This window comes from Flagellimonas marina (assembly GCF_042651185.1).
GTDB classification, from domain to species: domain Bacteria; phylum Bacteroidota; class Bacteroidia; order Flavobacteriales; family Flavobacteriaceae; genus Flagellimonas; species Flagellimonas marina.
This window is the reverse complement of the sequence record NZ_JBHSCL010000009.1, coordinates 403,700-517,603: the sequence shown is the minus strand read 5'-3', so window position 1 is coordinate 517,603 and position 113,904 is coordinate 403,700. Positions and strand designations below refer to the sequence as shown.

Annotated in this window: 120 protein-coding genes (2 of these 120 only partly in view); 71 read left to right on the top strand and 49 right to left on the bottom strand. The window is 42.1% G+C overall.

Annotated elements, in window-relative coordinates; all coding sequences use genetic code 11:
* From ACFOWS_RS16195 to purD, 5 genes are all read left to right on the top strand, one after another.
* On the top strand, positions 1–260 hold the end of the coding sequence (locus tag ACFOWS_RS16195) for a hypothetical protein (protein ID WP_379766801.1). It extends 646 nt beyond the left edge of the window; 260 of the gene's 906 nt are visible here — the last part of the coding sequence; the start codon falls outside the window, past its left edge; its stop codon occupies positions 258–260.
* Positions 257–943, top strand: coding sequence for a WecB/TagA/CpsF family glycosyltransferase (locus ACFOWS_RS16190; protein ID WP_379766798.1), 687 nt, complete (start codon positions 257–259; stop codon positions 941–943). The genes ACFOWS_RS16195 and ACFOWS_RS16190 overlap by 4 nt, the downstream gene beginning before the upstream one ends.
* A gap of 204 nt (positions 944–1,147) precedes the next feature.
* On the top strand, positions 1,148–2,497 hold the full coding sequence (locus ACFOWS_RS16185) for an exopolysaccharide biosynthesis polyprenyl glycosylphosphotransferase (protein WP_379766795.1): 1,350 nt from the start codon (positions 1,148–1,150) through the stop codon (positions 2,495–2,497).
* 93 nt (positions 2,498–2,590) lie between these two features.
* Positions 2,591–3,577: a UDP-glucuronic acid decarboxylase family protein gene (locus ACFOWS_RS16180; protein WP_379766792.1), complete on the top strand. Its 987-nt coding sequence runs from the start codon at positions 2,591–2,593 to the stop codon at positions 3,575–3,577.
* A 195-nt stretch (positions 3,578–3,772) separates the two neighbouring features.
* Positions 3,773–5,044 carry a phosphoribosylamine--glycine ligase gene (gene purD / locus ACFOWS_RS16175; RefSeq protein ID WP_379766789.1) on the top strand — a complete coding sequence of 424 codons (1,272 nt, stop codon included), beginning with the start codon at positions 3,773–3,775 and terminating at the stop codon, positions 5,042–5,044.
* Here purD and ACFOWS_RS16170 read toward each other — a convergent pair.
* Entirely contained in the window at positions 5,039–5,260 is a 222-nt protein-coding gene (locus ACFOWS_RS16170) for a DUF6341 family protein (protein WP_366585981.1), read from the bottom strand. The genes purD and ACFOWS_RS16170 overlap by 6 nt on opposite strands.
* 39 nt (positions 5,261–5,299) lie before the next feature.
* Between ACFOWS_RS16170 and ACFOWS_RS16165 the strand changes: the two genes are divergently transcribed.
* Genes ACFOWS_RS16165 through ACFOWS_RS16155 form a run of 3 tightly spaced genes read left to right on the top strand, consistent with a single transcriptional unit; the run spans position 5,300 to position 7,907 of the window.
* Positions 5,300–6,232: a DUF6427 family protein gene (locus tag ACFOWS_RS16165; RefSeq protein ID WP_379766785.1), complete on the top strand. Its 933-nt coding sequence runs from the start codon at positions 5,300–5,302 to the stop codon at positions 6,230–6,232.
* 36 nt (positions 6,233–6,268) lie between these two features.
* Complete coding sequence (locus tag ACFOWS_RS16160; RefSeq protein ID WP_379766782.1) at positions 6,269–6,874, top strand: DUF4254 domain-containing protein; 606 nt, start codon at positions 6,269–6,271, stop codon at positions 6,872–6,874.
* Complete coding sequence (locus tag ACFOWS_RS16155) at positions 6,837–7,907, top strand: glycosyltransferase family 9 protein (protein ID WP_379766779.1); 1,071 nt, start codon at positions 6,837–6,839, stop codon at positions 7,905–7,907. Before ACFOWS_RS16160 ends, ACFOWS_RS16155 begins: the two co-directional genes overlap by 38 nt.
* On the opposite strand, the gene ACFOWS_RS16150 is transcribed toward ACFOWS_RS16155, so the two are convergent.
* A complete protein-coding gene (locus ACFOWS_RS16150; RefSeq protein WP_379766776.1) occupies positions 7,904–8,521 on the bottom strand; it encodes a TetR/AcrR family transcriptional regulator in 618 nt (205 codons plus the stop codon). The two genes, ACFOWS_RS16155 and ACFOWS_RS16150, sit on opposite strands and share 4 nt — an antisense overlap.
* Before the next feature lie 317 nt (positions 8,522–8,838).
* On the opposite strand from ACFOWS_RS16150, the gene ACFOWS_RS16145 reads away from it, so the two are divergent.
* A complete protein-coding gene (locus ACFOWS_RS16145) occupies positions 8,839–9,525 on the top strand; it encodes a hypothetical protein (RefSeq protein WP_366585991.1) in 687 nt (228 codons plus the stop codon).
* A 149-nt stretch (positions 9,526–9,674) separates the two neighbouring features.
* On the opposite strand, the gene arsS is transcribed toward ACFOWS_RS16145, so the two are convergent.
* The 4 genes from arsS to ACFOWS_RS16125 all read right to left on the bottom strand — a co-directional run bounded on the left by arsS (position 9,675) and on the right by ACFOWS_RS16125 (position 12,870).
* Entirely contained in the window at positions 9,675–10,763 is a 1,089-nt protein-coding gene (gene arsS, locus ACFOWS_RS16140) for an arsenosugar biosynthesis radical SAM (seleno)protein ArsS (protein WP_379766772.1), read from the bottom strand.
* Between the two features lie 123 nt (positions 10,764–10,886).
* Positions 10,887–11,222, bottom strand: coding sequence for an arsenosugar biosynthesis-associated peroxidase-like protein (locus ACFOWS_RS16135; protein WP_067029694.1), 336 nt, complete (start codon positions 11,220–11,222; stop codon positions 10,887–10,889).
* A 102-nt stretch (positions 11,223–11,324) separates the two neighbouring features.
* Positions 11,325–12,017, bottom strand: coding sequence for a TIGR04282 family arsenosugar biosynthesis glycosyltransferase (locus ACFOWS_RS16130; RefSeq protein ID WP_379766768.1), 693 nt, complete (start codon positions 12,015–12,017; stop codon positions 11,325–11,327).
* 295 nt (positions 12,018–12,312) lie between these two features.
* Entirely contained in the window at positions 12,313–12,870 is a 558-nt protein-coding gene (locus tag ACFOWS_RS16125) for a fasciclin domain-containing protein (RefSeq protein ID WP_379766765.1), read from the bottom strand.
* A gap of 160 nt (positions 12,871–13,030) precedes the next feature.
* Here ACFOWS_RS16125 and ACFOWS_RS16120 point away from each other — a divergent pair, with 160 nt between their 5' ends.
* On the top strand, positions 13,031–13,807 hold the full coding sequence (locus tag ACFOWS_RS16120; protein WP_379766763.1) for a patatin-like phospholipase family protein: 777 nt from the start codon (positions 13,031–13,033) through the stop codon (positions 13,805–13,807).
* Here ACFOWS_RS16120 and ACFOWS_RS16115 read toward each other — a convergent pair.
* Positions 13,804–14,853, bottom strand: a complete 1,050-nt coding sequence (locus ACFOWS_RS16115) for a 2Fe-2S iron-sulfur cluster-binding protein (RefSeq protein WP_379766760.1) — start codon at positions 14,851–14,853, stop codon at positions 13,804–13,806. The two genes, ACFOWS_RS16120 and ACFOWS_RS16115, sit on opposite strands and share 4 nt — an antisense overlap.
* A gap of 118 nt (positions 14,854–14,971) precedes the next feature.
* Here ACFOWS_RS16115 and ACFOWS_RS16110 point away from each other — a divergent pair, with 118 nt between their 5' ends.
* Together ACFOWS_RS16110 and ACFOWS_RS16105 are read left to right on the top strand one after the other, a co-directional pair.
* Positions 14,972–16,441: a DUF5687 family protein gene (locus ACFOWS_RS16110; RefSeq protein WP_379766757.1), complete on the top strand. Its 1,470-nt coding sequence runs from the start codon at positions 14,972–14,974 to the stop codon at positions 16,439–16,441.
* Positions 16,442–16,443: 2 nt separating this feature from the next.
* Entirely contained in the window at positions 16,444–17,136 is a 693-nt protein-coding gene (locus ACFOWS_RS16105) for an ABC transporter ATP-binding protein (RefSeq protein ID WP_379766754.1), read from the top strand.
* A gap of 183 nt (positions 17,137–17,319) precedes the next feature.
* Here the strand turns inward: ACFOWS_RS16105 and ACFOWS_RS16100 are convergent, their stop codons facing one another.
* The 3 genes from ACFOWS_RS16100 to ACFOWS_RS16090 are packed head-to-tail and all read right to left on the bottom strand — an operon-like array spanning position 17,320 to position 18,701.
* Positions 17,320–17,688 (bottom strand): SnoaL-like domain-containing protein, encoded by a 369-nt coding sequence (locus ACFOWS_RS16100; protein WP_379766751.1) that lies wholly within the window; start codon positions 17,686–17,688, stop codon positions 17,320–17,322.
* Positions 17,689–17,724: 36 nt separating this feature from the next.
* Positions 17,725–18,384, bottom strand: a complete 660-nt coding sequence (locus ACFOWS_RS16095) for a DUF2461 domain-containing protein (protein ID WP_379766748.1) — start codon at positions 18,382–18,384, stop codon at positions 17,725–17,727.
* Positions 18,381–18,701 (bottom strand): hypothetical protein, encoded by a 321-nt coding sequence (locus ACFOWS_RS16090; protein ID WP_379766745.1) that lies wholly within the window; start codon positions 18,699–18,701, stop codon positions 18,381–18,383. Before ACFOWS_RS16090 ends, ACFOWS_RS16095 begins: the two co-directional genes overlap by 4 nt.
* 111 nt (positions 18,702–18,812) lie before the next feature.
* Here ACFOWS_RS16090 and ACFOWS_RS16085 point away from each other — a divergent pair, with 111 nt between their 5' ends.
* The 18 genes from ACFOWS_RS16085 (at position 18,813) to ACFOWS_RS16000 (ending at position 35,867) form a co-directional block, all read left to right on the top strand.
* Positions 18,813–19,826 carry a GlxA family transcriptional regulator gene (locus tag ACFOWS_RS16085; RefSeq protein WP_379766742.1) on the top strand — a complete coding sequence of 338 codons (1,014 nt, stop codon included), beginning with the start codon at positions 18,813–18,815 and terminating at the stop codon, positions 19,824–19,826.
* Positions 19,827–19,940: 114 nt separating this feature from the next.
* Positions 19,941–22,496, top strand: coding sequence for a type IX secretion system periplasmic lipoprotein PorW/SprE (gene porW, locus ACFOWS_RS16080; RefSeq protein WP_379766739.1), 2,556 nt, complete (start codon positions 19,941–19,943; stop codon positions 22,494–22,496).
* A 6-nt stretch (positions 22,497–22,502) separates the two neighbouring features.
* Complete coding sequence (locus ACFOWS_RS16075; RefSeq protein WP_379766736.1) at positions 22,503–22,943, top strand: bactofilin family protein; 441 nt, start codon at positions 22,503–22,505, stop codon at positions 22,941–22,943.
* On the top strand, positions 22,921–23,151 hold the full coding sequence (locus ACFOWS_RS16070) for an AtpZ/AtpI family protein (RefSeq protein ID WP_379766733.1): 231 nt from the start codon (positions 22,921–22,923) through the stop codon (positions 23,149–23,151). The genes ACFOWS_RS16075 and ACFOWS_RS16070 overlap by 23 nt, the downstream gene beginning before the upstream one ends.
* Positions 23,151–23,558: a DUF6168 family protein gene (locus ACFOWS_RS16065; protein WP_379766730.1), complete on the top strand. Its 408-nt coding sequence runs from the start codon at positions 23,151–23,153 to the stop codon at positions 23,556–23,558. The genes ACFOWS_RS16070 and ACFOWS_RS16065 overlap by 1 nt, the downstream gene beginning before the upstream one ends.
* A 102-nt stretch (positions 23,559–23,660) precedes the next feature.
* Positions 23,661–24,797, top strand: coding sequence for a F0F1 ATP synthase subunit A (atpB, locus tag ACFOWS_RS16060; protein ID WP_379766728.1), 1,137 nt, complete (start codon positions 23,661–23,663; stop codon positions 24,795–24,797).
* 102 nt (positions 24,798–24,899) lie between these two features.
* Positions 24,900–25,091, top strand: a complete 192-nt coding sequence (gene atpE, locus ACFOWS_RS16055) for an ATP synthase F0 subunit C (RefSeq protein ID WP_045801726.1) — start codon at positions 24,900–24,902, stop codon at positions 25,089–25,091.
* 86 nt (positions 25,092–25,177) lie between these two features.
* The gene (locus tag ACFOWS_RS16050) at positions 25,178–25,678 is read left to right on the top strand and encodes a F0F1 ATP synthase subunit B (RefSeq protein WP_379766725.1); all 501 of its coding nucleotides are present in this window, start codon (positions 25,178–25,180) and stop codon (positions 25,676–25,678) included.
* Between the two features lie 85 nt (positions 25,679–25,763).
* On the top strand, positions 25,764–26,303 hold the full coding sequence (gene atpH, locus ACFOWS_RS16045) for an ATP synthase F1 subunit delta (protein WP_379766722.1): 540 nt from the start codon (positions 25,764–25,766) through the stop codon (positions 26,301–26,303).
* 2 nt (positions 26,304–26,305) lie between these two features.
* Positions 26,306–27,886: a F0F1 ATP synthase subunit alpha gene (atpA, locus tag ACFOWS_RS16040; protein ID WP_379766720.1), complete on the top strand. Its 1,581-nt coding sequence runs from the start codon at positions 26,306–26,308 to the stop codon at positions 27,884–27,886.
* A 102-nt stretch (positions 27,887–27,988) separates the two neighbouring features.
* The gene (gene atpG / locus ACFOWS_RS16035) at positions 27,989–28,849 is read left to right on the top strand and encodes an ATP synthase F1 subunit gamma (RefSeq protein WP_379766717.1); all 861 of its coding nucleotides are present in this window, start codon (positions 27,989–27,991) and stop codon (positions 28,847–28,849) included.
* 190 nt (positions 28,850–29,039) lie between these two features.
* On the top strand, positions 29,040–30,509 hold the full coding sequence (locus ACFOWS_RS16030) for a lipopolysaccharide biosynthesis protein (protein WP_379766714.1): 1,470 nt from the start codon (positions 29,040–29,042) through the stop codon (positions 30,507–30,509).
* A complete protein-coding gene (dut, locus tag ACFOWS_RS16025) occupies positions 30,499–30,933 on the top strand; it encodes a dUTP diphosphatase (RefSeq protein WP_379766711.1) in 435 nt (144 codons plus the stop codon). Before ACFOWS_RS16030 ends, dut begins: the two co-directional genes overlap by 11 nt.
* Before the next feature lie 108 nt (positions 30,934–31,041).
* Entirely contained in the window at positions 31,042–32,058 is a 1,017-nt protein-coding gene (locus ACFOWS_RS16020; protein WP_379766708.1) for a sugar phosphate nucleotidyltransferase, read from the top strand.
* A 29-nt stretch (positions 32,059–32,087) separates the two neighbouring features.
* Positions 32,088–33,008 (top strand): tetratricopeptide repeat protein, encoded by a 921-nt coding sequence (locus tag ACFOWS_RS16015; protein WP_379766705.1) that lies wholly within the window; start codon positions 32,088–32,090, stop codon positions 33,006–33,008.
* Positions 33,009–33,010: 2 nt separating this feature from the next.
* Positions 33,011–33,796 carry a DUF4292 domain-containing protein gene (locus ACFOWS_RS16010; RefSeq protein WP_379766702.1) on the top strand — a complete coding sequence of 262 codons (786 nt, stop codon included), beginning with the start codon at positions 33,011–33,013 and terminating at the stop codon, positions 33,794–33,796.
* A 1-nt stretch (position 33,797) separates the two neighbouring features.
* Positions 33,798–35,027 (top strand): murein hydrolase activator EnvC family protein, encoded by a 1,230-nt coding sequence (locus ACFOWS_RS16005; protein WP_379766699.1) that lies wholly within the window; start codon positions 33,798–33,800, stop codon positions 35,025–35,027.
* Positions 35,028–35,030: 3 nt separating this feature from the next.
* Entirely contained in the window at positions 35,031–35,867 is an 837-nt protein-coding gene (locus tag ACFOWS_RS16000) for an aldo/keto reductase (protein WP_379766696.1), read from the top strand.
* Between the two features lie 166 nt (positions 35,868–36,033).
* On the opposite strand, the gene ACFOWS_RS15995 is transcribed toward ACFOWS_RS16000, so the two are convergent.
* Together ACFOWS_RS15995 and ACFOWS_RS15990 are read right to left on the bottom strand one after the other, a co-directional pair.
* Positions 36,034–36,546: an acyl-CoA thioesterase gene (locus ACFOWS_RS15995; protein ID WP_366586045.1), complete on the bottom strand. Its 513-nt coding sequence runs from the start codon at positions 36,544–36,546 to the stop codon at positions 36,034–36,036.
* Positions 36,547–36,605: 59 nt separating this feature from the next.
* Complete coding sequence (locus ACFOWS_RS15990) at positions 36,606–37,550, bottom strand: HU domain-containing protein (RefSeq protein ID WP_379766693.1); 945 nt, start codon at positions 37,548–37,550, stop codon at positions 36,606–36,608.
* A gap of 105 nt (positions 37,551–37,655) precedes the next feature.
* Between ACFOWS_RS15990 and dprA the strand changes: the two genes are divergently transcribed.
* On the top strand, positions 37,656–38,762 hold the full coding sequence (gene dprA, locus ACFOWS_RS15985) for a DNA-processing protein DprA (protein WP_379766690.1): 1,107 nt from the start codon (positions 37,656–37,658) through the stop codon (positions 38,760–38,762).
* 25 nt (positions 38,763–38,787) lie between these two features.
* Here the strand turns inward: dprA and trpS are convergent, their stop codons facing one another.
* Complete coding sequence (gene trpS / locus ACFOWS_RS15980) at positions 38,788–39,756, bottom strand: tryptophan--tRNA ligase (RefSeq protein WP_379766687.1); 969 nt, start codon at positions 39,754–39,756, stop codon at positions 38,788–38,790.
* A gap of 134 nt (positions 39,757–39,890) precedes the next feature.
* Here trpS and ACFOWS_RS15975 point away from each other — a divergent pair, with 134 nt between their 5' ends.
* Positions 39,891–40,628, top strand: a complete 738-nt coding sequence (locus ACFOWS_RS15975) for a lysophospholipid acyltransferase family protein (RefSeq protein ID WP_379766684.1) — start codon at positions 39,891–39,893, stop codon at positions 40,626–40,628.
* Positions 40,629–40,670: 42 nt separating this feature from the next.
* Here the strand turns inward: ACFOWS_RS15975 and ACFOWS_RS15970 are convergent, their stop codons facing one another.
* From ACFOWS_RS15970 to recA, 5 genes are all read right to left on the bottom strand, one after another.
* Positions 40,671–41,822, bottom strand: coding sequence for a histidine kinase (locus ACFOWS_RS15970; RefSeq protein WP_379766681.1), 1,152 nt, complete (start codon positions 41,820–41,822; stop codon positions 40,671–40,673).
* A gap of 180 nt (positions 41,823–42,002) precedes the next feature.
* Complete coding sequence (locus tag ACFOWS_RS15965; RefSeq protein ID WP_379766678.1) at positions 42,003–43,529, bottom strand: hypothetical protein; 1,527 nt, start codon at positions 43,527–43,529, stop codon at positions 42,003–42,005.
* An 11-nt stretch (positions 43,530–43,540) separates the two neighbouring features.
* On the bottom strand, positions 43,541–44,071 hold the full coding sequence (locus ACFOWS_RS15960; protein WP_366586063.1) for an RNA polymerase sigma factor: 531 nt from the start codon (positions 44,069–44,071) through the stop codon (positions 43,541–43,543).
* Between the two features lie 28 nt (positions 44,072–44,099).
* Entirely contained in the window at positions 44,100–44,543 is a 444-nt protein-coding gene (locus ACFOWS_RS15955; RefSeq protein WP_379766675.1) for a hypothetical protein, read from the bottom strand.
* Between the two features lie 95 nt (positions 44,544–44,638).
* A complete protein-coding gene (gene recA, locus ACFOWS_RS15950) occupies positions 44,639–45,646 on the bottom strand; it encodes a recombinase RecA (protein WP_366586067.1) in 1,008 nt (335 codons plus the stop codon).
* Between the two features lie 282 nt (positions 45,647–45,928).
* On the opposite strand from recA, the gene trhO reads away from it, so the two are divergent.
* The 8 genes from trhO (at position 45,929) to ACFOWS_RS15910 (ending at position 53,926) form a co-directional block, all read left to right on the top strand.
* Positions 45,929–46,960 (top strand): oxygen-dependent tRNA uridine(34) hydroxylase TrhO, encoded by a 1,032-nt coding sequence (trhO, locus tag ACFOWS_RS15945; protein ID WP_379766672.1) that lies wholly within the window; start codon positions 45,929–45,931, stop codon positions 46,958–46,960.
* Between the two features lie 230 nt (positions 46,961–47,190).
* Positions 47,191–48,351 (top strand): PSP1 domain-containing protein, encoded by a 1,161-nt coding sequence (locus ACFOWS_RS15940; RefSeq protein WP_379766670.1) that lies wholly within the window; start codon positions 47,191–47,193, stop codon positions 48,349–48,351.
* A complete protein-coding gene (locus ACFOWS_RS15935; RefSeq protein ID WP_366586073.1) occupies positions 48,341–48,826 on the top strand; it encodes a gliding motility lipoprotein GldH in 486 nt (161 codons plus the stop codon). Before ACFOWS_RS15940 ends, ACFOWS_RS15935 begins: the two co-directional genes overlap by 11 nt.
* Before the next feature lie 4 nt (positions 48,827–48,830).
* Positions 48,831–51,161 carry a penicillin-binding protein 1A gene (locus ACFOWS_RS15930; protein WP_379766667.1) on the top strand — a complete coding sequence of 777 codons (2,331 nt, stop codon included), beginning with the start codon at positions 48,831–48,833 and terminating at the stop codon, positions 51,159–51,161.
* A 95-nt stretch (positions 51,162–51,256) separates the two neighbouring features.
* Positions 51,257–51,958, top strand: coding sequence for a CoA transferase subunit A (locus ACFOWS_RS15925; RefSeq protein WP_379766664.1), 702 nt, complete (start codon positions 51,257–51,259; stop codon positions 51,956–51,958).
* 58 nt (positions 51,959–52,016) lie between these two features.
* Positions 52,017–52,394 (top strand): four helix bundle protein, encoded by a 378-nt coding sequence (locus ACFOWS_RS15920; protein ID WP_379766661.1) that lies wholly within the window; start codon positions 52,017–52,019, stop codon positions 52,392–52,394.
* A 40-nt stretch (positions 52,395–52,434) separates the two neighbouring features.
* A complete protein-coding gene (locus tag ACFOWS_RS15915) occupies positions 52,435–53,088 on the top strand; it encodes a 3-oxoacid CoA-transferase subunit B (protein WP_366586080.1) in 654 nt (217 codons plus the stop codon).
* Between the two features lie 322 nt (positions 53,089–53,410).
* On the top strand, positions 53,411–53,926 hold the full coding sequence (locus ACFOWS_RS15910; protein WP_379766658.1) for a GNAT family N-acetyltransferase: 516 nt from the start codon (positions 53,411–53,413) through the stop codon (positions 53,924–53,926).
* Here the strand turns inward: ACFOWS_RS15910 and ACFOWS_RS15905 are convergent.
* Positions 53,915–54,235: a hypothetical protein gene (locus ACFOWS_RS15905; RefSeq protein ID WP_379766655.1), complete on the bottom strand. Its 321-nt coding sequence runs from the start codon at positions 54,233–54,235 to the stop codon at positions 53,915–53,917. The genes ACFOWS_RS15910 and ACFOWS_RS15905 overlap by 12 nt on opposite strands.
* A 146-nt stretch (positions 54,236–54,381) precedes the next feature.
* Between ACFOWS_RS15905 and ACFOWS_RS15900 the strand changes: the two genes are divergently transcribed.
* Positions 54,382–55,086: a helix-turn-helix domain-containing protein gene (locus tag ACFOWS_RS15900; RefSeq protein ID WP_366586086.1), complete on the top strand. Its 705-nt coding sequence runs from the start codon at positions 54,382–54,384 to the stop codon at positions 55,084–55,086.
* Positions 55,087–55,096: 10 nt separating this feature from the next.
* On the opposite strand, the gene ACFOWS_RS15895 is transcribed toward ACFOWS_RS15900, so the two are convergent.
* Both ACFOWS_RS15895 and ACFOWS_RS15890 read right to left on the bottom strand, forming a co-directional pair.
* Positions 55,097–56,242, bottom strand: coding sequence for a methionine aminotransferase (locus tag ACFOWS_RS15895; protein WP_379766652.1), 1,146 nt, complete (start codon positions 56,240–56,242; stop codon positions 55,097–55,099).
* The gene (locus tag ACFOWS_RS15890) at positions 56,235–56,741 is read right to left on the bottom strand and encodes a very short patch repair endonuclease (RefSeq protein WP_379766649.1); all 507 of its coding nucleotides are present in this window, start codon (positions 56,739–56,741) and stop codon (positions 56,235–56,237) included. Before ACFOWS_RS15890 ends, ACFOWS_RS15895 begins: the two co-directional genes overlap by 8 nt.
* 299 nt (positions 56,742–57,040) lie before the next feature.
* On the opposite strand from ACFOWS_RS15890, the gene ACFOWS_RS15885 reads away from it, so the two are divergent.
* Positions 57,041–58,801 (top strand): Ig-like domain-containing protein, encoded by a 1,761-nt coding sequence (locus ACFOWS_RS15885; RefSeq protein WP_379766646.1) that lies wholly within the window; start codon positions 57,041–57,043, stop codon positions 58,799–58,801.
* A gap of 367 nt (positions 58,802–59,168) precedes the next feature.
* On the opposite strand, the gene ACFOWS_RS15880 is transcribed toward ACFOWS_RS15885, so the two are convergent.
* From ACFOWS_RS15880 to ACFOWS_RS15865, 4 genes are all read right to left on the bottom strand, one after another.
* Positions 59,169–59,915 carry a succinate dehydrogenase/fumarate reductase iron-sulfur subunit gene (locus ACFOWS_RS15880; protein WP_379766643.1) on the bottom strand — a complete coding sequence of 249 codons (747 nt, stop codon included), beginning with the start codon at positions 59,913–59,915 and terminating at the stop codon, positions 59,169–59,171.
* A gap of 27 nt (positions 59,916–59,942) precedes the next feature.
* Positions 59,943–60,329 carry a four helix bundle protein gene (locus ACFOWS_RS15875; protein WP_379766640.1) on the bottom strand — a complete coding sequence of 129 codons (387 nt, stop codon included), beginning with the start codon at positions 60,327–60,329 and terminating at the stop codon, positions 59,943–59,945.
* Between the two features lie 61 nt (positions 60,330–60,390).
* Positions 60,391–62,394, bottom strand: coding sequence for a fumarate reductase/succinate dehydrogenase flavoprotein subunit (locus ACFOWS_RS15870; RefSeq protein WP_379766637.1), 2,004 nt, complete (start codon positions 62,392–62,394; stop codon positions 60,391–60,393).
* Between the two features lie 2 nt (positions 62,395–62,396).
* Complete coding sequence (locus tag ACFOWS_RS15865) at positions 62,397–63,065, bottom strand: succinate dehydrogenase cytochrome b subunit (RefSeq protein WP_379766634.1); 669 nt, start codon at positions 63,063–63,065, stop codon at positions 62,397–62,399.
* Between the two features lie 226 nt (positions 63,066–63,291).
* On the opposite strand from ACFOWS_RS15865, the gene ACFOWS_RS15860 reads away from it, so the two are divergent.
* Both ACFOWS_RS15860 and ACFOWS_RS15855 read left to right on the top strand, forming a co-directional pair.
* Positions 63,292–64,182, top strand: coding sequence for a RimK family alpha-L-glutamate ligase (locus ACFOWS_RS15860; protein WP_379766631.1), 891 nt, complete (start codon positions 63,292–63,294; stop codon positions 64,180–64,182).
* On the top strand, positions 64,160–65,119 hold the full coding sequence (locus ACFOWS_RS15855) for a succinylglutamate desuccinylase/aspartoacylase family protein (RefSeq protein ID WP_379766628.1): 960 nt from the start codon (positions 64,160–64,162) through the stop codon (positions 65,117–65,119). Before ACFOWS_RS15860 ends, ACFOWS_RS15855 begins: the two co-directional genes overlap by 23 nt.
* Here ACFOWS_RS15855 and ACFOWS_RS15850 read toward each other — a convergent pair.
* From ACFOWS_RS15850 to ACFOWS_RS15835, 4 genes are all read right to left on the bottom strand, one after another.
* The gene (locus tag ACFOWS_RS15850) at positions 65,099–65,542 is read right to left on the bottom strand and encodes a hypothetical protein (protein ID WP_379766625.1); all 444 of its coding nucleotides are present in this window, start codon (positions 65,540–65,542) and stop codon (positions 65,099–65,101) included. The two genes, ACFOWS_RS15855 and ACFOWS_RS15850, sit on opposite strands and share 21 nt — an antisense overlap.
* A gap of 151 nt (positions 65,543–65,693) precedes the next feature.
* Positions 65,694–66,872: a DUF1624 domain-containing protein gene (locus ACFOWS_RS15845; protein WP_379766622.1), complete on the bottom strand. Its 1,179-nt coding sequence runs from the start codon at positions 66,870–66,872 to the stop codon at positions 65,694–65,696.
* 115 nt (positions 66,873–66,987) lie between these two features.
* The gene (locus tag ACFOWS_RS15840; RefSeq protein WP_379766619.1) at positions 66,988–67,464 is read right to left on the bottom strand and encodes a GyrI-like domain-containing protein; all 477 of its coding nucleotides are present in this window, start codon (positions 67,462–67,464) and stop codon (positions 66,988–66,990) included.
* Positions 67,461–67,850 carry a DUF2721 domain-containing protein gene (locus ACFOWS_RS15835; RefSeq protein ID WP_379766616.1) on the bottom strand — a complete coding sequence of 130 codons (390 nt, stop codon included), beginning with the start codon at positions 67,848–67,850 and terminating at the stop codon, positions 67,461–67,463. Before ACFOWS_RS15835 ends, ACFOWS_RS15840 begins: the two co-directional genes overlap by 4 nt.
* Positions 67,851–67,931: 81 nt before the next feature.
* On the opposite strand from ACFOWS_RS15835, the gene ACFOWS_RS15830 reads away from it, so the two are divergent.
* The 10 genes from ACFOWS_RS15830 (at position 67,932) to ACFOWS_RS15785 (ending at position 75,906) form a co-directional block, all read left to right on the top strand.
* Positions 67,932–69,224 carry an aminopeptidase P family protein gene (locus ACFOWS_RS15830; protein WP_379766613.1) on the top strand — a complete coding sequence of 431 codons (1,293 nt, stop codon included), beginning with the start codon at positions 67,932–67,934 and terminating at the stop codon, positions 69,222–69,224.
* Positions 69,224–69,784, top strand: coding sequence for a Crp/Fnr family transcriptional regulator (locus ACFOWS_RS15825; RefSeq protein ID WP_379766610.1), 561 nt, complete (start codon positions 69,224–69,226; stop codon positions 69,782–69,784). The genes ACFOWS_RS15830 and ACFOWS_RS15825 overlap by 1 nt, the downstream gene beginning before the upstream one ends.
* Before the next feature lie 107 nt (positions 69,785–69,891).
* Complete coding sequence (locus ACFOWS_RS15820) at positions 69,892–70,095, top strand: tautomerase family protein (RefSeq protein WP_366586112.1); 204 nt, start codon at positions 69,892–69,894, stop codon at positions 70,093–70,095.
* Positions 70,092–70,835 carry an SDR family NAD(P)-dependent oxidoreductase gene (locus ACFOWS_RS15815; protein WP_379766607.1) on the top strand — a complete coding sequence of 248 codons (744 nt, stop codon included), beginning with the start codon at positions 70,092–70,094 and terminating at the stop codon, positions 70,833–70,835. Before ACFOWS_RS15820 ends, ACFOWS_RS15815 begins: the two co-directional genes overlap by 4 nt.
* Before the next feature lie 11 nt (positions 70,836–70,846).
* A complete protein-coding gene (locus ACFOWS_RS15810; RefSeq protein WP_379766604.1) occupies positions 70,847–71,215 on the top strand; it encodes a nuclear transport factor 2 family protein in 369 nt (122 codons plus the stop codon).
* A 116-nt stretch (positions 71,216–71,331) separates the two neighbouring features.
* Positions 71,332–71,634 (top strand): ArsR/SmtB family transcription factor, encoded by a 303-nt coding sequence (locus ACFOWS_RS15805; protein WP_366586118.1) that lies wholly within the window; start codon positions 71,332–71,334, stop codon positions 71,632–71,634.
* Positions 71,635–71,676: 42 nt separating this feature from the next.
* Positions 71,677–71,934: a CBU_0592 family membrane protein gene (locus tag ACFOWS_RS15800; protein WP_379766601.1), complete on the top strand. Its 258-nt coding sequence runs from the start codon at positions 71,677–71,679 to the stop codon at positions 71,932–71,934.
* Positions 71,935–71,936: 2 nt separating this feature from the next.
* Positions 71,937–72,878 (top strand): proline dehydrogenase family protein, encoded by a 942-nt coding sequence (locus ACFOWS_RS15795; protein ID WP_379766598.1) that lies wholly within the window; start codon positions 71,937–71,939, stop codon positions 72,876–72,878.
* Positions 72,879–72,994: 116 nt separating this feature from the next.
* Entirely contained in the window at positions 72,995–73,915 is a 921-nt protein-coding gene (locus tag ACFOWS_RS15790) for a ketopantoate reductase family protein (RefSeq protein ID WP_379766595.1), read from the top strand.
* A gap of 269 nt (positions 73,916–74,184) precedes the next feature.
* Positions 74,185–75,906 (top strand): hypothetical protein, encoded by a 1,722-nt coding sequence (locus ACFOWS_RS15785; RefSeq protein WP_379766592.1) that lies wholly within the window; start codon positions 74,185–74,187, stop codon positions 75,904–75,906.
* 22 nt (positions 75,907–75,928) lie between these two features.
* On the opposite strand, the gene brnQ is transcribed toward ACFOWS_RS15785, so the two are convergent.
* The gene (gene brnQ / locus ACFOWS_RS15780; protein ID WP_379766589.1) at positions 75,929–77,203 is read right to left on the bottom strand and encodes a branched-chain amino acid transport system II carrier protein; all 1,275 of its coding nucleotides are present in this window, start codon (positions 77,201–77,203) and stop codon (positions 75,929–75,931) included.
* 265 nt (positions 77,204–77,468) lie between these two features.
* On the opposite strand from brnQ, the gene ACFOWS_RS15775 reads away from it, so the two are divergent.
* Positions 77,469–77,723, top strand: a complete 255-nt coding sequence (locus tag ACFOWS_RS15775) for a hypothetical protein (RefSeq protein ID WP_366586127.1) — start codon at positions 77,469–77,471, stop codon at positions 77,721–77,723.
* A gap of 122 nt (positions 77,724–77,845) precedes the next feature.
* Here ACFOWS_RS15775 and thiL read toward each other — a convergent pair whose 3' ends face one another.
* Complete coding sequence (thiL, locus tag ACFOWS_RS15770) at positions 77,846–78,892, bottom strand: thiamine-phosphate kinase (protein ID WP_379766585.1); 1,047 nt, start codon at positions 78,890–78,892, stop codon at positions 77,846–77,848.
* Positions 78,893–78,961: 69 nt separating this feature from the next.
* Between thiL and ACFOWS_RS15765 the strand changes: the two genes are divergently transcribed.
* From ACFOWS_RS15765 to ACFOWS_RS15710, 12 genes are all read left to right on the top strand, one after another.
* Positions 78,962–80,236 carry a choice-of-anchor B family protein gene (locus ACFOWS_RS15765; RefSeq protein ID WP_379766582.1) on the top strand — a complete coding sequence of 425 codons (1,275 nt, stop codon included), beginning with the start codon at positions 78,962–78,964 and terminating at the stop codon, positions 80,234–80,236.
* Positions 80,237–80,239: 3 nt separating this feature from the next.
* The gene (locus ACFOWS_RS15760) at positions 80,240–81,583 is read left to right on the top strand and encodes a hypothetical protein (RefSeq protein WP_379766579.1); all 1,344 of its coding nucleotides are present in this window, start codon (positions 80,240–80,242) and stop codon (positions 81,581–81,583) included.
* A 117-nt stretch (positions 81,584–81,700) separates the two neighbouring features.
* Entirely contained in the window at positions 81,701–82,030 is a 330-nt protein-coding gene (locus ACFOWS_RS15755) for a HesB/IscA family protein (RefSeq protein ID WP_207095928.1), read from the top strand.
* Positions 82,031–82,070: 40 nt separating this feature from the next.
* A complete protein-coding gene (locus ACFOWS_RS15750; protein ID WP_379767054.1) occupies positions 82,071–82,439 on the top strand; it encodes a four helix bundle protein in 369 nt (122 codons plus the stop codon).
* A 28-nt stretch (positions 82,440–82,467) separates the two neighbouring features.
* Positions 82,468–83,913 (top strand): Fe-S cluster assembly protein SufB, encoded by a 1,446-nt coding sequence (sufB, locus tag ACFOWS_RS15745; protein ID WP_379766576.1) that lies wholly within the window; start codon positions 82,468–82,470, stop codon positions 83,911–83,913.
* A gap of 108 nt (positions 83,914–84,021) precedes the next feature.
* Entirely contained in the window at positions 84,022–84,774 is a 753-nt protein-coding gene (gene sufC / locus ACFOWS_RS15740) for a Fe-S cluster assembly ATPase SufC (RefSeq protein ID WP_379766573.1), read from the top strand.
* 81 nt (positions 84,775–84,855) lie between these two features.
* On the top strand, positions 84,856–86,172 hold the full coding sequence (gene sufD, locus ACFOWS_RS15735) for a Fe-S cluster assembly protein SufD (RefSeq protein WP_379766570.1): 1,317 nt from the start codon (positions 84,856–84,858) through the stop codon (positions 86,170–86,172).
* Positions 86,173–86,198: 26 nt separating this feature from the next.
* A complete protein-coding gene (locus tag ACFOWS_RS15730) occupies positions 86,199–87,425 on the top strand; it encodes an aminotransferase class V-fold PLP-dependent enzyme (protein WP_379766567.1) in 1,227 nt (408 codons plus the stop codon).
* A 72-nt stretch (positions 87,426–87,497) separates the two neighbouring features.
* Positions 87,498–87,920: a SufE family protein gene (locus ACFOWS_RS15725; RefSeq protein WP_366586145.1), complete on the top strand. Its 423-nt coding sequence runs from the start codon at positions 87,498–87,500 to the stop codon at positions 87,918–87,920.
* Between the two features lie 146 nt (positions 87,921–88,066).
* A complete protein-coding gene (locus ACFOWS_RS15720) occupies positions 88,067–88,396 on the top strand; it encodes an iron-sulfur cluster assembly protein (RefSeq protein ID WP_379766564.1) in 330 nt (109 codons plus the stop codon).
* Between the two features lie 123 nt (positions 88,397–88,519).
* Positions 88,520–88,882 carry a four helix bundle protein gene (locus ACFOWS_RS15715; RefSeq protein ID WP_379766561.1) on the top strand — a complete coding sequence of 121 codons (363 nt, stop codon included), beginning with the start codon at positions 88,520–88,522 and terminating at the stop codon, positions 88,880–88,882.
* Positions 88,883–88,936: 54 nt separating this feature from the next.
* A complete protein-coding gene (locus ACFOWS_RS15710) occupies positions 88,937–89,440 on the top strand; it encodes a DUF2480 family protein (protein WP_379766558.1) in 504 nt (167 codons plus the stop codon).
* 712 nt (positions 89,441–90,152) lie between these two features.
* Here the strand turns inward: ACFOWS_RS15710 and ACFOWS_RS15705 are convergent.
* Together ACFOWS_RS15705 and ACFOWS_RS15700 are read right to left on the bottom strand one after the other, a co-directional pair.
* Complete coding sequence (locus tag ACFOWS_RS15705) at positions 90,153–91,898, bottom strand: Ig-like domain-containing protein (protein ID WP_379766555.1); 1,746 nt, start codon at positions 91,896–91,898, stop codon at positions 90,153–90,155.
* Between the two features lie 988 nt (positions 91,899–92,886).
* The gene (locus ACFOWS_RS15700; RefSeq protein WP_379766552.1) at positions 92,887–94,410 is read right to left on the bottom strand and encodes an Ig-like domain-containing protein; all 1,524 of its coding nucleotides are present in this window, start codon (positions 94,408–94,410) and stop codon (positions 92,887–92,889) included.
* A gap of 449 nt (positions 94,411–94,859) precedes the next feature.
* Here ACFOWS_RS15700 and ACFOWS_RS15695 point away from each other — a divergent pair, with 449 nt between their 5' ends.
* Positions 94,860–95,792, top strand: coding sequence for a DUF3078 domain-containing protein (locus tag ACFOWS_RS15695; RefSeq protein WP_379766549.1), 933 nt, complete (start codon positions 94,860–94,862; stop codon positions 95,790–95,792).
* Positions 95,793–96,124: 332 nt separating this feature from the next.
* Here the strand turns inward: ACFOWS_RS15695 and hflX are convergent, their stop codons facing one another.
* The gene (hflX, locus tag ACFOWS_RS15690) at positions 96,125–97,336 is read right to left on the bottom strand and encodes a GTPase HflX (protein ID WP_379766546.1); all 1,212 of its coding nucleotides are present in this window, start codon (positions 97,334–97,336) and stop codon (positions 96,125–96,127) included.
* A 325-nt stretch (positions 97,337–97,661) separates the two neighbouring features.
* Between hflX and ACFOWS_RS15685 the strand changes: the two genes are divergently transcribed.
* Positions 97,662–99,857 carry a S8 family serine peptidase gene (locus ACFOWS_RS15685; RefSeq protein WP_379766543.1) on the top strand — a complete coding sequence of 732 codons (2,196 nt, stop codon included), beginning with the start codon at positions 97,662–97,664 and terminating at the stop codon, positions 99,855–99,857.
* A gap of 165 nt (positions 99,858–100,022) precedes the next feature.
* Here ACFOWS_RS15685 and ACFOWS_RS15680 read toward each other — a convergent pair whose 3' ends face one another.
* The 13 genes from ACFOWS_RS15680 to hemA form a co-directional block, all read right to left on the bottom strand.
* Entirely contained in the window at positions 100,023–100,736 is a 714-nt protein-coding gene (locus ACFOWS_RS15680) for a 3'-5' exonuclease (protein WP_379766540.1), read from the bottom strand.
* A 9-nt stretch (positions 100,737–100,745) separates the two neighbouring features.
* Positions 100,746–101,216 (bottom strand): methylated-DNA--[protein]-cysteine S-methyltransferase, encoded by a 471-nt coding sequence (locus ACFOWS_RS15675; protein WP_379766537.1) that lies wholly within the window; start codon positions 101,214–101,216, stop codon positions 100,746–100,748.
* The gene (locus tag ACFOWS_RS15670) at positions 101,216–102,337 is read right to left on the bottom strand and encodes a CNNM domain-containing protein (RefSeq protein WP_379766534.1); all 1,122 of its coding nucleotides are present in this window, start codon (positions 102,335–102,337) and stop codon (positions 101,216–101,218) included. The genes ACFOWS_RS15675 and ACFOWS_RS15670 overlap by 1 nt, the downstream gene beginning before the upstream one ends.
* 57 nt (positions 102,338–102,394) lie before the next feature.
* Entirely contained in the window at positions 102,395–103,630 is a 1,236-nt protein-coding gene (locus tag ACFOWS_RS15665; RefSeq protein WP_379766531.1) for a serine hydrolase domain-containing protein, read from the bottom strand.
* 64 nt (positions 103,631–103,694) lie between these two features.
* Positions 103,695–104,684: a porphobilinogen synthase gene (gene hemB / locus ACFOWS_RS15660; RefSeq protein WP_379766528.1), complete on the bottom strand. Its 990-nt coding sequence runs from the start codon at positions 104,682–104,684 to the stop codon at positions 103,695–103,697.
* A gap of 44 nt (positions 104,685–104,728) precedes the next feature.
* Complete coding sequence (locus ACFOWS_RS15655) at positions 104,729–105,094, bottom strand: four helix bundle protein (RefSeq protein ID WP_379766525.1); 366 nt, start codon at positions 105,092–105,094, stop codon at positions 104,729–104,731.
* A 36-nt stretch (positions 105,095–105,130) separates the two neighbouring features.
* Positions 105,131–105,919, bottom strand: a complete 789-nt coding sequence (locus ACFOWS_RS15650) for a PhzF family phenazine biosynthesis protein (protein WP_379766522.1) — start codon at positions 105,917–105,919, stop codon at positions 105,131–105,133.
* A 28-nt stretch (positions 105,920–105,947) separates the two neighbouring features.
* Positions 105,948–106,850 (bottom strand): oxygen-dependent coproporphyrinogen oxidase, encoded by a 903-nt coding sequence (hemF, locus tag ACFOWS_RS15645; RefSeq protein WP_379767051.1) that lies wholly within the window; start codon positions 106,848–106,850, stop codon positions 105,948–105,950.
* Positions 106,850–107,326, bottom strand: a complete 477-nt coding sequence (locus ACFOWS_RS15640; protein ID WP_379767048.1) for a DUF6973 domain-containing protein — start codon at positions 107,324–107,326, stop codon at positions 106,850–106,852. The genes hemF and ACFOWS_RS15640 overlap by 1 nt, the downstream gene beginning before the upstream one ends.
* A gap of 11 nt (positions 107,327–107,337) precedes the next feature.
* Positions 107,338–108,363: a uroporphyrinogen decarboxylase gene (gene hemE / locus ACFOWS_RS15635; protein ID WP_379766519.1), complete on the bottom strand. Its 1,026-nt coding sequence runs from the start codon at positions 108,361–108,363 to the stop codon at positions 107,338–107,340.
* Positions 108,360–109,025 (bottom strand): uroporphyrinogen-III synthase, encoded by a 666-nt coding sequence (locus ACFOWS_RS15630; protein ID WP_379766516.1) that lies wholly within the window; start codon positions 109,023–109,025, stop codon positions 108,360–108,362. The genes hemE and ACFOWS_RS15630 overlap by 4 nt, the downstream gene beginning before the upstream one ends.
* Positions 109,003–109,929 (bottom strand): hydroxymethylbilane synthase, encoded by a 927-nt coding sequence (gene hemC, locus ACFOWS_RS15625; RefSeq protein ID WP_379766513.1) that lies wholly within the window; start codon positions 109,927–109,929, stop codon positions 109,003–109,005. The genes ACFOWS_RS15630 and hemC overlap by 23 nt, the downstream gene beginning before the upstream one ends.
* Positions 109,926–111,185: a glutamyl-tRNA reductase gene (hemA, locus tag ACFOWS_RS15620; protein ID WP_379766510.1), complete on the bottom strand. Its 1,260-nt coding sequence runs from the start codon at positions 111,183–111,185 to the stop codon at positions 109,926–109,928. The genes hemC and hemA overlap by 4 nt, the downstream gene beginning before the upstream one ends.
* Positions 111,186–111,377: 192 nt before the next feature.
* On the opposite strand from hemA, the gene ACFOWS_RS15615 reads away from it, so the two are divergent.
* Entirely contained in the window at positions 111,378–112,274 is an 897-nt protein-coding gene (locus ACFOWS_RS15615; protein ID WP_366586183.1) for a helix-turn-helix domain-containing protein, read from the top strand.
* Between the two features lie 11 nt (positions 112,275–112,285).
* Positions 112,286–113,047: a ThuA domain-containing protein gene (locus tag ACFOWS_RS15610; protein ID WP_379766506.1), complete on the top strand. Its 762-nt coding sequence runs from the start codon at positions 112,286–112,288 to the stop codon at positions 113,045–113,047.
* Here the strand turns inward: ACFOWS_RS15610 and ACFOWS_RS15605 are convergent.
* Both ACFOWS_RS15605 and ACFOWS_RS15600 read right to left on the bottom strand, forming a co-directional pair.
* The gene (locus tag ACFOWS_RS15605) at positions 113,033–113,842 is read right to left on the bottom strand and encodes an N-acetylmuramoyl-L-alanine amidase-like domain-containing protein (RefSeq protein ID WP_379766503.1); all 810 of its coding nucleotides are present in this window, start codon (positions 113,840–113,842) and stop codon (positions 113,033–113,035) included. The two genes, ACFOWS_RS15610 and ACFOWS_RS15605, sit on opposite strands and share 15 nt — an antisense overlap.
* Before the next feature lie 31 nt (positions 113,843–113,873).
* Positions 113,874–113,904: the 3' end of a mechanosensitive ion channel family protein gene (locus ACFOWS_RS15600; protein ID WP_379766500.1), read on the bottom strand. Its footprint extends 1,040 nt past the window's final position; 31 of the gene's 1,071 nt are visible here — the last part of the coding sequence; its start codon lies beyond the right edge, outside the window — the gene reads right to left on this strand; it ends in the stop codon at positions 113,874–113,876.

Below are 113,904 nucleotides of genomic sequence, written 5' to 3'. Positions count from 1 at the left end.
TTCATCTAGTTAAAGAAAACAGTGATTTTGACAACCTCTCTGCACTTTTTAGCAGTAAAAGGTATTGTAAGTGCGTTACCTTGGAAAAAGGAGACCTCACCGTTTACAGGGTTGTACTCCCAGAATTGGAATCTTTCGAAAAATTAAGATTGGGAGAGTTTAACGATAACGGAAATAAATGGGTACAAGAACTTTACCTTAATGAAGTTCTTTCCAATAAATTACTTCGCTACAGTAATGAATTTAAACTACAAGAATGATTAATCAGATTTCTCAAAAAATAACAGATAATATTCAGTTTGAAAGGGGTTCTCAAATTGTTTCATATGTTAATATTTATAACTATCAGGTTTTACGAAAGACTCCGAAAATTGCTGAAAAAATTGATTTCTTCACTTTGGACGGTATTATGTTGTTGCTTTTTATAAGAATATTTGTGGGCAAAAAATATAAGCGTAAAGCGCCAGATTTTTCTTCCTATTTTACCGAATTTTTCGGTTATCTCGAAAAGGCGAACAGAAAAGTGGTCTTTATAGGGGGCTCAGAAAACGACATGTCTTCCTTTGTAAAGACTGTCAAGGAGAATTATCCTGAAATGAACATTGTTGATACCTATAATGGCTTTGATCTAATCGAAGAGCAAGTGATTAAAGCGTTAATTTCTAAAGAAGTTGATTGTGCAATCGTTGGAATGGGAACCCCAAAACAAGAAAACTTTATTGTAAAGGCCCTTGAAAAAGGCTATAAGGGATCATCTTTTTGCTGCGGGGCATTTATTAGTCAAACAGCAAACAAGGGGAAAGATTATTTTCCAAGGATTATTAACAGGTTGCACTTAAGGTGGGCTTATAGGATTTATAAAGAACCCAAACTGTTTAAAAGGTACTCAATAAATTATCCAATCGGGTTATTATTATTACTTTTTGATAGGTACTTTAGATAGGCAACAAGGGGCTTTGAATTATTTTTTGAGCCCCATTTTTCTTATCTATACGCTTTACGGCACACAGTCATTACGTTTCTTTAAAAGGAATTAACCTAAGGGCTCAAGTTAATAAAAAGTGATTTGGAAGATTTCTTTAATTACTTTTGATTTTGCAATATGAATGTGCCTTTTAAATACAACGGCATTAAATAAAAATCAGCAATGTTTTTTAAGAAGAACAACTTTTCTAGTGTTATATATCCGATTTCTGTCTTTTTAGATTTGTTGGCGATTAACATTCTTGTATACTACTTTCCAATTTTGTTCAGGTTTCCATTGCTTTTTCATGGCTATATAACTTTGATGTGGATTATTATTTCCTTTAAAAACAAATTTTATGTGATTTTTAGATTTACCAAAGTCACTTACATATTGAAATTGTTATTCAGGCAATTCATTTTTTTCTTTTTGATATTGTACGCCTTTATCGGCTTTTTTAAACAACCTAATATAAGCAGGCTATACCTGGGAATCTTTTTTATATCTGTGTTTTTCTCAATTTTCGTGTTAAAATTTTTGAATTACTACCTGTTAATGCAATACAGGACAAAGGTAAAAGGAAGCTTAAGGGATATTGTGGTAATTGGAAAGAATGGAATGACAGACCAATTAATTAATATGTTTGAAAAGCATGGAGAATATGGGTACAATGTGATTAAGCAATTCTCACCAAAATCAAAAAATTTTGATTTGAAAGAGTCGCTGAGGTTTATCAAAAAGGCGGAAATAGATGAAATTTATTGTTCTGTAAAAGAGTTGTCTAACTCAGACATAAGTAGATATGTTCAGTATGCTGACAACAACTTGATTAAACTGAAATTTATACCGGATAACAGAGAAATTTTTACTAAAAACTTAAAATTGGATTATTATGAATATTTTCCAATACTTTCTTTAAGGGAACTTCCATTGGATGACTCCTTTAATAGGTTTTCCAAAAGAGCTTTTGATTTAATTTTTTCTTCTGTCATTATTATTTGCTTGCTATCATGGTTAATGCCTATAATTGGAATCTTGATAAAACTGGACTCTAAAGGGCCGATTTATTTCAAACAGAATAGGCCGGGGTTTAAGGAAGAGGGGTTTGGCTGCTATAAATTCAGAACAATGGCCATTAACGATGAAACTGAGAAATCTGCAACAAGAAACGACCCCAGGGTAACAAGGGTTGGCGGCTTTTTAAGGAGGACAAGTATTGATGAATTACCCCAATTTGTAAATGTATTGTTTGGACAAATGTCAGTAGTGGGACCGCGGCCTCATTTATGGAGACAGAACAAGGAGTATAATACCACAATTCAAAAGTATATGCTCCGGCATTACGTTAAACCCGGAATAACGGGTTTGGCCCAGGCTAAAGGGTATAGAGGTGAAATTGAAAGGAACGAAGATATCGTCAACAGAACCAGATATGACTTTTTTTATATAGAGAACTGGTCTATGTTGCTGGATTTGAAAATTATATTTCAAACGGCAATAAACATCTTGAAAGGTGAAGAAAAAGCGTATTAAAACTCGAATATTGAATACTTGACGATAAAACTTTTATCCCTTGTTTGTAAAGATTATGTTTGTAAAAGCAAGAACCGTATTCAATAAAAATAAATGAAAAGAACCCTTATCACCGGTGCAGCAGGTTTTCTCGGTTCACATCTTTGTGACCGATTTATTGCAGAGGGCTATGACGTTATCGCCATGGACAACCTTATCACCGGAGACCTCAAAAACATAGAACACCTGTTTCCGTTGGAGCGGTTTACTTTCTATAATCACGATGTGACCAACTTTGTGCATGTACCGGGAAAATTAGATTACATACTTCACTTTGCATCGCCAGCCAGCCCAATCGACTACCTTAAGATTCCAATACAAACCTTAAAGGTAGGTGCTCTTGGAACCCATAACTTGTTGGGACTTGCCAAGGAAAAGAAAGCTCGTTTTATGATTGCCTCCACCTCGGAAATATATGGAGACCCATTGGTTCATCCGCAAACGGAAGAATACTATGGGAATGTGAACACCATTGGCCCAAGGGGAGTGTACGATGAAGCCAAACGTTTTCAGGAATCCATCACTATGGCATATCACCGTTTTCATGGGTTGGATACTCGCATCGTCCGAATCTTCAATACCTATGGTCCCAGAATGCGACTGAACGATGGTCGTGTAATCCCAGCTTTTATGGGACAGGCACTTCGCGGTGAAGACTTGACCGTTTTTGGTGATGGTTCACAGACACGCTCTTTCTGTTATGTGGATGATGAAATAGAGGGAATTTACCGTTTGCTCATGAGTGATTATACCCTGCCCGTGAACATTGGGAACCCGAATGAGATTACCATTAAGGATTTCGCGGAAGAAATCATCAAGCTAACGGGAACCGATCAAAAAATTGTTTACAAACCTTTGCCCAAGGATGACCCCATGCAGCGTCAGCCCGATATCACCAAAGCCAAGGAGATTTTGGGATGGGAACCGCAAGTCGGTCGGGAAGAAGGTATGCGAAAGACCTTCGAATTCTTTAAAGGATTGTCCAAAGAAGATTTGGAAAAAACCGAGCATAGGGACTTTACCCATCACAACAAAAAGTAATTTCATTATCAAAACCATAAAAGGCCCGATGTTCGTCGGGCCTTGGTAATTTAGTGTTGGATATATGGCATACTACCTCGCTCTAGTGACTTTGAAGCAATTTGTAAGAGCAGTATTCAGAAGTAAGCCTAAATCGCTCATAAATAAGACTCCGATTAAATTTGAATTACATTATTTTTGCCAAAATTTTGATTCATGAACATTTTGGTCCTGGGTTCTGGCGGACGCGAACATGCCATCGCCCTTAAAATTTCAGAAAGCCCTAAAACGAACAACCTTTTTGTAGCCCCAGGCAACGCAGGAACTTCAAAAATAGCCACCAATGTTGAGGTGGGGGTAAACGACTTTTCGGCCATTAAGCAACTGGCGCTAAAAGAAGCCATCGATTTAGTGGTTGTAGGACCCGAGGACCCCTTGGTAAACGGGGTGCACGATTTTTTCCTGAGGGATGCCGAACTTAAGAACATCCCCGTCATTGGTCCACAAAAAGCTGCCGCCGCCTTGGAGGGTAGTAAGGAGTTTGCCAAGGAGTTTATGATGCGGCATAACATTCCCACTGCGGCCTATGAAAGTTTCACAGCTGAAACTTTGAATGAAGGATATGCTTTTTTGGAATCCTTAAATCCACCCTATGTGCTCAAAGCAGATGGACTTGCTGCTGGAAAAGGAGTGCTGATCCTTCAGGATTTGGAAGAGGCCAAGAAAGAATTGAAATCCATGCTCGTTGACTCCAAATTTGGGAATGCCAGTGCCACCGTGGTCATTGAAGAATTTTTGGATGGGATTGAATTAAGCTGTTTTGTGCTTACGGATGGTACCAACTATAAAGTGCTGCCCACCGCTAAAGATTATAAACGCATTGGGGAAGGAGACACCGGACTCAATACGGGGGGAATGGGAGCCATTTCACCTGTTCCATTTGCCGATTCAACCTTCTTGGACAAGATAGAGCGTCAGATTGTAAAACCTACCGTAGACGGCCTTAAAAAGGACAAGCTGCCCTATGTGGGCTTTATCTTTATTGGTTTGATCAAAGTTGGTGAAGAGCCCAAGGTCATCGAATACAATGTGCGTATGGGAGATCCCGAAACCGAAGTGGTAATGCCCAGGCTCAAAAGTGATTTGGTCGAAGTGCTCATTGCGATGGCCAATGGTACACTGGACAAAATCAATTTAGAGATTGATGAACGTGCAGCCACAACCGTAATGGCCGTTTCTGGCGGATATCCTGAAGCTTACGAAAAAGGAAAAGAAATTACGGGAACCGAAAATATAAAGGACTCCCTAGTATTCCACGCAGGAACAAAACTTTCGGACGGAAAAGTGGTGACCAACGGAGGTCGGGTAATCGCAGTTACTTCCTTCGGAAAAGACTTTAGGGAAGCCTTACAGAAATCCTATCAAAATATGGAAAAACTCCATTTTGATGGCATGTACTACAGAAAAGATTTAGGCTTCGATCTATAGATAAGAGTGGGAGCTGATACTCTTGTCCTCTTCTCCATTGTCATTAAAAATCTTTAATTGCTTCATCCAGTAGACCATGGCAATCATACCAATGACAAAGAATATCCAATTAAGGGTGTTGGCAGCCCACCAACTTTCCATAAAACGGAAAAAATCGTAGGGGGCAAAAAGGTAGTTTACAAATAAGTCTTCTATACCGTAAAAAAACTTGCTCATCTTGGCTATATTTACTTTGCAAAAGTAGCAAAAGATAGGATGATTTCAAGCTTTTTCGGAAAAACAAAACCCATAAATTATATTGTCCTTGCGATTTTCCTATTTCTTTTTTATTCGCTCAACGCTTTCTTTGGCTTTGGAGCGGAAATGGTTGATCCAATACTACCACTTGAAATATTAGCTTTTGCCGTCTTGGTGTTGGCGTTGTTCATTATCAACCAAATGGTGCGAACAGAGAAGGTAACCGACTTCAACTCGTACGCCATGCTGTTTTTTGTACTGTTATTGGTGACCTTTTCCGAAACCCTGTTCAACAAAAATGTCATCTTCACTAATTTTTTCCTGCTTTTGGCTTTTTGGCGCTTGTTGGCCGTTAGGTCCAACCGTTTTGTAAAACATAAGATTTTTGATGCCTCTTTTTTGATTGCCATCGCCAGTCTTTTTTACGATTGGTCCCTTGTTTTTTTAGTACTGGTATTTGCGGTGATCAATGTGTACGATAGAAAGACATTTAAGAATTGGTTAGTGCCCTTTTTGGGTGTCGCAACCGTCTTCATCATCACATTTGCCGTCATCCGCGTAAATGGGTATGCCGATTTTTTTAAAGAGCATTATCAATTTTCAATCGGATTGCTGGGAACAAAATCCTTGGGTGAGGTCATCAACATAAAGGCCATAATCTATATTTTGCTGATGTTGCTGTTGATGACGGTTGTTTTTGTAAGGGTTCGAAAAATAGGCGGCGGAAAGTTGATTGTGCTTAGAATCGTTTTTGCCATTTTCAATTTGGGCGTTGTCATTGGTCTGTTGACCCCTGCGGGTTCTTCTCCGCTTTTGATCACGTTTTTCCCGGCTGCGGTTTTTTTGGCCAACTATGCCGAAGGCATTAAAAAAACCAAACTTAGAGAATTGGTTTTGGATATTTGCATTGCCTTGCCCTTATTGCTTTTTATCATACAGGTAAGTCGATAAGTCATAAAGCAATATCTTTGCCCAAAATGTATTGCAATGTTCAGCGAATTTGCCTTCAACATATTTCAAAAAAGTATCGAGACCTATCATATTAAAGATGATGTGTACCAAGATTTTGTGAATCCCTATCCAAAGGATAAGGTGGAACACCTGCTTTACCGAAAGAATTGGATTGATACGGTTCAATGGCACTATGAGGATATTATTCGGGACCCAGAGATTAACCCGGAAGCCGCATTGGACCTAAAACGAAAAATCGATGCCAGCAATCAGGACCGGACAGATTTGGTGGAGTATATTGACAACTATTTTTTGGATAAGTACAAATCAGTAGAGGTAAAGGGGGATGCCACCATCAACACGGAAAGTCCGGCATGGGCCATAGACCGACTCTCCATTTTGGCCCTGAAAATATATCATATGCGAGAAGAAGTGAACCGCACAGATGCTTCACCGGAGCATATTAAAAAATGTAGTGATAAGCTGGCGGTTCTTTTGGAGCAAAAGAAGGACCTTTCTACTGCCATAGACCAATTGCTGGCCGATATTGAAGCTGGGAACAAGTACATGAAAGTCTACAAGCAGATGAAAATGTACAACGACGATGAACTCAATCCCGTGCTCCGTGGACAAAAAGGGTAAAATCACCCACCTTCTTGTCATTCGCCTATCCGCAATGGGCGATGTGGCCATGACCGTTCCCGTAATTGGCACGTTGCTAAAGAACTATCCAAATGTTCAGCTTACGGTTCTCACCAAGAAAAACTTTATGCCCATTTTCCACGGAATGGAAAGGGTGGAAGTGATGGAGGCCGATGTCAAGAAAAGACATAAGGGCCTTATGGGATTATGGCGTTTGTACCATGAGCTAAAACCGATAAAATTTGATGCCGTGGCCGATTTGCATAATGTGCTGCGCAGCAGAGTGCTGAAAAAATATTTCGCATTGGATAGAATTCCGTTTATCCAGATTGATAAAGGGCGTAAAGAAAAGAAAGCCCTCACGCGCTCCAAGAACAAGATTTTTCAACAATTGAAGACCACCCACCAGCGATATGCTGATGTTTTTGCCCAATTGGGTTTTCCCCTAGATTTGAATCACCCACAACTATTGGAGCGCCAGCAGCTTTCCGAAAAATTATTGAAGTTGGTGCACCAAGACACCAAAAAATGGGTGGGCATTGCCCCTTTTGCGGCCCACGGAGGCAAAATGTATCCATTTTCCTTGATGAAAGCCGTGGTGGAACAACTCAATAATACCGAAAAGTATAAAATATTGCTGTTTGGGGGTGGGGCCAAGGAGGTAGAAGCCTTGGAGCATCTTGCCAAGACGTATAAAAATACCCTGTGCATGGCGGGAAAACTAAACCTGTCCGAAGAACTGCAACTGATTTCTAATTTGGATGTAATGTTGTCCATGGACAGTGGCAATGCCCACCTAGCGGCCAATTTTGGGATTCCGGTGGTTACACTTTGGGGCGTTACGCATCCTTTTGCCGGGTTTTACCCCTTCCATCAACCCATGGAAAATGCGTTGCTGGCTAATCGGGAGAAATATCCGCAGATTCCTACCTCAATTTATGGGAATAAAGTCCCTCCGGGGTATGACTCCATCATGGAGACCATTCAACCCCAAGAAATTGTGAAAAAGCTTATAGAAATTTTGGAAGGCTAGGCCAGTACTTGGTTGGCCGAAATGGACCTAAAGTATTGCTTTAACTGTTGAATGTATTGGTATTTTAATTGGCGGTTAGAGCTTTCTGTCATCAAGGAGCGCATACCCAAATACGAGGCGATGATATAGGTAGCCGCACCCTCACAATCCACATGGCGGGCAATATGGCCATCCACTTTGCCCCGTTTCAGCACAGCAACGAGGTTGACCTCCCAAACACTGATAATATTTTTTAGATAGCCCGAGATTTCTTCGTTGCGCTTATTGAATTCAGTCAAGAAATCATTGAGCATAAAGCCATAGGCCATTTCATTTTTCTTGCCCGGCTCCAACGCATTTTCCAAACTTTCCACAATTACGGGTAATGGATTTTCATCCGTATCCAACGGCTCTATTAAAAGCGCGTAGACTTTCTGCACAATAAGGTTCTGCACAATATTGATAAAGTAGTCTTCCTTGGATTTAAAGTGATGGTAAAAGGCACCTTTGGATAGGGACAACTCGTTGAGGATATCATCCAAACTGGTGTTGTAGTAGCCTTTTTCGTTGAAGATTTCGAGACCTTTTCCACACAAGCGGTGCATGGTCTCCCTTCGTTTAAGGGTCATTTCCATAAGATTTGGGTTTAGACTGTTAAGTCGGTAACAAAGATTCTACACAAGTGGACCAACCCAAAGAATTCAAGACGTATCTGTAGGAAAAATCGGTGAAGTGTTCAAAAGATGATGAATTGTTCAAATCCAAAAAAGCAAACCGACTTATGGGTCGGTTGAATGACAATCTTAACTCGTTAAGTGGAGTGGGTAGCGCGTAAATTGCAAATGGTTTTTAAGCCGAAAAACGCTAACTTCACTCCTATCTGCCGGTAGGCAGATATCGTTGGATATAAATCATTAAAAATGGATTCATTTTCCTAGGAGTTGGTGAACATATGAGCCAAGAGAAGGACGTAAATATCAGATTACACTATAATACCACTTGGAAATCTTCTGACTTTGAACGGATTAATGAACAGTTGCCTAAAAATTACAATTTTGAATTTGAAGAAAGGCAATATGTTCATACTGGGATACATGGTTTTGAAGTTTGGATAGAAATAGTAGTTACAAGTCCAATTTTTCAATTTATTGCCGGTGCTATATCAAGTGGATTGTTTTGGGACTTTTTTAAAAAGTTCTCTAAGAATACTTTTTTAAAACCTTTCTTTTCTTCTCTACAAAAATTGAACAAGACTCCTTTAGGTTATAAAAAAATGGAAATTGTTGCAATCAAAATTAAGTTTGACGATGTAACAATAAAAATTTATGGACTAAGAAAGAATTTTACTTCAATCCTATCTTCTATTTTTCAACAGCTCCAAGCTCATATTCTTAAAATTAAATCTTTAGGCTTAAATTCCATATCTGAAATTCGAATACCGTTGTTATGGACAGGAAAAAGAAATGAAAATGGAAAATTTTATGAAATTACATACCATTATAATAGAAATAAAAAGAACTCTTTTAAGGATTATTTCCAAGAATGGGAAGTAGTATGTGCTGATACTAATAAATCTTACATTTATAATTTGAAAAAAAAGAATATTAGATTTATAAATACGTTTACCAACAATGTGTAACCGCAATTACGGCGGATTCGACTACCCTTCGACTGCGCTCATGGCGTGCTGAATCCACTCGGAATTGAGAGCGTCAGTACTTAAGAAAACCCGTAACTGACGGTTATACAAGTCCGATAAGTGAAATCTCCAAAAAGTTGTTATAAAAATCAAGCCACCGTCCCCTGACAACTACTTCCAGCCCCTGCCGTACACCCATAACAGTGCTGTGAAATCACAATCTCACGGTCATTCAACAAGTCTTCGTTGTAGTCCTTAATGTGTTTTACCTTGCTGGAGACCTTTAGGTCGAGCATCTGGTTAAAGTCACAGTCGTACAGCCAACCATCCCAGCTTACTGAAATGGTATTCGTGCACATCACATTTTCCACCGCAGCGGGGTTATAGGCTTCCACCAACGCATACATATAATCCTCATAATTATCCGAAGCGATCAAATAGTCCAAAAAGCGGGAAATGGGCAAGTTGGTAATCGCAAACAAATTATGGAAGTCAATGTTGAAATCTTCCTTCAACGCTTTTTTAAAGTCACGCTCCATGGCCGCTTGGTCGCCCGGCAAAAAGGCCCCGGAGGGATTATAGACCAAATCCAACCGTAAGCTGCTATCAGGCATACCGTACCCCACCGCATTTAAATCCTGCAGCGCACGTATGGATTTGTCAAAAACCCCATCGCCACGTTGTTTGTCTGTTTTGCCCCGGGTGTAGTGCGGCATGGACGAAACCACATGCACATTATGCTTTTTAAAGAACTCGGGCAAGTCGTGGTATTTTTTGTTGGCACGGATGATGGTCAAGTTAGAGCGCACAATAAAATCCTGAATCCCAGCCTTGGCCGCCTCTTCCACGAACCATCGAAAATTGGGATTCATTTCTGGAGCGCCGCCTGTTAGGTCCAAGGTGTGGGCTCCGGTATTTCGGATAACCTCCAAACACTGCTCCATGGTTTCGCGGGTCATGATTTCCTTTCGGTCCGGACCCGCATCCACGTGACAGTGCTCGCAGACTTGGTTGCACATATACCCTACATTGATTTGAAGAATTTCCAGCGTTTTGGGTTTTAGCGGAAATTGTCCCGTTTGGGCAATCTTATCCTTGAAATAAGGCAACTCACCATCGGAAAACAACCCACCACTCAAGATGTCCAACTGCCTGTTGGTTTGGGCCAGTTCATTTTCCCGGGCCTTCAACGATTTTTTGGCCGTGTTTTTAATATCTGATAATATGCTTTGTCCCATTTTTAGCTTCTAAAATTTTGCAGAAACATTTTCATTTTTGACTAATTCTCTTGCTTTCAAACACCAAACACCAAACACCAAACAGCGCAGCGGTCTAACGTCTAGAAGCGTAGCGCTCTCCAATCACATGGAAAGTTTATTGTATTTGTTCATCATCTGTACCCCATGCACCAGCGTAGCACCACTTTCAATCGCGGCACCGGCGTGTACAGCTTCCATCATTTCCTCTTTGGTAATACCGCGTTGGAGCCCATCTTTGGTATAGGCATCAATGCAATAGGGGCATTTCACTACGTGTGCCACTGCTAGGGCGATCAACGATTTCTCTCTTGCACTTAGTGCACCTTCTTCGAAAACCTTACCGTAATAATCAAAAAATTTGTTGCCCAGTTCTTCGCTCCATTCGGTGATGGAACCAAATTTTCGTAAATCCGCTGGGTCGTAATATGAGTTTGCCATGTTTTGTTTTTTTATGGATTATGGACATGTGCCATGAAGGCAATTCCATGTTGGGATTAATAAATACGTAGAAGGGCCAAGTTCCATGACTAGGCCATGCAATCAGGAAAACACAACAGGCGAACCTTTATTGAAAGGAATAAACAGGAATATATTCTTGCGGGTAGTATGACCAGCTTCAAGAAACGCTATGGTCTCACCTAAAATTTTTGAAAAAAGAGATAGCCACCTGTCAGCTAAAGTTGAGATATGGTTGGATAACCGTTTGATGTCGCTCGCGGAATCAATATCCAATAATCGGTTTAATGAAAAAACCGTACAACCGCCTGATTCAAAATGATGACGGGTAGCATTGAACAAAGTGGTCATTTGCCACGGAAGTCCTGCAAAAGATTCTGGATTAAAGTTGGAAGCATGCAATCCCAACAAATAAAATCCGCCATCCACCGCCGGGCCCAAAACCGTTTTGCCCAGCTGGAGATGTTGATGGGCTTCCAGCAGGTGTTGGGTTTTCAACTGCGGACTATCATTCCCAATGGCGATGATGTTGGCAAAGCCTTTATCAAAAAGAGATTGAAGGGCATGAGTAAACCTTTCTCCAAAAGTTTCACCCACTTGTTCTTTTTCCGTGAAATGAAAATAAGGCAGTCCGGAAGCCTTTACAATTTTTAAAGAGTGTGCGTTGAGCGCATCAAAAAGCGAAGTGTTGCCTCCAATTTTTTTGATATGACTGTCTGTATCCGCAGAATTTGCGAACACCAGAATAGCGGTATCAAAGAGTGGTTTTGGGTGCAATTATTCGATGTTTATCCTAAACTTACAACAATTATTGGTATTGATTTTGGTCGAAGCCCATCAATTTAGATTACAATTTTGGACAAATAGTTTCAACTTTAACATTCCGACCCACCAGTCGGTTTTGAAAATGAGGAAATTACAGTTTCCCGATTAAGGTTGGGTTGAATTCGACAAAAAACACGAAAACAGTTCATTTTTAAACCGCACCGACTGCCTGGTCGGTTAACAAATGGGTTTGGAAAAAGAAAAAGGGCGACTTTTTGTCGCCCTTTCAAACATAAATACTTCAATTTTATGCACTTGGGAGTACTACGGTGTCAACCACATGGATCACCCCATTGGATTGGTTAACATCGGCTATGGTCACCATGGCTACATTCCCTGCGCCGTCCTTAACTTTAATGGCGTCACCATCCATCATAGCAGTAAGGGTATCTCCGTTTACAGTGGTAAGCTTGGCCATCCCATTTCCTTTTTTGATCATTTTCATCAAATCCTTAGCACCATATTTTCCGGCCACTACGTGATAGGTCAATACACCCTGCAATTTGGATTTGTTTTCGGGTTTTAACAAGGTGGACACGGTTCCCTCGGGCAGTTTGTCAAAGGCACTGTTGGTAGGGGCAAATACGGTAAAGGGGCCATCGCCTTGCAAGGTTTCAACCAAACCGGCAGCTTTTACGGCAGCTACTAAAGTAGTGTGGTCCTTGGAGTTTACGGCATTGGAAACAATATCCTTGCTGGGGTACATGGGCGCACCACCCACCATTTTGGTTTGGGAAAATCCTGCGAAGCCGACCAAAAGGGCCAAGGTTGATGCAATTAGTGTTACTGTTCTTAAAGATTTCATGTGATTTAATTTTTAGATTATATACACACTTACGGAGTTATTGGAGTTGGGGTTTGGTATTGGAAAAGATTGATGAAAATTTAATCCAAGACCATGGGAGGTAACGTATTATCAAAGCGGCAAAGCCATACCTTTGTGCATCATTGCTTTGTAATTAAAAATGTTTGAAGATAAATCCATTGGTTTGGTGCTTTCGGGCGGAGGCGTCCGTGGAATGGCCCATATTGGGCTGATCAAGGCCCTTCGTGAACACGGTTTAGAGGCTCAAATGGTTTCCGGTTCCAGTGTGGGTGCTTTGGTCGGCGCGTTGTATGCCAATGGAAATTCAGTGGAGAGCATGCTCGATTTCTTCCGAAAGACCCCTCTGTTCCAGTATAGTTTTTTTGCCATCAACAAACCCGGATTTATAGATACGGAGCGCTATTTCAGCATTTTTAAGGGCTATTTTCCCAATGACTCTTTTGAAAGTCTGGGAAAACCGCTTTATGTGGTGGCCACCGATTTGTTGAGTGGAGAAGAAAAGGTTTTCAACCAAGGCGAATTGATATTGCCACTTTTGGCCTCTGCTGCATTGACCCCAGTTTTTAGTCCAGTGGAAATTGATGGTGTACTTTATGCGGATGGAGGAATCATGAATAACTTTCCAAAGGAATATCTTCAGGATAAAGTGGACTTTTTAATTGGGAGCAATGTTTCCATCGCTGCCAAAATCCAAAAAAAAGATTTACGAAATTCCATTCAATTGGCCGGAAGAGTCACAAGTTTAATGATTTATGCCTCCAATAAAGCCAAAGTAGAAGAATGTCATTTGTGCATAGAGCCCAAAGAACTCGATAAAATCGGTGTTTTGGACAAAAAGGGAATTGAGAACGCCTTTTCCATTGGCTATGAACATGGCAGCAGGGCCATTGAAAAGCTGTTGGCCTCTAACACCTAAACGTCGTCGTAGTCCACCTTTAACGTCGGGGTCAAAGGGTGTGCCTGGCAGGTTAATATCAACCCTTCGGCCACTTCACCATCAGTTAAAATCTGATTTTTGGCCATCTCAGCCTTTCCTTCCTTGATTCGAGCAATACAGGTGCTGCATACCCCGCCTTGACACGAATACGGCGCGTCTATATCCTCATTGAGTACGGCATCGAGCACTAGCTGTTTTCGATCCATGACCAAGGAAAAGGTCTCATCGTCCAAAATCACCTCAACCTTGGTTTTCCCTTCCAGATTTTCAGCCATTTCATCCTCTTCATCGGAAGAGGTGAACAGTTCAAAATGTATTTTTTCTTCAGAGACACCATTTTCTTTAAGGGTGTCAGATACAACCTGAATCATTTCTTCAGGACCGCAGAGATAAAAAGCGTCAAACGGGGTTTCCTTGAATTTGTTTTTTACCACAAAATTTACGGTAGAGCGCTCAACACGTCCAAAAAGCGCATCCTCTTCATGCGAACGGCTGTAGATATATTGCACAAAAAACCGATTGGAATATTGTTCTTTGAGCGCTTGTATTTTTTCAAAATACATGGTCTCTTCCGGGCTTTGGTTTCCAAACACCAGCACAAAAGTGTTCTCTGGATTGCTTTCCAAAACCGTTTGGGCAATGCTCATTATCGGCGTAATGCCACTTCCTGCCGCAAAAGCGGCCACGTTTTTTTTGTCTGAAGTTTGATCAAACACAAAACGACCCTCAGGGAGCATCACTTCAAAAACATCACCGGCCTTTATATTCTCATTGGCAAAAACTGAAAATGTACCATTCGGCATTTTTTTGATGCCAACCGTCATTTGTCCAGAAGAGGGCGCCGAAGAAATGGAATAGGCCCTACGAAGTTCCCTTCCGTTTAGGGAATATTTTAGGGTAATGTATTGGCCCGCTTTAAAACTATAGGCGTCTTGGAGTTCTTGGGGAACCTCAAAAGTAAGGGCCACCGCGTTTGGGGTTAATCGATCTACAGAAGAGACTTTTAACGCATGGGAATCGCTCATGAAAACAATTTTGCTGCAAAACTAAGGATTACCGAAATTTTTTGCCCCAATTTTTACAAAAAGGATGTGTATTGTAACAAATGGCCTACTTTGCATACTAACCAAAAAACTACCAACCATGTTTAAGCGTTTCATTGGCCTTCAATGGAAATCTTTTTTTAGGGCAGCATCCTTCAAAACCGAGATTTGGATTAAAATCTTAATGGGTCTTGGTGCACTCTATTTTATTTTGGTCTTTCTGGGGATGGGCTTTGGCTCCTATTTTATGATTGAGAAAGCTGGTATTGGTGACCCATTGCGAGTGGTAAATCAATATATAATCTACTATTTGGCTCTTGACCTCGTGCTACGGTATATGCTTCAAAAAATGCCTGTGACCAATATAAAGCCATTATTGTACTTGCCTATTAAAAAGAGCACGGTGGTGAACTATTCCATGGGAAAAACGGTGATTTCCTTTTTCAACATCATGCATGCATTTTTCTTTGTGCCCTTCAGTGTGGTTTTAATTATTCAAGGCTATTCCATTGGTTCCGTAATTGGATGGCACCTGGGTTTCATGGCCCTAATTTTTGTCAATAACTTTATCAATGTATTGGTCAACAATAAAGACAGTCTCTTTTATGTATTTGCAGGATTGTTTTTAGTGGCGGGTATTTCGCAATACTATCAATGGTTTGATATTACGTTGTACACCCAACCCATTTTTGACTTGTTCTTTGATGTGCCCTGGACAGCGATTGTTCCATGGCTTTTGTTGATTGGACTCTATGCTTTGGCCTATTCCTATTTCAAAAAACATATGTATTTAGATGGTGGCCTCGCCATAAAACAATCTGAAGCCAAAACAGAAAACTTGGATTGGTTGAACCGTTTCGGGAATCTGGGTACCTTCTTGAAGAATGATATAAAACTTATAAAACGGAACAAGAGATCCAGAACGGCAGTAATTGCAGGCTTCTTTTTCATTTTTTATGGACTGCTCTTCTTTACTGGCGCCGTTGAAGCCTATGAAGGTCCGTTTTGGAGCATCTTCGCTGGGATTTTTGTAACGGGCGGATTTCTTTTCAGCTTTGGGCAGTATGTGCCCAGTTGGGACAGCAGCTATTACCCGCTGATGATGAGCCAGAACATTCAGTACAAAGAATACCTTACCTCAAAATGGTATTTAGTGATTATTGCTACCATCATTTCTACCATTTTGGCTTCATTTTACCTCTATTTTGGATGGGAATATTATGCCGCTGTTCTGGTGGGAGCCATCTACAACATTGGCATCAACAGTTATTTAGTGCTTTGGGGAGGAGCTTATGTGAAGACGCCCATTGACCTCACTTCCAACAAAAAAGCATTTGGGGACAAGCAGGCGTTCAATGCAAAAACACTGCTGCTTACCTTGCCAAAGGTGGTATTGCCCGTTGCTATTTATGCCCTCGGTTATTGGCTGGTCAGTCCGTCGGTGGGATACCTTTGTGTGGCCTTGACCGGATTACTGGGCTTCGTATTTAAAAATAAGGCTTTTACCATGATAGAGGGGATTTATAAAAAAGAGAAGTATAAAACCTTATTGGCATACAAACAGAAATAAGCATGATCACAGCGCAAAATTTAACCAAAACCTATTCGCAAACGGTGTTGAACATTGACCACCTAGAGATTCCCAAAGGACAGAGCTTTGGCTTGGTGGGGAACAATGGTGCGGGAAAAACCACCTTGTTCAGTTTGTTGTTGGATTTGGTTCAACCCACTACCGGTCACATTATGAATAATGGGGTACAGGTCAATCAAAGTGAAGCTTGGAAACCGTTTACCTCTGCATTTATTGACGAAACATTTTTGATCGGCTACCTTACTCCAGAAGAGTACTTCTATTTCATTGGAGAATTGCGCGGCAGGAACAAAGCCGATGTGGATGCGCTACTAGCCAATTATGAAGATTTTTTCCATGGTGAAATTTTGGGTCAGAAGAAATATTTACGGGATCTTTCCAAAGGAAATCAAAAGAAAGTGGGCATCGTGGCTAGCTTTATTGGCAATCCCGAGGTTGTGATTCTGGATGAACCTTTTGCCAATTTGGACCCCACCACCCAAATCCGGTTAAAGGGAATCATAAAAGATTTGGCCGCCAAGGAAGAAGTTACGGTTTTGGTCTCCAGCCATGATCTAATCCATGTCACCGAAGTCTGTGAACGCATCGTGGTTTTGAACAAAGGGGAAATCGTGCGAGACATTAAAACCTCCAAAGAGACCTTAAAAGAATTGGAGACCTTCTTCGGGGGATAAAAATAAGCTGTTTAAAAAGCAACAAAAGTTTGAATTTGTCAGTTCGAGCGCAGTCGAGAACTTAATGCATTTTGGCAATCAATGGGTTTCGACTTAAGTTTATCCTGAGCGGAGTCGAAGGGCTCAACCTGACATAACTAGTTTTTCACATAGCCTCCAAGCATAATTGTTTTTTGAATCCTGTTAACCCATAGCCGAAGTATCATAATGAAAGGAGGCTTTTTTGATTTTTCCATCTTGTACTTGGTAAAGCGCAACTTCCTCCATGTTCATTCGGTTGCCATCTCTAAAAGTGACATCGCTGGTCATAGCCACCGCAAAATGATTGCCGGCCACCACTGGGTCGCCAATTGTGCCACCATGCGTTTCTTGAATGCTTTCCATCCATTGTTGAAATCCTTGTAGAATATTTTCCAATCCTTCGGTAACCGCATTGGGCATACCGGGCATTTCTAAACTCACAGCGTCTTGGGCGTAAAGTCCGTACGCTTCTTGGTATTTGCCATCCCTACAAAGGGCAACCAGTTTGTCTGCAACGTCTTGTGTGGTCATTGTGTTTCTGTTTTTATGATTAATGAATAAACTGCTTTAGTCAAATGCTTGGCTTAAATAGGTGTTCAACGGTTTAATGGTTTGAAAATGGAGCAAGATTTCATCCACAAGCTTTTCTGAATTGTAAAAAGGCTCCAACGGAAATTCGGCCATGGCATAAAATTGCTTGTGATAGATTAGGTCGGTTTTTTCAGCCGTGGGCAGCAAGCTTTTATCCAACCGTTTGGCTTTTTCCCCTTTCAATCGGCCAAAATTTTGAATGAAGTCGGGTGCCTTTACAATGGCTTCCAATTTTGATGGGTCCTTGGCAATGTGTTCCCGAATCAAGGCCAACTCTGGCGGCCGAACCATAAACAAACCACCTCCCACATGGATGTTTGTAGCATCAATACCCAAATAATAGCCCGGGAACATTGACTTTTTGCCATTGGGTGAAAAACCAGCTTTAAGTAGAGTATGATATGGCGATTTATCCTTGGAGAAACGAACATCTTTGTTGATGCGGAACAGCGCTTTTTTAGGGTCGGAGGGAATTCGTTCATCCCAATAAGTTAACGTATTCAGTAAAACATCCAATAATTCTAAAAAAGGGGCTTTTACTTCATTCTCAAATCTTTTTTTATTCTGGTGGAACCATTCCTTATGGTTGTTCTGTGTCAATTCTTTAAAAAAGAAAGTATGCTCTCGTGTTATCATGCCAGTTCGTTTTGTATGAGGTCCAGGGCCAATTGAGTAAGAGTTTCCCATTGATCATGGTATTCAAAATCAACTTCGTACCAACCAGCCAATGGTTTTTTGGTCTTAAATGGACTGAATTCTGTCAACGGTACATGTGCCGTCTCAATGGGATAGCCTTTTCCCAATTTAAAGACCATTTTTTTCTTTCTGGAGAAAAAGGCGAACACCTTATTTTTATAGTGAATGGCCTCCGAGCTCATCATTTTGCCCTCGGTCACATCCGCATATTTCATGCAGAGCAATTCCCGTATTTCATTGAATTTTTCAAACTCCATGAACCAAAGCTACAAAAGAGGGAAAAGCACGAATAAGGGCAAATAAGACACTTTTACGGGTTGTTTCTGCCACGGATATCTACTACATTTATCAAATGTAAATCCATGGGTATGAAACATGTAAGTATTTTGGTGCCAAAAGGCAATGCTATTTTGAGCAGTGTGGTGGGACCATACAAGATTTTGTCCGCGGCCAACCGATTTTTAAAGAGCACCGGGGTGAGAAATGATGACTTTTTTGATATTCATCTGGTAGGGTTGGACAGTGATCAGTCACTTTATAATGGTCTGTTCAGTATTCATTGTAACAAGACCATTGATCAAGTGAACAAGACTGATCTGATATTGATTCCCGCCCTTAGAACAGAAAAATTGGTTGAAGAACTTCAATTGAACCAACCGTATGTGGATTGGATTATTAACCAACGCAACCGAAACAATGCCGAAGTAGCAAGTATGTGTTTGGGTGCTTTTGTACTGGCTAGAACCGGGTTAGTGGATGGGAAACAATGTTCCACCCATTGGGCGGCCATGGAAGTGTTCAAGCGTATGTACCCACAAGTAAATCTGGTTTCCAATAAAATTGTTACGGAAGAAGATGGCATTTATACCAGTGGGGGCGCCTATTCCTTTTTGAATCTGATGATTCACCTGGTTGAAAAATACTGCGGTAGGGAGGCGGCTATTTACCTCTCCAAGTTCTTTGAGATTGAAATAGATCGTAAAGACCAAAATCAGTTTGTGATTTTTCAAGGTCAAAAAGAGCATGACGACACCGCTATAAAAGCAGCCCAAAACTATATAGAGGACAATGTAAATGACAAAATATCCGTGGAGGAGTTGGCCCAAAAATTTGCCATTAGCAGTAGAAATTTTGTACGGCGATTTAAAAAGGCCACCCAGAACACACCCTTGGAATACATTCAACGGGTAAAAGTTGAAGCAGCCAAACGCAGTTTGGAAACCACCCAACAAAATGTGAATGAAATCATGTACCAAGTAGGGTATGCGGACCAAAAAGCGTTCCGTACCGTATTCAAAAAATATGTGGGATTATCCCCGGTGGCCTACAAAACCAAATACAATCGATCGCAACTGGAATATCAAGGATCTAACTCGTGGTAGTTTTCTAAGAACGACACAAGAACAGCGCCCAATAAAAAAACTCGCATTTTATCGATAAGCCTTATAATAATCTGTGTTTTTTTAAGTTAAGGTTACACACGATTATCGATAATTTTGAAGCTTCGTACTACACTTATCATTGCCACGGTTCTGGGAGGACTGCTTTTTAATTCATGCTCTACCAAAAAAGACAAGTTCATCAACCGGAATTGGCACGCGCTCAACACCAAGTACAATACCTTGTACAATGGCAACATTGCTTTTGAACAAGGTCGCGAAGAGCTGAATGAAACCTATCGCGATGATTACTGGGAAATCCTACCCGTGGAGCGCTTGGAAGTGACCGATGAGATCAAACTGGATTCAGAAGATAACAACCCCAACTTTATCATTGCCGAGGAAAAGGCCACAAAAGCCATTCAAAAACACAGCATGGACATCAAAGATGAGGAACGGAATCCCCAAACTGATGAGGCCTTTTTGCTTTTGGGAAAGGCACGCTATTTTGACCAACGCTACATTCCTGCTTTGGAATCCTTCAATTATATTCTAAGAAAATATGTGGAGAGCGATAAATTGAACGAAGCCACCATTTGGCGGGAAAAGACCAATATGCGGTTGGACAACCCTGAAGTTGCTATAAAGAACTTGAAGCGCCTGTTCAAATATGAAAAACTGAAAGATCAGGAATATGCCGATGCCAATGCGGTTTTGGCCCAGTGCTACATCAACCTGAATGCTCCCGACACCGCCATTCAAAAGTTAAAGATTGCCCAGGCCTACACTAAAAAAAATCCAGAAAAGGGAAGATACCTCTTCATCATTGGGCAGTTGTTCAACCAATTGGGGCATAAGGACAGTGCCAATTATGCGTTTGACAAAGTCATTGCCCTCAACCGAAAATCGCCACGGGTGTACATGATCAATGCCCATCTTCAGAAAATAAGAAATACAGAAATCACCGATGCCAATCGAGAGGAACTATTGGAATATCTGACCGATTTGGAGGAAAACCGAGAAAACCGCCCCTTTTTGGATAAGATCTATCGCGAAGTGGCGCAATTTCATCTGGCTAATGAAGAAGATAGTCTGGCTTTGACCTACTACAATAAATCACTCAGGGTTACCCAAGGCGAGCGCAAACTGAATGCACTCAACTACCAAAGTTTGGCCGACTATTATTTCGATGAGGATGCATACAAAACCGCAGGAGCGTATTATGACAGTACGTTGACCAACCTTGCGGAAAACACCAGAAAGCATCGGGACATCAAAAAGAAATTGGACAACTTGGAGGACGTTATAAAATATGAGGATATTGTTCAGTATACCGATAGTGTTATTACCGTTTACCAGATGCCCGAAGCAGAACGCAAAGCCTATTTTGAAGAATATATCGCTGAACTGAAACGTATTGCTGAAGAGGAAGAAGCCAAAAAGCAGGCAAAAGCTGAGGCCGGGTTTGCCATGTTTGCCAATAGTAAGGGCGGAAAGGAGAATAAAGGTAAATTTTACTTTTACAACATCACTAGCTTGGGGTATGGTAAAAATGATTTTAGAACCCGATGGGGCGATCGTACCCTGGAAGATGATTGGCGTTGGAGCAATAAAAACAGAACCTTGGTCTCCGAGGCTACCGGTGAACAAGTTGCCGGCACCGACCCATCAACCCAAAACCTTACAGAAGACCAAAAATATTCGGTGGATTTTTATTTGAATCAAATTCCTACCGATGTTTCTGTGATTGACAGTCTATGGACAGAAAGAAACTTTGCCAATTATCAATTGGGATTGATCTACAAGGAAAAATTCAAGGACAATCTTTTGGCCGCCGCTAAACTGGAACGTGTTTTGGTCTCCAATCCGGAGGAGCGCCTGATTCTCCCTTCAAAATACAACCTGTACAAGATCTATGAGGAAAGCGGTAGTCCATTGGCTTTGAACATGAAGCAGGATATCATCACCAATCACCCAGATACCCGCTATGCAGAAATTCTATTGAACCCACAAGCGGTGTTGGAAGGGAATACCGATAGCCCGGATGCCCGATATGCGGCTTTGTTTAAAAAGTACGAGCAACAAGAGTATCTTCAGGTAATCACACTGTCCGAGGAATACATCAGCAAATTCACAGGAGATCCCATTGTACCCAAATTTGAAATGTTGAAGGCCAATGCCATTGGTCGCTTGCAAGGCTTTGAACCATTTAAGGAGGCCCTGAACTATGTGGCCCTTACCTATCCCAACAATCCCGAAGGAAAAAAAGCGGAGCAAATTGTGGAAGAGCAATTGCCCAAATTGGAGAAAAAAGAGTTTTCGCCGGAAACGGGATCAACTGGAACATCGAATTGGAAGGTGGTCTTTCCCTTTAAAATTAGGGACGATGAAAAAGCGTTACAATTAAAGAAACGATTGGAAGACGCCATCACGGACCTTAACTATAAAAATGTGGTTTCCAAGGATATCTATAATCTCGAAGATCAGTTTGTGGTGGTACATGGATTTCGCTCCAAGGATTTTGCCCTTGGCTTTGCCGAGCTTATTAAAAACAACAAGGACTACCGCATTAAAGATGAGAATTTTGTAGTTTTATCCGAGAACTACAAAATTGTTCAAGTCCACAAGAATTTAGAATCATACAAAGAACATATTTTAACCCCAAAACCCTAGAACACAATGTTTTCTGACAACAAAAAACCCAGACCTATGAATGAATTTGGCGGACAACCCAACAGGATTGAAAAGAACACAAAGATCAAAGGAGACATTACTTCCGAAGCCGATTTTAGAATCGATGGAAAACTGGAGGGCAATGTAAAAACATCCGGTAAGGTGGTCATTGGTAAAGATGGCTACATTAATGGAAAAGTGGAGTGCGTAAATGCGGATATTGAAGGAAAGTTCAATGGCGAACTCAACGTAAAGGACCTACTTTCCCTAAAAGCCTCCGCCTTTATAGAGGGAACCGTATCCGTGGCCAAACTGGCTGTTGAGCCTGGAGCAACTTTTAATGCTGCCTGTACCATGGGCAAAGGTGTGTCAGCAGGAACTTCGTCGTCCTCAGCCACCCCAAAATTGGAGTCCACCAAGAGCAATGAGCCAGCAAAAGCTTCCTAAAAAAAAGAGTGCCTTAAAAAACGCCGCCATCCTAACGGGCATTGGCTTTGAAATGGGGGCCATTATTTATTTGTCGGTACAAGGTGGAAAATGGTTGGACGCCGAATACCAAAACGAAAAGAATATTTTTACGGTAATTGCCACTTTATTGGGAGTGGCAATTTCTATTTGGCTAGTTTTGCAGCAGCTAAAACGTATTAAGTACTGATGTTAAAACGCAACCTGTTCGCCCGGTTCATTCTTCTGCTTTTGCCATTATTGCTCCTCGCTTTTGTGGTACATTTAGTTGTCTTATCCAGCAAGGACCTTCCACTTTTTGGCAACTTAATTATCCGTTCCTATGTGATCAATGGGGTCTTGGCCATCGTTATTTTTGGATTGTTGTTCCGATTTAGGGAACGGTTGAAGAACCAAATCGGGTTTTTGTTCATGGCCGGAAGCTTGGTAAAATTTGTCTTTTTCTTTGTGTTTTTTTACCCAGCCTATAGCCGTGACGGGGACATGTCTGGCCAAGAATTTGCCGCTTTTTTTGTACCCTACGCCATCGCACTTTTTTTGGAGACTTTTTATGCTTCCCGAATGCTTAAAATTTTAGAGGAATCCCCTGAAGATTAGGCGACTCAAAATCCTCAAAAATAAAAGTTTGAAAGCTTTTTTCTTTTTAGAAGAATGGCTTACATTTGCACCGATTTTGAGAGACCGATATTTTTGAGCGAAATGCGAAAGACTTTTTTTACGAGATTACTTCTTGTCGGAACACTATTGTTGGCCCAGTTAACTTTTGCGAAAGAACAGGAACACGAAACGGAAGAACACGGCAAGGACCTAAAGACTGAAATTAAGGAGTACATTTCCCATCACCTTCAAGATTCTCACGACTTTTCCTTGTTTTCCTACACCACAGAAAACGGAGAGCACAAATATGTTGGTTTCCCATTGCCCGTTATTCTAATTGATGATGGGTTGAAGGTTTTCTCTTCTTCAAAATTCCATCACGGCGAAACTTTAGCCGAAGTGGACGGTAACTACTACAAGCTTTACCACGGTAAAATATACAAGACGGATGCCGAAGGCACCATCAATTACGATGAGGAACACCATCCCACAAACGTAAAACCATTGGATTTTTCCATCACCAAAAATGTGGTCATGATCATCATCACGGGATTGTTGATGTTGTGGTTGTTCACCAGCTTGGCAAAATCCTACGCCAAAAATGGTGGTATTCCAACAGGGGCTGGTCGTTTTTTCGAGCCGATTGTACTTTATATAAGAGATGATATCGCAAGACCCAACATTGGCGAAAAGCGATACAAAAAGTATATGCCGTTCTTGTTGACCATCTTTTTCTTTATCTGGTTCTTGAACATGTTTGGGATGACCCCGCTGGGCGTAAACGTCACCGGGAACATCGCCATCACCACATCATTGGCCATTTTGACCTTTTTGATCACCAATTTCACAGGAACCAAGGATTACTGGATGCACCAGTTCAACCCATTGGGCGATTCTTTGCCTTGGTACGGAAAAATACCATTGTACATTATATTGGTGCCCATTGAATTGTTGGGATTGTTCATTAAGCCGTTTTCCCTGTTGATTCGTTTGTATGCAAACATGCAGGCAGGTCACATTGTATTGATGAGCTTGATCGGATTGATGTTCATCTTTAAAAGTTGGATAGGAAGCCCGTTGTCCTTCGGACTGGCCTTTGCCATTTCATTGATTGAAGTATTGGTAGCGTTGCTACAAGCCTATATTTTCACCATGTTGAGTGCGTTGTACTTCGGATTTGCTTCCGAGGACCATCACGCTGAAGGTCATGAAGATGACCCAGAATTGGCACATTTATAGGAAGTGTATTGTCACTTCGAGATGTCATCCTGAGCACAGTCGAAGGAACCATCGAGAAGGGGCTATTTTAAATTGAATTTTTAATTTTTAAACTAGATAGATATGGAAATTCCAGTAATGGTAGGTGCAGGTTTGGTAGTTATCGGTGTAGGTCTTGGTATTGGTAGAATCGGTGGTTCTGCTATGGAGGCCATTGCACGTCAGCCTGAAGCTTACGGAAAAATCCAAACAGCGATGTTGATTGCAGCAGCGTTGATTGAAGGTATTGGTTTTGCGGCTCTTTTTGCGGTATAATCAAAACACACAGAGCAAAAGTTGTAACGGTTGGTTGCAGCTTTTGCTTCAGTATTAGTTTAAAAGCACAAGAATAAAGCACAGATATGGAAAAGTTATTGGAAGAGTTTTCGTTGGGACTGTTTTTTTGGCAAACGCTTTTGTTTGTATTGCTACTGTTCCTTTTGTACAAATTTGCATGGAAACCTATCCTTAATGCGGTAAATGAGCGTGAAGAGGGTATTAAAAATGCTTTGGATGCTGCCGATGCCGCCAAAAAGGAAATGCAGAACGTTACTGCCGATAGCGAGAAATTGTTGAAAGAGGCCAGAGCAGAGCGCGATGCCTTGTTGAAAGAAGCTAGAGAGCTTAAGGAAGGAATCGTTTCCGAAGCAAAAGAACAGGCCAAAGTTGAAGGTGATAAAATGATCAAGCAGGCCCAGGCCACCATCGAAAGTGAAAAGAAAGCTGCTGTTGCTGATATCAAAGCACAAGTAGCTAACCTTTCCTTGGAAATCGCAGAAAAAGTCATCAAAGAAGAATTGTCCGACAAGAAGAAACAACAGAAGTTGGTGGATGATATGTTGGGCGACATCAAATTGAATTAAAAAGTAAGGTATTGGTTTGCTAAGGTGCGGTTGCGAAATAAGCTCAACTTTAACCTTTCACCATTAACCCAATAACCTAAAAAATATGAATCAGAATAGGGCAGCCATACGCTACGCAAAAGCAACCTTGGATTTCGCTATCGAAAAGAAAGCGGCAGATGCCGTGGAAAAAGATATGCGAACCATTTCTGCAACAATTGCCGAAAGTAATGATCTAAAGAAACTTTTGGACAGTCCCGTTGTAAAAAGCGAGGTGAAGAAAAATGCGTTGTTGGAAATTTTCAAGGATTCTTCGGAAATCACCAAAGGCCTTATCGAAACATTGATTGGCAACAAAAGGGTGGCCATGTTGCAGGAAGTGGCCTTTAAGTACATCATCCTTCATGAAAAGTTGAAAGGTGAAGATGTTGCCTACGTGACCACCGCCGTTCCCTTGACCGCTGATTTGGAAAAGAAAGTATTGGCCGAGGTAAGCAAGATCACCGGGAACAAGGTCACTATAGAGAACAAGATTGACGAAAGCATTATTGGTGGATTTGTATTGCGCGTTGGCGATTTACAGTATGATGCCAGCATCGCAAACAAATTGAACAGTTTAAAAAGAGAATTTACAAATAGTCTATAAAAATGGCAGGAGTAAAAGCCGCTGAGGTATCAGCAATTTTGAAAAAACAGTTATCAGGTTTTGAGGCTACCGCTTCTTTGGATGAAGTAGGTACCGTATTGCAAGTAGGGGATGGTATTGCCCGTGTGTACGGACTTTCCAATGCCCAGTACGGGGAGCTTGTGGAGTTTGATGGAGGCATGGAAGGTATCGTTCTTAACCTTGAGGAAGATAACGTAGGTGTGGTTTTGTTGGGTCCATCCAAAGAGATTGTGGAAGGAGCTACCGTAAAAAGAACACAACGTATCGCATCCATTAAAGTGGGTGAGGGAATTGTTGGCCGTGTGGTGGATACCTTGGGTAACCCTATCGATGGTAAAGGTCCTATCGCTGGCGAAACCTATGAGATGCCTTTGGAGCGTAAAGCGCCAGGTGTTATTTATAGACAACCCGTAAACGAGCCATTGCAGACGGGTATCAAGGCGATTGATGCTATGATTCCTGTAGGTCGTGGACAAAGGGAGTTGGTGATTGGTGACAAGCAAACTGGTAAAACCACCGTTTGTATTGATACCATCTTGAACCAAAAAGAATTTTACGATGCTGGTGAGCCGGTTTACTGTATCTATGTGGCCGTTGGTCAGAAAGCATCTACTGTTGCTGCCATCGCAAAGACTTTGGAGGATAGGGGAGCTTTGGCCTACACCACTATTGTTGCGGCCAACGCATCAGACCCTGCTCCTATGCAGGTATATGCCCCTTTTGCTGGTGCAGCGATTGGTGAATACTTCAGGGATACAGGTCGTCCTGCTTTGATTATCTATGATGATTTGTCAAAACAAGCCGTTGCCTATCGTGAAGTATCCTTGTTGTTGCGTAGACCTCCGGGGCGTGAAGCGTATCCTGGTGACGTTTTCTACTTGCACTCAAGACTGTTGGAGCGTGCTGCAAAAGTGATTGCAGATGATGATATTGCCAAGGACATGAACGACCTTCCAGAGGTGTTGAAGCCTATGGTAAAAGGTGGCGGTTCATTGACGGCATTGCCCATTATTGAAACCCAAGCAGGTGACGTTTCTGCCTATATCCCAACCAACGTAATTTCCATTACCGATGGTCAGATATTCTTGGAGCAGGATTTGTTCAACCAAGGGGTCCGTCCTGCGATCAACGTGGGTATCTCCGTATCTCGTGTGGGTGGTTCCGCACAAATTAAGTCCATGAAGAAAGTGGCCGGTACCTTGAAATTGGACCAAGCCCAGTTCCGTGAATTGGAAGCGTTTGCCAAGTTCGGTTCCGATTTGGATGCAGCTACCTTGAACGTCATTGAAAAAGGACGTAGAAACGTGGAGATCTTGAAACAAGGTCAAAATGATCCCTTCACCGTTGAAGATCAGGTGGCCATCATCTTTGCAGGTTCCAAGAACTTGTTGCGTGATGTTCCTGTGGATAAAGTAAAAGAATTTGAAAGAGACTTCTTGGAGTTCTTGAACGCGAAGCACAGAGACGTATTGGATAGCCTAAAGGCCGGTAAATTGACTGATGAGGTTACCGATACGTTAACAGCGGTTGCTAAGGATCTTTCGGGAAAATACAGAGCATAATAAGAATTGTCATTCCCGCTGTCACCCTGAGCGCAGTCGAAGGGAAGCGGGAATCCATAACCAAAAAGATTCCGCATCAAGTGCGGAATGACAAATAAGAAAATGGCAAATCTAAAGGAAATACGGAATAGGATCACAACCATCTCTTCAACGATGCAGATTACCAGTGCCATGAAAATGGTTTCTGCTGCTAAACTGAAGAAAGCCCAAGATGCCATTACGGCCATGCGTCCTTATGCAGACAAACTTACGGAGTTGTTGCAAGGGCTTAGTGCCAGTTTGGATGGCGATGCCGGTAGTGCATTTGCGGACAGCAGACCCGTAAACAAGGTTTTGGTGGTAGCTATCACTTCCAACCGAGGTTTGTGTGGAGCGTTCAATTCCAATATCATCAAACAGAGTCGCACCTTGGTAGGACAAACGTATGCTGGAAAGCAGGTGGATTTTGTTACAATCGGGAAGAAAGCCAACGATATTCTTCGTAAAAAGAATACTGTTGTGGCCAATCACAGTGGTGTTTTTGATGATTTGACTTTTGATAATGTTGCTGAGATTGCCCAATTTTTGATGGACCAATTTACAGAAGGCAAATATGACCGAATCGATTTGGTGTACAACAAGTTCAAGAACGCGGCCACACAGATTGTAATGACCGAGCAGTTTTTGCCTATCGCTATTTCTGAAGAGAACGCTTCTAGCGTTTCTGATTACATTTTTGAGCCTTCAAAGGCAGAGATTGTAGAGCAATTGATTCCTAAATCATTGAAGACCCAGTTGTACAAAGCTATCCGCGATTCGTTTGCCAGTGAGCACGGTGCTCGGATGACGGCCATGCACAAAGCAACGGACAATGCTTCTGAACTTAGAGATGAACTTAAATTGACGTACAACAAAGCACGTCAAGCTGCCATTACCAACGAAATCTTGGAAATTGTTGGTGGTGCTGAGGCATTGAACAATTAAGCCGAACATATGTGAGGCTAAATATTCCAATGCGGAAGCGTTGAACAACTAATAGGATTACACTTTAAAAATATAAAGAGCCGCTATTAAAGCGGCTTTTTTTGTCCTCATACCTTTTTACCGTATTTGGACTAAAGCGTTTTATGTAACTTGTGGGCACCATTAAAGGTTTTAAAAGAGAATACACCTATTGAACCCGCTAAAAAGGCTTTTTAAACAGACTTTTATTTATGGACTGGCCACGGTGATGCCGCGGGTCATTTCCTTTTTCCTGTTACCACTGTACACAGCTGTTTTTGAAAACGCTGCGGGCTATGGGCAGTACACCAACATCTATGCTTGGATTGCCATATTCAACGTCTTTTTGGCTTATGGTATGGAGACCGCCTTTTTCAGGTTCTACCATAAATCTGAGGACAAGAAAAGCATAATATCCACCTCGTTGATTTCACTTTTGGCCTCATCCCTTTTGTTTTTGATTGTTGCGCTGTCCGTAAAGCAATGGTTGTCCGAAGTTACCAACATCAATGTGGATTATATAAAGTTTACCACTTTTATCTTGGTGTTGGATGCCTTGGTCATTGTTCCATTTGCCTTGTTAAGGGCACAGGAAAAACCGATGAAATATGCGGTGTTAAAAACCATCAATGTGGCTATAAACTTGGCCTTTAATATCTTTTTCCTGCTTGTTTTGCCCAAAATGGCCTTGGAAAACCAGTCCGGATTCTTCGATGCCATATATAAGGAGAACTGGGAAATTCATTATGTGCTGATTTCAAATGTCATCGCCAGCGGCATTACCCTGTTGATTTTACTCCCCAGCTATTTTAAGGTTCCGTATCTATTCGACTCCATTCTTTGGAAGCAAATGCTAAAATATGCGGGTCCTGTAATGGTGGCAGGAGTGGCATTTACGGTCAATGAAGTGCTGGACAAGATTTTACTGACCGAAATATTGCCTGCGGACATTGCGGAGTCCGAAGTTGGAAAATATGGGGCATGCTACAAATTGGCGTTGTTCATGACACTGTTCGGAACGGCCTTCCGTATGGGAGTTGAGCCCTTTTTCTTCAGTCATGCCAAAACCGAAAAACCGGAAAGGACCTATGCGCAGATTACCAATTACTTTGTAATTCTTGGAAGTATCATCCTCTTGGGGGTTGTGGCCTATATAGATGTTTTGGGTAAACTTTTGATTAGAAACCCAATTTACTGGGAAGCCCTTGATGTTGTGCCGATTATTCTGTTGGGCAGTTTTTGCTTGGGCATTTATCACAATCTATCCGTTTGGTACAAAGTAACGGACCAGACCAAGTTTGGGGCCTATATTTCATCCATCGGCGCATTGATTACCTTGATCATCAACATAGGGCTCATTCCAAAGATTGGATATATGGCCTCTGCCCTGGCCACCTTGGCTGCATATGGTAGTATGATGTTATTGTCCTATTTCTTCGGAAGAAAATACTACCCAATACCCTATAATATGCGTAAAATTGTGTTCTACCTTTCCGTTTCAATTCTCTTTTCCGCACTTTCATTCTACGTTTTTAATAGAAATTTAATAGCGGGCAGCCTACTTCTTTTGTTATTTTTGGGATTGATTTACAGAATGGAAGGTGAAAATTTAAGAAGCATATTTTTAAAGCGTGAAGATTAAGATCATTAACAAGTCGAACCATACACTGCCCCATTACGAAACCTTGGCTTCGGCAGGAATGGATTTAAGGGCCAATATTGACTCCCCGATTGTATTAAAACCCTTGGAGCGGGCCATTGTCCCCACAGGAATTTTTATGGAACTGCCCATTGGTTTTGAAGCTCAAGTACGCCCACGAAGCGGTCTGGCAGCAAAAAAGGGAATATCGGTTCTCAATGCCCCTGGAACCATTGATGCGGATTACCGCGGAGAGGTGGGTGTGATTTTGGTAAACCTTTCTTCCGAAGCATTCATAGTGGAGAATGGTGAACGCATAGCCCAAATGGTGATTGCCAAGCACGAGCGCGCCGAATGGGAAGAAGTGGAATCCCTTTCAGAAACCGATAGGGGAGCTGGTGGATTTGGGAGTACAGGGACCAAGTAGAATTAAGCAATGACAGGTGGAGCATGCCTTTGTCGGCAGACAGGCGCAGTCGAGACCATTTTAAATAGAGTATAACTTTAAAAGATACCCGCCTCCGCGGGCATTTCTATGAAAATAATCGTACCCATGGCGGGAAGAGGTTCCCGATTACGACCACACACCTTAACCGTTCCAAAACCATTGATTCCCGTTGCGGGAAAACCTATTGTACACCGATTGGTAAGTGATATTGCGAAAGTGCTGGGTGAACCCATTGAGGAAGTGGCCTTTATTTTGGGCGACCCCGCTTTTTTTGGCGATGATGTTGTGGAAAGTTTAATGGAATTGGCAAAAGAACTGGGCGCAAAAGGCTCTATTTACCGTCAAGACCAACCTTTGGGAACCGGGCATGCCATTATGAGCGCCAAGGAATCGTTGAACGGACCTGCTGTAATCGCCTATGCAGATACTTTGATTCGGGCTGATTTTGATCTGGACAAATCTGCGGACAGCGTTATTTGGGTAAAACAAGTGGAGCAACCAGAAGCCTATGGTGTGGTAAAATTGAGCGAGCAAAACCAAATTGTGGAGCTGGTAGAAAAACCAAAGGAGTTTGTTTCCGATTTGGCCGTGATTGGCATTTACTACTTTAAAGATGTGGGGGTCCTTAAAAACGAACTTCAATATGTTTTGGATAACCAAATCACCCACGGTGGAGAGTACCAAATCAATGATGGCATTACCCGCATGATGGAAAAGGGCATGAAATTTGTTCCCGGAAAAGTGGATGAATGGATGGACTGCGGGAACAAAAATGTGACCGTGGAGACCAACCAGCGGATGTTGGATTTTTTGGAAAAGGATGGGGAAACTCTCATTTCCAGTTCCGTGAAACAAGAAAATGCAAACATTATTGAACCTTGCTTTATTGGGGAAAACGTAGTGATAAAAAATACAACTGTGGGGCCTTATGTTTCAGTGGGGTCAAATACAGTTTTGGAGAATTCAACCATTAAGAACAGCCTTATCCAAAGCAACAGCAAAATTTACAATGCCAATTTGGACAACGCCATGATTGGCAATCATGTTGTTTTTAATGGTAATTTTGAAACCATAAGCATTGGCGATTATTCTGTTTTGGAATAGGTTTTTGATACAATGATGTTTGGGATGGTATGAATGGAAAGTTTCTTTTTGGGGTATGCATGGTTGTGTCGGCGTTGACATACTGCCCTAGCTATGCCCAAGAAGAACAGGAAAGCGCCGAAGTATATCTTGAAGAATATACCGATGAGTTTCAGGAAAATTTCTTTGAGGCCTTAAAGCAAAAAGGCATCCAAAACTACGATCGCGCCATAGATTTATTATTGAATTGCAAGCAATTGGACCCATCCAACAGTGTGGTGGATTACGAATTGGCAAAGGCCTATGCGCTGGATAAGCAGCACGTACTTGCGCAGGAATATGCCGTTAAGGCCCTCAATGCAGAGCCCACCGATTTTTGGTATTTAGACAACCTTCTCCATGTTCTAGATCAAGGAAGCATTCCGTTTGAAGCGGTTAAACAGGATATCCCTTTTGACAATCAAAAATTGCGGCAGAATTTGGCGTTGGGTTATTTCAAAATGCGAAAATACGATGACGCTCTCAAAGTTTTGAATGGTTTAGGAAGCTCCAAATTTGTTGAAGAGTTGACTTCAAAAATCAATGATTCCCTTCAACAAAAAGAAGAGAAAAAAGTGATTTCAGTCGCAGTGAAGGAAAAGAAGGAATCCAATCATCCCACTGCCCAATATCGGTCACAGATAGAAGAGCTCTTTTCAAAGTCTGATTTTAATCAGGCATTGACCGTTTCCAAAGAGGCTTTGGATTCCTATCCAATGCAACCCTATTTTTATTACGCCTACGGAACAGCACTGAACAACACCGAAAAACCCAATAAAGCTATTGAAGTGTTGGAAAGTGGGCTGGATTATCTTTTGGATGATGGTCAATTGGCGAATAAAATGTTTGGTGAGCTGTCTAAAGCCTATACAAGCATCGGCAACATATCAAAAGCGAATGAATATTTAAATAAAATTAAACCGGGACTATGAGGATGGGGTCAAGAAATATGGGAAAGCAGATTCGGTTTTTGACAATGACGGCACTGATTTTTTGTCTGGGTGCATGTAAAAGCACCAAGACGGTCACAGGAGGTGAAGCAGATGCACGCATGTCCGCCAAAAATATCATCGATAATCACTATACCAATCAGACCAAATTCAAAACCCTAAGTGGGCGAATTAAAATTGATTATGTAAATGGAGATGAAAGTCAGGGCGTTAATGTCAGCTTAAGGATGGAAAAAGATAAAGTGATTTGGATGAGTGCACCCCTCGGAATGGTGAAGGCACACATAACACCAAGTAAAGTGTCCTTTTATAACAAGTTACAGAATGAATATTTTGATGGTGACTTCAGTTATTTGAGTCATGTTTTAGGAACGGAGTTGGATTTTGAGAAAGTCCAGAACCTACTATTAGGGAATGCGGTGTTTGATTTAAGAAAGGAAAAATTTGTTTCATCCGTTGCTGAGGGGAATTACCAACTGAAACCAAAAAAGGCCAGGGATTTGTTTAAGATTCTATTTCAAGTTGAACCCAGGAACTTTAAAATAGCAACGCAGCAAGTTTCCCAACCTGATAGCTTGCGAAAGTTTGAAGCAAAATATACCTATCAGAATGTTTCTGGAAATGTACTGCCGGAGGAAATTAAGATTTTGGCCGAGGATAAGGGGGAGTTGACCAATATAAACCTCAGTTTTCGTAACTTGGAATTGAACAAATCCATGAGTTTCCCCTATAAAGTACCTAAAGGATTTGATAAAATTACATTAAAGTAATATGATAAATAAGAATTCATATTGTCTTTATTATCTGATTATTATATTTCTTGTTTCGTTTTCTGGCAACGCGCAAACCAGTGAGCAGAAGGCGTTGGAAGCCAAGCGAGAGCGATTACAGGAAGAAATCAAGGAAATCAATAGATTGCTCTTTGCCGAACGCAAAGAAAAGGGTACTATTTTGGATCAAATGGAGGCGTTGGACAACAGAATAAATGTCCGTCAAGAGTTGATTCGGGTGACCAACCAACAATCCAATTTGCTCAACAGGCAAATCAATGTCAATATCAGAAACATTAGTAAGCTTCGGGAAGATTTAAAGATTCTAAAGGAGGATTATGCCAATCTTATTCAAAAGACATATCAAAATAAGTCCCAAAACAATAGATTGATGTTTTTGCTATCCGCAGAGAACTTCTTTCAGGCGTTCAAACGATTGCAGTATATGCAACAATATGCCAAACATAGAAAAAAGCAAGGTGAAGGGATTATAAAGAAAACGGAGGAGTTGGCCCAACTAAATAAGGATTTGGTGGAGCAACGAAAGCAAAAGGATCAGCTTGTAGCCGAAAATACCAAAGCAAAAAACGAGCTGTCCAAAGAAGTGGAATCCCAAAGAGACCTTTTAAGAAGTGTCCGACAAAATGAAGCACGGTACAGTGCCGCTATAGCTGATAAACAAAAAGAAGCCCGAAGAATTGAAAGGGAAATTGAACGATTAATTAGAACGGCCATAGCCAGCTCCAATAAAAGCTCAGGGAAGACCAGCACGAGTAGCGCCAAATTTGCGCTTACTCCAGAAGCAAAATTGGTGGCAGATAACTTTTCGGCCAACAAAGGTCGACTCATTTGGCCGGTAGAAAAGGGAATTAAGAGCCAAGGATACGGGGAGTACGCGGATAAATTATATCCTGGGATCAAACACCGTAACAATGGCGTAACTATCACAACTGACAAAGGGGGTAAGGCAAGGGCCATTTTCGAAGGAGAAGTAATTGCCATATTCTCTGTACCGGGAGGCGGAAGGGCCGTGGCCTTAAAACATGGAAATTATATCAGCACCTATTATAATTTGTCTACATTATACGTTGAGAAAGGGGCTAAAGTGGCCGCCAAGGAGGCTTTAGGCGAGATAAATACCAATCGGTCTGATGGCACTACGAAAATGAAATTCTATTTGTATCAAGATTCCAATCGACTGAATCCTGAGGATTGGATATATCAATTGTAACACATGAAAAAAATTACAGACCTACAAGGAACATTTGAATTACACAACGGAGTCCAAATGCCCTATTTTGGGCTAGGGGTCTATCTGTCCAAAGACGGTAATGAAGTTATCCATGCGGTAAAGGATGCTCTTAACCATGGATATCGACACATTGATACAGCAGCTATTTACAATAATGAGGAAGGTGTAGGAACAGGTATCAGGGAAAGCAATGTGGATCGTAAAGACGTTTTTTTGGTAAGCAAGGTCTGGAATACAGATCAAGGATATGATTCTACCTTAAAAGCTTTTGACGCCAGCCTAAATCGATTGGGAACGGATTATCTCGACCTGTATCTTGTGCATTGGCCCAAGGAAGGACTTTATAAAGACACTTGGAGGGCCTTGGAGAAATTGTACAAGGAAAAGCGGATACGGGCCATTGGTGTGAGCAACTTTTTACGGCACCATTTAGAAGACTTGTTGACTTCCGCAGAAATAGTTCCAATGGTAAATCAAATGGAATTCCATCCGTATTTGGTTCAGCAGGGGTTACTTGATTTCTGTGCTGAAAAAGGGATTCAATATGAAGCTTGGTCCCCATTAATGCAGGGCAATATTTTTGATCTGGATGTAATGAAGGACTTGGCGGCAAAGTACAATAAAACCATTGCCCAGATTGTCTTGAGATGGGATCTTCAAAAAGGAGTGGTTACTATCCCAAAATCTTCCAAAAAGAATCGCATTATAGCCAATGCAGACCTTTTTGATTTTGAACTTAGTGAGGAAGATGTACAATTATTGGATGGCTTGGACCGTGGCAAACGGTTTGGCCCCGACCCCGACAACTTTGATTTTTAAAGATTGATAAGCATTTTCCTGAGTTGTCTTTAGCTCTTATTCGCCGAGTGTCAGGTCGAGCGCAGTCGAGACCTCATTTTGAGCGAAAGCAAAAATACCTCTCGACTGCGCTCGAGGTGACAACAGGAAACGTCTACAAATAAATAAACATCAACAGAGCCTCACCTTATGAGGTAAATAACGCCTTCAGCTCGGTGGCATCGGAAGGCTTCAATTTTCCGGCAAGAACCAAGCTCAGTTGTTTGCGGCGCAATGCAGCAGCATAACGTTCCTTTTCCAAATCGGTCTCAGGCTCCAAAGGAGGGACTTCAGTAGGCTTTCCGGTATCATCTACAGCTACAAAGGTATAAATAGCCTCATTGGCCTTGGTACGCTCTCCAGTAAAACGGTCCTCGATCCAAACATCAATAAAGATTTCCATTGATGTATTGAACGCTCGTGAAACAGCAGCTTCAACAGTTACCACACTTCCCAGGGGTACAGCGCGATTAAAAGCCACATGGTTCACCGAAGCGGTCACCGTAATCCTACGACTGTGTCTACGGGCCGAAATACTCGCAGCACGGTCCATTCGGGCCAAGAGTTCGCCACCAAAAAGATTGTTCAAGGGATTGGTTTCACTGGGCAGTACCAAATCGGTCATTACCGTGCGTGATTCACTGGGAGTTTTAGCGCGCATACCTTAGAAATTTTGCGCAAAGATATTGAAGTGTAGTATCGTTTTAAAGAAAAGTGGGCTTATTTCTCAGAAAGCAACCACGCATCACGGGATTCAGTAGCTTTTACCTTTCTCAAAAAGACCAAGGCATCTTTAGGATCCTCAAAACTGTCATAAGCCACTTGGTGTAGCCCATATTTGTTGGCCCCCAAGTAAAATGCGCTGTACCCTTTTTCCTTGAGTTGGGCAACCCGTTTTTCAGCATTTTCTTCCATGCGGAAAGCACCAGCAATAACATGGTGTTTGCCCAATTGTTTTTTGCTGACATTGATGCTGATGGCCGGAAGTTCCAAAGGATCACTTTCAAAGAAAGTCGCTTCCTGAATCAATCGGGAAACCTCTTGTTGGGCATCTTGCTGTGCGGCGACTTCTTTCTGTTTCAAATCGCCATAGGTTCGGTATGAAGTTACACCCAAAGAAATGGCCAAAAGGAAGATGGCCGCGTACTTCAACCATGGTCGGAAATATGTTTCTTCGCGTTTTTCTGGTGTGATGATAAACGGAATCTTCTCCTCCAACTCTTCAACCTCTTCTTTCAAGACCTCACGCTGGATGGGCGTAGCGGCAAAAGAGGACAATCCAAATGAAGAAGTTAAATAATTGACCCGGTTCTCTGGTTGAAACTGAATACGCTGTTCACGGTTCAGCCAAAGCTTTCCAATTCCAAAAAGTTCCAGACTTTCACCAAGCTCCAATCTTTTGTTCCAATCCTCGGCAACATTTTCCACTTCTTGGAGCAGTTCCTCATAGCCCAGTTTTTTTTCCTTGGCAATATGTGACACCAATAACCCATCATTTTTGGATAATTGGGCATTGAAGGAAATGGATTTTGAAGGAGGAATCAGGGTATTGGTAACTGTATCAATTTCTGCAGATTTCCCATGCGCCAAGAAAGCCCCAAAACCCGGAACCACGACACAGTTATAATCAAACAGCAATTTTTCGATGTAAGAATCAATCCGCATAGCCACAAATATTGTAAAAAAAGCAAGAGCACAAAATAAGCAGGATAACTTTTTATTAACATTTGAAAAGCTGTACTTTGTGGACAACTTTGACGCCCAAATCAAATGACTGAACCTGAAATTATTGCAGCGCTGCGCTTGCAGGCCATCCCAAATATTGGCGATGTTACGGCAAAAAAACTGATTGCACATTGCGGCAGTCCAACGGCTGTTTTTGAGGATAAAATTCAACACCTTTTAAAAATTGATGGCATAGGCCGATTCACCTTGAACGGACTCAAAGATGCTGTCTATTTGGATGAAGCTGAAGCCGAATATCAATTCCTATGTAAGGAAAATATTGCCATTTCCTATTTTATGGATGATGGATATCCCTATTTTTTGAAGCATTGTCCGGATGCGCCCATTTTGTTGTTTCAACGGGGAAACATGAATCTCAATCAAAAAAGAATTATCAGTGTGGTAGGTACCCGGAACATTACCAATTATGGCAGCACATTTTGTGAAGCATTTATTGAGGAAATAGCGCCACTTGACCCCATTATTGTGAGCGGCCTTGCCTATGGGGTGGACATTACCATTCAAAAAGCAGCTATGAACCGCGGATTGCAAACCATTGCCTGCTTGGCCCATGGATTAAATCAGATTTATCCGAAGGCACACAAAAAATTTGCCTCGAAAATGGAACAAAACGGTGGGTTTCTCACGGAATTTTGGAGCACCAGCAATCCAGACCGGGAAAACTTCCTGAAACGCAACCGAATCATAGCTGGAATGAGTGAAGCTACGCTTGTAGTTGAATCCGCGGAAAAAGGAGGCAGTTTGGTCACCGCAGATTTGGCCAATGGGTACAACCGGGAGGTGTTTGCTGTTCCTGGAAGGTGCACGGACAAGTTCAGTAAGGGCTGCAATGATCTAATTAAACGGCAAAAAGCCCATTTACTGACCTCAGCGGCAGAGTTAATCTATCTTTTGGGATGGGATTTGGAAGAAAATAAGGAGGAATCTTCGGTGCAAAAGCAGTTGTTCATCGAATTGGATGAAACAGAACAGTCAATCTACTCATACCTGCAATTGAACGGTAAACAACTACTGGACACCGTGGCTTTGGAATGTAATTTGCCCATTTTTAAAACCTCTTCCACTTTATTGGGCATGGAAATGAAGGGCGTGATCCGGCCATTGCCCGGTAAACTGTTTGAAGCGATTTAAACAGTGAACAATAAACAATGAGCAATTAATACCCCAACTTCTCCCGTACGCGATCCAAAACCCCGTTGGCCACTTTTTTGGCTTTTTCAGCACCAACGGCGAGGGCTTCATCCACTTCATTGAGGTGGTTCATGTAGTAATCAAATTTTTCGCGGGGCTCTTCAAACTTCTGCAAAATCACTTCGTACAAAGCTTGCTTTGCATGTCCGTAACCGTAATTCCCCGCTAAATAATTGGCACTCATCTCTTCAATCTGTTCTTGCGACGCCAATAATTTGTATAAGGCAAATACATTGTCATTGCTCGGGTCTTTGGGCTCTTCCATGGGCGTACTGTCGGTAACAATGCCCATGATTTGTTTGCGCAAGGGTTTATCCGGCTGAAAAATGTTGATGAGATTACTCCGACTCTTGCTCATTTTTTCGCCATCAGTTCCAGGAACATACATGGTCTCTTCATGTACTTTGGCCTCTGGCATCACAAAGGTTTCTCCCATTTGGTTATGGAAACGCGCGGCCACATCGCGGGTCATTTCCAAATGTTGGAGCTGGTCTTTCCCTACGGGAACAATATCCGCATCGTACAACAAAATATCCGCGGCCATAAGCATGGGGTAGGTGAATAGTCCGGCATTGACATCTTCCAACCGGTCTGCCTTATCCTTAAATGAGTGGGCCAACGTCAATCGTTGGTAGGGGAAAAAACAACTGAGATACCAAGCCAGTTCAGCGGTCTGTGGTACATCGCTCTGGCGATAAAAAACCGTTTTGTCAATATCTAACCCAAAAGCCAACCAAGCCGAAGCAATGGCGTAGGTATTGTTTCGCAAAAGTTCCCCGTCTTTTATTTGGGTTAGGGAATGCATATCCGCAATAAAAAGAAATGAATCGTTTTTGGGATCTTGTGCCATTGCAATGGCAGGTTTAATAGCTCCCAAGATATTTCCCAAGTGGGGCGTTCCTGTACTTTGGATTCCGGTCAGAATTCGGGCCATGCTTAATTTTTGCCCGTAAAAGTAAGCATCCGTAGCCTATAAAAAAAGAAGTTGAAATAGCTAGTTTTAAGTCTTTTGTCGAAGGATGGGTGCACTTTATTTTCAATACCATCTAAAAAAGTTACTTTTAGCCCATGCTGCATATCTTAAAAAGCATAGGTCAGGTTTTGTACCGGGTTTGGTTTTATTTGCTTGTAGCCATTCCTATTCTGGTGTTTTTTCCTATTTTGTTGCTCTTGACCTTTTCCGAACATACGTACCCCCAATTTTTTTGGATGGCTCGAAATTTTTGGGCCAGGCCCATATTGTACGGCATGGGATGTTTTCCTCAAATAAAGCGCGAACAACGTATGGAAAAAGGCAAAAGCTACATGTTGGTGGCCAACCATACCAGTATGTTGGACATTATGTTGATGCTTTTGGTGAGCAATAACCCCTTTGTGTTTGTAGGTAAAAAGGAATTGGTAAAAATCCCCATTTTCGGGTTTTTTTACAAGCGGGTCTGTATTATGGTCGATAGGGAAGATGTAAAAAGTAGGACCGGGGTGTACCGACGCGCGCAGCGAAGACTAGACCAAGGCCTGAGCATTTGTATATTTCCAGAGGGCGGCGTTCCCGAAGAACACGTTGTCTTGGATGCGTTCAAGGACGGTGCTTTTAAAATGGCAATTGCCCACAAGATTCCCGTGGTGCCCATTACGTTTTATGATAACAAAAAACGATTTTCATTTTCTTTTTTTAGTGGTGGGCCTGGACGCGTCCGGGCAAAGGTGCATCAATTCTTTGAAACGGGTATTTTAGGCGAGGAAGATAAGTCTACGCTGCGCGAAGAAGTTAGGGGTGTAATTTTAAAGGAGCTTACCCATGTGTAAATTGCTAGTAGAGGCAAGCGAAGAAAAAATACAGTCTTAGTTTTATTGAATGTTGGGTAATTGTAGGCAGATTTTATTTGAGCCGGTCAAAGGGCCATCAATGGGAGGTTTTGCTGAAATCTGAATGGGGAGAGAATTGGTTGGTATTTGGCCTTCCCAATTTGCCATACGCTCTTTATAGCCATCTCTATAGTGTATGGGCTTGTTATTGGCCTTTTTATGGTCAATTTCCAGCATGATTTTGGTGTCAATGACTTTAAAAACGATTTCCAACTCTTGTTTCTCATTTTCATCATATATGGCATGTTCAATTATAGTTTCCAAAAGCGTCAAAATAGGAAAACATGGAATGATCGCCTCTCCATTTTCTGGATCCTGCTCTACGGATATGGAATATTCAAACCGATGGTCATATCGCAAAGATTGAAGTTTTAGGTACCAGTGAAGCATATCCACCTCATCCATTAAGGTAACCACATCCCTTTCCAAATTTTTAAGATAAAACCGAAGAAGTTTACTGAAAATGGATAAGTATTTCATTACCACTTTTCGTTCTCCCGAGATAACCAGACTTTGAATGGCATTTAATGTGTTGAACACAAAATGGGGGTTAAGCTGGGCGTTGAGTGCTTTGAGTTTAAGCCCAAGCATCTCTTCCTTGATTTTATAGAGTCTTTCCTGTTCGTCCAAAAGCGTTTTTGTGGTCCGTACACTTTTGATTTTTATGGCACAGATGGAGGCTATCGCCGTTAGCATTTTAAGATGTTGTGCATTAAAAAACCCCTCATTGGGGTGTTCGCAATCGATTACGCCATATATGGTATTTTCATAGCTGATGGGTACGCAGATTTCGGAGAGCCGCAGCTCATCGTCCTTTATATATCGTGGGTCATTAGAAGTGTTTTCAACGATTTCAGCCGCTCCTGTAAGGGCTACATGGCCTGTTATCCCCTCACCAATTGAAATCTCTACAGGCTTGTACAGGGTCTTGTCTTTTGGATTTTTGGGTCCATAAGCCGCTTTTTGAATCAGTAGCTTGTTTTCATGGTCAATGAGGTAGACCACACAATCCACAAAATCTAATTTTGAAATGCAGTTTTTGGCGAGATCCCATAAAATTTCGGTTTCATCGTCCTTTCCCAAAAGTGATTTTGAGAAATAGATAAGAATATCTTCAAATTGGCCGTTTTTCAAACTGAGGTGATTTACTTTGAAAGAGTAAAGTAATTAATTTTTACAATACGCGCACACTTGTTATAGGTTGATTTTCATTGTGTTGTAAGAAAATTGCCAAAAAAGAAACGCCCCATTACCAGAACAGGGCGTTTAAAGTGATTGCCTAAAGGGGCAATCTTCCTAACCAACATTGTATTTCTAAAACTTAAAGCTTACACCACTGTAAATACCAATGGAAAAAGGTTGAAAATCGCCGGCAGTTTTAGAAAAAGTATTCATTTGATATTTAAAAACGGGCTCTACGCTAAGCTCAACTTTTGGAGAGAAATCATAGTTGAGACCCATTCCAAAATTGGCACTAAAGTTTACATCGTTCGCGTTGGTGGCCTCTCCAACTTCGGTGACCAGTCCTTCAGACTCCACCAACACGGAGTTTTCCACAAGGAACAGGGAGCTCACGCCTCCAATTAGGTCTACCCCAAACTGTTTGTCTATCAACGCATAATTAAGCTCAACCGGAACCTCAATATATCCAAGTTGCTGTACCATTTTTCCGTCCAAAACTGGAATTTCATTCGAAGAGAATTCCAAAAAGGCATCTGTTGGAATGTTGTTTGGGAGACTGTTTTTACTTTGAACCACAAGCGTTTCAGCTTTTTGGTCATAGTTGATATTTGCAAACTTATCACTGGATGAGCTTCGGGCCGAAGAGGAAAACAAAACATCATTGGTATCATATCCAAAATTTACCCGATGTACCCCGGAGCGGATTTTCAATTTTTTACCCACTTCATAGGCCACAGAAAGGCCGTAACTTAAATTAAGATTACCTGATTTGGAGTTCGAGGCAAAGTCGGAATGGATGGGAGAGCCTTCTCCTGACGCGCTAAAATACACTGGAGCCACGGATGGGCCAACGGACCATTTGCCCGAAGTGGTATTGTTTACTGCAAGCTCTTCCTCCTCCTGCTCTTTTATGGCCTCAAAAATGGACTTTCCAGCATCTTCTACTTTGTCTTCATTTTCGGCCACAGCCTCTTCTTTTTGATTTTCCAGGATATTCTCAATAGATTTAGGCTCCTTTACTTTTTCCCTGGAATCCTCTTGTGCAACGGTTTGGCTGTTTTTGGAAATGCCATTTTCAAGATTTTTTTGCCTTTCGTTGAATGCGGCGTCCTTCTCAGGGCTTTTTTCGGATTGAGCCAAAGCTATGGCCTCATTTCTATTCTGAGGTTGAGAAATTTTATCCTTGGAATTGTTAGTGATGCGGTTCTTTTGCACTACATCATTTTCAGCTACTTGTTGCTTGGCAGAGGTGAAGCTTTGGTTGGAATTTTTTAAATCTTGTGCATCTCGATTCTTTTCCAATCCCTTTTCTGAAGGAGTTTCAACCAATCCTTCAGTGCTTTCGGTAGTTGAAGAAGGGTCAACTTCAATCCTACTATCTTTCTGATTCTCTTGAGTGTTTGGCTCAACATTGGTTTCTGTATCCGTAATAATAATCTCATCCTGTTGTTGGTTGTCTTCAAACGGATTGAAGACATAGAACAGCACTGCCAATAAAGCCGCCACGCCACCTAGTTTCCACCAAAGTGGAACCACACGTTTTTTCTGTTTCTTCTTGTCCAAGGAAGCCTCAATGGAACTCCAGACCTTTTCATCCGGAACTTCCTGAAACCCTTCAAAGGTCTCCTTGAACAATTGCTCTAAATTCTTTTTCCCCATCGTTAAGTTCTTTAAGCAATGTTTATTTTCTCTTTCTCTATTTTTTCCCTCAGAATCATTTTGGCTCGTGCCAAATTGGATTTAGAGGTTCCCGTGGATGTCCCCAACATCTCACTGATCTCTTTATGGCTGTACCCATCCAACACATATAGGTTGAAGGTGAGCCGATATTTGTTCGGCAACTCTTGAATATATCCCAAGAGGGTGGACAAACTAATGTCCGTCCCTTCCGTGTCCACCTCGGCCTCATCACCAATATTTTCCGAAACCACATTGAGGTGCTGTTCTTTTCTGTATTTCTGCAATACGGTGTTTACCGTTATCCGCTTGATCCAACCTTCAAAGGAACCTTGAAAACTGTATTGGTCTATTTTGCTGAAAATGGTCATAAAACTGTCGTGCAGATTGTCCTCTGCCTCAGTTTTATTTTTGGAATACTTGAGGCACATACCGAAAAGAATACCGGAATATCTCCGGTATAATTCGGCCTGTGCCTGACGTTCTCCCTTTTTACAGTTATGTATCAGCTCTTCAAGATCCAAATGTTGGTCAATTTTGGATTATTGATGTCTAGTTTGTTGTTGCTTCGCCTTCTACAGGAACATCATACTCCAGATAGATGGCTTCGTCATTTTCATCCTTACCAGCATAAAATTTAAAATGATATTCCCCGGTGAAGATTACCTTGAACTGCATAGTGGCAACAACTTCTTCAACAGCTTGGGTACAAGCTAAGTCCTCATCGGTCAATCTGGAGCCTACTACAAGTACTTCGCGATCGGTCTGCCCTGTTTTCACCACATCAAAACCTTCAAAAAAAGTGCAGCCATCATTTCTCACGTAGGTTACATCAATGTCATAGGTTTCATTCAGCTCAAAGGACTCGGGCATATCTACTTCCGTGACCGCCAATGAAACGAAATAAAAATTTGGGGTGTCATCATCCAGATCACATGAACTGAACGAGAAAACTGCCACAAGAAAAACTAGGGGCATCAACAATTTTCTTATCATAAAAATCCTTTTTTAATCCCTAGATGTGCAGTATGGGCAAGGGTTGCGTAGGATTTTCACAAGCAAAAGTTAAAGGCCCTAAAAATAGGTCAACTTTACGCTTTTATCGTTGAAATGGCTTCTTTGATCTTACCTTCCAGCTCTTCGGAAAGCTCTGGATTGTCCAATAGAAGTGCTTTTACCGCATCTCTTCCTTGTCCCAGTTTGGTGTCGCCATAACTGAACCAAGAACCGCTTTTCTTTACAATTTCATAGGCCACGCCCAAGTCCAAGATTTCTCCAATTTTAGAGATTCCCTCTCCATACATGATATCAAATTCTGCAGTTCTAAATGGAGGGGCCACTTTGTTTTTCACCACTTTTACACGGGTCTTGTTACCTTGCACATCACCTTCAGTGTCTTTAATTTGAGTTGATCTTCTGATATCCAATCGAACAGAAGCATAAAATTTAAGGGCGTTTCCACCGGTGGTGGTTTCGGGATTTCCAAACATCACCCCAATTTTTTCACGCAATTGGTTGATGAAAATTACGGTACACTTGGTTTTGCTGATGGTTGAGGTCAATTTTCGAAGCGCTTGTGACATCAATCGGGCATGTAGCCCCATTTTGGAATCTCCCATTTCCCCTTCAATTTCACTTTTAGGCGTAAGTGCAGCAACAGAATCCACAATAACAATATCAATGGCCCCAGACCGAATAAGGTTATCTGTAATTTCCAAAGCCTGTTCCCCGTGATCGGGTTGGGATATGATAAGATTGTCAATATCAACACCCAATTTTTGAGCGTAGAAACGGTCAAACGCGTGTTCTGCATCAATAAAGGCCGCAATACCGCCTGCTTTTTGGGCTTCGGCAATGGCATGAAGGGTCAATGTGGTCTTACCCGAAGATTCGGGGCCATAAATTTCAATGACCCGTCCGCGAGGGTATCCGCCCACGCCGAGCGCAATGTCCAATCCCAACGATCCAGAAGGTATCGCCTCAACATCTTCCACCACACTATCTCCCATTTTCATTACGGCACCTTTGCCGTAGGTCTTATCCAATTTGTCTAGCGTTAGTTTGAGGGCTTTTAATTTTGCGTCTTTTTCGTTGCTCATGGTTCTCGATATTAGGAAGGCTAAATTACCATTTCTTTCAACATACGGCAAAAGCCACGCAACCTTTTTATAACAATCGAATCTAAGGGGTACTAACTCAATATCTATAGAGCTGGTCTCAGCTCGTTCAAGGTATGGGAGGAAACATAGCTGTGAAAAAGTTTAAGGTGGTTTTAAGGGCTTCTTTTTAAAAAGAGGCCCTTTTCTTTTACCTATCAGGAATTTTTATCTTTGCCCAGATTTTACAATAAACTATTCTTTAATCTTAACTATTAGTATAGCATGCAACTGTACAATACATTAAGTGCCAAGGAAAGGGAAAAACTCATTGAGGAGGCCGGGCAAGATCGGCTTACCATCTCTTTCTACAAATATGCACATATTGGGAATCCCCAAATTTTACGAAACCATCTTTTTTTGGCTTGGGACCAAATGGACGTTCTTGGCAGAATCTATGTGGCCAATGAGGGTATAAATGCACAGCTTTCCGTTCCTGCGGAAAATTTTAACGCGTTCAAGTCACATTTGGACAGCATTTCCTTTTTGGAAAATGTACGTTTGAACATTGCCATTGAACAGGACAATAAATCCTTTTTGAAATTAAAGGTGAAGGTCCGTGATAAAATTGTGGCCGATGGCCTTAATGACGACACTTTTGATGTTACCAATAAGGGGGTTCATGTGGGCGCGGAACAATTCAACGAGCTTATTGAAGACCCAGACACCGTTTTGGTAGACATGCGAAACCATTACGAAAGTGAAATAGGACATTTTAAAAATGCCATTACTCCAGATGTGGATACCTTTCGGGATTCTTTAGATATCATTGAAAAAGATTTGGCCGAGCACAAAGAAGATAAAAAATTGGTGATGTATTGCACCGGGGGCATCCGTTGTGAAAAAGCCAGTGCCTATTACAAGCACAAAGGATTTAAAAATGTATACCAGCTTGAAGGTGGTATCATTGAATATACTCGACAGGTACGTGCCCAAAATCTGGAGAATAAATTTTTGGGCAAAAACTTTGTTTTTGACCATAGAAGGGGTGAGCGTATTTCAGAAGATGTCATTTCCCATTGTCACCAATGTGGGAAACCCTGCGATACCCATGTAAACTGTGCCAATGAAGCTTGTCATTTGTTGTTCATCCAGTGCGAGGAATGTGCCGCCGCTATGGACAATTGCTGTTCCACGGAGTGTCAGGAAATCCATGCGCTGCCCTATGAAGAGCAAAAAGCATTGCGAAAAGGAAAAGGGGCCAGCAACAAGATTTTTAAAAAAGGCCGCTCCCCCGTATTGAAATACAAGAAGTAGCATTTCAATACCCTCATAAATTATACTATCTTTACAATTAGTAATTTTTATGAACCCTATTGAGGTTACTCTAAAAAGATGAGAGATTTAATGGTCACATTGAACTGTCATCCTGAGCGCAGTCGAAGGATTTGATGAGATGTACATTGAAAATCAGCTTTTTTAAGAGTTCTCGACTCCGCTCGAACTGACAGCTTGTCTTTTTGGAAGCCTCAATCAAGATATTAAATATGGCGTGTAGCAGTTGTTCAACCGGCAAGGATGGACAACCGCGTGGTTGCAAGAACAATGGGACTTGCGGCACTGATGGTTGTAACAAGCTAACGGTCTTTGATTGGCTTTCCAATATGTCGATGCCCAACGGTCAAAAACCTTTTGATTGCGTTGAGGTACGTTTCAAGAATAGTAGAAAAGAATTTTATAGGAATGTGGACAATCTTCCGTTGTCCATTGGCGATATAGTGGCTACCCAAGCCAAATCCGGTCACGATGTCGGCATGGTAACCCTCACCGGGGAGTTGGTACGGGTGCAGATGAAACGAAAAAAAGAGTCTCCCGATGACAACACCATTCCAAAGATTTATAGAAAAGCCTCACAACGGGATATTGACATTTGGCAAAAATGTCGCGATAAGGAAGAAGAGATAAAAAAACGTTCCCGGGAAATTGCCATTTCACTCAAACTCGAAATGAAACTGAGTGATGTTGAATTTCAGGGTGATGGTTCAAAAGCCACCTTCTATTATACCGCTGAAGATAGGGTGGACTTTAGACAATTGATTAAGGATATGGCAAAAGCCTTTGGTATCCGGATAGAAATGCGTCAAATTGGGTATCGCCAAGAAGCCCAACGCTTGGGAGGCATCGGTTCCTGCGGAAGGGAGTTATGTTGCTCTACGTGGCTGACTGATTTTAGATCGGTGAGCACGGCATCTGCCAGATACCAGCAATTGGCATTGAATCCGCAGAAGTTGGCGGGGCAATGTGGCAAACTCAAGTGTTGTCTTAATTACGAACTGGAGATGTATTTGGAGGCATTGAAGGATTTTCCGCCACAAGACAGCAAACTATTAACAAAAAAAGGAGTGGCATTTTGTCAAAAAGCGGATATTTTTAAAGAGACCTTATGGTTTTCATACAAAGATGAACCAGCTACATGGCACGCTTTGAGCAAAAATCAAGTTCTGGAAATTCTTGAGCTTAATCAGAAGAACGAAAAAGTGGCCAGCTTAGAGGAGTATGCCGAGGATAATGTAAGTGATGAAAAGATGGCCTTTGAAAATGTGGTGGGTCAGGATAGCCTCACTCGATTTGATAGACCCAAGAAAAAGAAAAGAAGAAACAAAAAACGTAGAAAGCCCAAATCCAAAGCTTCCCAGAATGCGAAATAGCCTAGTATCCTTCCTAATTGTGACACTCTTGTGGTCGTGCAATGATCAAATGGTCTTTTCTGAATATGAACCTTTGAAGGATGGGAAATGGGAAATGGGGGACACGGTACAATTTGAGTTTTCCGGGATGGATACCATATCCGCTTACAACATGTTCATCAACATTAGAAACGATGACAAATTTCCGTTCAGCAACCTTTTTTTAATTACAGAATTTGAAGCCCCAAGTGGAAACACGCTAAAGGACACGTTGGAATACAAAATGGCAGAACCTACGGGTGAGTGGTTGGGAAAAGGCTTTGGAAGCGTGAAAGAAAATAAACTTTGGTTTCAAGAAAACGTCGTTTTTCCAGATTCAGGCGTATATAAGGTGAATATATCCCATGCCATGCGCAAGAATGGTGATGTGGAAGGCATTCATGTTTTGGATGGCATTACAGATGTTGGTTTGGAAATAGAAAAAAGTATCCCATAAAGCAATGGCAAAAAAGGTTCAAAAGAAACAACAGCAAGGGTATTTCAAGTTTATTAAATGGTTCTGGATACTTTTTGGGTCCGGTGTTCTAGTCGTGATTTTTATTTTTCTCTTGGCATCATGGGGTGCTTTTGGTGAAATGCCCACCTTTGAACGTTTGGAAAACCCCGAGACCAACTTGGCCACAGAATTTCTTTCCTCGGATGGTGAAACCTTGGGCAAGCTTTATTTGGATGACAATAGAACCTGGGTGGATTATGATACTTTGCCACAAAACCTAATTGACGCATTGGTGGCCACAGAAGATGCCAGATACTACAATCACTCCGGGATTGATGCCAGAGGCTTTGCACGGGCTTTGGCTTATTTGGGAACAAAGGGAGGAGCCAGTACCATATCACAGCAACTTTCCAGACAACTCTTTGTTGGAGTGCGTTCCAGAAACCTAATGGAAGCGGTGACCCAGAAGATAAAGGAATGGGTCATAGCCACCCGTTTGGAGCGTAATTATACAAAGGAGGAAATTATAGCAATGTACCTTAACATTTATGATTTTGGTTATGCTGCTGATGGTATCCGTTCCGCTTCCCGGATTTATTTTGGAAAGGAACCTTACGAGCTTAGAACCGAGGAATCTGCTGTCTTGGTAGGCATGTTGAAGAATTCATCCCTTTATAATCCTATTCGGCGTGAAGAACTGGTGTTGAACCGAAGGAACACCGTTTTGGGGCAAATGGCCAAGTACGATTATATCACAGAAGAAGAAAAGGATTCTTTGCAAGCTTTGAAGATGAACATCAACTTCAACCCAGAATCGCACCGAGAAGGATTGGCCACCTATTTTAGAATGTATCTGCAACGCTGGTTGAACGGTTGGGTAAAAGACAACCCAAAACCTGATGGAGAAAAATGGAACATCTATCTGGATGGGTTAAAGGTCTACACCACGGTCGACTCCAGAATGCAGCGCAATGCCGAGGAAGCCGTGCAAGAGCACATGAAAAATCTACAAGCCGAGTTTTTTCATCAAAACACCCCACAGCGGAACCCAACCGCACCATTTCTGGATTTGAGCAAAGGAGCCATAGATACCATCATGGAACGGGCCATGAAAGCCTCCCCAAGGTGGCGTCAATTAAAAAATGAAGGGTTGTCTGAAAAGGATATTGAGGCAACTTTCCATAAAAAGGCTGAAATGACGGTGTTTGACTGGAACAGCGACTCCTATGAAAAGGACACGGTGATGACACCCATGGACTCCATTCGTTATTACAAGACGTTCTTGAGAACAGCCATGATGTCCATGGAACCCCAAACGGGACATGTAAAGGCATGGGTCGGTGGAATTGACTACAAGCATTTTCAATATGATCAGGTTTATCAAGGCGCCAGACAGGCGGGGTCCACTTTTAAGCCATTTGTGTATGCGGCGGCCATAGATCAATTACGATATTCACCCTGTTACACTTTGCCAGATAACCAATATAGTATTGAACCGGGAAAACACGGAAACATGGAGGCTTGGACCCCAAAGAATTCCGATGGAAAATATTCAGGGGAGTATATGACATTGAAGAACGCATTGGCTAACTCCGTAAATACCATAACAGCACAACTTATTGATAGAGTAGGCCCTGGGGCTGTAGTTTCTATCGCAAAGAGCATGGGCCTGAACAATGGCATTCCAGAGGTTCCTTCCATTGCACTGGGAACCCATGACTTTAATGTATATGAAATGGTGGGGGCATACGGTACGTTTGCCAACCAAGGTGTGTATGTAAAACCTGTAATGGTAACCCGTATCGAGGACAAAAATGGAACCGTACTCTACGAGTATACACCAGAAACCAAGGATGTTTTGAGCAAGGATGTGGCCTATGCCATGGTCAACCTTATGGAAGGGGTTACCCAATATGGTTCTGGAGGACGGCTACGGCATACTTTTGCCAAAGAGCAATCGGTTTATAAAGATATTATCACAGGATATCCATACGAACTCAACAACCCCATTGCAGGTAAAACAGGTACCACACAAAACCAAAGTGATGGTTGGTTTATGGGTATGGTGCCAAACTTGGTCACTGGAGTTTGGGTCGGCGGTGAGGAAAGGTCCATTCACTTTGCGAGCCTTACTTATGGTCAGGGAGCGTCCATGGCATTGCCCATATGGGCCCTTTATATGAAAAAGAACTATGCCAACGAGGAAATAGGAGTTTCCAAAGACGCTTTTGAGGCACCAGAGGAGATGTCCATCAATATAGATTGTTCCAAAGAAACTCAGGAGGAAGAGCAAAATTTGGATACCGAGGATGATTTGGAGGACATTGATTTTTAGTCCAAGCCTACCAAAAAAATGTGGCCCCAAGCATAAAATGTCTTGGGGCTTTTTTATTTAAATCGTAATTTCAAACAATTGGAAAATAGCACAAAATGATTAATAAAACAGTTGCAAATGTTTCAGAAGCTCTGGACGGGGTTGCGGATGGAATGACTTTTATGTTGGGCGGATTTGGCCTTTGCGGCATCCCAGAGAACGCCATCTCAGAGTTGGTCAAATTGGGAGTCAAGGATATTACCTGTATTTCAAACAATGCTGGTGTGGATGATTTTGGACTTGGTTTGCTCTTGCAAAAACATCAGATAAAAAAAATGATTTCCTCTTATGTGGGGGAGAATGATGAGTTTGAACGCCAAATGTTGAGTGGTGAGTTGGAGGTTGAGCTGACCCCTCAAGGCACCTTAGCGGAAAAATGTAGGGCAGCCCAAGCAGGTTTCCCCGCTTTTTATACGCCTGCAGGTTATGGAACCGAAGTGGCCGAAGGAAAAGAAACCCGAGAGTTCGATGGTAAAATGTATGTGCTGGAACCTGCCTTTAAAGCGGACTTTTCTTTTGTAAAAGCATGGAAAGGAGACGAAGCTGGAAACTTGATTTTCAAAGGAACCGCACGTAATTTTAACCCTTGCATGTGCGGTGCCGCAAAAATAACCGTGGCCGAGGTGGAGGAACTCCTTCCTGCCGGAAGTTTGGATCCGAACCAGATTCATATCCCCGGGATATTTGTACAGCGTATTTTTCAAGGGAAGAACTATGAGAAACGTATTGAACAACGAACTGTAAGAATGAGGCAATGAGTCCATGTGCCAATGAATCAATTAGACTGGCTTTCAGAATAATAGTATCAAAAACAAGATGATAACTTTTAGTGAAAAGTATAAGGACAATGCGATTTTAGTAAAATCATTTGAGTTTGCTAAAAACATTGTTGATTATGCAGAAAAACTAGAAAGCCTCAGAAAGTTTGTCGTAGCAAACCAAATCTTAAAAGCAGGAACATCTATAGGGGCAAACGTAAAAGAAGCACAAAATGCTGAGAGCAAGGTTGACTTCATTCACAAATTAAAAATTGTAATGAAGGAAGCCGAAGAAACTGAATTTTGGCTTTTCTTGTGCAACGAACTTAAAAACTATCCAAGCGGAGAAAAGTTATTGAAGGAATTGTTTGAAATTATTAAAATCTTGAACAAAATAATTTCAACAGCTAAGAAGAAAAATGCAATAAATAGGTAATTGACTTATTGTCCAATTGCCTAATTAACACATTGTTAAAATGTTAGACAAAAACGGAATCGCAAAACGCATCGCAAAAGAAGTCAAGGACGGATACTACGTCAATTTGGGAATAGGAATCCCTACGTTGGTGGCGAATTTTGTGCGGGATGATATCAGTGTGGAGTTTCAAAGTGAAAATGGAGTACTGGGCATGGGACCTTTTCCGTTTGATGGAGAAGAAGATGCCGATATCATTAATGCCGGAAAACAGACCATCACCACCTTGCCGGGAGCTTCTTTTTTTGACTCGGCCCTAAGTTTTGGGATGATTCGAGGTCAGCACGTGCACCTCACCATTTTGGGTGCCATGGAAGTGGCTGAAAATGGGGACATTGCCAACTGGAAGATACCTGGTAAAATGGTCAAAGGGATGGGTGGCGCCATGGACTTGGTGGCATCTGCAGAGAACATTATAGTGGCCATGATGCATACCAATAGGGCAGGCGAGTCCAAATTGCTAAAACGATGCACGTTGCCATTGACGGGAGTTGGTTGTGTAAAAAAAATTGTGACCAACTTGGCTGTTTTGGAGGTGACTTCTAAAGGATTCAAACTTCTGGAAAGAGCTCCGGGGGTAAGCGTGGAGGATATTGAGGAAGCCACAGAAGGAAGGCTCATTGTAGAGGGCGAAGTACCCGAAATGAAGATTTAGCAAATATCTTTCGTTTTTTTACAACAAAATAAAACCAATACACAACATTAGTTTTAATTTACCATTCATCGAGTTTATATTTGGTTATATCGAATTTTTATCCCAAATTAAGAACCAATAAAATTATACCATGGCAGCCAAATTAAACCACACCACAATGGACGAAAGCGTCCAAGTGTACCGAAACGATTTCTTTACAGGATTTATGTTATTGATCAAGAAGCTTTTTATGCTTTAGACCAGTATTTTTCCCCCTGAAAGTCTTGGAGCCAACAATTTTGTTAGGCTCTTTTTTTTGCGATACATTTGGGAAAAGACCATCATGAAACTTGACTTTAGACAATGTGAAATCTCAGATGTGGATGCTTTGGTAAAAATTTCCAAAGACACTTTTGTAGATGCATTTGAAAAGGATAATGACCCGGTTGATTTTCAAAACTACATTCAAAAAGCATTTAGTCCAGGTAGATTGGAATCAGAGTTGAAAAACCCCGATTCCATTTTTTATTTTGTGTTTGATGAAGAAACGTTGGTGGGCTATTATAAACTAAATATGGGGAAGGCCCAGACAGATGTACATGATGAAGACTCTATTGAACTGGAGCGTATCTATGTCATACAAGCGTACCAGGGGCAAAAAATAGGAGCGGGAATGCTCTCCCACATTTTGCATTTGGTCAAAAAATTGGGAAAGGCCTATCTATGGTTGGGCGTATGGGAACACAATCCCAAGGCTATTCGCTTTTACCAACGGCATGGTTTTCAAAAATTTGGTGAACATCCTTATTACATCGGCAATGATAAACAGACCGATTGGTTACTGCGCTTAGACCTTTAGGAAGCTCTCCAAGAACAAAATGTCTCCCTCTGAACGCAGCTTATAGCCAATGGAATTTTCAAATGCGGCGTGAATCAGCAAGCAAATAGCTTGGGCGTTGGTCTTGGTAAGACTGTTGGTGCGGTATACCACATCCCGAATTGTTGAAAAACTCACGTTGCACCGGATGGCAATATTGGCATAATCGTCTTTAGAGACATTTCTTCGCAACGTTTCAGAAAGGCGTTCACTGATTGGTTTGCCGTAGTCCTCTTTTGAAAACATGTCTTCGCTGTTAATGACCAAGGCTAGATTTTTAATAGATCCCATCTCAATAGTTTTAGTGGATTACTAATTATTTTACTGGGGTCTGATCGTATTTTCTATATTTGGCTTGTAACCCAATTACAGAAAAGTGGCGGAATCGCTGCGGCTAGTGCATATTGCGTAACAATATTACACAATATACTGAATATATGTATATAATTAAGCAGTTAAGGCGTAAAAAAAATATCAGCCAATCCAAATTGGGTAAAGAAATAGGGGTCAGCCTCCGTACCATACAGCTTTACGAGCGTAAGAACGCCAACATTCCCATTAAGAATCTTACCAAGATTGCCCATTATTTTGATATGACCATCGCAGAAATGTATCTGCAAGAGGTGAACGATATGGGAGAATCGTACACCAAAGAACAGCCCTTTACCAAACATGGTAGTGTTTTTTATCCATTGGATCATGGGAAATATTTGGTCATGGCACCTTTGGTGATGGTGGAATGGCACAAAAAGTATATTGAATCTTTAGAAAAGCACCAGAGCAAGGTCCCGTTTCAATCCGCATTTGTGATTGATTTTTTGGCGAAGGAACCACACCGCATTTTTGAGGTTTCTGGAGACTCCATGAACGATGACAGCTTAAATGCCATTCCAAACAAAGCTTTTGTCTTGGCGTTGGGTTTAAAAAAAGAAATGTTTACCAAAGATGACGAAACCCTTTGGAACAAATCCTATATTTTGGTTTGTAAGGACCGAATTATTTGTAAACAGCTTACAGGGTATTCCAAAGAGAGAACTTCGCTTCGTTGCCATAATTTGAACACCTCCCCGGAGTTTCAAGATTTTGAATTGCCGTTGGATGATGTGCTTCAGGTTTTCAAAATTGTGAAGAAACAACTATAGCATTCCAGGCTTATATTGAATTCAAGATCTCGGCAGCTTTTTCCAAAACATCGTTTGTCTTGGCAAAGCAAAACCGCAGAAATTTCTTATCGTATTCTGATTTGCAAAATACAGAGACCGGAATGCTCGCCAGCTTATACTCTTTAATCAAGCGTTCGGCAAAGACCGTATCTTTTTCATCCGTGATATCGGAATACTCCAACAATTGAAAATAGGTGCCCTCCGAAGGAACCATTTTAAATCGGGACTCCTTTATGGCATCTAAGAAGGCATCTCGCTTTTGCTGATAAAAACCACCCAGGTTTACATAATGTTGGGGGTCTTTTAAGTATTCGGCCAATGCAATTTGCAGTGGATGATGTACAGAAAACACATTGAATTGGTGCACTTTTTGAAACTCGTGCATCAACGGTTTTGGCGCCACACAATACCCGACTTTCCAGCCTGTGGCATGAAATGTCTTTCCAAAGGAAGCACAGATGAAACTTCTTGCTGCCAAATCTGGATATTTAGCCGCACTCTCATGCGGCTTACCATCAAAAACAATATGTTCATAGACTTCATCACTCAATAGAATGATATTCGTATCCCTTAAAATATCTTGAAGCTGAAGCATATCCCTTTCAGACCAAATGGTTCCTGTGGGGTTGTGCGGCGTGTTGATGATGACCATTTTTGTCTTTGGAGTAATTGCTGATTTAAAAGTGCTCCAATTCATCTTAAAATCGTTCCCCTCTAAGGACACTGGAACACTTTTACCTCCAAAAAGAGCTATGGCCGGTTCGTAGCAATCAAAGGCGGGTTCTATGACAATGACTTCATCTTTTGGCCGGACAAAAGCGGCAATCGTGGTAAAAATGGCCTGTGTTGCCCCGGCCGTTACAATGATTTCAGATTCAGGGTGATAGTACCTGCCATACAAACGCTCAATTTTCTCGGAAATGGCTTCCCGAAGGGAAAGGGCCCCTTGCATGGGCGCATATTGGTTATGCCCTTTTTTATAAGCCTCGCTCACTAGTGCCAGCAATTCTGGGTCAGGGTCAAAGTTGGGAAACCCTTGGGATAGATTAATGGCATTATGTTCACGGGCCAGTTGGCCAATGGTCGTAAAGATGGTAGTGCCCACATGGGGCAATTTAGACGTGATATCAATCATTGGCGCGATGTTCGTTTAGTGCTTTCAGTACTTTTTGTAGGCAACCTTCCAAATCTTTTTTTACTTCGGACTCCCAAAACCGAAACACGGTATATCCCATTTGTTCCAGTGTCTCGTTCACCTCTTCATCCCGTTGAATGTTTCGTTCGATCTTCGGAATCCAGAATTCCCGGTTACTTTTTATTTTGTGCTTGCGTTCTTCCCAATTGTGGCCGTGCCAGAACTCCCCATCAATAAAAATGACGGTTTTGTATTTTTTTAGGGCGATGTCTGGCTTACCAATAAGTTTTTTATAATCGATACGATACCGATATCCGGCTTGCCACAACGCTTTCCGAAAAGCTAATTCAGGCTTGGTGTTCTTTCCCCGAATCTTTCCCATTATCTTGGAACGCTCTGGGGTGGTATAAAAACCACTTTCCTCATTAAATCGAGGTACTTTGATGCGTTCTTTTGGATACTTTTTGGGCATACGGGAAGATACAAAGGATTCAATCAAAACTAAACTATTGAAATGTCATTCTGAGCAAAGCGAAGAATCTATTATTGGACAACAAGGTGGTTTGACACGCCTGCCCGTCGCAGATGGAATCACATGAATCACACGAATTTACACTGATGCTTCATTGTACGTTTAGCGTCTGCCAGCCGGACGGGTAGGAAGCAAACAATCGCTTATCCGACTCCTGATTTTCAATTGCTTATCCGTCAACTCAAACAGAGCATCCGTAAATTGTACCCCTTCCGCGGCTCATTTTCCCCCTTACTTGTTGCCCTAAACTTTTTAAAACTTTTATTATGAAAAAAATTGTCTTTTTGACTTCACTTTTTGCGGCCTTGGTTATAGGAGTTATTTCCTGTTCTAAGGACGATGGCCCATCTACCTCCGAAGTAACCCCACCCAAGATTACCGGTTTCACCCCAACATCGGGAGCCGTGGGCACAGAGATCACCATTACGGGTACTGATTTTGGCAAAACTGCCGCCGCCAATACTGTAAAGATTGGCACCGCCACCGCTACGGTATCCGCCGCCTCCACCACGCAGATTACTGCCACCGTGCCCCAAGGGGCCACTACCGGGGCCGTGAGCGTTGCTGTGGGCGGAAAGACTACCACGGGTGACAGCTTTACCGTGATTTCAGAGGTGGTTCTCGATAATAGTGAGCTTACCCTGTACCCGTTTGCCCATTATGCGCAATCCCTTAGTGTGACCTCCGATATTGCTGACAATACCATAGCATGGACCAGTAGCGATACCAGCGTGGCCACCGTGGATCAAAACGGATTGGTGACCCCGCTCACCGTGGGTACCACCACTATTACAGCCACCGTGGCGGGTGTCTCCGCCAATGCCACCGTTACTGTAGCCGATGGCCCAGTAACCTCATTGGAGTTAGATTCTGAAAATGTAAACCTTTTCCTTGGGGGTATCCGCTCAGTCTCTATAGCCACCTTGGAAGCGGATGTTGAACAGACTGGGGATCCTGTATGGAGCTCCGATGATGAGACCGTGGCCACCGTGGACCAGGAAGGCAATGTTACCGCCGTGAGTACCGGTACCGCAACCATTACGGTGACCGTGGACAATGCCTCTGCCTCCCTGACCGTCACCGTAATTGAAAGGACTACGTATGTAGCGGGTATCGTAGATGATAAAGGGTTTTTGACCCCTTTCCTTTGGATAAATGGTGAAATGACTTTTTTACCTCTCCAAAATCCAGAATCTAGTGCTAGTGCCAATGCAGTATTTGTGACCGAAAATAATACGGTTTATGTGGCCGGATATGAGAGGGTCAACGGAACACGAATTGCCACCCTCTGGGTGAACGGTGAATGGGAGGCTTTATCAGATGGGACCGAAAATGCATGGGCAAATGATGTTTTTGTGGACAACATTGGCAATGTCTATGCAGTGGGGTATGAGACCATCAATGGAATATTGACCGCTGCACTTTGGAAAAACGGTACGGTAGAGCATCTTACCGACGGTAGTGCAAGGGCACGGGCCCATGGTGTTATTGTGGATGATAATGGGGATGTTTACATTGCAGGGTATGAGACAGTCAATGGAATAGAAGTTGCCACTCTATGGGTTAACGGCACCTCGGAGCACCTTTCTGACGGAACAAACAACGCCGTTGCCAGATCGGTCTTTGTGGATGGCAACGGGGATATTTATGCAGCCGGGAGCGAAAGAATAAATAGTTTCAACGTGGCCACCCTGTGGGTAAACGGTGCACCACAAGAACTTCCCAATTCCGACGACATTTCTTCAGCAGTAGATGTTGTTGTTGACCACGAAGGTAATACGTATGTTGTGGGGGTCGATAGACAGAATAATCAGTATGTAGCAACCCTCTGGGTAAACAATACTCCACAGTACTTATCTGATGGTACCGCACAAGCGGGCTTATACTCTTTGTTTGTAGATAACAAGGGAACTGTCTTTACTACAGGATTTGATTCAACTATAGGAAAACCTTTGCTTTGGGAAAATGGCGAGAGATTAGCTTTGTCCAATTTAGATGGGCAAGCATATTCCGTTTTTATAAAATAATATCTAAAAGTATTAAAAGTAAGCCCGGCCTTTTGGTCGGGTTTTTATATATCTACACAGAAGGTAATCATACAAATATGTCCCAATACTTTCTTTAGGCGCTGAGCACAATGATGACAATCTTACTCCTATAAGATGCTGAAACCTGCCTATGCCGGCAGGCAGGCGAGTTCAGCATGAAGCGGACCCGTCATTTCGAAGTGTCAGATTGAGCGCAGTCGAAATCGAAGTGAGAAATCTTAATAATGATTAAAGATTTCTCAATCGTCACTTCCTTCCTCATTTCGAAATGACATAAGGATTGCAGCCATAAAAAACCCAAACTCCTATTGGAATTTGGATTTTGTCTATTGAAATATTTTGATGGCTATCCCTTCACCGAAGCTGAGAGATACTCCCGATTCATTCGGGCGATATTGGTCAAAGAAATACCTTTAGGACACTCCACTTCGCAAGCACCAGTGTTGGTACAGTTTCCAAAACCTTCCAAATCCATTTGGCGAACCATATTCTGAACACGCTCCGCTGCTTCCACCTGTCCTTGTGGCAACAGTGCAAACTGCGATACTTTGGCTGAGGTGAACAGCATGGCACTCGCATTTTTACATGCGGCCACACAGGCACCACAACCAATACAGGTTGCAGCATTAAAGGACTCATCTGCATTTTCTTTTTCAATCGGAATAGCATTGGCATCCACAGGTCGTCCCGAGGTGTTTACGGAAATATATCCCCCAGCTTGCTGGATACGGTCAAAAGCACTTCGATCAGTAATCAAATCCTTGATTACGGGAAACGCCTTTGCTCTCCAAGGCTCAATAACGATTTCGTCTCCATCATTAAAACTACGCATGTGCAGCTGGCAGACAGTAATCAAAGAATCTGGTCCGTGTGGGCGACCGTTGATCATCAACGAACAAGTACCACAAATGCCTTCACGGCAATCGTGGTCAAATTCCACTGGTTCTTCACCTTTGGAAATTAATTCCTCGTTTAAGATATCCAACATTTCCAAGAATGACATGTCTTTTTCTATACCATCAAGGGTGTAGTCGACTATCCCTCCCTTGGAGCTTGCATCTTTTTGACGCCATATTTTTAAATGTAGCTTCATAGATTCGCTAGTTATTAAGTTGATCGGTTACTGGTACTTACCTTGTTTAGCATCCTTTAAATACTTAATGTAACCGTTTAATATTTTTAATGTTCTATTGTGTAATTCTCTGTAGTTATTCAGTTTTTCTGATGTGATATAGCCTTCATCTTTAGCTATGATCATATGATCCAAAGTTTCGTTCAAAGATCCTCTTGCCATGCGACAAAATTGGATGTTCTCTTGAAAGTTGAATCTTCCAAATCCTTCCGCAATATTATTTCCAACAGAACGGGCAGAACGTTTTATTTGACTACATAGTTCAAATCTTTCATCCTTTGGCAATAGTGATAGTATTTCATCTTTCACAAAATTTCGAAGAATCCGTGAAGCTTTCCAGCATTCCAACTCTTCAAAAGTTTTGAAATTTCCCACTTGATTTGCTCTACTCTTTTGATTTCAATGAACAACTACGAATAACTGAATCACCAAATAACTATTTATATGAACGTGTCTTTACTTTGATATTCTCATATTCCAAATCCTCCTTGTGCAATTTGGCATCTTTCGGCTCGCCAGCGTACTCCCAAGCAGCCACGTATTTAAAGTTTTCGTCATCACGAAGGGCCTCACCTTCTTCGGTTTGGTATTCCTCGCGGAAATGTCCTCCACACGATTCATTTCTATGCAACGCATCTTTCGCAAAAAGTTCACCCAGTTCCAAGAAATCCGCCACACGACCCGCTTTTTCCAATTCTTGGTTTTTGGAATCGGGTGTTCCGGGAACTTTTACGTTTTCCCAGAAATCCTTCCGGAGAGCGGCAATTTCATTAATAGCTTCTTTTAGTTCTTTCTCGTTTCGGGACATACCACATTTGTTCCACATAATCTTACCCAATTTCTTATGGTAATAATCAACGGTGTGGATACCACTACCTGACATCAATTTTTTGATACGCTCACGAACATCGTTTTCGGCAGCATCAAATTCAGGAGAGTCGGTAGGAATTGGTCCAGTCCTGATATCATCGGATAAGTAATCGCCAATGGTATATGGAAGCACGAAATATCCATCGGCCAAACCCTGCATCAAGGCCGATGCACCCAAACGGTTGGCACCGTGGTCACTGAAGTTGGCCTCTCCAGCAGCATAACAACCTGGAATAGTAGTCTGCAAGTTGTAATCCACCCAAAGACCGCCCATGGTGTAGTGCACCGCTGGATAAATCTTCATAGGGGTTTTATATGGATTTTCATCCACAATCTTTTCGTACATCTGGAAGAGGTTACCGTATTTGGCCTCGACTATTTTTTCACCGAGCTCGCGAATAGTTTTGTCGTCCGCATCTTTCATGCCAGAGGTCATTGCCTTTTCTCTTCCGTACCGCATGATGGCAGAATCAAAATCGAGATAAACGGCCTCGCCTGTTTTGTTCACCCCAAATCCTGCATCACAACGTTCTTTGGCCGCTCTTGATGCCACATCACGAGGCACCAAATTACCGAAGGCAGGATATCGTCTTTCCAAGTAATAATCCCTGTCCTCTTCTGCCAATTCGGTAGGTTTTAGTTTTCCTTCGCGAATAGCCTGGGCATCCTCCAATTTTTTGGGTACCCAGATACGGCCATCATTTCGGAGTGATTCGGACATCAATGTCAACTTAGACTGATGGTCTCCCGAAACAGGAATACAGGTCGGGTGAATTTGTGTATAGCATGGGTTTGCGAAGAAGGCACCTTTTTTGTGCGTTCGCCAAGCGGCCATCACATTGGCTCCCATGCAATAGGTCGAAAGGAAAAACAAGTTTCCGTATCCTCCTGAAGCAATGACAACGGCGTGGGCAGAATGTCTTTCAATTTCACCGGTCACCAAGTTTCTGGCAATGATGCCTCGTGCCTTTCCATCGACCAATACCAAATCCAACATTTCATGACGGGTATAGGATTTGATTTTACCCCGTTGGATTTGACGGTTCATGGCGGCATAGGCACCCAACAACAGCTGCTGGCCAGTTTGCCCTTTGGCGTAGAACGTTCTGGAAACCAAAACCCCTCCAAAGGACCGGTTATCCAACAATCCACCATATTCCCTTGCAAAAGGCACTCCTTGTGCAACACATTGATCAATAATATTGGTTGAAACTTCCGCTAAACGGTACACGTTGGCTTCACGGGAACGGTAGTCACCCCCTTTGATGGTGTCGTAGAAAAGGCGGTAAACGCTGTCGCCATCCCCTTGATAGTTCTTGGCTGCATTCACACCTCCTTGGGCCGCAATGGAGTGGGCCCTGCGTGGAGAATCTTGGTAGCAAAACGTTTTTACATTGTAGCCCAGTTCGGCCAACGTGGCTGCAGCAGAGCCACCAGCCAGTCCGGTTCCCACCACGATAATGTCAATGTTTCGCTTGTTGGCAGGGTTAACTAGGTCAATTTCATTTTTATGCTTGGTCCATTTGTCGGCCAGAGGCCCAGATGGAGCTTTTGAATCCAATATGCCCATACTTACTGTGTTATTGGGTTAAGGTGGTGATATAGGGCAATGAATGCAAAGCCCAAAGGAATGACCACCGAAAATAGTTTTGTGAATGTTTTTACGGCAGGTGTGTATTTGTTGTTCCATCCCATACTCTGAAATGAGGATGCAAAGCCGTGCCACAAGTGTAGACTGAGCAAAACAAAGGACACTACGTAAAGAATGGTTCTCCAGAAAGGTTCAAATTTTTCAACGGTTTCATGGTAGTACCGGGTTGGGTCTTCTGGGGAAGCCTCAATGTACTTGTACGTCATCTCGTGTACCCAAAAATCGTAGAAGTGCAACACCAAGAAGGCGAGCACCACCAATCCAGAATAGATCATGTTTCTGGAAACCCAAGGTGCATTTGCGCTGCCCTTGTACTTCACGTAACTGCCGCCCCTAGCTTTTTTGTTCTGAATCTCCAAAACAAACCCCATTACAAAATGGATGATGACTCCTGCAATCAAAATTGGTTGGAGTACAAACTGTACCAATGGGTTGTATCCCATAAAATGGGACCAGGAGTTAAAGGTTTCCGGATCAATGACCGAAGTAATGTTAATGGTAAAATGTTGTGTAAGAAAAACAACCAAAAAAAGACCCGAAAGTGCCATTACCACTTTGCGGGCAATTGAAGATTTTATCAATCCACTCATTAGTGCTGGTTTTAATACAAATTTACGGCACGGTTAAGTTTTTAACAAGCTTTCAACATCGTAAAACCAGTTATTTAGACTGATTTTAAGCTTCTGTGAAATTAAATCCATAAAAAGGTTTTGTTTGAACTATATAAGTTGAGCAGCAGCCCTTAAATTGAGGTAAGGGGATTCCGTTTTGAGATTTTTACCCGATATTACGTTTGATTTTAACCAACCCAATGCCATGGACATTGCCATATTATCCGTCAGTCTTAATGTGCACTCTACCAAAAGAATAGCAAAGGAAGCTCAGGATGCAGGTCATTATGTGGAAATGATTGACCATACCAAGTGTTCGGTCAAACTCGGTACAGACAAGCCACAAATTTATTTGAATGATGAAGATATCACGGATGAGTTTGATACCATCATTCCACGAATCGGCACAACCGTTACCAGACATGGTGCGGCCATCGTAAAACAATTTGAGATGAACAACATCTTTAGCACGGCACGTTCATTGGGCATAACAAGAGCGCGGAACAAAGTGCGGACATTGCAAATTATGGCCAGAAAAGGTATCCCCATTCCCGAAACGGTGTTTTCCATCAACCCACATAATGTTGAAGATCAGATAAAACTTTTGGGAGGTGGCCCCGTCATCATAAAATTACAGGAGGGCACCCAAGGCAAGGGGGTAATGTTGGCCGAGAGTAAAAAATCCGCTAAATCCATCATCGATACGCTTTACAATATGAATACCAGTATACTATTGCAGGAATATATTGAAGAGGCCAATGGCGAAGACCTTCGGATCATTGTGGTAGGGAACAAAGTGGTGGCCAGCATGAAACGGACCAGTGACATTGATGACTTTAGATCTAATGTGCATAGAGGAGCAGAAACAGAAACCGTGCAATTGACGCCAAAAGAGAAATTTATTGCCATAAATGCCACCAAGCATTTGGGACTTGGCGTGGCCGGGGTAGACCTTATCCGTTCCAAAAAAGGACCGTTGTTGATAGAGGTAAATGCATCACCGGGCTTAAAAGGCATAGAGGCAGCAACCAACGTTAATGTGGCTAAGCATATCATTCAATTTGTAGAAAAGAATGGACGAAGAAAAAGAAAATAAGACCATTACCATAAATGGCGTAGACATAGCCCCTGGACAAAACAGGAGTGTGCAATTGAACATTGCCCGGCTTCCTACCGGAACCTTGATTGATATACCTGTTCATGTGTTCAATGGAAAGGAGGTAGGGCCAACAGTTTTGATCCAAGCAGGCTTGCACGGCGATGAGATCAATGGTGTGGAAACGCTTCGAAGAATGCTTCAGGATAATTGCTTTTACATAGAAAAAGGGGCTGTGATTGTGGTCCCCATTGTAAACATTTTTGGGTTTATCCACTTTTCACGGGATGTACCGGACGGAAAGGATGTAAACCGTAGTTTTCCTGGGAAAAAGACCGGTTCTTTGGCCAGCAGGATAGCCTATACATATTCTGATCAGGTCCTCCCGCAGGCGAACTTTGCAATCGACCTGCATACGGGCGGAAGCCAAAGGCATAACCATCCGCAGGCCAGATACACTGCAAGTGATCCTGATAGCCAGATGTTGGCGAAGGCGTTCAATGCTCCCTTTAACTTTGCCTCTAAACTAATAACGGGATCTTTTAGGAAGACCACTTTTAAAATGGGAATCCCCACCATGGTATACGAAGCTGGAGAAAGTATGCGCTTTGATGAAAATTCCATTGCTATAGGTATTAAGGGAGTGGAAAATGTACTTCAATTTTTGGGCATGGTATCAAAAAGGCAAAAGGTGAAGCAAGAATCATCCATTCATCTGGAATCCACACGTTGGATCAGGGCCGCAAGGGCCGGGATGTTCATTCCCCAGATTGCGAACGGACAGGCTGTGGAGAAAGGGGAGACTCTAGGATTGGTTACGGACACGTTTGCCAAGAAAAACAAAAAGATTATGGCACCGTTTGATGGATATATTATCTGCATCAATCACCAAGCGGTGGTGAACCAAGGGGATGCCTTATTCCACATAGGGCGTTAACCCTGCTCTTTTTTCTTCAACTTTAGAAATGCTCCATTTTATGGCTGATTCAAGGTCGGAGAATTGGCGAATGTTATTCTTAAAGAACATTTTTTCCAGCACAATACTGGAAAGTCCACCTTTGTTATAGGCTACCACGGAGTAAAATTCGAGTTGATGCCTATTTTTATAAAACTTCAACCAATCCGTGGGCACAACGGAATAGTTGTTGATTCGGTTTGAAATGTAGGCTATGGGTTTATCCTTTCCCAAAATATCATAGGCAATCCCAATAATTTTTTTGGCCATGGACCAGTTAAAGACCACTCCTTCGTTAATTTCTGAAATGACCAATCCATCAAAAAAATAGAACACTCCAAAATCGCATTCTCTGATTTCTCGAATGTTCTTAAAATAACTTACCTCCTTTACCGTCTTTTTCATAGCAATAAACCGTTCAATAGAGCAAGATAAATGTAAGGAATTCATTGATGCTGGATGAAAAACTTTAATGAACAGCAACTATGCTTTGGTGAATTGGTCATTTCAATTGACATATTCCACTTAGTGTAGCAAATGATGGTCAAAATTTGTGCTATAGATAACTCAACCACCACTTTTGTCGATTTGCAGTCTTGTAGTCATTGTACCAACTGCAAATGGGATATAAGGCAACCGTCAAAACAATCCAAACAAGATATACCACCCAAAGATTAAAACCATATCCCTGCAATTGCGGTTGCAGGGTAACCCATAAGTCTATGACCATATCCGAGAAGCTAAACCCAGTAGCTATGGCAGCGACAACGGCCAATGCATGAATAACATAAATATGCACAATATAAAAGAACATGGGAACCCGGCCAATGACAACTAGTTTCTCTGTCCATCGATTTTGCACATTCTCCATGAAAGACAAAAAGAGAATAGAAGGCCCCAAAGTAATCAGTAGGTAAAGCAAGGACGGTGGATATTTTGTAATGTTAAAATATGAAGCGATAGTCATGCCAAGGGAGTCTTGCTCAGCCCAAGTGTAAGGGTCACCATACACATTTACGGTTCTCAGAATAAAAAACAAGAGGGTCAAACCCAGCCCTATTTGGAATAAACGCTTTATTCTGAGTTTTGAATCATATAAAGGCTTGTAAAACTCACCAAAATAATAGCCCAAGAGCATTACAAAAATCCAAGGAATAATTGGATAGCCGACCAAAACCTGAAAGCTGCCCATATTTACCATATTAAACACATGCAAAAAAGTCCAAACCCCTGAGGCAACTGAATCCGAAGGGGCAAAGGAATCCAATAAGTTATGGCCAAAAATTACGATCAACGCAAGCCCTATCATCAACTTTTTGGGGAGGTGGATAAATCCGGCCAAGAATACCATGCCAATACCCAAAACCCAAATTACTTGCAGCAGGATAGTGGAATAATCCAACTTGAACATCCAGGCCAACTTAATAATGGTGAGCTCTGCAACGACCAACCAAAGGCCTCGTTTCAACAACCAAATGGACAATGATTTTTTATCTCTCCGTTGCCCGACAAAAAAGGCGGAGGTTCCTGCCAGAAAAACAAAAACAGGAGCACAAAAATGGGTCACAAATCGAGTCCAAAAAAGTGGCACATTGGTTTGGGTGATATCCGAAGGATCAAAGAAATAAGCATCAGCATGAAAATAGTCGCGTACATGGTCCAATGCCATGATCACCATAACCACTCCTCGTAGGAGGTCTATGGATTTTATTCTTTTTTTTCGGTCGGTTTGCATGATATGGTGTGTTGATGGTTTGCTATTTGGTCTTAATGAGCAACTGCCTGAAAGCGTAGCTTTTATATTAGCCAAACTACATAAATCCCATGAAAAAATAGACCCGAAAGTTGCTTTATTTTAAGGGAACCAAAACTTCTTCCTCGGTATTGGGATCTACTGGGCTATAATTAGGGGGCATAATTTCAAAATGGGGACGATGGTCAACCGTAAATCCGGAGTTGGGCAACCACTCCCTATAAATATAAGCAGCAGTTTTTGGAAAATCACTGGGCAATCCTTTGTGGATAAAAATAGCATATTTGCCCGATAGCGTTATGGTCTCCATTTCTTTGGAAATTTCAGGAAGGTGCTTGGACTCAACAGCCGCCCATTTTTCAAACTCGGTATTTGGCGACATGTTTGAAATAGTGGTTGCTGCACCAAAGATTTGAATGTAGTACTTTTCGATTTCTCGAGAAATGCCTAAAGCAATGAGTAATTTTTGAAATCGCCCCCACAATGCCCGAGTTTCATTTTTGGCCAAGGTGGTATGTATTCGAATACCAACCAATTCTGTCTGGGGAAGGTCAATAATTTTTGGTGGGTTCATTTTTCCATGCTTTTAAGTTGAATACCCAGAGCCTTGGTGGAAAGTTGCACTTCCAAAAGCGAAAGCACCAACGAGATGACCAGAAAGACCAAACTGATTCCAAAAATGACATTGGCCCAAATATCCAGTTCCACATAAATAAGGAACATGGTAATGGCCGCCAACAAAAAACTAATAATGGCCGTGGCCTGCATGTTCTTGATAATGCCCAACCGTTTTCGAAGCTGCTGAATCTGTTGTTTCAGCGGTTGGGCCGAAGTCTCCTCAAACTGTTTGTGCAACTGACGGATAAGGGCGGCGATGGCCAAATACCGGGCATTATACGCCAACATGGTAAGTGAAATAGCGGGGAACAAAAGTGCGGGAATACTAAGGTTGAGCTGCATGGATTTTTCTTTGAAGAGGGAAGGTATGAATTTGTCTTGGGGAACACAATTACCTAAATTTGGTCAAATCAAATTATCCACATGAAATATTCTCCCATAGACAGTAATCTGTTTGTAAAAAACCGTAAAAAATTCACGGTGCAAATGAAGCCAAAAAGTATCGCCGTGTTCAATTCCAATGATATTTACCCCATAGGAGCCGATAGCACGCTTCCCTTTGAGCAAAGCCGAGATTTGTTCTATCTCTGTGGTGCAGATCAAGAAGAAACAATTTTATTGCTGTTCCCAGATGCAATGGATGCAAAGCACCGCGAAATACTGTTTGTTAGAGAGACCAACGACCATATAGCCGTTTGGGAAGGTGCTAAACTTACCAAAGAAAAAGCCACGGAAGTATCGGGCATTGAAACCGTGTATTGGCTCACCGATTTTGACAAGATCTTTTTTGATTTGATGACCGAGGCGGGTACGATTTACTTCAACACCAATGAGCATTACCGTCAAGCTGTCGAGACTCAGACCCGCGAAGATCGGTTTATTGAAAAATGTAAAAAAGAATATCCAGCACACCAGTGGGCAAAGAGCAATCCCATTTTACAACAAATTCGAGGAATAAAGGAACCTGAAGAAATAGCCATCATGCAGACCGCATGCGATATTACCGAAAAGGGTTTCCGTAGGATTTTGGAATTTGTAAAACCAGGGGTTTGGGAATATGAAATAGAAGCAGAATTCCTACACGAATTTGTTCGAAACCGTTCCAAAGGATATGCCTATGCACCCATCATTGCTGCTGGAAACAACGCCAATGTACTACACTATTTGGAAAACAATCAACAGGTAAAAGATGGTGATATGATCTTGTTGGACTTGGCGGCCGAATATGCCAACTACTCTAGTGACATGACCCGGACCATCCCGGCCAATGGTAGATTTACAGACCGACAAAAACAAGTGTACAGCGCTGTACTTCGCGTAAAAAACGAAGCGACAAAAATGCTGGTGCCCGGCGTTATTTGGGCCGAATTCCATAAGGAAGTAGGCAAAATCATGACCTCAGAACTGATCGGATTAGGACTTTTAGATAAAGCTGATGTACAAAATGAAAACCCAGATTGGCCCGCCTATAAAAAGTATTTTATGCACGGTACCAGTCACCATATTGGGTTGAATACCCATGACTATGGCGAATTGAAAACACCGATGAAACCGAATATGGTCTTTACCGTGGAACCGGGAATTTACATTCCTGATGAAGGCATGGGCGTTCGTTTAGAGGATGATGTCGTCATCCAAGAAAGTGGCGAACCCTTTAACTTGATGCGCAACATCCCAATAGAGATTGAAGAGATCGAAGAGTTGATGAATGCCTAATGCACCCGCTCAGAAAACATATCGAAGAACTGATCATTTTGACTGATGAAGAATTTGATGTGGTTTTGAGTTATTTTGAACCCATCCAAAAACGGAAACACCAGTACATTGTCCAAGAAGGTGATTTGGTGGATAAGGAATATTGGATTTTGGATGGGTGCCTTAAAAGCTATTTTGTGGATGAGGAGGGGAAGGAACACATTCTTCAATTTGGGATGGAAAATTGGTGGATCACGGATTACGAATCCTTCATTAAGCACACTCCTTCTAAAATATCCATAGACTGTATTGAGGACAGCGAATTGCTATACATCACCTTTGAAAATAGGGAAAAACTAACGGCCCAAATGCACAAGATGGAACGCTTTTGGGCCAAAAAAAGCAAATTTGGAAGAATTGCACTCCAAAACAGGATTCTTTCCCTCCTAAAAAATTCAGCCAAAGAACGATACGATGTTTTGTTGGAACAATATCCACAACTCTTTCAACGGGTTCCCAAAAAACTTATCGCTGCCTATTTAGGTGTGTCGCGAGAGACCTTGAGCCGTTTGCAATCCTAGATTGACTTTATTTTTGTGATAAACATCACACTAAATCTGTGATGAATGTCCTTCCTTTTGGTATTGACCCAATCGCACCTTTGTAGGGTAATTTTAAACAGACAAAAATGCCTTACGTAAACATTAAGGTTACCGATGAACAGGTAACCTCCATCCAGAAACGCAAATTGATCGAGGGTGTCACCCAACTATTGGTGGACGTGCTCAACAAAAACCCCAAGACCACCCATATTGTAATTGATGAGGTGCCCATTGACAATTGGGGTTATGATGGAAAGCAATATTCAGAAACTAAAAAACAAAGCACATGAAAAACAAGACAGTTATCATAACAGGTGCCTCCACAGGTTTGGGAAAGGAAACGGCCCAGTACTTTTTGGAAAGAGGCAGTAATGTGATCATGAATTCTTCCAATGCATCAAATTTGGAAATGACATTTCAATCACTGGGATCACCGGCAAATGCTGCCTACGTTGCAGGAGATATCAGCAAGCGGGAAACTGGAAAAAAATTGGTCGAAACCGCCTTGGAAAAATTCGGTTCTATTGATGTGTTGATTAACAACGCAGGGATTTTTGCCCCAAAACCCTTTTTGGATGTCAATGAAACAGATTTGGAAAGATTTTGGAAGGTGAACCTATTGGGAACCTATGTTACTTCCCAAGAAGTCATTCCACACATGCTGGAACAGGGTCGCGGAGCCATTATCAATATCGGAACCGTTTTGGTGGATCATGCCATTGATGGATTTCCAGCCACCGCTCCGCTCACAAGCAAGGGAGCCATCCATGCCCTAACCAGGCAACTCGCAGCGGAATTTGGCAAACAGAACATTCGGGTAAATACCATTGCACCTGGAATCATTAGAAGTCCATTACAGGGAAAAATTGGGGTTGAGGATGCCGATAGCCTAGCTGGATTGCACCTTTTAAACCGAATTGGGGAGGCCCGAGAAATAGCGGAGGCAGCTTACTATTTGGCATCCGCAGAATTTATAACCGGTGAGACCATTAATGTGGCGGGAGGCCACACTGTGGGTCATGCCATTTAAAATTGAAAATAATGTACACAGAAAACAGAAAAGAAATAGAAGAGTTGATAGCATCTTACTTTGAGGGTATTTTCAACGGGGATGTAAAAAAACTGGAAAAGTGTTTTCACGAATACACCTATTTGTATGGAGACATCAAAGGAGAGGATTACTTAAAAAGTAAATCAGCCTATATTGAAGGGGTTAAAAACCGGCAAAGCCCAAAGTCCTTGGGAGAGGAGTTCAGGATGGCTATTATTGGAATCGATATTTTAGGCAAGGTGGCCATGGCCAAATTGCATGTGCCTTTTTCGGGATATAATTATTACGATTATCTGTCTTTGGCCAATATGGATGGGGAATGGAAAATTGTAAATAAGATTTTCACCCATGTTGATTAGATACTGACTTTGAATGTGATGTTAGTTATTGGAGCGACTTGGAGAACGACTCGAAGTCGCTTCAAATTTTATTAGTTATATCGAAATATCTCGATTTGTTGTATTACATTTGCACCATGGATGTATTAGAAATAAACAAAGTATTATCAAACCAAGTGCGAATAGATATTCTTAACTGGCTTAAAAAACCGGAAGAGAACTTTCCCCCGCAGGTGAATGTCCCGGATTTTAGCGATGGGGTCTGTGTATGTCATATCCAAGATAAAACAGGCTTGTCGCAATCCACCATTTCGCATTATTTAACCATGATGCACAGGGTGGATTTGTTGATTGCCACCAGACATGGCAAATGGACCTATTATAGAAGAAACGAGGATGAGATACGAAACTATATAAACACATTAAAGAACGACCTCTGACTTTTTTTATTCATTTGAAACTACAAATCGATATATTTAAATATGACAGATTTAATTGTTGACCTATTGGGTTGGACGGGCTCTATTATGCTTGTAACGGCCTATTGGTTAAATAGCAAAAACCGAATCAGTGCCCAAACCTTACTATACCAACTCCTAAACATTTTGGGAAGCCTATTGTTAATGACAAACACCATTTATTATGGAGCCTACCCGTCCAGTTCGGTCAATATTGTTTGGCTTTTAATTGGGCTTATCCATATTACCGCAATCCTTAAAAACAGACACAAAACAATCTAGAAATGGAACAAGAATTATTGAACATGGGAGCTTCTGCATTACGAAAGGCGGCATTGAACCATGAAGCAAAGGAATATATACTCTCCAATGAAATCTTATATAAAACCCTTAAAAAGGCGGCCGACCGCTACATTGGCGGGGAAACACTTGATGAAACCATTCAAAAAGTGAAACTTGAAAACGGAAATGGGTTTAAATGTTCCATTGAGTATATGGGCGAAAACACACTCACCGTGGAAGAAGCCAATGAGGCTACTCATGAATTCCTTAGGATAGTGGATGAAATCAAAAATCAAAAGCTCAATTCTACAGTTTCCCTGGACCTTTCCCATATCGGCTTGGCCGTTTCACACGAGTTATGTTTGAATAACATAAAATCCATAGTGGAAGAGGCTGAAAAGTATAATATTGAAGTTACCATAAGTGCCGAAGGAGTTGAAATAACCGATGCCATTATCGATATCTACAAGACAACAGCACAAACCTATTCAAATGCTTCAATTACCCTGCAGGCTTATTTGCACAGAACACAGGATGATTTTAAAGAGTTGACCCAGGAAAATGGAAGAATACGAATGGTAAAAGGAGCTTTTGAAACCCCAAAACACCTCTCCATTCCAAGAGGGGATGCGTTGGATGAAAGGTATTTGTATTATGTGGATCAGTTATTGTCCCAAAATCACAAGCTCTCTATTGCAACACATCATTCCAAAATTCAACAAGAAGCCATCAAATTGATTCAGCAATACAAACCAGACAACAATCTCTATGAGTTTGAAAGTCTATATGGTATACAAACAGAGCAATTGATGGACTTAAAAGAGCAGGGTTATCCAACCAAATTATACTTCGTATATGGTAAAGAATGGTACCTCTACCTCTGCAACAGAATTGCCGAATATCCGCTTTATCTGTTCCGAGCATTGAATGATATTTTAGCATGAAGGTTTGAGTTGAATGGAAGAATGCTTGTTAAAGAGCAATTATTTTATAGGCTGTTACTTTCTTTAGCAACCAAAACGGAAAACCATATTAGGGTGTTCTAAGTACCTTTAGTACTATGAAAATTTTTATCATTGGGGCTGGAGCGGTAGGAAAAGCACTCGCTGTATCCCTAAACCAAGAGGGTAAAACAGTGGAGTTGATTCGTGGTCATTTGGATGATGGCACTTTGTACAAACAAGGAATTACATTGCAGCTTAAAGGTGGTCCTACCTTGCACGCTGAAATCGCGGTGAGCACATTGAGCACCCATTCTCAATTGAAGGGTATAGTGGTTTTGACCAACAAATCATTTGGGAACAAAGTACTATCCGAAAAACTGGCATCAAAAATTGGAGACTCACCTCTAGTGCTTCTCCAGAATGGACTGGGTGTGGAACAGCCTTTTTTGGAAAAGGATTTTCCAGAGGTCTACCGCTGTGTCCTTTTTATGACCAGTCAGAATAATGGACCAGACACCATAACCTACAAACCAGTGGCCCCATCGCCCATTGGGATGATTCAGCAAAAAAACACTTCTTTAAACAGGATTGTGGAAATCTTGGACAGCCTCAATTTTAGGTTTAGCGCGGAAAAGGACATCCAGCGCATTATCTGGAAAAAGGCCATTGCCAATTGCGTATTCAATTCCATTTGCCCTTTGCTGGAAGTGGATAATGGGATATTTCACAGAGATAAAAATGTGTTGGCCATTGCGCAGCGGGTCATTGCCGAATGTGCTCTGATAGCCAATAAAAAGGGAATAGATTTAGGTACTTCCGAATTGGAAGATCAAGTTTTGATGATCAGTAGAATGTCTGACGGGCAGTTCATTTCCACTCTGCAGGACATCAATAACCATAGAGAGACCGAAATAGATACACTGAATTTTGAGATTTATCGGATGGCTCAGGCCATGAACTTATCACATAAAGTAAAAGAGACACGATTGTTAGGTGAGTTGGTGAAATTGAAATCGGAAATGCACGATAAAAATTGAGAAAGGAATCCGACAAGAATTATTATTCTTAAAGAAAAAGAAACCTTCAAGTTCACCCTTCCTTCGAAACTGTAATTGTAAAAGCTATAGCTCTAGCAACATCCAACTTATGCTATCAAATCAAAGAAGGGTTTCATAGGCTGAAACACCTTATCCATCAATTATCAAAGAGTAACCGTTAAATAAATTCTCAGTTTGACCTTGTAAATCAATTATGATTGTTGTGGTTTGGCCTCAAAAACATAGCAATTGGTCAAACTAAAGGTAGAATGAAAACAGTAAGGGTAAATTTTTTTAAAGTGATACTACTAGTGGTAGCATTTGTAGTTGTCGCTTGTGAAGTTGATGAACTTAAGACCGAATCGGTAGTGACTAAAGGAACAGAGGTTAATGGAGAAAGGGCAGAGCAAACATTGGATTATCAAAAAGAAGAGGGCTTTTCTTGTTTGACAGTTGAACAAGAGCCTTTAAATCCATCCGATTTTGAGAATAGTATACATCTGGGAGAGAAGATTAAAATTCCACAATCCATTGAAATTATGAAAAGCGCATGGGATGTTGTTGCCAGAAATGGTCTTTTTTCTGAAGGAAACAATCCTATAAAAGTTAATCGGCTTTATGTTCGGTTCCTGCCGACCGAAAATCATCAGGTAATGGAATTGGCTAGATACGATGAAAATCTGGACTTGTTTGATTTCCCATTACATTATGAATTTGAACCCACCAAAGCGAGAAACGATTGTTATCGGGACAGGGAGCTTCCGCTCAATACCCCTAGTCCATTATATACGGTAGTGGATGCTGATTATGCATTTCCTTCTTTCATGCCATATGAAATCATCGAAAATCTCTACATGCCAGACGAAGATGCTTCCATTGAAAAGGAGTTAGCGAATTTGTTGGAAGAAGTTGCAGAAAACATTGCGTTGGATATAGACCCATTACAAGGGGTGTTTTCCAAAAATGATAGAGGTTGGGGAGACAAAATCACTTCCAAAGAAAAATGGAGACCAGAAGGTAGGATTCGCATGATAGATTATTCCGAAGGAGAACCTACCGATGGGCAGGCAGTTCCTGTAAAAGGGGTACAAGTATTGGCAAGAAGCGGATTAAAATGGTCGTGGGGCATTACGGATGAATATGGGGAGTTCCGGGTAAAAAAAGAGTTTAAAAACAAGGTTAATTATAGCTTGCGATGGTCAAACCATGAATGGTACATCATAAAGGGTTCCAGTGTCACAAGGGCTTGGCATTTTGGCCCTAAAAGAGAAGGGATTTGGGATGAAGTCATTGACGGCACAATCCAATCCTTTTATGGTATTTTACACAGGGCGGCCTATGATTCTTTCTACGCGGAAAATTATGGGGTTACAAGACCAATGCGAAATAAGCCAGGAAATGACCGAATTTGGATACGAGCCTTCAATAGAGCGAGCAAAGGTAAAAGAAAAGGAGCTGCTGGGTATTTTTATGATGGAGTTCCCCACACCATTGGGATTTATGCAAAGGATAGTGAAGATTGGAGAATTGGTGAGGACTATGATAGGGACCACAATAATCTATTCAAAACTGTAGTACATGAATTTGGCCATGCGTCCCATAGAAACCTTTTTTATATCGACAAAAATCTTAAATGGAATAAAATAGAGCTGATAGTTGCCGAGAGTTGGGCAGAAGGTGTAGGGGTTGAAATGCTTAAGAATCCATACCCTAAGTTGCACAGGTCCTTTGTGAATAGAAAGACTTGTTGGGACTCTAACTATACCTATGTTGTTAAAGATTTACTATATCCCAACGGGATTGAGTCTGGGCTAAATCCTTCAAACCCGTCATACCAACTGAATTTCCCATTGTACCACTTAAAGGAGATTGAAGATGGTATGGGACATACATGGGAGGAGTGGCAAGATAATCTCACGCAAGGGCTAAACAAATTTCCTGCATCTCTTGTGAGAGGAACATTCGACTATTGGGAAACCGCATGTGACTAGTAATTACTATGTAATCATGACTTCAGGGAGTACTGTTTTTTGATTGCAGATTCACCAGCCCAAAAACGGTGATGGATGGAATCACCCACCCCATTTGATATTCGGCCAACGGCAACCATTCCAGATAGAGGTAAGAAGGTAATCCAACACCTAGGCTGCCCACAAAATCTGGGGCACTAAATACAATGGTGGTGATCACTACCCACTTAAAGACCCTTGGTGAAGCCCACTTTTCGGGAAGTACGTTCAATAAAATCAACGCAATGGTAATGGGATAGATGAACATGAGAGCAGGCACGGCCACCGCAATAATGTACCCTACATTGAACTGCCCCATGAGCACACCCAACACACATCCAATGAAGGCCGTAATCCGATAGGCCCAATTGGAATCATTGAATTGTCCTTTTATAAAATCTGAGGTGCCCGTTACAATTCCCACTGCAGTGGTAAAGCAGGCCAAGCTTACCAAAACGCTCAAAAACAGGGTGGCCGTACCTCCCAAAGTTTCGGTGCTGATGCCACTCAAAAGAGCGGTTCGGGTAACGTCCGCCGGAAAGACATCACTGAACAAGGCCCCAGTCAAAATAAGTCCGGAATAAACCAGGAACAATCCCAAACCGGCCCAAAATCCCGCCTTTCGGATGAGGTCTTTTTTAGCTTCGTAACTCGCCGCTTTATCTTTTATATTTATAGAAACGATTATGACCGCCCCTACAACAACGGCACCTATGGCATCAAAGGTTTGGTACCCTTCCAAAATACCATCGCTCAAAGGGTTTTTCATTTCCGAAGTGGAAAAATCGAAATCCATACTAACTATGGCCGTGACCACAATAAGAAATAGAATGATAAGGATACCTGGGGTAAGCGACTTTCCCACCACATCCAAAACTTTGGAGCGGTTGATGACAAACAAATAGACCAGGGCAAAATAAATAACGCTTGTTACTAAAGAGGACGAGTCCCATATAGGTTGAATGGCCATCTCGTGGGTTACCGAAGCCGTTCTGGGCGAAGGCAGGGCAATGGAAATGGCATAGATCAAATAACAATACAACAAACTGAAAGTTGGGGATACCTTTTTGGCAAAATCGAACAAAGTACCCTGTAAACGGGCATGGGCCAAAATGCCCAAGAGCGGAATCAACACACCGGAGAGACAAAACCCCAGTACAACCAACCACCATGAGCTACCTGATTTGAATCCCAATAGAGGAGGAAGGATAAGGTTGCCAGCACCAAAGAAGAGGGAAAAAAGGGCAAACGCAGTAATTGTTAACGTTTTTTTGTTCATAAGATGTTGATAATTATCGTTCAATGTAGTATATTTCGAAAGCGTAGTTCAACGAAAATAATTGACTTTTTGACGATTATAGTGTATTTCATCGAAAAAAAGTAATTGTGAAAATTTAAGCAAAATAAAAAGTTATCAACATTCGTTGACATAGAAAACCATTCACTTAAAACCAAACGTATAACTGAAAATTACTAATTAATCAACACAGCATTTTTATCGATCCCCAAATCGCATGGATGCTCCTCCAAAACACAACCGGCTTATGAAAACTTCTACTCATCACCATGGCAACAAAATTTCTTCATTATTCTGCAACGTTTTTGGCCACCATTATGTGGTTTCCAAAAAAGTGACACAACACATTAAGGAATACAAATGTATCCATTGTCAGAAGGAGGTTACCACAGATGTTAGTGGCAAACTTTCAGTTTTGACTCCTCAAATGCAGGAAATCAACAACACCTTAGAGGACATGTACAGAAAACGAAGGACCAAACTGGTACAGCGCGTAGCGTAACCCTTGTTCCTTTACGAAGTTTTTACGGTTTATCCCGAACTTAAGTAAGTACCTACTGCTATACAGGTCGCGTGCCCCAAGACCATGAAGTGGATACCCTTGAGTTTCGGGATTTTTTGTGCCTATCCATTAAAGGAATTCCAGCCTTGTGCTGTTAGGGGTATCTTGGTTTCAGCGCGGGTTACCAAATGCGCACCTTCACTCTTACCAGTCATGTGGCCAATGACGGTCAAATTGGGATTGGCTTTTATTTTTGGGAAATCCGATTGGTCTATGGTGAACAACAATTCATAGTCCTCACCACCGCCCAAAGCAATCATGGTGCTGTCCATCTGAAACTCCTCGGAAGTTGAAATGACCGTGGGGTCCAATGGAATTTTATCCTCAAATAAATTACAGCCCACATCGCTTTGCTTGCAGAGATGTAGAATTTCTGAAGACAATCCATCACTGATATCGATCATGGAAGTGGGTTTTACCTCCAACTTTTTCAAGAGTTCCACAATGTCTTTGCGGGCCTCAGGTTTTAACTGACGCTCCACAATGTAGGAGTAGGGCTCCAAATCAGGTTGATTTTCTGGGTTCACTTTGAAGACTTCTTTTTCTCGCTCCAACACTTGAAGGCCCAAGTATGCTCCGCCCAAATCCCCGGTAACCACCAAAAGGTCGTTGGCTTTGGCACCATTTCGGTAAACAATATCATTTTCTTCGGCGATCCCCAAAGCAGTAACGCTAATGAGCATCCCCTTGGTGGAAGAGGTGGTGTCACCCCCAACCAAATCCACGTGGTAAAGTTTGCAAGCCAAGGCAACTCCGGCATAAAATTCTTCCAAGGCTTCCAGAGGAAATCTGTTTGAAACGGCGATGGACACGGTAACCTGCGTAGCCATGGCGTTCATGGCGTAAATATCGGAGAGGTTCACCATTACCGATTTATAACCCAAGTGTTTTAGCGGCATGTAGCTGAGGTCAAAATGGACGCCCTCAACCAACATATCGGTGGAAACCACTGTTTTTTTGCCGTTAAAATCCAATATGGCGGCATCATCACCAATTCCCTTAATCGATGAGGCTTGCTGCAATTCAAAGTTCTGGGTAAGGTGTTCAATCAGGCCAAACTCTCCCAATTCTTCCAGTGATGTGCGCTGTGGATTTTTGTCTTCGATCATGGGGCAAAAGTAAACAGGATAATTTTAAATTGTATCTTTAAAAGAAAACAAACGTAACATTGCCATGCTATGGGAATAAAAGCCTTATCGCCACTTTTTGCCATTTTGCTTCTAGCGGGATGCTCAAGTAGTGGTGATTCTGATGGTCCTAGCGACAAAGGCGGAGATGGGGCCGGAATGGAGAATGAAGGTCCGGACATTGGTGATGGGAACATATTTTTGTGGTCTACCCCTTGCGAGGGTGGAGTGGCCAGTATTTACCCATGTCAAGAGTATGACCTGCTTTTTCAGATGCGTCTCAATGCTTTCAACGCAACTGCTGCAAATGATATTTGGGGTTGGACAGACCTTTCAACCGGGAGGGAGTATGCACTCATCGGTTTGGACAATGGAACAGCCTTTGTAGATGTTACCGCTGCCGAAAATCCAGTCTATTTGGGAAAACTTCCAACAGCCACCGAATCCAGTATTTGGCGGGATATCAAAGTTTATAATGACCACGCTTTCATTGTCTCCGAAGCCACAAATCACGGTATGCAGGTGTTCGACCTAAAAAGACTTCGGGATGTTGCTAATCCACCAGAACTCTTTACAGCAGATGCCCGATATACCGGTATTGGAAATGCTCACAATATTGTGATCAATGAAGAAATGGGCTTTGCCTACCCTGTTGGCACGGCCCGAAATGATGCGTATAACGGAGGAGTGCATTTTGTGGATATACAAAATCCGACAAGCCCCACCGGTGTTGGAGGATATGGGGCAAACGGATACACCCATGATGCACAAGTAATTACGTACAATGGTCCGGACACCGACTACACAGGGCATGAAATTTTTATTGGGGCGAATGAGACCCAAATAGCCATTGCAGACATCACAGATAAATCCAACCCCACAGAAATAGGGACACTGGGCTACTCTAATCGGGGCTATACACATCAAGGGTGGTTTACCGAAGACCACCGTTATTACATTTTGGGGGATGAAACCGATGAAATCAGTTTTGGTTTTGATTCCAGAACCTTGGTTTTTGACATGACCGATTTAGATAATCCAGTTTTGCATACAACATATACAGGGCCAACCTCAGCCACAGACCATAATGGCTATGTAAAAGGAAATGACTTTTTCTTGGCCAACTATTCAGCGGGCTTGCGGGTTTTGGACATTACAGGAATTGATTCAGGGACTATTTCTGAAATTGGGTTTTTTGATACTCACCCCTCAAACAATACTCCCGGATTTGATGGGGTTTGGAGTGTCTACCCCTATTTTGAAAGTGGGAAGATTATTGTCAACGACACGGAAGCGGGATTCTTTGTGATTCAAAAATCAAACTAGACCATGAAAAAGATACTGGTTTATTTGATTTTTATGGGTCTTTGGTCATGTTCTGAGGATGATACCTCCCCAGTTCCAGAAATGGAAATCCCTTTTTTAGGAGAAGTAGAATGGATAAAAAGTTTTGGTGGTTCTGGAGAGGAAACAGGCCAGTCCATTATCCAAACAATGGACGGTGGCTATGCCATCTTGGGGTATAGTAACAGTACAGATGGCGATTTGGCTGAAAAAATCTTGGCTGTAAACGATTATTGGCTGTTAAAGTTGGATGCCGAAGGCAATCTACAATGGAGCAAAACCTATGGGGGCACCAAGGACGATCGTGGGCAATCCATAATCCAGACCACTGATGGCGGCTATGTTATTGTGGGATATGCCATGAGTGATGATGGAGATGGAAGCAATAATGAAGGTTTCCATGATAATTGGATTCTTCGTTTGGATGCATCTGGTACTATTTTATGGGAGCGAAGTTTTGGATTTGCAGGACATGATCATTGCTATGATTTGGTTCAGACCTCGGATGGCGGTTTCTTTTTTGCTGGCTTTTTGGATGTGACCTTATCCAATGGCGAGGGTAATTTTGGAAAAGGATCAACATCACATACCCGACACGGGGTTGGAGAATTTTGGGGGACTAAAATCGACTCGGAAGGTAACTTGCAATGGCGCCGTTATTTTGGAGGCACCAACAACGATCGCGCCCATGCTGTGGTACAGGCAGATGATGGCGGATTTGTGATGTCCGGCTTTTCAGAAAGCGATGATTTTGATATTTCAAACACTAAGGGCAGTTACGATTTTTGGGTGGTTAAAATCGATGAGAACGGCACTTTGTTATGGGAAAAATCCTTTGGCGGAACGGGTATTGAGGTTTCCTACGACATCAAAAAAACACCTGATGGAAACTATGCAATTTTGGGACATACCTTCAGCACTGACACCGATGTTTCCAGAAATCACGGTGAGTCTGATGTGTGGCTCATTAAAATTGATGATGACGGAAACCTGCTTTGGGAAAAAACTTTTGGCGGGTCAGAGTTCGATGATGCCAAAGGACTTGATATCACACCTGAAGGCGGTTTTGTAATTGCCGGGAATTCCAAAAGTATGGACGGTGATGCCACTGAAAATAAAGGTGAAAATGATCTCTGGTTCATTAAAACAGATAGCGAAGGAAATCTAACCCATCAAAAATCTTTTGGAGGCTCCGGTTTGGACTTTGGTTTTGACGTTGCGTATAGCGCAGACGGCAGTATTGTTCTGGTTGGAGAAGCGGCCAGTAGTGACTTTTCAAGCATTGCCCCTAAAGGAATGACCGACCTCGTGGTCATTAAACTGAAATAGCCATTTTGTTCCATAGAAAACCCCTATGAACATATTCGTTATTATAATGTTAGGATTCATGGTAAAACCCTACTTATACAGTATATTTGTGGGCTATTTAGAACAAATCCAGTTAAGATGATTAAAGTTTCAGAAACAGCTAAGCAGAAAGTAGTGTCGCTCATGACCGAGGAAGGTTTTGATGCGAGCACAGATTTTGTGCGTGTAGGTGTTAAAAGTGGAGGGTGCAGCGGTTTGTCCTATGAATTGAAATTTGATAAAACAGCTGCTGATTCAGATAAGGTTTTTGAAGATAATGCCGTGCGCATCATTGTAGATAAAAAGAGCTTTTTATACCTAGTGGGCACTACATTGGAATATTCTGGGGGATTGAACGGAAAAGGCTTTGTCTTTAACAACCCCAATGCACAGCGTACCTGCGGTTGTGGGGAGAGTTTTTCATTGTAAAATGAGTTAAAGAGCGAAGCAGCAAAAGGTAAAATTGAAGATGTATAGCTCTTTTGAAGACTTGGAGGTTTACAAAGCAACAGTAAAGTTTACGGCCCAAGTTTATGATTTATTGAAGAAAAGCCCTTTGAAAGAAGATTTTGCGATGGTCGATCAAGTGAGAAGAGCAACCATTTCAATATCAAACAATATTTCTGAGGGATTTGAAAGGGAAACAGACAAAGAGTTGATAAGATTCCTTTATTTCTCTAAAGGTAGTGCCGGAGAAGTTAGAAATCTTTTTAACTTAATGGAAGAGATAAGGTATTTCAACGCTGACGAATTGGGCGATTACAAAAAACAGGTAATCAATATCTCCAAACAGTTGGCAAATTATATCAAGTACATTAAAAAGCGAAGCGAATTTTGACTTTTTAGCTACTTAACTTAAAAGAATTATGGCGTATACTGAGGAAGAATTAAAAAAAGAACTGGAAACCAAGGAATACGAGTATGGTTTCTACACAGATATAGAATCGGACACCTTGCCCAAGGGTCTGAACGAGGACATCGTTATTGCCATTTCCAAAAAGAAGGAAGAACCGGATTGGATGACGGAGTGGCGATTGGAAGCTTTCCGTGAATGGCAGAAAATGGAAGAACCAGAATGGGCGAATGTAAAATACAAGAAGCCCGATTTTCAGGATATCTCCTATTACTCCGCACCCAACAAGAAACCCAAATACAATAGTTTGGACGAGGTGGATCCAGAATTATTGGACACCTTCAAAAAGTTGGGCATCTCTTTGGATGAGCAAAAGAAATTGGCTGGAGTGGCCGTGGACATTGTAATGGATTCCGTTTCCGTGGCTACGACCTTCAAAAAGACCTTGGCGGAAAAGGGTATTATTTTCTGCTCCATTTCTGAAGCGATTCAAGAACACCCAGAGTTGGTGAAGAAATATATCGGCACCGTAGTTCCCAAAAAAGATAATTTTTATGCGGCTTTGAATTCCGCAGTCTTTTCGGATGGCTCTTTCTGCTATATTCCAAAAGGAGTGCGTTGCCCAATGGAACTCTCCACCTACTTCAGAATCAATCAGGCAGGAACTGGTCAGTTCGAGCGAACCTTGGTCATTGCCGAGGAGGGTAGCTACGTAAGTTACTTGGAAGGTTGCACCGCCCCCATGCGCGATGAAAACCAATTGCACGCTGCCGTAGTGGAACTCATCGCCTTGGACAATGCCGAAATAAAATATTCAACAGTCCAAAACTGGTTCCCTGGCGATAAAGAAGGTAAAGGTGGTGTTTTCAATTTTGTGACCAAACGTGGTCTTTGCGAAAAGAACGCCAAAATCTCTTGGACTCAGGTAGAAACCGGTTCGGCCGTTACTTGGAAATACCCTTCATGCATTTTGAAGGGTGACAACTCCATCGGAGAATTTTATTCCATTGCCGTGACCAACAACTTTCAACAAGCGGATACCGGTACCAAGATGGTTCATTTGGGGAAAAACACCCGGAGCACTATCATTTCCAAAGGTATTTCTGCGGGACAATCACAAAACAGCTATCGGGGATTGGTGCAGGTGAACAGTAGGGCAGAAAATGCACGGAACTTTTCACAATGCGACTCCCTTTTGATGGGCAACCGATGTGGCGCCCACACCTTCCCTTATATTGAGGCGAAGAACAAAACAGCTCAGATTGAGCATGAGGCCACGACCAGTAAAATCGGAGAAGATCAAATTTTTTATTGTAACCAACGGGGTATTGATACAGAGAAAGCCATTGCATTGATCGTGAATGGTTTTAGCAAGGAAGTCTTGAACAAACTCCCCATGGAGTTTGCCGTAGAGGCTCAAAAATTATTGGAAATCAGTCTAGAAGGTTCTGTAGGATAGCTTCGACTTCCTGCCCGACCGGCAGGCGGGCGCTCAGCTACCTTTCAAAGGTTGATTGAGCGTAGACGAAATCATATAATTCAAATTAAAGAATACAACTTTTTGAAAATGCTAAAGATTAATAATTTACACGCAAGCGTAGACGATAAAAAAATCCTTAAGGGTATCAACCTTGAGGTCAATGCAGGAGAGGTACACGCCATCATGGGACCCAACGGTTCAGGAAAAAGTACCTTGGCCGAAGTCATTGCCGGAAAGGAAGAATTCGAGATAAAAAAAGGAAACATTTATTTGGAAGGCGAGGATTTGGAAGAGATGGCTCCTGAGGAAAGAGCACACAAAGGCATCTTTCTATCTTTTCAATACCCGGTTGAGATTCCTGGGGTGTCCGTGACCAATTTCATTAAAACGGCGATTAACGAATCCAGGAAAGGACGAGGCATGGAAGATATGCCCGCCAATGAAATGCTGAAATTGATTCGTGAAAAATCCCAATTATTGGACATTGACCGCAAATTTTTGTCCCGTTCCTTGAACGAAGGATTCTCTGGGGGTGAGAAAAAACGAAACGAAATTTTCCAAATGGCCATGATGGAACCCAAACTGGCCATTTTGGATGAGACCGATTCCGGATTGGATATCGACGCTTTGCGTATTGTGGCCAACGGGGTCAATAAATTAAGAGGTAAGGACAACGCAATAATCGTGATTACCCACTATCAGCGTTTGTTGGAATACATCGTTCCAGATTTCGTACACGTATTGCATGATGGTAAAATCGTGAAATCCGGTACCAAGGAATTGGCCTTGGAATTGGAAGAAAAAGGATACGACTGGATAAAGCAGGAGGCTGCGGTATAAAAGAGATATGATTTCAGATATCGGACATCAGATTTTGGAGTACTGAGAACTGACAACTGAGAACTGACAACTGAATAAGAAATGGATTTAAAAGATAAACTACTCTCATCTTTTTTGGCTTTTGAAAACACTATGGATTTGAACCATCCGGTTCATGAAGTACGTTCTGAGGCCATCAAAAATTTTGAGGAAAAAGGGTTTCCCTCCAAAAAAGAGGAAGCTTGGAAATATACATCACTGAACAGCTTGCAAAAAGTGGACTTCAGCATTTTTCCAAAGCAGGAAAACACCTTGGAGTATAAGGACATCAAGAAGTATTTTTTGCATGAGATTGATACCTACAAGATTGTTTTTGTAGATGGGGTATACAGCTCATATCTATCGGAAACAACCCATGATGTGGTTGACATTTGTTTGATGAGTTCTGCGTTCAGCAAACCCATGTTCCGTCCGGTTCTCGATGTTTACTTCAACAAAGCAGCTTCCAAAGATGAGTCGTTGACTACGTTGAACACCGCTTTTTGCAGGGAGGGCGCTTATATCTACATCCCAAAGAACAAAATGCCCAAAAAGCCCATCCAAATTTTGCATTTGGCCACGGGAAATGAGGCCGCACTGATGTTACAGCCCAGAAACCTGATCGTTGCTGAGCAAAATGCGGAAGTGCAAATCATCGAGCGCCACCAAAGTTTAACAGAGAATGAGGTGTTCACCAATTGTGTGACGGAGATTTTTGCAGCCAAAGATGCCATTGTGGACTACTACAAGGTTCAGAATGATAATAACAATGCTTCCTTGGTGGACAACACCTATATTTCACAAAAGGATAGCAGTGTGGTTCGGGTACATACCTTCTCCTTCGGTGGAAAATTGACCCGAAACAATTTGAACTTCTATCAAGATGGGGAACGCATTGATTCTACTTTGAAAGGTGTGACCATTTTAGGTGAAAAACAGCATGTGGACCACCACACTTTGGTACACCATGCCCAACCCAATTGCGAGAGCCATCAAGATTACAAAGGAATTTTTGGGGAACGTTCCACAGGAGTCTTCAATGGAAAAATCGTAGTGGACAAGATTGCCCAGAAAACAGATGCCTTCCAGCAGAACAACAACATTTTGATCAGTGACAAGGCCACAATCAACTCAAAACCCCAATTGGAAATTTTTGCGGATGATGTAAAATGTTCCCACGGATGTACCATTGGTCAGTTGGATGAAGAAGCGTTATTCTACTTAAGGTCAAGGGGAATTCCTAAAAAGGAGGCCACTGCTTTAATGATGTACGCTTTTGCCAACAATGTCTTGGAAAGTGTCCGAATTCCTGAACTAAAGGTGCGTATCAACAAGATTATCGCCGGCAAACTTGGGGTTCGTGTTGGGTTTGAGCTTTAATCACTACAACCCATAATGGGATAACCATGATACAAACCTCACTTGATATAGCCACTATTCGAAAGGATTTTCCCATCCTCAACCGAAAGGTCAATGGGCAACCTTTGGTGTATCTGGACAATGCGGCAACTTCGCAAACGCCACAACAGGTCATAGATGTTATTGTGGACTATTACCAAGGATACAATGCCAACATCCACCGCGGGGTGCACAGCCTTTCCCAAGAAGCTACCGATGCCTATGAAATGGCCCGAAAGAAAATTCAGGAGCATTTCAATATTGCTACACCCAAAGAAGTTATTTTTACTTCGGGTACCACGCATGGCATCAATTTGGTGGCCACTGGTTTTTCTTCCTTTTTAAAAAAGGGGGATGAGGTTATGGTATCCGCCATGGAGCACCATTCCAACATTGTACCGTGGCAAATGTTATGTGAACGTACGGGAGCGAACCTAAAGGTGATTCCCATGAATTTGGATGGCGAGTTGGTGATGGAGGAATACCATAAACTGTTATCCGATAGGACAAAATTGGTGTTCTGCAATCATGTTTCAAATGCTTTGGGCACCATTAACCCCATTGAAGAAATTATTGAGGCAGCCCACAACGTAGACGCTGCCGTTTTGATTGACGGCGCACAGGCCGCTGCCCATATCAAACCCGATTTACAAGCTTTGGATGTGGACTTTTATGTGGTTTCGGCTCATAAAATGTGTGGCCCAACCGGTGTGGGCATATTGTACGGAAAAGAGGAATGGTTGAAGAAATTGCCACCCTATCAAGGAGGGGGAGAAATGATTGCGGAGGTTACTTTTGAAAAGACCACCTATGCCGATCTACCCCATAAGTTTGAAGCGGGAACGCCCAACATTTGCGGAGGAATTGCTTTTGGTGCTGCACTGGATTATATGAACGGCATCGGGTTTGAAGCGCTTACCCAATACGAGGATGAGCTCGTAGCGTACGCGACCCAACAACTCTTGAGTATCGAAGGTCTTAAGATTTACGGTACGGCCCAACGCAAGACTTCGGTGATTTCGTTCAATATAGAAGGAATCCACCCCTATGACATCGGCACCATATTGGACAAATTGGGTATTGCTGTGCGAACGGGTCACCATTGTGCGCAGCCAATCATGGACTTTTACAAAATTCCGGGTACGGTACGGGCCAGTTTCAGTTTTTATAACACAAAAGAAGAAGTGGACAAGTTGGTGGCAGGCGTAAAACGTGCTAAAGGCATGTTGGAATAACCGATTCGTTATCTTTATCTTAAAGACTTGATAAGCACCTTTCCGAGTTGTACTTTTGAAGAAATCTGACGCATGACCATACAAGAAATACAGGAAGAGATTATTGATGAGTTCTCCCTATTCGATGACTGGATGCAGCGCTACGAATACATGATAGAACTGGGTAAATCCCTTCCCTTAATCGAGGAACAATACAAAACCGATGACAACCTCATTAAAGGTTGCCAGAGCAAGGTTTGGGTACATGCCGAGCTGGATGGCGACAAATTGGTGTTCACGGCAGATAGCGATGCCATTATCACCAAAGGAATAATTGCCATTTTGATCAGGGCGTTCAGCAATCAAAAACCGCAGGACATCATCGATGCTGATACAAGCTACATTGATGAAATTGGTTTAAAAGAGCATTTGTCCCCAACCCGCGCCAATGGATTGGTTAGTATGGTAAAGCAACTGAAGTTGTATGCTGTAGCTTACCAAACCCAATTAAACTAACTTTGGTTCAATAGATACAGAATCCGTCACCTCGAGCGCAGTCGAGAGGGCATTAAAAATTTGAAGTTTCAATAAGGTCTCGACTGCGCTAGGCCTGACAATTACACCCATGTTGTATTATTAGGGGAGTATGTTAAACTAAAAAAATGAGCGAAGAAATCACCATAGATACCCAAGACTTGGGAGAAAAAATAGTAAAGGTTCTCAAGACCATTTATGACCCAGAAATTCCTGTGGACATTTATGAGTTGGGCTTGATTTACGATGTATTCGTAAACGAGGAGTATGATGTAAAAATTTTGATGACCCTGACTTCGCCCAATTGTCCAGTTGCAGAAAGCTTGCCTGTGGAGGTAGAGGAAAAGGTAAAATCGTTGGACGAACTCAAGGACGTGGAAGTGGAAATCACCTTTGACCCCCCTTGGACCCAAGAGCTCATGAGTGAGGAGGCGAAGTTGGAACTTGGGCTGTTGTAGTTTTTTTAGATGTCAGAGCTCAGATGTCAGATACAAGAGTTCTAGGTTTACGAATCATTTGAAATATAGAATTTTATAAGGAAGATATCATAACCTCGGATATCTAAAATAGTAAGTACTATTATGGATAAGGGGTTTGAACAGATTATTTCTTGGAAGATAGCTAGAGAGCTCAACAAAGAAATTTATAAGATTACATCTGATACTGGTTTTCAACGTGATTTTGTTTTGCGAGGCCAAATTAGAAGGGCGTCCATTTCCATCTCCTCTAATATTGCAGAAGGGTATGGAAGAAAAACAAATAAAGAGTTCATTTATTTTTTGAATGTGGCCAAAGCATCGTGTTACGAGGTTAAGTCCCAGCTATATTTAGCTTTGGACATTTGTTATATTGACATGGAGTTATTTGATAAAGTTTACCAACTTTGTGATGAAATTTCCAAGACACTTCATGGATTGATAAAGCATTTAGAAAACAAAAAATGATTGATTTTTCAGATATCAACCGTCGGATATCTGATATCAGAAAACTGAAATCTTATGTCTGAAATAATAAACAGAGTAGCCCAAAGCAAACTGGTCACTTTTGATCTAGAGGAATTGTATCCCAAAGGGGAGCGAAAGGTGCTGGATATTAAGGACTGGTTGCATGAAGGCTTTATTTTACGGGAAAAGGAGTTTAGAAACCATGTGGACACCCACGATTGGTCAGAATATCAAGACTGTTATGTAGCCTTACAGTGTTCCACAGATGCCATTGTACCCGGATGGGCGTTCATGTTGGTGGCCTCTCAACTTCAACCCTATGCCAAAAAAGTGGTGGTGGGGAATTTGGAGGATTTGGAGACCGCACTTTACCAAGCTGTTTTGGATACTTTGGATGTTTCCCCCTACGCGGACAAGCCCGTGATCATTAAAGGATGCTCCCACAAACCCGTTCCCCAAAATGCCTACCTTATGGCTATTGAAAAAATACAACCTGTGGCCATGAGTGTCATGTATGGCGAGGCGTGTTCTTCTGTACCGTTGTATAAAAGGAAGTAATTAGAAGTCAGAAGTCCGGTGTCAGTTCGAGCGCAGTCGAGAACCAATTAAGTGAAGGTGAATCTTTATTATTCCGAAATGTCATTTTAGCAGATAGTGGGTAGTGAGAAAAGAGATTCTTCGCTTTTGCCTTTGGCAACCCCTCAGAATGACAGGTAGATTTCAATTGACAATAAACAATTAGCAATGGGCAATAGAGTCATTTCGACATGAGCGCAGCGATTGAGAAATCTCTTTCCAGATGATAGACGATAGAAAATAGACGTGAGACAAGAAAATGACAACTACACCTCAACTACAATGTCCCCATTGTCATTTTGAAGTAGCGTGCGACTGAAAAATCTCATTTTGGGCAAAGGGTAAATGGGTAAGGGATTGGTCACTGGAAATCGAAACTCGCAAAAGAATTCGTGTTCATTTGTGCAATTGGTGTCGGCTCTTTAACTACCTAAATTGTACCTTGCTAGAGATTCTTCGCTTTTGCCTTTGGCAACCCCTCAGAATGACTAACGAACCGTCATTTCGAAATGAGTCCCGATAGCTATCGGGGGGATTGAGAAATCTCTTTCCAGATGATAGACCATAGAAGATAGACGTGAGACAAGAGATATGAGAGGTCCCCATCTGGTTGCTGAGCGTAGCCGAAGCACGTGGGAATAAAAAACCCGACCAAAAGGCCGGGTTCATATCCAAAACTAAATGTTTGGAATTCTTATTTTACAAAAACAGATTTTGCGGTACTATCAGCATCGGATAGTGTTGTGGGTTCACCATTTACCCAAAGAGTTGGCAAAATATCAACCCCATTCGTGACTCCTCCAACAACGTAAACATTGCCATTACCATCCACAACAACAGACCTGGCCTCTGCATCTGAAGAACCATCAGTAAGAGGTGTTGCCGTTCCGTTCACCCAAAGGGTAGCTACATCATTCCCGTTTATTTCCTGATAGCCAGCGACATACACATCCCCGTTGTCGGTTACAAAAACGGAAGAGGTTTTTGCACCGTTGATTCCATCAGAAAGGGACTCTGTTACACCATTTACCCAAAGGGTTGCGACGTATTTATTATTTAAGAATTCGATTTCCTCGCCAACCACATAGACATTATCTTTAACAAAAACGGAATTTGCAGTTGCTGAGCTCGTGTTATCGTTAAGGGGTGTTACAGTTCCGTTCACCCAAAGTGTAGCTCGTCCTACTCCATTTTTTATTTCCACTCCGGCCACATAAACATCTCCATTGTCTGCCACAAAGACAGAGTGTGCGCCAGCGGACAAACTGCTTTCATCACTAAGAATTTGTGCTGTTCCGTTTAACCATAGTGTGGCTACTTCCATATTATTGATGATATCAACTCCAGCAACATAGACATCCCCATTTTCGGTCACAAAAACGGAAAGTGCTTCGCTGTTTAAATTTGCTGACAGTGTTTGCTGCACACCATTTACCCAGAGTACAGCATTCTCAGTTTCATAATCTATTCCTGCTACGTATACATCGCCATTGTCCGTCACAAATATATCATTGGTTTTAGCCCCATCTTCTCCTTGGAATGGCAGACTGGTTTCTTCCCCATTGATCCAAACTGTAGCACCATAGCCAACCACATAGACCGTTGGGTTCACGGTCACGGTAAGCGAGGCAGAAGCATTATCCACGGTTACGGTAATGGTGGCTGTACCTGCACCTACGGCGGTCACATTACCTTGTTGGTCCACGGTGGCCACGGTCTCATCATCTGAGCTCCATACGGGGTCGCCCGTTTGTTCCACGTCCGCCTCCAAGGTGGCAATGGTAATTTGGGCAGACCCTCCAGAGGAGAGTTCCAGCGCATCATTGTCCAAGATGAGGGAGGTCACGGGGCCATCGGCCACGGTAACGGTGGCACTGGCCGAGACGCCCGCCACGGTAGCGGTAATGGTGGTGGTGCCCACGGCCAAGGGGGTCACCAACCCGTTTTGGTCCACGGTGGCCACGCTGGTATCGCTACTGGTCCATGAAATGGTGTTGCCGCCAATGTCGGAGGTTACGCTAAGGGATTGCGCATATTGCGCAAAGGGGTATAGGGTAAGTGTACTGTTGTCCAACACCACCTCTATAGCAGACTCGGTGGTCACGGTAAAGCTGTTGCCCGTTGTGGTCTTTCCACCCACGGTAACGCTAACGGCCCCCGTAGTGGCCCCTTGGGGCACGGTGGCGGTAATCTGTGTTGCGGAGGCGCTGGTCACTGTAGCGGTAGCTGCACCTATCTTTACAGTATTGGCGGCAGCAGTAGCGCCAAAATCCGTACCGTTAATGGTGATCAAGGTGCCCACGGGCCCCGATGTTGGGGTAAACCCAGTGATTTTGGGCGCTCCTTCTTCAGGAGTGGAGGGGCCGTCGTCCTTGGAGCAGGATAAGAAACCGATGACCAAGGCGACAAAAAGAGAAGTCAAAAAGACAATTTTTTTCATGATTGTAATTTTATAAGTTAGGGTGGCAAGAACGTGGAAAAACAAGGAAGGAAAGGGGGGCAATTTACGGATGCCCTGTTTGGGTTGACGGATAAGGTGTTGACAATCAGAGGGTGCAAGTGAGAAGTCAGAGGTCGGAAGTCAGATGTCAGCAGTCAGATGTCAGTTCGAGCCTGCCTTTGTCGGCAGACAGGCGCAGTCGAGAACCAATTAAGTGAAGGTGAATCTTTGTTGTTTCGAAATGTCATTTTAGCAGATAGTCGGAAGTTGGAAGTCAGAAGGTGAAAAGGGATTCTTCGCTTTTGCCTGTGGCAACCGCTCAGAATGACAGGGAGATTTCAATTGACAATAAACAATTAGCAATGGGCAATAGAGTCATTTCGACATGAGCGCAGCGATTGAGAAATCTCTTTCCAGATGATAGACGATAGAAAATAGACGTGAGATAAGAAAATGACAACTACACCTCAACTACATTGTCTCCATTGTCATTTTGAAGGAGCTTGCGACTGAAAAATCTCATTTTGGGTGAAGGGTAAATGGTGAAGGGCGGGGGGACCTAAGATTATTACTCGCAAAAGACATTCGTGTTCATTTGCGCAATTGGTGTCGGCTCTTTAACGACCTAAATTATACCTTGCTAGAGATTCTTCGCTTTTGCTTTTGGCAACCCCTCAGGATGACAAACAAACCGTCATTTCGAAATGAGTCCCGATAGCCATCGGGACGATTGAGAAATCTCATTTTTAGACAATAGATTATAGAAGATAGACGTGATACAAGAGACATGAGATTTCCACTGGGTGCTGAGTGTCCCGGGTGCTGAGCGGAGTCGAAGCACAACAGGACAGGGAGCCGAAGTACGTGGAACAGAATCCCGCATGGTTACTGAGCGTAGCCGAAGCACGCGGGAATGGATTCCCACTTTCGTGGGAACATGGAAAACCCGACCAAAAGGCCGGGCCTTATTTAAAATTACCGGTTTGCTCTATTTTACAAAAATAGATTCTCCAAAACCTGAAAACCCAAGGGGGGTGAATTCACCATTGATCCAAAATGTGGCCTGCTCAGTTCCGTTTTCAACCCGATAACCGGACAAATAGATATCTGTTCCATGCACAAATACCGATCTTACAGAGGTTGAACCAAAGGTTGTAGCCGAACCATTGGTCCATAATGTTGCTAAATTTACTAGAACTTGGGAGGACGTTTGTGTCCCGCCTACATAGATATCAGTCCCATTTCCGGTCACGGAATTCGCCAAGCCCAAATTTACATTGGTAAGGGTTGTGGCTTGATTGTTTTCCCATAAGGTTGCTTTAGAACCGCCAAAATCTTGCATGCCAGCCACATAAACATTGCCATTGTTCACATATACGGAATGCGCTTCCGCATCGAAAGAACCATCGCTTAAGTCAATTTCCTCATCATTTTTCCACAGCTTGGCCACCTTGATTCCGTTGAGGAACTGGGTTCCTGCCACATAAACGTCATCTCCATCAACATAAACCTCAAAACCATCCGCACTGCTGGTGCCGTCTGACAAAACGTTGGCCACTTGGTTTCGCCATAACATTGCATTTCGTACCCCATTGCCAACCTGGTATCCGGTAACAAAGGTTATCCCATTGTCGTTGACAAAAACGGAATAGGCTAGTGCCCCATCCCCGTTTCCATCAGAAAGCACAATTGGGGGGTTATCATTTTTCCATAGCAGTGCGGTTCGCACTCCATTGATAAAGGCATACCCGGCCACATATACATTGTTATCCTTATCTACGAAAACAGAAGTGGCCTGAGCATTACTGGAACCATCGGTTAGTGGTGTTGCTACACCATTTTTCCATAGCACGGCTACATCGTTGTTTCCAGAAAGGTCATAACCGGCAATATATACATTGGGGTTCACGGTCACAGTGGTCGTAGCAGAGACATTGCCTAAGGTGGCCGTAATCATGGCAGTACCCGCATTTAGGGCGGTTATATTGCCTTCATCATCCACCGTTGCCACAGTCTCGTTGTTTGATGCCCATGTCACGGAAAGTTCTTCGGCATTGGTTGTGGTAGGGGTTAGCACAGCCATTTCGCCGGTATAAAGTTCCACAGACTCTAGGTCCAGTGTAATAGTTGGCGAAGGTTTTGTCACATTAATTGTGATTTGCGCAGAACGGCCTACAATGCCATCAAACGCTCTAACGATGATGGTGTGTTGTTTTGCTACATCATAATCAAGCGTCTTGGCTATGAGCAGACTTAGGTCTCCAGAGGGGGTTATTTCAAAAAGTCCACCTTCATCCTCTTTAATGCTGAAGGTAATTTTATCCTCATCTACTTCATCTGTAGCGGTCACTGTTCCGATGATATAGGTGTCCGAAACATCTTCTTCAACACTAAAACTTTGATCTTTGATTACTGGGGCGGTGTTTACATAAATGGAATCTGGTTCGTTGGGCTCGCAGGACCATAATAGGATCATAGCAATAGCTCCAAATAACATATTTCTAGTTTTCATCTTTGTTTACTATTTTGATTTAAACATTGCAAGATGCTTCATTGTTAGGTTAACTAAGGAGGTGATCTTACCTATGCCCTTTTTGGGTTGATGGATGGCCAATTAGTGATAGAAAATGTAGGCGATAGTCGGAAGTCAGAAGTCAGTGGTCAGAGAAAGAGATTCTTCGCTTTTGCCTTTGGCAACCACTCAAAATGACAAACGAACCGTCATTTCGAAATGAGCGTAGCGATTGAGAAATCTCTTTTCAGAGAATAGACGATAAACAATAGACATGAGACAAGAAATGACAGCTACATTATCCTATTGACATATTGAAGGAGCTTGCGACTGAAATATCTATTTTTGGATGAGGTTTTTGGGAACACAAGTTTCAAGTACTGTGGCATAGTGCAGAAAAAAATGGTGACATTTCTTACTTTTGGGGTCTAAACACGAAACTCCATACTATGAAAAAGCTACTTTTTATGGCAGGGGTCTTTTTGACTCTTGTTTCGACCCATGCACAAACCGCTGAAGAGATCAAAGCCGAGATGGGACCCAAAAAAGATTCCATTGCCGCCATTCAAGGGCGTGTTGATGCGCTTCAAGCCCAATTGGATGCCCTACCCGGCTGGAAGATTGGGGCCTTTGGTACCATTGGGGGAAGTCTATCACAGTTCAACAATTGGTTTGCCCAAGGTATTCCCAACAACTCTTCTGGAAATATTGGGTTTACGGTAAATGCCTATGCCAATTTGCAGGAAGAGAAATTCTTTTGGCGAAATGCAGCGAACATAAATTTGGCTTGGGTAAAGTTGGATGATAAGGACGACCCCACAGATGATGATAGCTTCCGGCAGGCCACTGATGTGTTCAATATTTCATCACTATATGGTAGAAAGTTGAGCGAAAAATTTGCCATTTCGGCCTTGGCAGAGTATCGTACCACCATTTTGAGCAATTTCAACGACCCCGGGTATCTGGATTTGGGTGTCGGAGCCACATGGACACCTATTACTGACCTGATAGTGGTTATCCATCCGCTGAACTACAACTTTGTCTTCAGCAGTGAGGATACCATTTTTGAGTCTTCCTTGGGTGCCAAGATTGTGGCGGATTACACCAAAAAAATTGGAGCGGTCAACTTTAAAAGTAACCTTTCTCTTTTTCAAAGCTATGAAAGCAGTAACCTTAGCAACTGGACCTGGATTAATTCGTTCTCCTATACCCTTTGGAAAATGATTGGCGTTGGTTTCGATTTTGGTCTGAGAAACAACAAGCAGGAAACCTTGAACTATATCGTTAACAATGCACCCACTCCAGACCCAACGGCTACATTTGATACCATTGATAATGAATTGCAAACCTATTGGACCCTTGGGTTGAGCTATAAGTTTTAATAGGTTGACTAAAACAGCAAGAGTGAATTCAGATTTGTAACATTTGGACTGCGCTCAATGTGACAAAATTAAAATCTATCTTACAAAAAATGCCCTCAATGTTGAGGGCATTTTTGTGGGGTGAAATATGATTTTTCAATGTTTTTAAGTCCATGGCCAAAGTAGGTTAAGATCATATAAAGATCCAGTGGACACTACAGGCTTAAAAACAGTTTGAAAGTAGTTTTTATGTGGTTACCCTATAAATTTTTGTTGTGAACTGCATAAAACTTGTGGCAACGGGACATCCAAAAGTAGTTCGTCGATGAAGTAGGGCATTTTGCCTTTAACATTTAGTACTGATCTAAATGCTCTGGGTACAAAAAGTTATTATACGGAAAGCGTGTTACATGGATGTCCCGGACTTCGTCGTAGACACGCTTTCTAAATTCATCCAGATTTTCTTTGTTCAAAGCTGAGATAAAAATAGCGCGGTCCCCAATTTTGTTGAACCAAGTATTTTTCCACTCGTCAATAGTGAAATGTGCCGAGGTACGTTCGGTAACAAGGTCATCCTCGTCAATGGTCTCTGGCGTGTATTTATCGATTTTATTAAAGACCATTATGGTTTTTTTGTCCGAACTTTTGATTTCATCCAAAATCTGGTTCACTGAGGCAATGTGCTCTTCAAAGTTGGGATGTGAAATATCCACCACATGCAGCAACAAATCCGCTTCACGAACTTCATCCAAGGTACTTTTAAAACTTTCCACCAGTTGTGTGGGCAATTTTCTAATGAACCCTACAGTATCACTCAATAAAAAAGGCAAGTTGCCGATGACCACTTTCCGAACAGTTGTATCCAAAGTGGCAAAAAGTTTGTTCTCGGCAAACACATCACTCTTGCTGATTACGTTCATTAAAGTGGATTTTCCCACATTGGTATATCCAATCAAAGCTACACGCACCAAAGCTCCTCTGTTGCCACGTTGAGTCTCCATTTGGCGGTCTATTTTCACTAATTTTTTCTTGAGCAAAGCAATTCGGTCACGAACAATACGCCTATCCGTTTCAATCTCGGTTTCACCTGGACCGCGCATTCCAATACCCCCACGTTGTCGCTCTAAGTGCGTCCAAAGTCCGGTCAGTCTTGGCAAAAGATATTCGTATTGGGCCAGTTCTACTTGGGTACGGGCATAACTGGTTTGGGCGCGTTGCGCAAATATATCAAGGATAAGCCCAGTTCGGTCCAAAATCTTACAGCGCAATATTTTTTCAATGTTGTTCTGCTGGGCCGGGGTAAGCTCGTCATCAAAGATTACAGAACCAATTTCATGTTCTTTTACATATTGCCGTACCTCCTCCATTTTTCCGGTACCAATAAAGGTCTTGGGATTGGGCACATCAACCTTTTGGACAAAGCGTTTTTCAACCTCACCTCCTGCGGTGTAGGTCAAAAACTCCAGTTCGTCCAAGTACTCGGTTACTTTCTCTTCATCCTGACTTTGGTTGATAACCCCAATGAGCACCGCTTTTTCGTACTCTATGGTCTTCTTTTCTAGCATACAATCAATTAAAGTGCAAATCTAAGCAATGTTTTGGAAGCTGATTTTGGGCGGTAGGGATTTATGCCGTTTTCATCCAGAAAGGCAGCATTGTTTGTTATTTTCAGCTCATTCTACTTTGGATGTAGCTTGTGGTTTAATACAAAAAAGCCATTGTACGAATGCAAACTTTGAATGAAGGAAAATTATTACACAACAGAAAAGTGAATTTTCACAACAGATAATGATAAAACACGATGTAGTTCGTCGAAAAAAAATGGGATTTTACCGATAGATATTGTCCACCCATCTATATTAGTAGTCCAAATCTTACCTAAACTTAATTATGGACTACAAGTTTCCTATAGGGGCTAAGGCAGCAATCTTCTCCATTTTTTTCATGCTTTTGGGATATTGTTCAGTTTTTGGTCAGTCCAGAAACGCTAAGGAGCAAATTAAGTCTACCTACAATCAAGGTAAAATGGCTTCCATTATTTCTCAAATGGAAGTTGAGCATCAAGATAAAAATCAAAAGATAGAACAACTTTTAAAAGTAAAAGGTTGGAACAGGAGTGAAAAATCCGTTAATGGTTCTGAAATTGAACTAAAAGACATCGGCACCGATGGAACTCCACTTTTTTATACCACCTTAAATGACCCTTCTACACAAACTGCACGGGCGCACACGCTTTACGCAGATGGACTTTTAAATCTAGGTTTGGATGGAAGCGGAATGGAAGTAGGGGTTTGGGATGCTGGTGCTGCACTACCAACCCATCAAGAATTCGATTCTCGTTCCGTAAATGCAGACAACACGGATGAAATTAGTCTACACGCTACTTTGGTAACCGGTAACTTAATATCTTCTGGAGTTCAAGCCAGTGCAAAGGGCGTAGCTTATGGAGCAAAAGCTTTGACCCATGATTGGAGCCGTGATAAGATTGAAGTGGCCGAAGCAGCCGCAAATGGACTTTTGTTGAGCAATCATTCCTACGGAATTTTGTCGGATCGCGTTCCCGATTGGTATTTTGGTGCTTATATTAAAGTAGCCCAAGACTGGGACCGTATCATGTACAACGCACCTTATTATTTGATGGTGACCGCAGCCGGGAACAATCAAAAGTCGTTTGATAATGCCACTCCTAATTTTGGAAAGACAGCAGATGGTTTCGATTTGTTGTTGGGCTTCACTACTACTAAAAATGGACTTACCATTGCTGGTGCCAATACTGAAATTGGTAGCAAAGGTGAATTGAAGGAGGCTAAAGTGGCTGGGTATAGCAGTTTCGGACCGATGGATGATGGCCGTATTAAGCCAGATTTGGCCGGGGATGGTTCCAACATTCTCTCTACAAGCTCAGAAACCAATACCAGTTACCAGACTTCCTCGGGAACTTCTATGGCCGCACCAGGTGTTACGGGGTCACTTTTGCTGCTACAACAATACCATGAGGAACTTTTTGGTTCGTACATGAAAGCTGCAACCTTAAAAGGACTTGCCTTGCACACTGCCGATGATGTTGATGCCCAAGGCCCTGATTATAAAATGGGATGGGGTGTAATGAACGCCAAAGCAGCTGCTGAGGTGCTTCAAAACAAAGAATATACAACATTGATAAATGAAGGGAGTTTAACTGAAGGAGAGACGTATTCATTTACAGTGTTCGCCAATGGTTCCGAGTCTTTGGTGGCTTCGCTATCATGGACCGACCCAGAAGGAGAGTATATCAACAGGGGCGAGATGAACAGCACAACTCCTGCCTTGATGAATGATTTGGACATTAGAATCACCAAGGCTGGAGGAGTCTATTATCCCTGGAGGTTAAATCCGGCAAGGGCGACGGATGCCGCAACTCGTGGAGACAACTCAGTAGACCCCTATGAAAGAGTTGAGGTTGAAAATGCCAGTGGGGAGTATACCATTACCATTTCCCATAAGGGAAGTTTGACCAACGGTTTTCAGGATTTTTCATTGATTGTTTCTGGAGCTCAAGTGTCACAGTGTTCCATTGAAACTCCTGCTGGAGTAGAATTGGTGACTTCAACCGATGAAAGTTCAACTATAGGTTGGTCAGAGGCTGATGAAACCCTTTTTGAGATTCAGTACAAAGCGATTGATTCGGATTTCTGGAACAGTGAAATGGTATGGGAAAACAGTTTTGAATTGTCCAACTTGGAAGTTGGAAAGGTATATGAAGTCCAAGTCCGTTCTATCTGCACCGAGAATGCTGTATCCGAATTTTCGGATGTGTTCCAGTTTGAGTTCAATGGGGAGGAAACGGAAGCCTTTGCTTACGAACCGTTTAGCTATGCACAAGACTTTCAGGTGTCCGTTTACCCGAATCCAGCGGTAAACTATTTATCCATCCAGGCCCAGTTATCCCCTGATGCACAGTACTCCATTGTCACCACTTCAGGTAACGTCATCAAAAAAGGAAAGGTTGAGGAGGCTATCAATGTTTCTTCCCTTGCCTCCGGATTGTATGTGCTGTTGGTACAGGATCATGCAGGGGCAAGAAGCACGAAGTTTTATAAAAACTGATGCAAGTTCAAGTTTCAAGTGCAAATCCAAGAATCAAGACACTAGACTTGTTCGTGCTCATTCGTGCAATTTGTGTCAAACTACTTTCTATTAAACTTTAGCCAAACAACAGATTCTTCGCTCCGCTCAGAATGACAATTGGAAATTGTTATTTTTCATTGATTTTTAAACCTTCTTGATTTCATCCTCCGATAATAGGGCCTCATTGCGCATGCGAAGAAAAACTTGGGCCGTGGTCACCACATCCAACTCGCAATACGAAATGATGCGGTCCAAATCCTTGTCCTCGTAAAATACATCTTTGACCATACTGCCATCCATATCTTCTTTAGGGGAGGGAATTCCCAATACATGCGCCAACAATTTTAGGGATGTGTAATGTTTGTAATCCCCGAATTTCCAGAGTTCCATAGTGTCCAAATGGGATACTTCCCATGGTTTTTTCCCGAAAAGGTCCAATTTGTAGGGTAGGTTGATGCCATTGATGACCATTCGGCGTGCGATGTAGGGAAAGTCGAATTCCTTGCCGTTATGGGCACAAAGTAGATGTTTGGCCTGACTAAAATGGTCCTTCAGCAATTGTTTAAATTGGGTCAGGATGTGAGCTTCGTCTCCGTGAAAAGAGGTGACTCTAAAACTGCGTACATCCCCTTTGTGCGTAAAATAGCCCACGGAAATGCAGACAATTTTTCCGAATTCGGCCCAAATACCGGCTCGTTCGTAAAACTCTTCAGCGGTAAACTCTTCTTTGCGCTGATACTGGGATTTTTGTTTCCAAAGGGTTTGGGCAACTTCATCCAAATCAGTAAAACTCGGTTTTTGAGGTACAGTTTCGATATCCAAAAAAAGGATATGTTCCAGGTTAAGTTTGTAAAGCATGGTAAACTATTAAAAGAGCGTCGTCTGCTTGGCAGGACTCTCATGTTCCAACAACCATTTTTTTCTATGCAGTCCACCTGCATATCCAGTGAGGTCTCCGTTGCTCCCAATAACACGATGGCAGGGAACAACAATCCAGAGCGGATTTTTACCATTGGCCGAGGCTACTGCACGTATGGCCTTTACATCGCCCAGTTGTTTGGAAAGGTCTAAATAAGAAATGGTTTTTCCAAAAGGAATTTTAAGTAGGGCATCCCAAACCCTTTTTTGAAAATCGGTTCCGATAGGGTTAAGTTTAAGGTCGAATTGCTGTCGGGTACCATCAAAATATTCCCGAAACTGGTACACGGCATCCTCTAAAACTTCAGGAATTATACCAATAGGTTTTGTTTCGTTTAGTACAGATACGGAGGCAAGCCCATTTTCATCACCTTGAAACTCTGCTAAACCAATAGGTGTTTGTAAATAAGCAACTTCCACTACTTTAGTTTACGCTTACCTTCAATAATTCCTAAACGCTTTGCGCGAGTCTCCCAGTTCTGTCTGGCCAACATTTGAAGGTCTTCTACGTTATCGCTTTCGTCCATTATCTCCAGACCCAATAGAGTTTCAATGACATCTTCCATGGTCACCAACCCACTTACCGAACCATACTCGTCTACCACCAAAGAAATCTGCTCTCTTTTTTCCACAAACTTCTCAAAAAGTTCTGGGATAGGAATGCTTCGGTTGGATACCAATAATTCCCGCTTTAAGGTTGAAAGTTTTTCCGAACCTCTTTTGTTGATGATGGCTTCCATAAGCTCATCCTTTAAAAAGAAACCGGTAATGTTGTCCATTCGGTCTTTGTACAACGGAATTCTGGAGAAACGAAGGGGTTGATTGGCTTCAAAAAAATCGTTAATAGTCTTGTCCTCTGAGGCGATTTTCATCACGGTTCTGGGTGTCATAACATCTTTCGCCAAGATTTCATCAAACTTTAAAAGGTTTTTGATGACTTTAGATTCAGATTCTTGAAAAACACCTTCTTCGTGGGCAATGTCGGTCATCGCTGTAAAATCCTCCCGGCTGAGTACACTCCCATGAGGTCCTTTTTTGCCAATCAATCTTGTAAACAGTTGGAGGATCCATAGCAATCCAGTCCATTTCAGCACAAAAACCATAATGGTCAATGCCTTTGCGGTAAAGTTGGCCAGTTGTTTCCAATAGGTGGCTCCAATAGTCTTGGGAATGATTTCCGAAGCGACCAAAATCAATATGGTCATTATAGTTGAGACAATTCCTACCATTAAATCCTCCGTAAACTGAAATCCTAGTACGGTTCTTTGGGTTGAACCATATAGTTCGGCATAAGCGACTTTGGCCTGTACCCCCACCAAAATGGCACCTACCGTATGGGCAACGGTGTTAAGGGTTAGGATGGCAATTAAGGGTTTGTCCACATCCTTCTTTAAAGATTCCAAAGTAGCGGCGTAATCTTTACCTTCCAGTTTTTTAACGTTGATGAAGGTAGGGGTAATGCTCAAAAGTACGGCTTCCAAAATGGAGCATAGAAAGGAAAAGAAAATGGAAATAAGGGCATAAAAAATGAGTAGTCCCATAGGCTAAATCTTGAGTACCAAGATAACGAATAGGAATCAATTTTGATCAGGGATTCTCTATGCTCTGTAAAAAACATCCATTAAGGCAGTTCTAATGTTCAAATCATACAAATTTCGATGGTCTCTTGAAGGATATACCCTGTTGGAAAGAAAGATAAAAACCAACTTGTTTTCAGGATCCGCCCAAACCAAGGTCCCTGTAAATCCTGAATGTCCAAAGCTGGTAGGACTGGCCAAGGGTGAAGGGTAGGCTTCTTCAAAGGGAAGCTCTGAGTTGTTTAGCAATGGCTTGTCAAAGCCCAGTCCCCGTCTATTTTTGTTTTTGGGATATTGAACGGCAGTAAACTCCCTGAATGTTTCTTTTGAGATGAGCTGCCTTCCGTTAGCTGCTCCAAAGTTTTGATAGAACAACATCATTTTGGCAAGGTCATCTGCCGTACCGAACAACCCTGCATTACCTGAAACGCCACCCATAAGCGAGGCATTTTCGTCGTGCACCCACCCGTTGACCACTGTTTTTCTAAAAAGGGTATCATTTTCCGTAGGAACAATTGGATTTACCCATTGTTTTAGGCTTGGCAAATAGCCCAGGGTATGGCAACCCAAAGGCTTGTAGAAATTGTTGTTCAAATAGGTTTGGTAATCAGTTTGGGTGAGTTGTTCTATCAAGGTTGGAAAAATCAGAAAAGATAGACCGGAATAGAGGTACTTTTTTTCGTTGGAGACCTTTGAGCGATTGATGATTCGGTGCATTTTACGCTCAAAACGACGGTTGATGTAGAGGTTGTCGTAGACTTGTTTTTCAAATCGTTTATGTGGCGTAGTTCGAACAAACCGACTTTTCAATTTCCCATTTTTGATGACTTTTTGTAAAAAGACAATATAGGGAATCAACCCAGCTTGATGGCTTAATATTTCACGCAGGGTAAGGTCTTTTTTATCCTTTCGATTTCTCCAGGGTTTCCAATAGGTGCTAAAAGGTTTGTCCAAATCGAGTTTTCCCTCGTCCACCAACTTCATTAGCGCAGGAAGTGGTCCCAACACCTTGGTGACCGATGCCAAGTCGTAAAGGTCATTTAACGCAACAGGTTGAAGACTGTCATAGGTATGAAAACCATACGCTTGATGAAAAACAACAGTATCATTTTTAGCTACCAAAAGCTGTGCTCCGGGGAAGGCCTGCTCTTTTATGCCCAAAAGCATTATGGAATCCACTTTTTGATAGATAAAAGTACTGTCCAAGCCCAATTTGGAAGGGTAGGCATGGATGAGTTCATTTTGGGTATGACCCATTTGAAAAAAGATGAAAGAGCAAAAAGATGCAAGAAAAAATTTATTCATGGAAAAAGCGAAATATTTATCCAAGAGTTCGCACAAAATCCTTGGCAAAATACGAAGCGATAATATCCGCACCGGCCCGTTTTATGGCTGTGAGTTGCTCCAGCACCACTGCATCATGATCCAACCAACCTTTTTCTGCAGCTGCCTTCACCATGGCATATTCACCGGAAACTTGGTAGACCGCAACGGGTACCTCTACCTCGTTTTTGATTTCCCGAACAATATCCAAATAACAAAGACCGGGTTTTACCATAACGATATCGGCACCTTCGTCAATGTCCATTTGGGTTTCCTTGATAGCCTCATACCGATTGGCATAATCCATCTGATACGTCTTTTTGTCCTTGGGCACATTGGCAATATCAACAGGTGCTGAATCCAACGCATCACGGAAAGGACCGTAAAAAGCACTGGCATATTTAGCAGAATAGGCCATGATACCCGTATTGGTGAACCCTTCATCCTCCAAAGCTTCACGAATGGTAAGGATTCGACCGTCCATCATATCACTTGGTGCCACAAAATCGGCGCCAGCTTTGGCGTGTGATACGCTCATTTCGGCCAGAACCTCAGTAGTTTCATCATTCAAGATTTGTCCTTCAGCCACAATCCCATCATGTCCGTAGGAGGAAAAGGGGTCAAGGGCCACATCGGTCATCACCAACATTTGCGGACAGGCATTTTTTACCGTTTTTATGGCGCGTTGCATTAATCCGTTCGGGTTTATTGCTTCTGTTCCTTTGTTATCTTTAAGGTTATCATCAACCTTTACAAAAAGTAATACTGCACAGAGACCCATGTTCCAGAGTTCCTTAACTTCTTTTTCAAGATTGTCCAAGCTCAACCGGAAATAGTTGGGCATTGAAGCAATTTCTTCTTTAATGCCATTTCCTTCCACCACAAAAAGCGGTACTAGAAAATCATCTGGTGTTACAAGGGTTTCGCGAATCAATCTACGGATGGATTCTGAGGTGCGAAGGCGACGGTTTCGTATAAGTGGGTACATGTTTTAAGTTTTCAGTGATAAGCCATAAGCTTTAAGCTGATGATTTAAGTTTTAAGTGATGTTTTTATGGTATTGATTAATGAAGCAAGCATTTTCTTGACTTCATCTATTTCTGAAATAATGTTTTTTGATATTTCCGATTCAATATAACCCAAGTCGGAAGCCAATAGCATAAGATAATCCAATTCGTGAGCAGAACCTGAAGCGATATATAAAAATCTAATAAATTCCTTTTGAGTTTCTCGCCCACATCCTTCTGCAATATTTGTAGGGATGGAAACGCTGGCCCTGTTCATTTGAGAGGTAAGATTATACTGTTCCGATTTTGGAAAAACCTTAGTCAAGCTATAAACCTTTAGCACTAGTTGATGGGATTTTTCCCAGACCTTATAATTTTTATAGTTTCCCATAGCTTAGAGTTTATTGCTTGGTACTTATAGCTAATATCATATATCTATTTCACCAATGAGATAGGGAACAGCTTTGCCCGAAATCTTTACACGATCACCTAAATATTCACAGACCAAATCACCTCGTCGTTTGGAAAGTTGTTTGGCGGTCATTTTGTTTTTTTTAAGCACTTTGGACCAATAGGGAGATAAGGAAGTATGAGCGGAGCCGGTAACAGGGTCTTCAGGAATACCACACTTTGGAGCAAAAAAGCGAGAAACAAAATCAACTTCATCACCAGGAGCGGTCGCGATTACTCCCCTGCAATCCAACTGATTCAATAAGTGAAAGTTAGGAGATATGGCTTCAACTTCTTGTTGGGAGTTGTAGACCATAACATAATCCGTTTTTCCCTTTAATGTTTGCGTTGGAGTAAGGCCAATGGCGTTGTCCAATTCTGTGATATTTCGGATGGCAACTATGGGATCGGTGGGAAAATCCAAGGTCATCCAACCATTAGCACCTTTTTTAACGGTAAGCTCGCCACTTCTCGGAGAATAAAACTGAATGGTATTTTCTGCTACTCCATAGTAGTTAAAAAGCACAAAGGCAGTGGCTAATGTCGCATGACCGCACAAATCCACCTCAATTTCAGGAGTAAACCAGCGCAATTCATAAGTTTCTCCCTTTTGAACGGCGAAAGCTGTTTCGGCCAAATTGTTTTCTTCTGCAATTTTTTGCATCAACTCATTTTCCAGCCAAGTATCCAGTATGCATACTGCTGCAGGGTTGCCACCAAACAACTGATCTGTAAATGCGTCGATTTGATAAATTTTCTGTTTCATAGGTTTGCAACTTTAACAAAGCTACGGATTAAACCCAATTTTTGGGCTTTTGTAATACTTCAATGAGTTTTTCTTCTTGACTTCCTTTATCTGGATGATGGTTGTACCGCCATTGCACGTGAGGTGGCAAGCTCATCAAAATACTTTCAATTCGGCCATTGGTCCTAAGCCCGAACAAGGTGCCTTTATCATGTACCAAATTGAATTCCACGTAGCGTCCTCTACGAATTTCCTGCCAATCCCGTTGCTCTTTAGTAAAAGAGAGGTTCTTTCTTTTTTGAATGATGGGCACATAGGCTCCCAAAAAACTGTCACCTACGTCTGTTACAAAATTGTACCAATCTTCCATTTGCATGGTATCGCTTGCTTTGCAATAATCAAAGAACAACCCGCCTATTCCACGAGCTTCGTTGCGGTGTGAATTCCAAAAATATTCATCACATTTCTTTTTATAGGCTGAATAAAATTCTGGGTTATGGGCATCACAGACGGTTTTACTAACTGTATGAAAATGCGTTGCATCCTCATCGAACAAATAATAAGGAGTGAGATCCTGTCCACCCCCAAACCACTGATCAACGATTTCCCCATCTTTATTGTACATCTCAAAATAACGCCAATTGGCATGTACGGTAGGTGCCATTGGGTTTTTGGGATGAAGGACCAAACTAAGGCCACAGGCAAAAAAATTGGCATCGGAGACACCGAAGTATTTTTGCATACTTTCCGGAAGTTCTCCAAATACTTTTGAAATATTTACGCCACCTTTTTCAAAAACGGCACCATTTGCAATAACCCGGGTTCGTCCTCCGCCGCCCTCAGGGCGCTCCCAAATATCCTGTTGGAATTTGGCGGAACCGTCCACCTCTTCCAATTTTGAGGTAATGGTGTCCTGAAGTTGTTCAATATATGCGTAAAATTTATCCTTCATCATGCTTCGGTTATGTGAACAAGTTGATTTTCAAAATCTGCGAAATCTGAAGATGAATGCACTGGAATGGAATCCAATGCCATTTTTCTTAACATCTCGATTACATTGGCTTCGGTTTGCTCAAAATGTGTTTTAAAAATAGTTCTCCCCACGGCGTTGTTGTGCAAATCCATTTTTTTGGCCAATGGTTTGTTTGGAAAAGCATTTTCATGCCAATCTGTAATTTTTTCGGCCCAGTTCAAAACAACTGCTTCGTTTTTACGCCATTTAAAACATCTTTTCGCAATCAAATAGTTCCAGAATGCATGCCTAAAGGCATTGGCAGGGCCGTTTTTGTAATGTAGTCGGCCATATAGTTCTGTGGAAGTCTTCATGCAATCTTTGGTAGCCTTTAAGGTTGGTAGTACAAATAGCGGAAATTGAAACCCAATAAATATAACTTTCAGTATATTTTTAAAACTTACCCGTTTTAACACTGATATTGGATTCACTCCGAATACTCTTTTACTGCATCGATAAAGGCCTTGGCATTCTCCACAGGAATGTGGGGCAAGATACCATGACCCAGATTTGCCACGTATCTATCCTTGCCAAAATCACGAATCATTTGCGTCACCATTTCCTTAATCTTTTCTGGAGGGGACAGTAAGCGAGCAGGATCAAAATTGCCTTGCAAGGTAATTCTACCACCTGTTAAATATCTAGCATTTTTAGCAGAACAAGTCCAATCAACACCCACTGCCGAGGCTCCAGATTCTGCCATTTTGCCAAGTGCGAACCAACAGCCCTTTCCAAAGACAATTACAGGTGCTTCCTCTTTTAAGGCGTCCACAATCTGTTGAATGTACTTCCATGAAAATTCTTGATAATCTTCTGGCGATAGCATTCCTCCCCAAGAATCGAAGACTTGAACAGCGTTTACCCCAGCTTTGACCTTGGCTTTAAGATATGCGATGGTCGTATCCGTTATTTTTTGGAGCAGCGCATGAGCAGCTTTCGGTTGGGTAAAACAGAATCCGCGAGCCTTGTCGAAACTTTTGCTGCCCTGCCCTTCCACACAATAGCAGAGAATGGTCCATGGTGAACCGGCAAAACCAATCAATGGAATCTCATCCGCCAATTTTTTCTTGGTCATGCTGATGGCATCCATAACGTAACCCAAGGTATCCTGAATATCAGGAACAATTACCTTGTCCAAATCTTCTTTTGAACGAATGGGATTTGGCAAATAAGGCCCAAAGTTGGGTTTCATCTGCACCTCGATGTCCATGGCCTGTGGAATGACCAAAATATCAGAAAATAAAATGGCGGCATCCATTCCGTAGCGTCGGATAGGTTGAACTGTGATTTCCGAAGCCAATTCTGGTGTCTGGCATCGGGTAAAGAAATCGTATTTTTTACGCAGTTCCATAAACTCTGGAAGGTAACGACCCGCTTGACGCATCATCCAAACCGGAGGACGATCAACAATTTCACCTTTTAACGCTCTTAGGAACAAATCGTTTTTGATCATACTTTGTTTTTGAAATGGTTTATGGCCTGTACCAACACATTTTCCACGGTAGGTCTGTTGGCCACTATAATTTGTTTTGAATATTTAGCTGCTTCCGCAGCTGTGGTTTCACCAATACAGAAAATGGATTCTCCATCAATTTGATTGTCCTGAACATAGCTCCGTACCCCACTGGGGCTGAAGAAAAGAATTCCATCAAACTCGCGATTAAAACGTTTTGTGTTTAGATGTATTCGGTAGGCCTCAATCTCTTTATACTGAACGTTATTTTCTGAAAGAATCTGTGGCAACTCTTCTCGTCTCAGGTTTCCACAAACAAATAAAAATTCCTCATTTTGATGGTTTTTCGCTATAAAATGGGCCAAATCGGCAGAATTATCAGCTACTTTTATCACTTTTAGCCCGTTTTCCTCCAAAAAGCGTTTGGTCTTTTCACCAACACAAAACGTCTGACAATCGGAGTAATCTGAACCCTGGGCCTGTTGCAAAAAACCTTTTACAGCGTTTTTGCTCGTAAAAATATAGTTTTTGCAGCGTAAAGGAATTTCAACATCTAGAAATTCTATTTTCAGGGCATTGTATTCAACCAAGCCCAACCCGGAATTCAGGAACAGTTCTTTTTGGGAAGGAGTCAATATTTTAGTGGAGAGCACTGTTTTCATTTCGGATTTCTTGCATCAATTTATCTCCTCCCTGGCTCAATATTTCTTTGGCGCATTTACTTCCCAATCCCTCTGCTTCTTTAATGGGAACACTCTTCTTTATCCCAAGACGTTGTTTGCCGTCCAAAGAAAACAGAACACCCTCAAAATGTACCGCTTGGTCTTCAAATTGCGCCAACGCTCCAATGGGTGCAGTACATCCCCCTTCCAAAGTGCGTAGAAATTCTCGCTCAATGGTAGTGGCCAATTCAGAATTGGCGTCATTGAGTTTTTTAAGGGCTTTTATGGAAAAATCATCATTGTTTTGTGCTACCACCACCATGGCACCTTGGGCTGGTGCGGGAATCATCCAGTCCAAAACCACAGCATCCTTTGGCAACAATTTTATGCGCTCCAATCCTGCTTGTGCAAAAATGGCACCTTGCCAATCGTTTTCAATTAATTTTATGAGCCGAGTGTTGACATTCCCCCGTAGGTCCACCACATTATGACTCGGATATTTGTGAAGCCACTGTGCTTTTCGCCGCAGACTTCCTGTGGCAATGGTAGCTGGGGCATTGGATTCCAGAAATCCAGCACCTTTATGCACCAAAATATCGTTTGAAATGGCACGTTCCAAAACGGCTACCTGTACAATGCCTTTGGGCAATTGCGTGGGCACATCTTTCATGGAATGAACGGCGATGTCAATCTGGCCTTTTAGAAGGGCAATGTCCAACGTTTTGGTGAAAATTCCAGTTATTCCAAGTTCGTAAAGGGGTTTGTCCAGAACTTCATCGCCAGTGGACTTTATTGGGACCAGAGTGGTGTCAAACCCTAAAGATTCGAGCTTTTCCTGCACGGTGGTAGCTTGCCACAGTGCCAGTTCACTATCGCGGGTGCCAATTTTTATGATTTTACTCATTTCCTCGAATCTATTTCCAGTTCAAAGACTCTTTGGATAAGGTCCAGACTATCTTCGGTATCTACCTCGGATCGTTTAAGGTGGTTGGCGAATTGTTTGGTGATTTTTTGGATGATTCGCTCAGATATCATCTCGGCCTGGTCTTGGTTGAAGTCGTTTATTTTTTTGGAATGAAAGTCAATTTCTTCGGCCTTCATGGTTTTCAGTTTCTCCTTGAGCGCATTGATTACCGGCGCAAATTTTCGGGTCTCCAACCATTTTAGAAAATCCTTTTTCACCTGATCAATAATAACTTCTGCTTTGGGAATATACTCTTTTCTCTTGGCAAGGGCATCATCCGTGATTTGGGATAGCTGATCTAAATGTACCAAAGAAATGTTTTCAAGTTCCAGCACATCATCCGATACATTTTTGGGAACGGAAAGATCTAAAATCAATAGTGGTTTTTTAGGATAGATCAATGCTTTGGAAACTGTAGGTAATTGGGCGCCTGTGGCCACTACCAAAATATCGGCTTTCCGTATTTCGGTCTGAAGATCCCCATAATCCTTAACGGTCAAATGAAACTTTCCGGCCACATCCTCGGCTTTTTCACGGGTGCGGTTGATAAGGGTGATGTGGGAGTTGTTGGAATGTTTAATGAGGTTTTCACAGGTGTTCCTTCCAATTTTCCCAGTTCCAAAGAGCAAAATATTCTTTTCGGAGATATCAGGAACATTGTCCAAAATATATTTTACGGAGGCAAAGGCAACCGATGTGGCGCCGGACGACAACTCCGTTTCATTTTTTATACGTTTACTGGCTTGGATGACGGAATTGCACAAGCGCTCTAAAAATGGATTGGCCATCCCCAACTTGCGTGACCTATAAAATCCCTGCTTGATTTGGCTAATGATTTCAAAATCCCCCAAAATCTGGCTATCCAATCCAGTACCAACCCGAAACATATGCGAAATGGCCTCATGGTTTTTGTATACATAGGCCACTTCTTGAAACTCTTCAACAGTGCCCAGAGTTTGGTCGCAAAGCAGTTTGATAAGCTGATAAGGATGTTGTGCAAAACCGTAAAGCTCTGTACGGTTACAGGTAGATATGGCCAAGAGACCATCAATCCCGAGTTCCTTTGCCTTCACCAAAATGTGGTCTATGGCAGGAACATCCAGACTGAACTTTCCCCGTACCTCCGCATCAGCCTTCTTGTAGCTCAGCCCAATGGCATAGAAGGAATTATGTTTGGAAATGTTGTAATTCCTCATAAAGGATTAAAATCGCAGCACAAAAATAGGGGTGTTATCCAATAAAAAATAACGCTAGCGGAACTATAAATAACCAACAGAATAATTTTCGTCCCAAATTTTAGCCAAAACGGGCTAAAACACTATTTTTATTGATAAATTTGATGTTTGTAAGCATAATTTAGAGTCATTCTAAATTGAAAACTCCATGATATGAAATCAAATATGGCCATTGAAAATATCGCTAAAGGGTCCTATGATGAGATTTTGGTGGAAGATGGGTTTTATATCCTTAAAATTCAGAACGATACCAAAGATTTTCAAATGATTGAACGAGATATTGACAGTTCCTTCATCCAATTCCACTTTTGTTTGAAGGGGAAATCCTTGTTCAATTTTAATGAAGGGCATTACCAACTTGAAGTAACGGAAGAAAATTCTCTGTTGCTCTACAATACCCAAAAAGATTTGCCGCTTGACTTGACCGTTTCGCCAAATTCTTGGTTGCTATCGGTGGTGATGACCATTCGTAAGTTCCATTCCCTATTTTCCAATGAGGCGGATTACATTCCATTTTTAAGTGGGGAGAACAAGGAAAAGAAATATTATTCCCAAGAAGTGGTTTCCCCGGCCATCGCGGTGGTATTGAGTCAATTAATGAACTACAACCTACATCCTTCCATTAAGAAGCTTTACATTAAGGGAAAGGTGTACGAACTCATATCTCTCTATTTCAATAAAACTGAAGAAGCTGATTTGGAGCAATGTCCCTTTTTGGCCGATGAAGACAATGTCCGCCGTATAAAAATGGCCAAGGAAATCATGATTTCCAGAATGGCAGAGCCACCTACCCTAGCTGAGTTGTCCACGGAAATAGGATTAAGTTTGAAAAAGTTAAAGGAAGGTTTCAAACAGATTTATGGGGACTCGGTTTACGGCTTTTTGTTCGATTATAAAATGGAATATGCCCGAAAGATGTTGGAAACGGGAAAACACAATGTGAATGAAGTTGGTTTAAAGGTGGGCTACAGTACTGCAAGCCATTTTATAACTTCTTTTAAAAAGAAATACGGCACCACGCCAAAAAAATATTTAACTTCAAACGCATAAAAATCACAATAATGAAATTACTCTTATCATCCTTTTTAGCTGTATGTTTTGTAACAACTACATGGAGTCAAGATAAACCCAATACTGAAGGTGCAGAAAATGCAAAAATGCCCGAATTGGTGATGGTTTTCACTAAAACCAGTGGATATCGTCATCAATCCATTGAAAAAGGCGTGAAGACCTTACGGGAATTAGGTCGAAAAAATGGGTTCATTGCCTTGCAAACTGAGTCTTCGGAAGATTTTACACCGCAAAACTTGGCCAATTATAAACTGGTGGTTTTTCTGAGTACTACACTTGATGTTTTAAATGACAACCAACAAAAAGCTTTTGAAAGTTACATTAAAAATGGAGGCGCCTTTTTAGGAATCCATGCCGCTTCAGATACGGAGTTTGATTGGCCTTGGTATGGAAAACTGGTGGGCGGCTATTTTACAAACCACCCAAACAACCCTAATGTGCGCAGTGCAAAAATCCATGTGTTGAACAAATCACACCCGTCAACCTCACATTTGCCTGATGTATGGTCCCGCAGTGATGAGTGGTACAACTTTAAGAACTTGAATCAGAACGTTACCGTATTGATGAACTTGGATGAAACCAGTTATGAGGGTGGGACCAATGGCGAAAATCATCCAATTGCTTGGTACCATGAGTTTGATGGAGGTCGATCTTTTTATACGGGAGGAGGCCACACGGATGAATCGTTTGATGAGCCACTATTTAGGCAGCACCTTTTAGGGGGTATTGAATGGTGTCTAAAACGAAAGTAATGTGGGTCTCGCCACAATGATTCCAATGTTGCTTTTAATCCCTTTTAGATAATCTGCAAGAGGTAATTCAGAAATTTCCACTTCACCATTTTTGCTCGATGCGTGGAGCAGATGCAATCTGCCGTTAGGTTGATGTATGGCAATACCGGTGTGTGTTACATCCAACCCTTTAATGGAAGTGGCCAAAGCAATAATGTCACCGGACTGGATGAACTGTTCTTTGCTTTCTATCTGGTCTTTGGGCAAATAACAAAGTTCTTCCTCAGCCAGCTCCTTTTCCACTCGAAGCATAGCCTCAAAATTGGCTTCATTCGCCAAAAACGGATACAATGACCGATGTGTTCCCATAAAATTGATGGGCTTATTAAGTGCTACACCTCCCAATTCCGAGGTGATATCTTTGACCAAGCCCTTCTTCTGATTATTTCGAATCCAATCCGTAAAATAATGTAAACGAGAAGGGTAGCCGTTTATCTCACCGTCTCTATACCGAATGGTTTCTAAATTTTTGACAAAGTCTTCAAAAGAACGTTGGTCTTGTTTGAGCATAGACCCAAAAACCAATACATTTTCCACAAAAGTAGTGCAATCCAACCCGCTAAAGTTCACCACCAAAGTTTCTATTTCGCCAATTTCCAATGTTTTTTCGACATAGGGAATGCCCATAAACGACTTGCCAATCAATGCAAGGGTGTCACCCAATTTGGACGCTTTTACCTCTTGCAACGCATCAATTTTAGACTCGAATAAGGACTTGTCCTTTGGCGAACATGTAATTTGTTGACTATATGCCATCGAGCCAACAAGTAGAAAAAGGCAAAGTATTCTAAGATTCATTTTCATACGTATCAGGTTGC

What these genes read in the sequence shown, in the direction of transcription:
- ACFOWS_RS15915 (WP_366586080.1), top strand. Translation starts at nt 52,435, where the DNA reads ATGTTAGACAAAAACGGAATCGCAAAACGCATCGCAAAAGAAGTCAAG.
- ACFOWS_RS16190 (WP_379766798.1), top strand. Translation starts at nt 257, where the DNA reads ATGATTAATCAGATTTCTCAAAAAATAACAGATAATATTCAGTTTGAA.
- ACFOWS_RS15860 (WP_379766631.1), top strand. Translation starts at nt 63,292, where the DNA reads ATGGACATTGCCATATTATCCGTCAGTCTTAATGTGCACTCTACCAAA.
- ACFOWS_RS15790 (WP_379766595.1), top strand. Translation starts at nt 72,995, where the DNA reads ATGAAAATTTTTATCATTGGGGCTGGAGCGGTAGGAAAAGCACTCGCT.
- ACFOWS_RS16180 (WP_379766792.1), top strand. Translation starts at nt 2,591, where the DNA reads ATGAAAAGAACCCTTATCACCGGTGCAGCAGGTTTTCTCGGTTCACAT.
- ACFOWS_RS15855 (WP_379766628.1), top strand. Translation starts at nt 64,160, where the DNA reads ATGGACGAAGAAAAAGAAAATAAGACCATTACCATAAATGGCGTAGAC.
- ACFOWS_RS15865 (WP_379766634.1), bottom strand. Translation starts at nt 63,065, where the DNA reads ATGAGTGGATTGATAAAATCTTCAATTGCCCGCAAAGTGGTAATGGCA.
- hemF (WP_379767051.1), bottom strand. Translation starts at nt 106,850, where the DNA reads ATGAAGGATAAATTTTACGCATATATTGAACAACTTCAGGACACCATT.
- ACFOWS_RS16145 (WP_366585991.1), top strand. Translation starts at nt 8,839, where the DNA reads ATGAGCCAAGAGAAGGACGTAAATATCAGATTACACTATAATACCACT.
- ACFOWS_RS16100 (WP_379766751.1), bottom strand. Translation starts at nt 17,688, where the DNA reads ATGACCACACAAGACGTTGCAGACAAACTGGTTGCCCTTTGTAGGGAT.
- ACFOWS_RS15850 (WP_379766625.1), bottom strand. Translation starts at nt 65,542, where the DNA reads ATGAAAAAGACGGTAAAGGAGGTAAGTTATTTTAAGAACATTCGAGAA.
- ACFOWS_RS15810 (WP_379766604.1), top strand. Translation starts at nt 70,847, where the DNA reads ATGTACACAGAAAACAGAAAAGAAATAGAAGAGTTGATAGCATCTTAC.
- ACFOWS_RS15785 (WP_379766592.1), top strand. Translation starts at nt 74,185, where the DNA reads ATGAAAACAGTAAGGGTAAATTTTTTTAAAGTGATACTACTAGTGGTA.
- ACFOWS_RS15685 (WP_379766543.1), top strand. Translation starts at nt 97,662, where the DNA reads ATGGACTACAAGTTTCCTATAGGGGCTAAGGCAGCAATCTTCTCCATT.
- ACFOWS_RS15730 (WP_379766567.1), top strand. Translation starts at nt 86,199, where the DNA reads ATGATACAAACCTCACTTGATATAGCCACTATTCGAAAGGATTTTCCC.
- ACFOWS_RS15995 (WP_366586045.1), bottom strand. Translation starts at nt 36,546, where the DNA reads ATGCGCGCTAAAACTCCCAGTGAATCACGCACGGTAATGACCGATTTG.
- ACFOWS_RS16010 (WP_379766702.1), top strand. Translation starts at nt 33,011, where the DNA reads ATGGGGTCAAGAAATATGGGAAAGCAGATTCGGTTTTTGACAATGACG.
- ACFOWS_RS16000 (WP_379766696.1), top strand. Translation starts at nt 35,031, where the DNA reads ATGAAAAAAATTACAGACCTACAAGGAACATTTGAATTACACAACGGA.
- ACFOWS_RS15765 (WP_379766582.1), top strand. Translation starts at nt 78,962, where the DNA reads ATGGGAATAAAAGCCTTATCGCCACTTTTTGCCATTTTGCTTCTAGCG.
- ACFOWS_RS15845 (WP_379766622.1), bottom strand. Translation starts at nt 66,872, where the DNA reads ATGCAAACCGACCGAAAAAAAAGAATAAAATCCATAGACCTCCTACGA.
- ACFOWS_RS15955 (WP_379766675.1), bottom strand. Translation starts at nt 44,543, where the DNA reads ATGATAAGAAAATTGTTGATGCCCCTAGTTTTTCTTGTGGCAGTTTTC.
- ACFOWS_RS15925 (WP_379766664.1), top strand. Translation starts at nt 51,257, where the DNA reads ATGATTAATAAAACAGTTGCAAATGTTTCAGAAGCTCTGGACGGGGTT.
- ACFOWS_RS16185 (WP_379766795.1), top strand. Translation starts at nt 1,148, where the DNA reads ATGTTTTTTAAGAAGAACAACTTTTCTAGTGTTATATATCCGATTTCT.
- atpA (WP_379766720.1), top strand. Translation starts at nt 26,306, where the DNA reads ATGGCAGGAGTAAAAGCCGCTGAGGTATCAGCAATTTTGAAAAAACAG.
- ACFOWS_RS15655 (WP_379766525.1), bottom strand. Translation starts at nt 105,094, where the DNA reads ATGGGAAACTATAAAAATTATAAGGTCTGGGAAAAATCCCATCAACTA.
- ACFOWS_RS15920 (WP_379766661.1), top strand. Translation starts at nt 52,017, where the DNA reads ATGATAACTTTTAGTGAAAAGTATAAGGACAATGCGATTTTAGTAAAA.
- ACFOWS_RS15815 (WP_379766607.1), top strand. Translation starts at nt 70,092, where the DNA reads ATGAAAAACAAGACAGTTATCATAACAGGTGCCTCCACAGGTTTGGGA.
- ACFOWS_RS15930 (WP_379766667.1), top strand. Translation starts at nt 48,831, where the DNA reads ATGGCAAAAAAGGTTCAAAAGAAACAACAGCAAGGGTATTTCAAGTTT.
- ACFOWS_RS15720 (WP_379766564.1), top strand. Translation starts at nt 88,067, where the DNA reads ATGAGCGAAGAAATCACCATAGATACCCAAGACTTGGGAGAAAAAATA.
- ACFOWS_RS15605 (WP_379766503.1), bottom strand. Translation starts at nt 113,842, where the DNA reads ATGGCATATAGTCAACAAATTACATGTTCGCCAAAGGACAAGTCCTTA.
- ACFOWS_RS15820 (WP_366586112.1), top strand. Translation starts at nt 69,892, where the DNA reads ATGCCTTACGTAAACATTAAGGTTACCGATGAACAGGTAACCTCCATC.
- ACFOWS_RS16125 (WP_379766765.1), bottom strand. Translation starts at nt 12,870, where the DNA reads ATGAAATCTTTAAGAACAGTAACACTAATTGCATCAACCTTGGCCCTT.
- ACFOWS_RS15710 (WP_379766558.1), top strand. Translation starts at nt 88,937, where the DNA reads ATGTCTGAAATAATAAACAGAGTAGCCCAAAGCAAACTGGTCACTTTT.
- hflX (WP_379766546.1), bottom strand. Translation starts at nt 97,336, where the DNA reads ATGCTAGAAAAGAAGACCATAGAGTACGAAAAAGCGGTGCTCATTGGG.
- ACFOWS_RS15910 (WP_379766658.1), top strand. Translation starts at nt 53,411, where the DNA reads ATGAAACTTGACTTTAGACAATGTGAAATCTCAGATGTGGATGCTTTG.
- ACFOWS_RS15880 (WP_379766643.1), bottom strand. Translation starts at nt 59,915, where the DNA reads ATGAAGCTACATTTAAAAATATGGCGTCAAAAAGATGCAAGCTCCAAG.
- ACFOWS_RS16120 (WP_379766763.1), top strand. Translation starts at nt 13,031, where the DNA reads ATGTTTGAAGATAAATCCATTGGTTTGGTGCTTTCGGGCGGAGGCGTC.
- trpS (WP_379766687.1), bottom strand. Translation starts at nt 39,756, where the DNA reads ATGGCCCGAATTCTGACCGGAATCCAAAGTACAGGAACGCCCCACTTG.
- ACFOWS_RS15705 (WP_379766555.1), bottom strand. Translation starts at nt 91,898, where the DNA reads ATGAAAAAAATTGTCTTTTTGACTTCTCTTTTTGTCGCCTTGGTCATC.
- ACFOWS_RS16155 (WP_379766779.1), top strand. Translation starts at nt 6,837, where the DNA reads ATGAACTCAATCCCGTGCTCCGTGGACAAAAAGGGTAAAATCACCCAC.
- recA (WP_366586067.1), bottom strand. Translation starts at nt 45,646, where the DNA reads ATGAGCAACGAAAAAGACGCAAAATTAAAAGCCCTCAAACTAACGCTA.
- ACFOWS_RS16070 (WP_379766733.1), top strand. Translation starts at nt 22,921, where the DNA reads ATGAGCCAGCAAAAGCTTCCTAAAAAAAAGAGTGCCTTAAAAAACGCC.
- ACFOWS_RS16115 (WP_379766760.1), bottom strand. Translation starts at nt 14,853, where the DNA reads ATGAGCGATTCCCATGCGTTAAAAGTCTCTTCTGTAGATCGATTAACC.
- ACFOWS_RS15650 (WP_379766522.1), bottom strand. Translation starts at nt 105,919, where the DNA reads ATGAAACAGAAAATTTATCAAATCGACGCATTTACAGATCAGTTGTTT.
- ACFOWS_RS15610 (WP_379766506.1), top strand. Translation starts at nt 112,286, where the DNA reads ATGAAATTACTCTTATCATCCTTTTTAGCTGTATGTTTTGTAACAACT.
- ACFOWS_RS15940 (WP_379766670.1), top strand. Translation starts at nt 47,191, where the DNA reads ATGGCGTGTAGCAGTTGTTCAACCGGCAAGGATGGACAACCGCGTGGT.
- hemB (WP_379766528.1), bottom strand. Translation starts at nt 104,684, where the DNA reads ATGTACCCACTTATACGAAACCGTCGCCTTCGCACCTCAGAATCCATC.
- ACFOWS_RS15935 (WP_366586073.1), top strand. Translation starts at nt 48,341, where the DNA reads ATGCGAAATAGCCTAGTATCCTTCCTAATTGTGACACTCTTGTGGTCG.
- atpH (WP_379766722.1), top strand. Translation starts at nt 25,764, where the DNA reads ATGAATCAGAATAGGGCAGCCATACGCTACGCAAAAGCAACCTTGGAT.
- atpE (WP_045801726.1), top strand. Translation starts at nt 24,900, where the DNA reads ATGGAAATTCCAGTAATGGTAGGTGCAGGTTTGGTAGTTATCGGTGTA.
- ACFOWS_RS16090 (WP_379766745.1), bottom strand. Translation starts at nt 18,701, where the DNA reads ATGGAGTTTGAAAAATTCAATGAAATACGGGAATTGCTCTGCATGAAA.
- ACFOWS_RS15870 (WP_379766637.1), bottom strand. Translation starts at nt 62,394, where the DNA reads ATGGGCATATTGGATTCAAAAGCTCCATCTGGGCCTCTGGCCGACAAA.
- ACFOWS_RS15680 (WP_379766540.1), bottom strand. Translation starts at nt 100,736, where the DNA reads ATGCTTTACAAACTTAACCTGGAACATATCCTTTTTTTGGATATCGAA.
- ACFOWS_RS15975 (WP_379766684.1), top strand. Translation starts at nt 39,891, where the DNA reads ATGCTGCATATCTTAAAAAGCATAGGTCAGGTTTTGTACCGGGTTTGG.
- ACFOWS_RS15775 (WP_366586127.1), top strand. Translation starts at nt 77,469, where the DNA reads ATGAAAACTTCTACTCATCACCATGGCAACAAAATTTCTTCATTATTC.
- ACFOWS_RS15715 (WP_379766561.1), top strand. Translation starts at nt 88,520, where the DNA reads ATGGATAAGGGGTTTGAACAGATTATTTCTTGGAAGATAGCTAGAGAG.
- ACFOWS_RS15965 (WP_379766678.1), bottom strand. Translation starts at nt 43,529, where the DNA reads ATGGGGAAAAAGAATTTAGAGCAATTGTTCAAGGAGACCTTTGAAGGG.
- atpB (WP_379766728.1), top strand. Translation starts at nt 23,661, where the DNA reads ATGCGAAAGACTTTTTTTACGAGATTACTTCTTGTCGGAACACTATTG.
- ACFOWS_RS15885 (WP_379766646.1), top strand. Translation starts at nt 57,041, where the DNA reads ATGAAAAAAATTGTCTTTTTGACTTCACTTTTTGCGGCCTTGGTTATA.
- thiL (WP_379766585.1), bottom strand. Translation starts at nt 78,892, where the DNA reads ATGATCGAAGACAAAAATCCACAGCGCACATCACTGGAAGAATTGGGA.
- arsS (WP_379766772.1), bottom strand. Translation starts at nt 10,763, where the DNA reads ATGGGACAAAGCATATTATCAGATATTAAAAACACGGCCAAAAAATCG.
- ACFOWS_RS15700 (WP_379766552.1), bottom strand. Translation starts at nt 94,410, where the DNA reads ATGAAAACTAGAAATATGTTATTTGGAGCTATTGCTATGATCCTATTA.
- ACFOWS_RS15755 (WP_207095928.1), top strand. Translation starts at nt 81,701, where the DNA reads ATGATTAAAGTTTCAGAAACAGCTAAGCAGAAAGTAGTGTCGCTCATG.
- ACFOWS_RS15805 (WP_366586118.1), top strand. Translation starts at nt 71,332, where the DNA reads ATGGATGTATTAGAAATAAACAAAGTATTATCAAACCAAGTGCGAATA.
- ACFOWS_RS16005 (WP_379766699.1), top strand. Translation starts at nt 33,798, where the DNA reads ATGATAAATAAGAATTCATATTGTCTTTATTATCTGATTATTATATTT.
- ACFOWS_RS16095 (WP_379766748.1), bottom strand. Translation starts at nt 18,384, where the DNA reads ATGATAACACGAGAGCATACTTTCTTTTTTAAAGAATTGACACAGAAC.
- purD (WP_379766789.1), top strand. Translation starts at nt 3,773, where the DNA reads ATGAACATTTTGGTCCTGGGTTCTGGCGGACGCGAACATGCCATCGCC.
- ACFOWS_RS15725 (WP_366586145.1), top strand. Translation starts at nt 87,498, where the DNA reads ATGACCATACAAGAAATACAGGAAGAGATTATTGATGAGTTCTCCCTA.
- ACFOWS_RS15695 (WP_379766549.1), top strand. Translation starts at nt 94,860, where the DNA reads ATGAAAAAGCTACTTTTTATGGCAGGGGTCTTTTTGACTCTTGTTTCG.
- ACFOWS_RS16150 (WP_379766776.1), bottom strand. Translation starts at nt 8,521, where the DNA reads ATGGAAATGACCCTTAAACGAAGGGAGACCATGCACCGCTTGTGTGGA.
- ACFOWS_RS15630 (WP_379766516.1), bottom strand. Translation starts at nt 109,025, where the DNA reads ATGAAAACAGTGCTCTCCACTAAAATATTGACTCCTTCCCAAAAAGAA.
- ACFOWS_RS16135 (WP_067029694.1), bottom strand. Translation starts at nt 11,222, where the DNA reads ATGGCAAACTCATATTACGACCCAGCGGATTTACGAAAATTTGGTTCC.
- ACFOWS_RS15760 (WP_379766579.1), top strand. Translation starts at nt 80,240, where the DNA reads ATGAAAAAGATACTGGTTTATTTGATTTTTATGGGTCTTTGGTCATGT.
- ACFOWS_RS15665 (WP_379766531.1), bottom strand. Translation starts at nt 103,630, where the DNA reads ATGGGTCATACCCAAAATGAACTCATCCATGCCTACCCTTCCAAATTG.
- trhO (WP_379766672.1), top strand. Translation starts at nt 45,929, where the DNA reads ATGCAACTGTACAATACATTAAGTGCCAAGGAAAGGGAAAAACTCATT.
- sufC (WP_379766573.1), top strand. Translation starts at nt 84,022, where the DNA reads ATGCTAAAGATTAATAATTTACACGCAAGCGTAGACGATAAAAAAATC.
- ACFOWS_RS16085 (WP_379766742.1), top strand. Translation starts at nt 18,813, where the DNA reads ATGAAACATGTAAGTATTTTGGTGCCAAAAGGCAATGCTATTTTGAGC.
- ACFOWS_RS15840 (WP_379766619.1), bottom strand. Translation starts at nt 67,464, where the DNA reads ATGAACCCACCAAAAATTATTGACCTTCCCCAGACAGAATTGGTTGGT.
- ACFOWS_RS15830 (WP_379766613.1), top strand. Translation starts at nt 67,932, where the DNA reads ATGAAATATTCTCCCATAGACAGTAATCTGTTTGTAAAAAACCGTAAA.
- ACFOWS_RS15905 (WP_379766655.1), bottom strand. Translation starts at nt 54,235, where the DNA reads ATGGGATCTATTAAAAATCTAGCCTTGGTCATTAACAGCGAAGACATG.
- ACFOWS_RS16105 (WP_379766754.1), top strand. Translation starts at nt 16,444, where the DNA reads ATGATCACAGCGCAAAATTTAACCAAAACCTATTCGCAAACGGTGTTG.
- ACFOWS_RS16065 (WP_379766730.1), top strand. Translation starts at nt 23,151, where the DNA reads ATGTTAAAACGCAACCTGTTCGCCCGGTTCATTCTTCTGCTTTTGCCA.
- hemE (WP_379766519.1), bottom strand. Translation starts at nt 108,363, where the DNA reads ATGATCAAAAACGATTTGTTCCTAAGAGCGTTAAAAGGTGAAATTGTT.
- hemA (WP_379766510.1), bottom strand. Translation starts at nt 111,185, where the DNA reads ATGAGGAATTACAACATTTCCAAACATAATTCCTTCTATGCCATTGGG.
- ACFOWS_RS16170 (WP_366585981.1), bottom strand. Translation starts at nt 5,260, where the DNA reads ATGAGCAAGTTTTTTTACGGTATAGAAGACTTATTTGTAAACTACCTT.
- ACFOWS_RS15835 (WP_379766616.1), bottom strand. Translation starts at nt 67,850, where the DNA reads ATGCAGCTCAACCTTAGTATTCCCGCACTTTTGTTCCCCGCTATTTCA.
- ACFOWS_RS15800 (WP_379766601.1), top strand. Translation starts at nt 71,677, where the DNA reads ATGACAGATTTAATTGTTGACCTATTGGGTTGGACGGGCTCTATTATG.
- ACFOWS_RS16020 (WP_379766708.1), top strand. Translation starts at nt 31,042, where the DNA reads ATGAAAATAATCGTACCCATGGCGGGAAGAGGTTCCCGATTACGACCA.
- ACFOWS_RS16160 (WP_379766782.1), top strand. Translation starts at nt 6,269, where the DNA reads ATGTTCAGCGAATTTGCCTTCAACATATTTCAAAAAAGTATCGAGACC.
- ACFOWS_RS15670 (WP_379766534.1), bottom strand. Translation starts at nt 102,337, where the DNA reads ATGGGACTACTCATTTTTTATGCCCTTATTTCCATTTTCTTTTCCTTT.
- ACFOWS_RS16015 (WP_379766705.1), top strand. Translation starts at nt 32,088, where the DNA reads ATGAATGGAAAGTTTCTTTTTGGGGTATGCATGGTTGTGTCGGCGTTG.
- sufB (WP_379766576.1), top strand. Translation starts at nt 82,468, where the DNA reads ATGGCGTATACTGAGGAAGAATTAAAAAAAGAACTGGAAACCAAGGAA.
- ACFOWS_RS15895 (WP_379766652.1), bottom strand. Translation starts at nt 56,242, where the DNA reads ATGATTGATATCACGTCTAAATTGCCCCATGTGGGCACTACCATCTTT.
- dprA (WP_379766690.1), top strand. Translation starts at nt 37,656, where the DNA reads ATGACTGAACCTGAAATTATTGCAGCGCTGCGCTTGCAGGCCATCCCA.
- ACFOWS_RS16050 (WP_379766725.1), top strand. Translation starts at nt 25,178, where the DNA reads ATGGAAAAGTTATTGGAAGAGTTTTCGTTGGGACTGTTTTTTTGGCAA.
- ACFOWS_RS15615 (WP_366586183.1), top strand. Translation starts at nt 111,378, where the DNA reads ATGAAATCAAATATGGCCATTGAAAATATCGCTAAAGGGTCCTATGAT.
- brnQ (WP_379766589.1), bottom strand. Translation starts at nt 77,203, where the DNA reads ATGAACAAAAAAACGTTAACAATTACTGCGTTTGCCCTTTTTTCCCTC.
- ACFOWS_RS15750 (WP_379767054.1), top strand. Translation starts at nt 82,071, where the DNA reads ATGTATAGCTCTTTTGAAGACTTGGAGGTTTACAAAGCAACAGTAAAG.
- ACFOWS_RS15990 (WP_379766693.1), bottom strand. Translation starts at nt 37,550, where the DNA reads ATGCGGATTGATTCTTACATCGAAAAATTGCTGTTTGATTATAACTGT.
- ACFOWS_RS15900 (WP_366586086.1), top strand. Translation starts at nt 54,382, where the DNA reads ATGTATATAATTAAGCAGTTAAGGCGTAAAAAAAATATCAGCCAATCC.
- hemC (WP_379766513.1), bottom strand. Translation starts at nt 109,929, where the DNA reads ATGAGTAAAATCATAAAAATTGGCACCCGCGATAGTGAACTGGCACTG.
- ACFOWS_RS16110 (WP_379766757.1), top strand. Translation starts at nt 14,972, where the DNA reads ATGTTTAAGCGTTTCATTGGCCTTCAATGGAAATCTTTTTTTAGGGCA.
- ACFOWS_RS16075 (WP_379766736.1), top strand. Translation starts at nt 22,503, where the DNA reads ATGTTTTCTGACAACAAAAAACCCAGACCTATGAATGAATTTGGCGGA.
- ACFOWS_RS15825 (WP_379766610.1), top strand. Translation starts at nt 69,224, where the DNA reads ATGCACCCGCTCAGAAAACATATCGAAGAACTGATCATTTTGACTGAT.
- sufD (WP_379766570.1), top strand. Translation starts at nt 84,856, where the DNA reads ATGGATTTAAAAGATAAACTACTCTCATCTTTTTTGGCTTTTGAAAAC.
- ACFOWS_RS15795 (WP_379766598.1), top strand. Translation starts at nt 71,937, where the DNA reads ATGGAACAAGAATTATTGAACATGGGAGCTTCTGCATTACGAAAGGCG.
- ACFOWS_RS16165 (WP_379766785.1), top strand. Translation starts at nt 5,300, where the DNA reads ATGATTTCAAGCTTTTTCGGAAAAACAAAACCCATAAATTATATTGTC.
- atpG (WP_379766717.1), top strand. Translation starts at nt 27,989, where the DNA reads ATGGCAAATCTAAAGGAAATACGGAATAGGATCACAACCATCTCTTCA.